Raw genomic sequence first — 111,768 nt, 5'->3', positions numbered from 1 at the left:
CCCCCCCCCACTGATGGAAGGTTCACTTTATCCATCGTCACCATCATCGTCGTTATTATCATCATTATCATCGTTGCTACCGTCATCGTCATTATCATCGCCGCCATGATCATCCCAAGCAACAGACATAACATCGCCTGTTATGGCATGGACCTGAACGGTTGCTTCACGGCCATCAGCGGTATTTACTTCACATAAGTAATAGGTCTGCCCTTTCGAGGAATGGAGGCTGATATCATCCACTTCACCCTTTACTTGTTTTACTGCAATTTCACCGGCTTCCGCTTCACTAATTTGTTTTGGAGGATTTACAGGATTTACAGGCTCATTGGTTTTTGAAAGGATTTTGCCCTCTGCAGCATCTATAGTGAGATTCGTTGTTTGTTTGTTGTTTTTCACGACTGCTTTATATACTGTTTTCCCATGGGACTGTGCTTTGGACAGAGATGAAAGAGTACCTGCAGCATTTGCAAGGGCAATTTCTTTTATTTCATCCTCGGATAAAACGGGAGGTTTCTCTGTTTTTTTCGTCCCAACCTTTTCAAGCCTGATAATGTCACCCGTTTCGGCATCGACCTCAATCTCATAAATGTGGTCTTGCTTTTCCATTTTTGCATGAAAAACCTTCTTTTTTTCTTTTAAAGTCGTTATTTTTCCTCCGAGTTGATTTTTAATCAAAGTTTGCACTTCCTGTTTGTTGAGTTCGGTGGCGGAGGTGTTTCCAGGTTTAGAAAGCTGCCATATAGCAAAGCCGGCAGCAACAATAATTAAAATACCAGCAATGCCGGCCAGCCATTTCTTCTTCATAAGTACGTTCACCGCCTTTATTAGCTTTTCTATACGCTAATTTTTACATAGGAACATTAAAATTTAGTGAGAATCAGCATTTTAAATGCAGGGAAGCCGTTGTCCCCTGGCCGTAAATACTTTGGAGCTGTATCTCAATATCCAATGCATCGGCAATGTCCTTTGCAAGGGAGAGGCCTAAACCAGATCCACCAATCTTTCGGCTCCTCGCCTTATCAACACGATAAAAACGGTCGAACACTTTTGATAAATCTTCCTCTGGAATTCCCATCCCCTTGTCTATAACATGGATGAAGGCTTGCTTCCCTGTTGCGCCAAACGAAAGGGTTATTGGCTTTTCACTGTATTTTCGGGCGTTATCGAGGAGAATGAAAAGCAGCTGCTTCAGTTTTTGTTCATCTGTGGCAACCATTATTGGACTCCCATTATGTTCAAGCACCAGCTCACGTCCATAAGCGTTCTCAAATGCTTTGGCTGTCGACATTACTAGCGAAGACATATTTGTATTTTCAATTTTCATGTCCCACTCACCGCTATGCCGCGCAAGCAAAAGTAGCTGATCAGTCATTTCCCGCATCCGAACTGCCTCAGAATGGATAGCTTCTATTGATTCCTCAAACAGCTTGGGTTCATTCAAGCCTCGTCTTTTTAGGAGGCTGGAGTAGCTTTCTATAATGGTTAGCGGGGTTTTTAGTTCATGCGACGCATTGGAAGCAAACTGCTGCTGCTTTTCAAAGTTTTCTTCAAGCAGGTCCATCATATGGTTAAAGGTTTCACTCATTTCATATAGCTCGTCCTTTGATTTTCCTTCAAGTGTAAGCCGCTTAAATTCACCACTTTGCCTGATATCGGACATTGTCCTGGTCAATGACGTGACTGGCCTAGTGATAAGCCTTCCAAGGAATGCGCTGGAGGCTACAACTGGGATGAGAGCAAAAAGGGTAGCGACAATCAGGACAAGGCGGAGCATCCGCAGGATTTCAGTAACGGATTCGAGGCTCGAAGTCAGCTGAAGATTTGCAACATTACCATCCGGCAAAATAATTGGTGTAGATTGAAAAGCGTAAAGCTTACCACCATACTCAATCCGTCTGCTTTCCTCGCTGCTAAAATATGTTGGTTTCCGATCTGCTAGTTTTTGCTCAGAAGGGGAGGTTGCAGATTTGCCCTTGTTTTTTTGCTCCACAATCTGAATCATACCGTTAACAGGCATATAGGCTCTAAGAAGATCTGCTTCGGGTACTTCTCCCATTAACCTGTTGATATTAGCAGCAGTCTTACTAAGTTCAGCCTCTGCAGTATTCATAGCGTTTGTATAGGACAAGCTGCTGAACGTTATGTATATCAATATATTAATAACTATAATCAGAATGGCGAACTGTGCAGATGTTAATAAGTTAATTTTCGCACTTAGTTTCATTTTGGCTCCTTTAGAACATATCCGACGCCCCGGACTGTATGAATAAGCGATGGTAAGTCAGGCAAATCAACCTTTTTGCGAAGATAACGTATATATACGTCAACAACATTAGTATCTCCAGCAAAATCATATCCCCAGACTGTCTCAAGGATTTGATCCCTCGTCAAAACCTGCTTCCGGTTCAAAAGCAAGTAAACTAGCAAATCGTATTCGCGGGGGGTCAATTCAATTGAAATACCTTTGCGGGAAACCTCGCGCGTTTTTTGGTTAAGCTTTAAATCAAGAAAGGCAAGAATATCCTCATCCACCTCTTCTAATGGTGCAGCAAGTTTAAGCCTCAATGCAGCGCGGATTCGGGCGAGCAGCTCCTCAATTTGAAACGGCTTGGTTATATAATCATTAGCACCAAGATCGAGGCCAGTCACTTTATCCTCGATTGAGCCCTTTGCGGTTAGCATTATAATCCTTGTCTCCTTGTCACTGGCACGAATCCTTCTTAACAGATCAATCCCACTGATTCCAGGCAGCATAACATCAAGGAGAATCAGATCCCATTCACCAGTCCGGTATGCTTCAAGTCCTTCAATCCCATCAGTTGCCTTCGTGACGGTATAACCCTCGAATTCAAGCTCGAGCTCCAGTACCCTGGCAATCTTTTCTTCGTCTTCAATAATTAATATACTCGTCATTTGGTACCTCCAATAAAGCGTGTTCGTATTTCAGTATAAACCTTTATACGATTATATCCTTGATAGGATTTATGAGAAAGTTTTTCCGCTTGGTGACAACACTGGAGGAGGCTGCCTGGAACCAAGCTTTTTATAAAAAAATGGATGGTACTGTCAGGGAGAGTAACAAAAGAGAAGAGGGTGTGAGACAATGAATAAGAATCTGTGATACAAAAAAACAGCCAGCTTTGTAGCCGGCTGCAAAACTGTAAAACTAGCTTATTTCCTAATTTCTTTTATCAATAGTCGTGGTCCGCCAAGCATTAAGAAATAACGTTTTTCAATGACCCATTTCATGAAGTGGGCGAATCTGCCATGAATGGCTTTTCCGTAGATGATGCCAGTTGCATTCTTATGGCCCATGCTCATAACGGTTCCCCGGTGTATATATCTGAAAGGCTTTGCAGGCATGCCATATATTTTGGAGGCAATGTTATACCCGCAATATTGTCCCTGCTGCAGGGCAATCTGTGCGGTTGGTGCATACGGCATACCTTCAGGGGAAAAGCTGACAGATGCATCGCCAAGAACAAAGACATCTCGGCGTCCAGGCACCTCGCAGAATTCATTTACCTTTACTCGACCGTCAGGAATAGTCTCAAAGCCAAGGCCTTCCACGATAGGATTTCCTTTTACACCGCCTGCCCAGATAAATGTATTTGTTTGAATGATTTCCCCATTTGTAAAAATAACTTTATCCTTTTTACAGGAAGAGACAGCGATTCCAGTCCTAAATTCAGAGCTCATTTTAGTAGAGGTCTTTTTGACATCGTTAACCATGGAAGATTCATAGCCTTTGAGAAGATCATCGTTTGCCTCGACACAAATGACCTTTACTATGTCAGGGTCGACACCATATTCCTTACATAGTTCAGGCATTTTTTCTTCCATTTCAAAAATGAATTCCATACCCGAGAAACCTGCTCCGCCAATTACATAGGTTAGCCGCTTTTCGTCCTGATCCACCGTATACTGTTCAAATTGTTCTTCTATATGGTCTCGAAGTTTATTTGTGCCTTCCCAATCGAAAAGGAAGAAAGCATTTTCTTTTATGCCAGGCAATCCGAATGTTTTTGGTACACCGCCAAGGGTAATGACAAGGTAGTCATAAGAAAGCTGGCCTGTTCCTAATGTGACACTCTTGTTCGTCAAGTCGATACTAACTACTTCATCCTTGATGAAATTAACCCTTTCAGTGTCAATCAACTCTTTAATAGGGAAGACAATTGACTCTGCAGGAATTGTGCCGGCACCGGATTCGTGAACTTTCGTTGTTAAGTAGTGGTAGTCGTTCTTGTTGACAAGGGTTATGTCGGCACGTTTTGCATGGACCTTTTTCTGAAGAGTGACGGCTGTTAAGAGCCCGGCATACCCTCCACCTAAAATAACAATTTTCTCCTTATTTACCATTACCATCCGAATCACTCCTTTTGTATATAGTATACTTTATTATGCTCAAAGTTTCACAATCTTTTAAGTGAAATAGTGAACAAATTTTTAATATTATTTTCACTAGGAAAATGGATACAATTTTTTAGCTATTTTTGCCAATGTTAACATTAAGCTTACAATCTCTTAACATTCGCACTATACAATGTAAAAAGAAGAACATTACTTTTCGGGAAGTGGATTTTTTGAAGAATGTTGTCGGACAACATATTGGACCTAAGTCATATTTTTACCCAGGACATTTATCACATGTTTTCCAACCAATCTATTCCTTGCAAGGAGGGGGATTGTTCGGATTCGAGAGTTTGATTCGAAGTACCAAAATACATAGCCCTGAAAACCTTTTTTCTTTGGCAAAAAAACAAAGAAAATTGTTTGAACTCGATATGAATTCTGCTTTAAATAGTATTACTACCTTTGATTTGTGCAACAAAGGGGTTGGCCTGCAACTATCTGTTAATATATTTCCGTCCACACTTATGGATCGCTCCTTTTACTATAGCCTTATGAATGTTGTAGAAGACGTGAACTTGGAACCAGTGGACATCCTATTTGAACTAAACGAGGCAGAAAGTGTTCAGAATGTTTCCAAATTAAAGGAAGGAATTGGTATACTAAAGAGAGCCGGTTTTAAATTTGCTCTGGATGATCTAGGAAAAGGGCAATCCTCTTTAAGAATTGCCCTTGAATTAGAGCCGGATTTTATCAAATTGGATAGATACTTTTGTGCAGGGCTTGAACAGTCGGTCAAGAAGCAAAACTTTCTGCATTGGATTTCCTCTTATTTCAAAAGTGAGGGGGTACCCTTAACACTCGAGGGGATAGAAAAAGAGGAGCAGGTTGAAATAGCCAGGCAGGCAGGTGTGGAATATGGGCAGGGATTTTATTTAGGAAGACCTGCTCAACTATAATACTTTGACTAGAAAAGAAGGTTGTCGAATGCAAACTATGATTGGGGAAATTGCAGAAAAGGTCCTCGTGGTTCCTCCAAGTGTTAAGTGTGAGGATGTGTATGGATCTTTTAAGGAAGATCCTTCCCTTGAAGGAATTGTTGTGGTAAAAAACAATCAGCCGCTGGGTCTTGTCATGAAAACACAGTTTTACCAAAAGCTTTCAGCAAAGTATGGCTTTGACCTATTCATAAAACGAACAGTAGACCTCGTCATGAACAAAAATCCTCTGATTGTTGAATATTCTTTACCAATATCAAAAGTAAGCTCACTAGCTATGAAGCGCAGCCAGGAAAATCTTTATGATTATGTCATTGTTACTCTAGAAGGCAGTATGTTTGGGATTGTCAGTATAAAGAATCTGTTAATCAAAATGGCGGAGATCCAAGTGGAAATTGCCCGCTACTCAAATCCTTTGACCGGACTTCCCGGCAATCATGGGATAAAAGAAGCACTATCCAAGGCTTTGAATTATGATAAATATACAATTTTTTATTTGGATATAAACTCCTTCAAGGTATTTAACGATACATATGGTTTTAAATGGGGCGATGAGGTTATACGAAAAACCGCAGTAATTATTAGTGATGCGATTTGTAAAGAAGAAACTTCAACTTGTTTTGTCGGCCACATTGGTGGTGACGATTTTATTGGAATTGTTCCGTATCATGATTATATCTCGATCTGTACTGAAATCATTAACCGCTTCGATTCTATGGCAAGGGTATATTATTCCGAAGAAGAACTTGAACGTGGGTATGTTATGGCTGTAAACCGAAGAGGAAAACTAGAAGATACCCCTTTAATGGGTATTTCGATTGCGGTCATGCAAAACAAATCACGTCACTATTCTTCTGTTGATGAACTGAGCAAGCAATCCGCAGATTTAAAACAAAGATGTAAAGCTATGAAAAAGAGCGTATACCTAACCCTTGAAGATTGTGAAAAAGCTCATTTAAATAAAGTCACCCCAGTATAAACACCTGCAAGGAAAATCGTTACAATCAAAATGACATGAATGATAATCCAGCCCCAATTCCCATAACGGAAAGTAGAGTCTGGGATGGGTTTGCGAGAATCCAAAGGAACTATTTTTCTGCCCAGGATGTCGAATAAAAGTAGATATATCCACCAAATTGTGTATGAATCCCACAAATCCCAAGCTGAATTAAACTTAAAAATGGCGGTATACTTCAATAATACTTCGCCAAGTAGGCCTAAATGGACGACACCCCAATAAAATGGAATCTTCCATGCCCATTTTTCTGGAGCAAAGCGGACCCCGATCAGAACAATGAAAGGGAAAACTGTCGCCACAATCCCTACTGGCATAATAAGCCCGCCATGGAAGGGAATGTACGGAAACGTATATAAACCCACACTTGTAAAAGTATAGCAAATTAAGTTTCCTGTAAATGAACTGATAATATACAAGAGAAGATACCTTTTCCAATTATTGCGCATGACCCATAAGGTTCCTGCCAGGCCTGCAGTTACAAGGAAAATAATTATGCTGCGGTCTAACATGCTTTGTCCACCCGTCTGAATGATGGGGTTATTATCTCCCAAAAAAGGAATAGTTATGAAAAAACGGCCCTGCATGAGCATGGCCGTTCTGTCGGTTCAGTTTATTCTTTTGGTTTCAGGACATCGTGGTCAACGTAGCGCTCGCCGTTCAACACACTAATAACGTTGATTGCTACCTTTGCACCGTCTCCTGCAGTAATAATAGTATGGACGCTAACACCAGCTACAGTTCCAGCTGCCCAGGCACCTTCAACATTTGTCTTACCTGTCGTCTCTACATCAAGTACTGTCTTGATTCTTGGCTCTGTACCAGGTTTGGTCGCAACACCAAGCTTTTCAGCAAGGTCCACCGATACACCAGTGGCAAAAATAACATGAGTACCTTCATAGCTGCCATTGTTTTCTGTCGCAACTTTGAATCCGCCTTCAATTTTTTCAACGCTGGTAGCAGCATCTTCAACATATTCGGCGCCGAATTTTTTCGACTGTGCTTTTCCAGTTTCAATTAAGTCAGGACCGGAAATTTCACTGACGCCGTAATGATTTTCTAGCCATGCGCGCTTCGTCATGCCTTTGTCGCTATCGATGACAACGGTTTTCTTACCTGCTTTAGCGGCAAAAAGTGCTGCGCTGGATCCAGCAGGACCTGCTCCAATAATAACAATATCAAACATGTTGCAGCCTCCTATTTATGTACTTAATCAAACATCATAATTGTAGTGTAATTTCTTCCAGAAGGTCAATTAATGTGCTTGATGAGGGAGGGTTCACTAGTACTATTTTGGGTGTAAAGTTTTGTTGAATATCATTTTTTTATTTTCTAGTAAAAAAGTGTTAGGTTGGTAAATTATTAACTAGTCAATGACTTAGATGCGACTAGTGATTGATGAACTTATTAGCGGACAAATCACTAGTAGCTGTCAGGCAGGGACTAGTCTATGCCGTGCAGGGGTTAGTTACTAACTGGCAGTAACCATACTATAGAGTACTATAAAATTGTATTAACATGGCTCTAAACAACCATAAAATTAAAATCAATGTAGTGAAAATTAACTAGTCGCCCGGAGATGTTTCACGGAAAATACAATTTGTTTTCTTATCATTCAAAATTTGTAATACCCACCAAAAAAAGGTAAACTCAAATTGCAAACTATTACCACATATCTCCATCAGAATTAACTAAAAGGGGTTGTCTCAATTGTATAATAGAAATCGAAAGTGGATTCCAGGTGCTATGTACCACATCACCTGCCGCGGAACCAGAAGAGCCGCTTTATTTTACTCCAATGAGGACAGGCAGGCATTCCTATTATTCTTGGAAATCGCAATGAAACGCTATCCTTTCAAACTCCACGCATTCTGCTTAATGACAAACCACGTCCATCTGCAAATCGAAACAATTTCCCATCCTATATCAAAAATCATGCAATTCATCAATTGGAATTATAGAAATTTCTTCAATAAAAAGAATGGTCATTCCGGCCATGTTTTTGATAAACGATACAGTGCTGTTCTTGTAGATAGCTGGAGGTATGTAGTCGACCTAAGCAAGTACATCCACCTGAATCCTCTTAAAGCAGGTCTGGTCAAAAAGTTGGAGGACTACATTTGGAGCAGTTACCCCATCTACGCCCGTATTGGAAATTCCGATTTGGTTACCACAAACAAAATCCTTTCCTTTTTTCCTGAACCTCAAACCGAAAATTACCTTAGCTATCACTATTCCCCTTCGCCTTTGCATCATTTTTGACCAAACCACCACTGCCATTTAAACTGAGAAAGTATGGTAATAAAAACAGAAAATGGGGGAGCGGGAATGCTGGAGATAAAGAGGCTTACTGAATGTACATATGATCAAGCTTTGACAGCATGGAACACAGGTTTTGAGGGGTATTTTGTTAATTTGAACATGACACATGAAATGTTTCTAAGAAGGTTTCCGATGGAGAATCTAAAACCCTCACTGAGTGTGGCCGCTTTCTTCGATGGAGAGCCTGCCGGGCTTATCGTTAACGGTATCCGATTGATCAATGGTACGAAAATAGCCTGGAACGGCGGGACTGCGGTTGCCACAAAGTTCCGGAAACAAGGCGTTGGCCGGGCGCTAATCAACGCAACGCTCGATATTTACAAACAAGAGGGCGTTGAACTCGCGATGCTTGAAGCCATTACGGGTAATGACAAAGCGATTGCGCTTTATGAAAGTGTCGGTTACGAAATAGTTGATAACCTTGAGTATCTGGAACTGGCCGGTAAACTAACCGAAAATCCAATTGCACATAATTCAACGTATAGACTACGTAAAGCATATCCAATTCAGGCAGGCCTGCTGCCATTTTATAAAGGTGAGAATCCTTGGCAAACCCACTGGCAAAGCGCCCGGGATGCAGAAGCTGTTATACTGGCTGACGGAAACGGCCGGGACGCAGGATATGCATACTTTAGGAAAGCATTCAATGAAAAAGGGAAGCACATCGCAACGACTATTTACCAGTGCGAATCCGATGAAACAAGAGCAGATAGCCGTGAAATCATACAGGCACTAGTAAACTACTGTTTCGGCCCGTTTGATGATGATATCAGAAGGGTAGTCCTAAACCTTCCACTGGAAAAAAGCAAACTCCCCCATGAAGTTCTAAAGAAAATCGGCTTTAAACCATTTGTCAATCAAGTGATGATGAACAAGAAAATGGTCTAGTGGAGGGAATACGTATGGAAATAAAGAAGCTTAATAGAGAAGAGCTTTTGGAGTTTGCCGATATCACAGTGCAGGCGTATCCAGCCAATCGGGAAAATACCGATGAATATAAGCAAAAGCTTGCCGATACTTATTTTAAGAACCAAGAAGAATCAGGGAACACAGAATATTATGGGCTATTTAGAGATAGTAAGCTGCTAGGCGGAATGAGGCTTAATACTTTTGAGATGAATTTTTTTGGAATAATAGTCCGCACTGGCGGGATAGGCTCTGTTGCGGTCGATCTTTTACATAAAAAAGAGAAGGTGGCCAAGGCGCTGGTTGAATTCTACCTCCGCCACTTCCGTGAACAAGGCGTTTCTTACGCTATGCTATACCCATTCCGACCTGATTTTTATAAAAAAATGGGGTTTGGTTATGGTCCAAAAATGAACCAATATAGAATAACCCCGAACAGCTTTCCACTGGTAAGCAAGGAAGGACTATCCCTGCTTACAGCGGGGGACCAAGAGAAAATTAAGGAATGCCATAATCGATATGCTGCCAGGACACATGGAATGATAATGAAAACTGATTGGGATTCAGCTGCCATCTTTAAAAATCCGGATAATCGGGTTGTAGGAGCGATTGAAGGAGACCAATTAAAAGGTTATCTTATTTTTGGGTTCGAACCAGCAGCAAGCAGCAATTTCCTGCGCAACAATCTGGTAATCAGGGAAATGGTGTATGAAACGCCGGACGCTCTAGCCTGCTTGGCCACATTTCTCCACACCCAATCTGACCAGATAGAACGGGTAATAATTAATACCCAGGATGACGCACTTGAATTTATGCTTGGGGATGTCCGTAATGGCAGCGGCAACCTGATTCCGAGCGTTTACCACGAATCCAATACAGCCGGGGTAGGAATCATGTACAAAGTGCTAGATTTTGATTCTTTAATAAGTGACCTTGAAGGACGTAATTTTAACGGAGTGAGCACCTGCTTTTCATTGACAGTAACCGACAGCTTTGAATTAAATGAACCTCGTAAACTCGGACTGCGCTTTACAAACGGGATAATTTCAACGGCCGAATTACAGGAAGCTGAATTTGATATCGAGTTGGACATTGCTGACCTGTCTTCCTTGTTTATTGGTGCGGTGGATGCAAGGCGGCTTTATGGTTATGGCAGGCTGCGAATTTCAGATTCTTCCTTCTTTGAAATGGTAGTAAGAGCGTTCCAATCGCCAGAAAAACCAATTTGCATGAGGGCGTTTTAATTTCTATAATCTATCAAAAAAGGGACGTACCCGTTGCGGTGCGTCCCTTTCGATTAGACAGACATGTCTTTCTTTTCGCGGTTTGTATTTTTTCCTGCTCTTTTAGCCTTGTAGAGGGCGGCATCCGCTGCACTTAACAGGTGATGCGGTGAAAATTGATTGTCAGGGACGATGGTCGCATACCCAGCGCAGACAGTGACAACTTCATCAACCGCCGAGGCGGAATGGGGGATCTGTAAGTCTCTTACTGTTTTCCTGATCGTGTCGGCAATCATCATTGCGCCGGCTGTATCGGTTTCCGGCAGAAGAACGATAAATTCTTCACCGCCATAACGGGCCGCCAAATCCCGCGGGCGTTTTACTGTTTCACGAATCGTAGAAGCGACCCTCTTTAAGGCATCATCCCCGGCAAGATGTCCAAATGTATCGTTATATTGTTTAAAGCAATCTATATCGAGCATAATCGCGGAAAGAGGGGTGCCATGCAGCTTATTGCGTTCCCACTCTTTTTCTAACGATTCCTCCATATAGCGGCGATTTGGAATGCCGGTTAATCCATCCATGGATGATAACATTTTTAAAAAATCATTCGCTGATTCAAGGCTCGCTTCCTTTTCCATACGTTGGGTAGCATCACGGGAAACTGCCAAAATCGATTCGACTTCACCTTTATCATTCCGGAGTGATTTTGCAACCGTTTCAAGCCAAATGAAACCGCCATTTTTTATTTTGTAACGATAGAGGAGTGAGAAATAGTCCTCTTTTTTCTCGTCCAAAAGCAGCCTCCGTTGCTCGAACTTTTCGACATCATCCTCATGAAGAAAGCTAAAGACGTTTTTACCTATCAATTCATTTGGTTCAAAGCCAAGCGTTTCCCTGCAGGATGCTGATATGAAATCATAAACGCCGGTTGGGGATAGGAATGCAATCATGTCCTTTGAGTTTTCCGTAATGAACCGGTACCGTTCATTTGCCTTCCGCAGACTTTTCTCAAGCTTTCTTCTCGCAGTCACGTCGCGGAAGATCGCGAGGATTGAGGGCTCACCTTCATATTCAATCGCCTTATGAGTCATCTCGATGGTGATTTTCCTTCCATTTGGAGCGGAAATAGTTAAATTCCGGATTTCGGTTTCACCCCAAGTTTCCTGAAGTTCAGTGAGCACTTCATTGGTTTTTTTATGATAGCTCTGGCTGATAAAATCGTAAATACGACGCTGAAGGATTTCTTTAATTGACATGCCAAGGAGGGAAGCAGCCTTATTATTTGCGAAGATAATTTGCCCTTTACGATGGACAACTATTGGTTCAGGGGAATACGCAACAAGATCACGGTACCGCTTCTTGCTCTCCTCCAGATCTTTTTTCAGCAGTTTTTCTTTCGTGATATCTTCGACGTTGGCTATTGCGTATGACACATCACCTGATGGGTCCAGGACAAACGAGACGCATAGCTTACCAATAAATATTGATCCATCCTTTCTCCGAAATCGCTTCTCCTTTGTATAAGGCAGTTTTCCTTTCAATTGTTGGCGAAAAAAATCTTTATCCTTTTCAAAATCGTCTCTATTTGTAAATTCAAGAAACGAGATACCTAAAAGTTCTTCTTTTGCAAACCCAAGCATTTCCTGGAATTTAGGATTTGCATCAATTAGATTGCCATCCTTGTCGGCAAGCCAAATACCAAGCGCGGAATGGCTGAAAATGGATTCAAGGCGGAGATTGTTTTCGATAAGTTCTTCCTGTGTTTTCTTTACCTTTGACCGGTTTTTTTCTGCAAGATGTATCTGGATGAGAGAAAAAAGGCAAAGCAAAATGGCCAGGAATGGGATTGGGTCCGATAGTCCTGTATTACTTATCGAGTATATGTAAAGTCCGGTTAATAATGTTCCAACAATTATCAGTGTACGATATATCACACAAATCACCCAAGATAATTATACAGCATGATTGCTGTTTAAGTATGGAAAATTTTGAAGGATAAAGTAAAAAACCCGGTTAAAAAACCGGGGTTTTATTTTGAACTTGAATTGCAAACAAGGGTGCTCCCGCACTAGCCTATGCAGCTACATCCCTTTTTGAAAATACGTAAAAAGCAAGGAAGTGAAACAAAACAAAGTAGATAATTAGCATACTAATTGAAAACCCCAATGTCATACCTTCGATTGGAGGAGTTCCATCAAGATATACGGTTAAATCAGTATTGGCGAACAGAAAGAACTTTGTCCATTCAAATTTGCTTGCCAACAGCATAGTAATTGTACTGCCAGTCATGAGGAGGAACAGGGAAATCCCAATTGCCAGTGAGCTATTCCGAAATACCGCGGATATCATAAACGCCATAGTCGCCACCATCAAAACATCAATCGAATTAAGTAAATATTCGGCTAGAAGCTGTATAGCAACACTCCTTTCGACAATCTGACCATTAGAATAGGCTAGATGCGGAGCCGGACTATCCGGGAACCCGAAGAGGGCAAGCCCAATAAAGAATGATAGGAGAAAAAGGATGGCTAGAAGCCCAATCCCAAATAAAAGGACCGCCAGATATTTGGAAAGAAGAATCTTCCAGCGCCCCATTGGCCTGATGAGAAGGAGCTTTACTGTACCCCAGGAAAATTCCGAAGAAACAATCCCCGCCGCAATCACAATTGCGAATAAGCCAACGAGGCTAATGAAGTTCTTTGAGTCCCTTACAAATGACCAGGCAGTTGTTCCTGTTTCAGGTGCCAGGTTATTTTTGATTTGATACTCCTTTACGGCAACTTCGCGTTCATAAAACATTTTTAAATTGGCGTTCGTGTCTTTGAAATCCTCCAGGGTAGCCCGGTCATTGATCAGCTGTTTTTCGAGATCCAACTTCCACTGGGTATTTTCCTTCGGCGGATTTTCCATTTCTTCGTACTTTGACAGGCCTGCCATCCCCATGACGAGAACAACTACCAGACCAATCATCACATACGTTCCAGCACGGCTGAAAATTTTAACTAATTCATTTATGACAAGGTTTTTCATTCTGCCGTTCCCCTTTCAGAGGTTATTTCAAGGAAACGGTCTTCTAAAGTTTTCGCTTCGGCTCTGACCCCGAATACAGACACATCCGAATCGATAAGTTTTTTTAGCAAAATAGGAACCTTATCCCTTGTTACCAAAGCTGTAAAACCATCTTGGGAAAGGCAGGCGTTCCATTCTTCTATTAACCAGCTGGATTCCTGATCTAACGGGCCAGTTTCAAAAAAATAAGCCTGCTGAGTTTCTCCAATCATTGAACGAACATCTTGGACATCAATCAGCTCTCCTTCCTGAATAATCGCAATCCTGTCACACATTAGTTCCATTTCTGATAAAAGATGGCTCGAGACGATGACGGACATTCCTTTTTCCCTGGCCAGCATCCGCAGGTGATCACGGATTTCACGAATCCCTGCCGGGTCAAGTCCGTTGGTCGGTTCATCTAATATTAGTAATTTCGGATCATGGAGAAGGCATTGCGCTAGGCCAAGCCGCTGTCTCATTCCGAGAGAATACGTCTTCACCTTATCGTGTATTCTGTCTGTCAGGCCTACAAGTTCTACAATCTCTGCAATCTTTTTCTTCGGAATACCACCTTGCATACGGCTGTATTGAAGGAGATTTTGATAGCCCGATAGAAACTTATACATTTCTGGATTTTCAACAATGGCGCCCACATTGCGGATTGCACCTTCAAAGTCTTGCTTTACACTTTTTCCGCAAATGATGATATCGCCGTCTGTAATGTCCATCAGGCCGACAATCATCCGGATTGTTGTTGTTTTTCCGGCTCCGTTTGGCCCCAGGAAGCCAAACACCTCACCGTTCCGGACGGAAAAACTGAGCCGATTGATAATTGTTTTATTCTTAATTTGTTTTGTTACATTTCTTAATTCCAATACAGTTTCCATAACAAGCCTCCAGATTTGTCTAGCAACCAGTGTTCTAGTTTAATAGTACCGTACTATCTGTTGGTTTTAAATGGTATGAAAGAGTAAAATATACAGGACAGTATAAATGGGGGAGCAAAAAATGGGATATAAGTTTTTAAAAGAATATTTGGATTCTCTCGAACTAAGGGAGAGTTTCAACCAGCTTGCTGGTGAAGTATTTGGGATTTCCTTTTATAGTTGGATGGATAAGGGGTATTTAACATCAAAATATATACCTTACTCCTTTATAGTTGACGATAAAGTTGTAGCCAATGTTTCGGTTAACAAAATTGGACTTATCATCAAAGGTGAGGAGAAGAAAGGAATACAGATTGGTACAGTGATGACTCATCCTAATTATCGAGGACAAGGATTATCACGAAAACTGATGGAAAGTGTCCTCGAGGATAATAAGGGAAAATATGACCTGCTATACCTGTTTGCTAACCAGACCGTTTTGGATTTTTATCCGAAATTCGGACTTTTCCCAGTCGCTGAAAAGGTGTTTTCATTGGAGGTTACAAGCAACTCTAGCTCCTTTTGTAAGGGAAGAAAACTGAATATGGAAAACAACACAGACAGGAATTTTCTTTATAGATTCGCTTCAACGAGATTGCCTGTCTCCAATACTTTTTCTGCTTTAAATTCTGTGGAACTACTAATGTTTCATAGCTTAAACGTGTTCCCCGGAGGGATTTATTATCTTGAGGAGGAAGAATGCATTGCTATATTCGAAGAAGAAGGCGATGTTTTGCACGTTTACGATCTTGTTTTTCAAAAAGAGGTTAATTTGAAACGAATTCTTTCAAGAATTTCAAGTGGGGCTGTAAAAAGGGCTATTCTTCATTTCACACCTGAGGAACAGGAACTTCCTTTCAAAATTGAAAAATATTATGGGAGTGAAGTTCTATTTGCACTTTTGGATAACGGAACAACCTTGCCCGAAGTATTCAAACACCCACTGACTGCGCAGGCGTAGAGTCTAAAGTAATAATAAAGAAGAGGAGCTGAATGTTTTGCGGAATATGCCATTAGAAAAAAGAGGGATTACAAATAGCCGGCTGGTACTGGGATGCATGGGTTTTGGAGGGGACTGGGATAACAGCCCAATCACAAGTGAACAAGTGTTTCTTGCTGAAAAAGCTGTAAATGCCGCTTTGGAAGCTGGGATTACAATGTTTGACCATGCGGATATATACACTAGGGGAAAGGCTGAAACGATTTTTGGGAAGGTTCTGCAAAGCAAGCCTGAGTTAAGGGAGAAAATAGTTATTCAGAGCAAATGTGGAATTCGTTTTCAGGATGAAATGGGACCAGGGCGCTATGACTTTTCAAAACAGCATATTCTATCGTCTGTTGATGGAATTCTTTCCAGGCTGGGAATCGAGTATTTAGATATATTGCTATTGCATCGCCCGGATCCGCTGATGGAGCCAGATGAAGTAGGGGAGGCTATCCGTTTGCTTGAGGAAACAGGCAAGGTGCGCAGTTTTGGCGTTTCGAATATGAACGTGGGGCAAATGAAACTTATCCATACATATAGTGGTATCCCATTGGTAGTAAACCAACTTGAAATGAGCCTTGGCAAGCTCGACTGGCTTGACCAGGGGATTCATGTCAACCAGGCTGCAGGGATGGAGAGCCATTTTGCGGATGGGCTGATCGAACATTGCATGCGGAAGGAGATTCAGCTTCAGGCCTGGTCACCGCTGGCACGAGGCATATTAACCGGGAGTGGTGCATTTACAACTGAACACGAGAAAGTTACCGCGGAATTGGTCGATAAAATGGCCTCCGATAAAGAAACAACTAAAGAAGCGATTGTCCTTGGCTGGCTCATGCGCCATCCCGCCAGGATCCAGCCGATCATTGGGACAACTAATTCTGAAAGAATCCTAAACTGCAAGGATGCGGTCAATCAAGCTGAAAATATGACAAGGGAAGAATGGTACTCTCTTTATGTTAGCGCAAGAGGGAAAAGACTTCCTTAAATATGGCATTGAAACGACCCAAGGGCCCCGAACTTATTATTCCGGGGCCTTTACTTTAATTAAATTCGGGTCTGAAACCAATCAGTTGCGCTTTTTTGTCAACCCCTGTTTTTTGCTTCTCAGGGAAGGTAATGATCGAGCTAATGTATTCCCAACGGATAAGCAAATGGGTGACACAGGTTTCTTCAATTTGATTTTCTTCTGGGATGGCTGTACCGTCTTCATCCCTGACCAGTGTCTGTTTATAGCATGGGTTTTCCACCCAGATGCCTGAGTTTTCACTTTTTACTAGTTTGGCCAGATACCATTCATCCGGTTTATAAATTCCTGTTACATCCCCGGTCATCTCCACAGGAAAGTTTCGAAGCTTTATTTGGACCTTCTGGTTCTCAAAGTTGTCAAGATGCATTCAAATACTCCTTTCATCATCAAATATAAAATACCTCTCTTTTGTTCTTCCTTTTAGAGTGAAATATAAACATTTATTCCTCATTAGAATAATCCTTACAGAGACATATGTTGTATCCAATCCGTTTTTTAGGACTAAAGGCATTTGGGTTTAAAGCATTCTTTTTTACCGTACATTAACCCATGAGCACAAAAAAGCTTGGTTCTCCGAAGAAGAACCAAGCCTTATTTTCTCATACTATTCTTTTCGATATCCATGGTGCCCGCCATGGTGCCCGCCATGGTGCCCGCCATGATGCCCGCCGTGGTGCCCGCCATGATGCCCGTGGTGGTGTCCATGATGGTGTCCATGGTGATGCCCATGATGGTGTCCCGGATAGCCGTACCCAGGGTAACCGCCATAGCCAGGGTATCCACCATAACCAGGATAGCCGCCGTATCCAGGGTAACCGCCATAACCACCATAACCTGGATAGTTACCAAAGCCACCAAGGAGACCGCCGAAAATTTGTCTTTGGTCCATTTCTTTCCCCCCTTTTCCATTCACAATAGTTTATGTGGCCATGTCCTCCATTGTGAACCCAACTGTTAATCTTGGGTGAAAACAAGGGCTTTGGATAAAAAAAGAAATTACAGACACTCTAGTAGAAGAAGTCCTATTTCTGAGGAGGAGAAACAGTGATTACATTTTCATATATTTTGACAATGGTTTTAATTACTGGACTGATGGCAATTTTCGATATGGTTTTGTTTAAATTCAGTTTCTGGGAAGCGCTGTCCAATATAGTGGATTCAGAAGTATTCTACGGCAGGTTGTTTGTTATTAGTGGTGTGCTGATCGGGTTTGCTTTTAGTATTACTTCGGATATCCGTCTATTTTTTGGCAAGAAGAAAGGGTATATCAATAAGGAGAGCTGAAAGTGGCAAAAGAAAATATCTCATTGGTCCAGCTTCTGATGCTGGTTGTCAACTTCGAGCTCGGCAGTTCAATTGTTGTTGGATTGGGACAGGGAGCCGGCAATGATGCATGGATTGCTATTCTGGCAGCATCACTTTTTGGTGTAGCGCTTCTTTGGTTGTATTATGCCCTGTCTACAAGAATGGAAAATCATCATCTTTACACGGTAATCGAGTTCTGTTTCGGCCGGAAACTTGGCATAATCCTTGCGTTCTTTTACATCTCTTACTTTACATATTTAGCAGCCAGGGTCATCAGAGACTTTTGCGAATTATTATCATCTGCGATTCTGCCCAATACCCCTATGGAAGTTATGAGCCTGACGTTGTGTCTTGTCCTAGGTTATATTCTGTATTTAGGTATAGAGGTATTGGCTAGAACAAATGAAATATTCTCTCCTTATTTACTATTGTTCTTGCTAATGTTAACGATTTTCTTGATAGCGAGCGGGGGAGTAGAACCAAAGCAGCTGTTGCCCATATTTGGTAATGGGGCCTCACCAATTATAAAACAGGTGTTTCCCGAATTAATTACTTTTCCGTATGGGGAAATGGTTGCGTTTACGTTAATATTTCCTCTCGTAACAAGGAAGAGCCATATAAAGCATGTTGCGTTTTTAGGGCTGGCAACCGCAACCTTTCTATTGATTCTTGCCGAGATTCTAACGGTTACGTCACTAGGTGTCGATGCCATGCAGCGATCTAATTTTCCTTTGCTTACCGTAGCCCGGAATGTTTCCATTGGAGGCTTTGTTGAGAGGATTGAAGTCTTAGTCGTATTCATCATGCTGCTTGGGATTCTGGTAAAAAGCTCGGTTTTTTTGTTTGGCGCACTCAAAGGGATGGAATATGTTTTTCGCCTGCCTTTTCGATATTTCGCATTACCGGGAGCGATGTTAGTGTGTTTGTTCTCAGTTCTCGTCTCCGTTAATTTCGCTGACCATATTGAAGAAGGAATAAAGCTTGTACCGAAGTACTTGCACCTGCCTTTTCAAATTGGTCTTCCAGTAAGCTTATTTTTAACTATGATGATAAAACTATTTATTATGCAAAAAAAAGGGAATGGTCAAATCGATGAACATTCTTAAGCTTCTTGCCGCTAAAGCTCCGAAAAAAAAGCAGCAAACACCTAAAAGTTCAGCTAAACAAAAAGAGCCAATTTCTTCATTTTCAATCGTGGAGCTTGGCAAAGCAATCAATGAATCGTTCGGTAATTCAGTGGATATGAGGGCGATATCGGGAGAGATTTTCGGCAGCAAAGGGTATATCTTTTATTTGGAAAGTATGATTGACCAAAAGACACTTAAGCGAACAACGGCAAATCTTTTTGCTGCAAGAAATGACGGATCTGTCCCTGGGGCGCGTGATTTTATCAGTTTTTGCAAAGAGATATTCGGTGGTATCCGCCATACGATTATCGAAACGAAAGAAGAGATCATTTCTGCAATGCTGACTGGGTCGGTAGTAATCGTTCTCGATGGATTGGCTCAGGGAATTTCGGTTATGATGCCAAGCCAGGAAAAAAGGGCAGTCGAGGAGCCAACCGCACAAACGATTATTCGCGGCCCCCGAGAAGGTTTTGTAGAAACCTTGTCCGTCAATGTGAACCTAATAAGAAAAAGGATACGAAACGAACGTCTGTACTTTGAGAACTTTATTGTGGGAGAAGATACGAAGACGAATGTCTATATCGCTTATATGAAGGGAATTGCCAATGATTCGATAGTAGATGAAGTTAGACAAAGGATAAAAAGAATCAAAACGTCTGCAATATTTGAGTCCGGGAATGTCGAGGAGATGATTGTTGATAAAACGGCAACAATTTTTCCACTGGCAATGAATACAGAGCGGGCTGATACAGCAGCCGCCAATATTATGGAGGGCAAGATTGTCATTCTTGTAGACGGCAGCCCTTTTTGTCTAATTGTTCCCGCAGTTTTTGTTAATTTTTTCGAGATTTCCGAGGATTACTACCAATCGTTTATCCTTGGTTCATTTCTTCGAATTATCAGGTATTTGTCATTTATGCTGGCATTGCTCACTCCTTCTGTTTACGTGGGTGTTTTATCATTTCATCATGAACTCCTTCCGACAACATTGCTGCTGTCAATTGTTTCACAAAGGGAGGGTGTCCCATTTCCGGCAGTTGTTGAAGTGCTGCTGATGGAAATAACGTTTGAGATTCTTAGGGAAGCAGGAATTAGAACTCCTAAAATGATCGGCCAGATGGTCTCGATTGTCGGGGCTCTGGTTATCGGCCAGGCTGCTGCTGAAGCAGGAATTATTTCAAATGCAATGATTATTGTTGTTGCGATTACTGCAATTGCTAACTTTGCTTCCCCTGTATACAATTTTGCTGCAGCGGCCCGGCTGATGAGGTTTATCCTAATTATTGCAGCTTCCATCCTGGGGCTATATGGGGTACTGCTCCTATTGGTCGTCATGGTTGCACATCTTTGTTCTCTGCGTTCATTTGGCATTCCATATCTATCGCCCGTTGCGCCATTTATTGTCGAGGATCAGAAGGATGTTTTTGTTCGCTTCCCGTGGTGGGGTATGAAGAAACGGCCAAAGTTTCTTCTTACTGAGGAATCCTCAAAAACAACAGCGGAAGGCTCTCCTTCCCCTCCATCAATGAACGGGGGGAACGACCGTGAGTAAGAAATGTATGTTGCTAATACTTATCTCTGTATTTCTTCTAACTGGATGCTGGGATAAAAAGGAACTATCCACCATCTCGGTTATTACGGGAATGGCCATTGATAAGGGAGAAAAACATAAATATTTATTCAGCATTGAAGGTGTAAACGCGCGGGAGTTAAACCCGAAAACAACAACCGGTGTTTCCGCCTCTGTTGTTTACTCCATGGAAGGAGATTCTATTGCGGAGCTTGCCAGAAAAGTGAATTCAGGCATTGGCAGGCATGTAATTTATTCGCACATGAAAGTCCTGGTCATAAGTGAGGAATTGGCTAGAGAAGGAGTGCTTGAGTTTATCGATTATCTTGAACGCAATCGGGAAATTAGGGATGATTTTAATTTTATTGTTGCTAAAGACGCAAAGGCTGCCGATATTCTAAAGATTACCTATCAGGTTCAGAAATCATCGTCATTGAAATTATTTTCACAGTTGAGGACGATGAAGAAGGAATGGGGCGGGGACCCTAATGTTCATTTAAACGATGTTGTTTCAGCATTGACATCCCCGGGAAGGCAGCCTGTGATGCAAGCGGTCAGATTAACGGGTGACCCCGAAAGGGGCAGCAATGTTGGGAATATGAACAAGGTTACCCCTGACACAATGGTCGTTTCAGACTCGATGGCGGTATTTAAAGGTGCCAGGCTGAAAGGCTTTATGAACATGGAACATACAAGAAATTATCTTTGGCTGCAGGATGACATTCTACAGACATCAGTAGCCATTCCGTGTGGAAAAGAGGGACTGGTTACCTTAAGGATCTATAACACCAAAACAAAAACAAAAGCTGATATGGTTAATGGAAAGGCAAAAGTAAATGTGAGGATTCATGCGGTTGGGTATATAGAAGGCACTCAATGCTCTGAGGATCTTTCAAGTGTCCAAAGCTACGAAAAACTTCAAGATTATGCTTCCGACCATATAAAAATGACAATTGAAGGTACCGTAAAAAAAGCACAAGAAAAATATAAGGCTGATATTTTTGGATTTGGTGAAGTCTTATACCGGCAGCATCCTAAAACATTCAATAAAGTCGAAAAGAATTGGGATGAAGTGTTCACAAAAGGTGAAATTGATGTAGAAGTAAACTTTATTATTCGAAGGTCCGGTATCCGAACCAAAAGCTTCCTCCAAAATTTAAAGTGAAAAAATAAGATTGCCTGGCTCAGCCAGGCAATCTATTTGAATTCCTTTTATTGTTCTTTTGTTGAAGTATGCTTTGGTTTTTCAGGATCTCGCTGAGCCGAGATATCCTTGCCCTGCTCAACTTTTTTATTTTGCTCAACAGAATTGTTTTGGTCTTTTTTATTGTTTTCCATGATGATCCTCCTTTGAAAAATAAACTTTTGTCTATATAGGTTAAACTTAAGAGTTTCTGTGATTTCCGCTTCAGGCACTTCGCTTTCCACGGGCGGCCTGGGAGCCTCCTCGTCGCTTTGCTCCTGCGGGGTCTCCCACTGACCTTTTCTCCCGTAGGAGTCTTCGTGCCTTCCGCTCCAATCAATAAAGTGTCTGCACTTCAGCAATTTTTTAGTCGAACAAATAGAAAACATTTTTTTAGCTGGTTTTTTTAAGAGAACGAGTCTAACTGCCCGCGGTTTTAATACAAGACAATTTCCATCATCACAGTGTTTTAAAAACCTGTTTTGTATTTGTTTTCACTGGACGATTCATCCTTTGTATGGTCGCCATCTTTTTCTTCGCGCTGTTCCATGGCCAAGTCTTCCATCGGTAGTGGATCGACATTTTGCTCACTTTTAAACTTATCAAATAGGCTCTCTTTATTAGTAGGATATTGCTCAGGATTATCACGGTTCCCCTTCTTAAGGTGAAGTCCATGATCTTTGCGATTGCTGTCCATAAATGATCACCTCTCCTATAGCTATACCCCTTTTGTGGACAGACTAAAACGTTGAAATATTGTAACTAAAGCGGCGAAAAGAAATATGCATGTCTAAAAAGAAATATTTAACTGTACTGCCATATTATCGTTTTTTCAACATATCCTTTTACGAACAATAGTTTTACTTTTTGGAAAAATGGGTATAACAAACATGTTATTTTTGTTCTTAAAATTCTGGGATATAAGGTGATCTGTGTGAGCTATGGGCCATTGTTGATTATTGGGGGCGCCGAGGAAAAATACCAGGGTGTTACCATTCTAAGGAAATTCACCGAACTTTCACTTCAGAGAGAAGGGAAGGTTGGGATTTTAACAACCGCTACAAGGATTCCTAAAGAGGTTGGAAGAGAATATCAAAAGGTTTTTCGAAATCTCGGAATTGACGACCCAATTACAATTGACGTCGATTCGCGGGAAAAAGCGGAAGAAAAGCAAATATTGAAGGATGTAGAGGGATTATCCGCCCTTTTCATTACAGGTGGAGATCAAAGCCGCCTTACACAAATGATAACTGGTACAAAGCTCCATTCACTTTTTTTTGATAAATGGAAAAATGGCATGGTTCTTGGAGGAACAAGTGCAGGTGCATCAATTATGGGCAAACATATGATTGTCAGCGCACTTACGAAGGATTCCGATGAAATCCTCCAGGTAGAAATGGATAAGGGATTCGGTTTTATGAGCCAAATGTTGATTGATCAGCATTTTTCACAGCGGTCCCGGTTTGACAGGCTGCTTGGAGCCATTGCGGGTAATCCAGACTTAATGGGTATAGGAATAGATGAAAATACCGCGATTTTGGTTAACGGGCATACATTCGAAGTTATCGGTGAGCACCAGGTCCTTATCCTGGATGGAAAAGAAAACTCTTTCGTAGAAGTGACAACGAATGATGACGGAAGCGAAGAATTGACCCTTTCAAACTTCAAACTTCATACCCTCACACACGGCTACCGATTCGATCTGAAAAATAGAAAATTATTGATTAAAGGGGAGTAAATCATGGAGATCAAACGCGTGCGGTATTTGAAAGGACCAAATTATTTCAATTATAAGCCGACGATGTGGATCGAACTGGACTTGGAAGAACTAGAGTTCAGCCCATCAAACTCGCTTCCAGGATTCAATGATGCTCTTTTAAAATCAGTACCATCACTTCAAGACCATACATGTTCCCTGGGCTATGAAGGCGGATTTGTTGAAAGGCTAAATGAGGGTACCTGGATGGGCCATATTCTAGAGCATTTGGCAATTGAGCTTCAATATTTGGCCGGAATCAAAGTGAGACGGGGAAAGACGCTGACCAGCAGCAAAAAAGGCGTTTACTATGTTACATATGATTATAGGGAGCCTAAATCAGGCTTCTATGCCTTTGAAGCTGCAAAGGAACTAGTTGAACGGATATTGAATGGTGAAGCTGTTGTTGATGTGAAGCCTTATATAGATGAGATTGAACAATTATATTACGAAAATAAGCTGGGTCCTAGTACAGAAGCGATTTACAATGCTGCGTTTGAAAAAGGCATTCCTGTTGAAAGGGTTGGCACAGACAGTCTGGTAAGGATTGGTACCGGGAGTAAGCAAAAATTTGTTCAGGCTACGATAACGAGCCAAACCTCTCATATTGCTGTTGAGAATTCATGCGATAAGCAAATAACAAAGGAACTTTTGGCAGGGGCTGGGCTGCCGGTTCCTAAAGGTGAAACAGCAAGCTCGATGGAGGATATTTTTAAGACGGGCGAACGGGTTGGTTTTCCACTTGTCATTAAACCTTTAAATGGGCGCCAGGGCCGTGGTGTCTATACAAATATCAAGAGCAGGGAGGAGTTATTCTCCATTTTAAACTGCCTTGAAACTCCAGAGTCTGATTATATAGTTGAACGTTATTTTGAGGGCAGCGATTTTAGGCTGCTGGTTGTTGATGACAAGCTTGTTGCAGCAAGCATGCGCATTGCCCCATTCGTGATTGGCAATGGAAAGGATTCAGTCCGCGCATTAATCGAGGAGGAAAACAAGAACCCTCTAAGGGGAACTGGACATGAAAAGCCGATGTCCAAAATCCCACTCAATTCGATTGTTTCCTGTTATCTGGAAAAATCAAATTTAACACTTGATTCAGTGCCTGAACCAGGCAAAGTGATTCAAGTCGTCGGGAATGCGAATCTCTCGACCGGCGGCCTGGCGATTGATGTAACAGATGAAGTTCATCCTTCTATTCGACGGATGGCAGTGGCAGCAGCTAAAGCTATTGGGCTCGATGTTGCAGGTATCGATTTGATTTGTCCGGATATTACGAAAGAACTGGACAGAAATACAACAACAATTGTCGAGGTGAACGCAGCTCCAGGAATTCGGATGCATCATTATCCGTCAAAAGGTACACCTCGCAATGTTGGCAAAGCCATTGTTGACTATTTGTTTAAAACGCGTGAGGAAGCATCTATTCCTATTATTTCGGTTACTGGAACAAATGGAAAGACAACGACTACCAGGCTTGTTAAGCACTTCCTTGAACGGGATGGCTATACAGTCGGGATGACGAATTCTGATGGAGTTTATATAGGAGGGCAAACAATTGATGAAGGCGACTGCAGCGGTCCAATCAGTGCCCGGAAAATCCTTCATAGCCATGAGGTTGATGCTGCTGTCCTCGAAACTGCAAGGGGAGGGATATTACGGGAAGGACTCGCGTTCCGGCAATGTGATGTTGGGATTGTCACAAATGTAACTGAGGATCATCTTGGACTGGATGGCATTGAGGATTTTGGCCAGTTGGTGAAGCTAAAAAGGCTAATCCCCGAGGTTGTAATGGAAGGCGGATATTGCATCCTCAATGCTGACGATCCTGAGGTTGTCCAAATGGCAGCCTATACAAGAGGAAATATTATTTATACAAGCGTCTTTCACACAAACCACCATATTCATCAGGCAATTGAAAACGGCTGGACTGTCTGGTATTTGAACGAAGACAACTGGATTATTTGTGTTGAAAATGGCCAGGAAATCAAATTATTGCCGGCAAGTGATATCCCTGTTACGATTCATGGAAAAGCAAAATACAATATTTCGAACCTGCTGCAAGCGCTCGCGGCCGCATATTCACAAGGAGTTTCCTTTGAAGTGCTCAAGGAAAAGGCGTTGACCTTTATTCCTGATACTCAGCATTCTAAAGGTAGATTTAATACATTCCAGCTCGCGGGCAGAAATATCATTGTAGATTATGCTCATAACATTGCCGGACTTCACGCATTTTTCGATACCGCCCGCCATTTCAGGACCGGTACCACAACAACTGTCATTTCCTCACCAGGAGACCGGCAGGATCACGAAATTCGTGAGATGGCAAAGATTGCTGTCAGGAATGCTGATCGGATTATCATTAGGGAAGATGCCGATCTGAGAGGCAGGGCGCCCCTTGAAACTGCAAATATGATGCATGCCTCTGCACTAAAGGAAAAAGGAATTTCGAAAAAACAGCTACTTATCATTCCTGACGAATTGCAATCCTACTATGAAGCCTGGAACCGCTCGAAGGAAGGCGATACATTGATATTCCTTTTTGAAAAATACTCTGTAGTCTCTGAATTCATTTCGCAGATAAGCAATACAACCAATACACTCGTAAAAAAGATAATATAAGAATAAGGGTGTCCCAGAGGAAACTTTGGGACCCTTTTTTTGTTTGATAGGATACTACCTGGGCGGGGGAACCCTCCGTCACTAACTCCACATGGAAAGCCTCGGAAGTGGGAATTAGCATGAAGGTGGTTTTATCTAAACAATTATTTGTGGGAGATTTTAAATTCATTAGCCCTTCGCCAGTCTCTTTCATTTTTAATCGTGGATATAGGTTGTAAAGCGGCGAAGGATTCTTTTTTTATAAAAGCTTCGCATTGCCACTGTTTAAAAGGTATAATTAGATAATGTTTGTTTCATTCTTTTAATTTTGCTTGGGAGAGAGTATTATGTGGAAAAAGTGGATTATGCCCGCGTTTTTGCTAGTGTTGTTTATCATTTTCTTGCCATATAGCCTGCCGTTCATCTTTGCACTGGTTACCGCAGTCATGCTTGAGGGGCTAGTCAACTATTTCCAACGCAAGCTTAAATTGAGTCGGGTTAAAGCGGTAATAGCCTCATTCCTTTCGTTTTTGTTGATAATTGTTGTGATAGGTTACAATCTTTTCCTGATTTTGTTCCAGCAGGTCATTAAACTGTCTGAAAGTACACCAACCTTTGTCAAAGACTTATATGCTACGGGAATTAAACCCTTAATTAAACGTTGGGAATCGTACGCAGAGACATTACCTCCAGACGTAATATCATCAGTTGAAAAGACAATAGAAGAATCAGTCACTGCGTTAGACCAGTTTGTACAGAGCATTGTTCAATTCCTATTCGGATTCCTGACCGCGATTCCGGGCTTCCTGATAGAATTCCTCATTTACCTGGTTGCATTGTTCTTGATTAGCCTGGAACTTCCTTCCATTAAGGCTTCAATAAAAAGCCATCTAAGGGAAGAAACAAAAAATAAGGTATCGATTGTCCTCTATCAGCTTACGAAAGCTGGGGTAGGATTTATTAAGGCACAGATTTTCCTAAGTCTCATTACATATGTCCTGGCGTTTATTGGTCTGGCAATTCTAAACGTGAAGTATACTGCATTGCTTTCCTTACTCATTGTTATTGTCGATATCCTGCCAATACTCGGAACTGGATCTTTTCTTGTACCATGGGCTGTCATCTCATTTATTCAGGATAATCATTTCCTTGGTATCGGCCTTTTTATTCTGTTCCTTATCATTACCGTTGTCCGCAGGATTGTCGAGCCGAAGGTATATGCGACCAATCTTGGAATTTCACCGCTGGCATCACTAGTCAGCCTCTACATTGGATTCCAGCTTCTCGGCTTCATCGGCTTGTTTGCAGGACCGGCCATTGTGATTGTTTTTAATACGCTAATTAAAGTGAACGTAATAAAAATGAATTTTAAATTATGATTCCGGAAGGCCTGCGAAAAGCAGGCCTTTTCTATTTGTTCAGCACTACAAGGAATCCCTTGCTGGTCTTCAGGGTATTAGTAAAACCCATGGCGCGAATGTGCTTTTATTTGGGCATGAGCCCATTTATTAAAATGCTAGTGCACTTTTTAAGGTCATTGAATAGGATATATGGACTTAACAAAAGGAGGTAATGTTTAATGTCAGGCACTGGCGGTTACGGTGGAGGATTTGCCCTGCTTGTTGTACTATTCATTCTGTTGGTTATCATTGGGGCTTCCTGGGGCTACGGCGGTTACTAATTAAAAGGGGAGGTTCTTACATGCCATACGGTTATGGTCATGGATATGGTGGCGGATGTGGTTATGGCGGTTTCGCTTTGATTGTTGTCCTGTTCATCTTACTCATCATTGTAGGAGCAGCGTGTTTTAAATACTAAGTAATGGCAACAAAGCCGGTCTCCAACTTAGGAGACCGGCTATTTCTTTTTCATAAAAATCCATTAGCCCTATTAAAAACAGTACATATCTTTGTAAGTTTTAATCATCTCTTTCCCTGAAAAACGACTAGGTTCTCTATAGAGAAGGTATGCGGTTTTTCTTAGCTTCTCGACTAGAACCTGGTTCATTGGAAACAACCTTCTCATAAAATTTGTAGTTTTTTTAAAATAATTGTCGGAAAATAGGTTTTCACTAAGAGAAGCTGGGTAAATAGATGTAGTGCATTATTATATAAATATCAGGAGGGTAATCATGAAAAAGGGAGTTTACTTGTTTTTAAGTGTTCTTTTGCTAGTAGGGGTACTGGCAGGATGCAGCGGGGATAATGCCTCTACCTCCGCAAATACGAAAGATGGCAAAGTTGTTATTGATTTCTGGACCTTCTGGGGATCAGAAACGCGCAGACCGATTATAGAAAAAATAGTTAAAGATTTTAATGAATCTCAGGACAAAATTGAAGTGAAGCATACGTTCTTGCCATGGGGTGACATTTGGACAAAAAACCTCGCTTCTGTTGCAGCAGGAAACCCTGCTGATGTTGTTGTCAATGATATCAATTCCGTAGCACAGCGTGCAGAAAATAAACAAGCAGAAGACTTGAGTAAATACCTCGATGACTCCTTCAAGGATCAATTTTATCCGCATCTTTGGGAAACAGTCGAATATAAAGGCAAGCCATATGCTGTGCCATTCAATACAGATACAAGGCTCTTATTCTACAATAAAAAATTATTCAAGGAAGCTGGGCTAGACCCTAATAAGCCGCCAACAACATGGGCAGAGCTTGAAGAATATGCGAAAAAGCTGGATGTAAAGAAAGGGAACAAATTTGATCGATTTGGCTTTTATCCACTTTGGGGCAACATTGGAGCTAATTCATGGATGGTTAGTGCTGATGGTGGAAGAGGTTTTATAGATAATGGAGAATTGGCCATCAATACGCCAAAGAAGGTTGAAGCACTTGAATGGCTGACTAAATGGCAGGACCACTATGGCGAAAAGAATGTCCAAGCCTTCAAGGCTGAATTTGGAAGCGAGCAAGCAAATCCGTTCATTTCCGGTAAAGTCGCGATGATGGTTGAGGTCGGAACATTCTATACACAGCTCCGTGATTATGGAAAAGATATGGAGTTCGGTGTTGCGCCAATTCCTGCTTATGATGAATCTAGCAAGAATTGGGCGGATGGCGGCGGTTTTGTTGTTGAAATACCAAAAGGATCCGATAATCCCGAGGAAGCAGCTGAATTCATTAAGTATTTGACAAGCAAGCAGGCACAGCAATATTGGGGCGAGAAGAACTTCGATAACGTTGCTAATATTGAAGCCGCTAAAGCGGTAGCAGAATCACTTGATGGACAAGGCAAAGAAGTCTACGAGATGACAGTGAAAAACCTAGAAACAACTCAGATGTTCCCTGTCCCACTGGAATATCCTGACTATCAGAATAGAATTAATCCGCATGTCGATAATGTTTTCGCAGGCAAACTAAGCCCAGCCGAGGCCTTGAAAAAAGCAGAAGAAGACGTAAAGAAAATTAAAAAATAGCCAGAACAAAAGGCGCACACGCTAGGCGTTGAAGCTGGATTTAACTAAAAGGAGGGAAGGAAGGCTATGCCATCCATCTCTCTTTTATATAGTACGTAAAAAGGGGGATCGAAATGAAATCAGCTCAATCTGCAGAAGTGGCACTCCCGGAAGAGTCAGTGGTAAGCAGCGTATCTGCGAAAAAGAGTAAAACTCCAAGCGCAGCTGCGGATATGAAAACTCCAAACAAAAAGATAACTAGGGAGTTTAAAGAAAATATTTGGGGCTATTTGTTCATCAGTCCCTGGATTATAGGATTTATATGCCTGACAGCGGGACCGTTGCTGTTTTCACTTGCTGCCAGCTTCACGGATTATAATATTACATCTAAGATGAATTTTATTGGAATGGATAATTTCGTACGGATGTTCACTATCGACAATTTGTTTTGGACATCGCTATGGAATACTCTCTATTATGTTGTTTTTTCAGTGCCGCTTACGACTGTTGGAGCAATTTTGATTGCATTGTTGTTAAACCAAAAGATACTCGGAATGAAAATATTCAGGACGATTTATTATCTTCCGGCAATACTTTCGGGTGTGGCGGTTTATTTCTTATGGATGCAGCTGCTTAGCCCTTCAACAGGCCTTGTCAATACATTCCTTGGCTGGTTTGGTATCGATGGTCCCGCCTGGCTATTTGATCCGGAGTGGACAAAGCCCGGATTAATCTTGATGAAACTGTGGAGTGTAGGCGGCGGTATGCTCTTATATCTCGCAAGTCTCCAGGGAGTTTCAAAAGAAATGTACGAAGCAGCAGATATAGAAGGGGCAACGGGCTTACAGAAGTTCTACAATATTACCCTTCCTATGATTTCCCCTATCATCTTTTTCGATGTGATTACTAGTACAATAGGAGCATTCCAAATATTCCAGGAAGCCTATGTCATGAGTGAAGAAGGCAGCGGAAGACCTGCAAACTCACTGTTATTCTACAATCTTCATATGTGGAACAATGCATTTGAATTGTTTGATATGGGGTATGCATCGGCCATGGCATGGCTTTTGTTTATCATCGTGATGGTTTTGACTGTCTTAAACATGAAAATCGGAAAACGGTGGGTTTATTATGAAGGGGGAGATAATAAATGAGTGAGTATACTGCCCCGAAGTTTTATGAAACACGAAAATTCAAACGGAACCTTAAATCCTGGACTATTACGCTTATTCTGATTGCTGGAAGCATTGTCCTTCTTTTACCGTTATGGTGGATGGTATCGACATCATTAAAATCTCCAGCTGAAATAGCCCAATACCCGCCAACGTTCATTCCAAACGAATTTCATTTTGAAAATTATGTTGATGCCTGGAAAACAGCACCGTTTACACGCTGGGCTATGAATACGATGTTTATAGCTGTGGTCGGGACGATTGGAGCAGTACTTGTTAATTCCCTTGTTGCGTATGCGTTTGCTAAAATTCGTTTTAAAGGGCGCAATGCATTGTTTGTCATCGTCCTATCGACAATGCTGATTCCGGGGTTTGTGACAATGGTTCCTCAGTATATCCTCTTCTCCAAGCTCGGATGGTTGAATACGTACTTGCCTTTAATCGTACCAGCATTCCTTGGCAGTGCATTTTTCATTTTTTTGCTCCGGCAGTTTATGATGACCATTCCAAATTCGCTTATTGAAGCTGCAATACTGGATGGGGCGAACCACCTGCAGATTTGGTGGCACATCATGGTGCCTCTGACTAAGCCAGCGTTAATGACCGTCGCCATCTTTAACTTTACTGGAGCATGGAATGATTTATTGGGACCGCTGCTTTATATTAATGATGAAAGGCTATATACATTGCAAATTGGCTTGCAAACCTTTAAAGGCACTGTCCAGACACAGTGGCATTATTTGATGGCAATGTCCGTCATGGTATTGTTACCGATTGTATTGATATTCTTCCTGTTTCAGCGCTATTTTATTGAGGGATCGAATATCTCATCAGGAACAAAGGGTTGATTTTAGGGTTGGAACCCGGCAGCTGCCGGGTTTCATTTATTGAAAGCAAAAGTATGGTAAGAACTCCCACACTTTCCATGGAAGGTTTTTGTGAGTGATTTTCTACTCCTATTCATGTTAGCCTAGTTAAGAACTGAAAAAAAGGGAATTGGAGGAGATGAGAATGCAGAAACCTGCGTCATTGCTTCTTATGCCGGCCATGTTGCTCATGCTTGCCATCCCTGGATCGCTTTCAGCAAAATCCATAACTCAAGAAAAAAATGGCAGCACATTTGAACCGGCAAAAGAGAGAAAAATTAATATAGTTCAAAAGGATACACCGATAAAAAATCAACCAAAAGAAGATGGTCCTCAATTAACAAAGGAAGAGAAAGAACTGTTAGCGAGGCTTGTCCATGCAGAGGCAAAGGGAGAACCTTTTAAAGGGAAGGTCGCTGTTGCTGAGGTAGTTTTAAACAGAGTTGAGGATGGGCAGTTTCCGGACACCGTAAAAGAAGTAATTTATCAAAAACGGCAATTTGATCCAGTTGCGAATGGGGAAATTAACAAACCTGCTGGGAATGAAGCAAAAGAAGCTGTTGAAGAGGCTCTTGCTCCCGATGAAAAAGTAACGGAAGCGTTGTTTTTCTATAATCCTGAAATTGCTACAGACACCTGGATTCGCACACGTCCTGTCATTGAAAAGATTGGTGAGCACAACTTTTCAATCTAGACAAACGTTTTTGAATGATTTATATTCCCTTATCCTGAAAAATGGATAAGGTTTTTTTTATGTTCTCACATAAAAAATGAAAAGACCGGGCTTACTTTATGCCCGGTCACAATATAAAGATAGCTCAAAGCTGCACCTATCATGAAACATACACCACAGAGACATCCTTATACAAGAGGTCTTTCATAATCGGAAGTCTCAATTCCAGATGCCTCAATTGTATTTTTCCAAACGCTAAATTCTTCGATTTCCTTGGTCAGCTTTTTCCAAGTGAAGGCAATGATAGCTGCGTCATCAAGAATCCCTAAACCGACGATAAAATCGGGTACAAGATCAATCGGAGAAACGAAATAAATAATCGCACCGATGACCGCAAGAATGGTTCCTCGTGATACGTTCTTGTATTCTCCTTTTGACCAGGACCGAACCATTTCGAACAGAAGTTGAAGCTTATTCCATGCTTCACCGAGAGAGCCTTTATTGCTTTCAGCTTTTCCAAATGCCTTTTTTAAAAGGGACTCTGTTTCCTTTGGGTTGTCAATGTACTTTTGGGCTCGTCCTTCATACTTTTTCTGTTCACTTTCAAACTTGTTATCCATTCGGTTTCCCCTCTTTCCTAAAAAACTACTGCTTTAGGTAATTTTCCACTCCTTCTGTTAATTTAAACTTGTATATTGCAGGAATGCAATTACAAATAGCCGGCTCCACTAGGAACCGGCTAAAACATGGTCTTTATAAATTAAGCTAAAACAGCATCTTTGCTTTCTGCTACAATAATTGCATCTACTTCAGAACCTTCGAGTGTTTCTTTTTTCAACAAAGCCTCTACCAATTGCTCATATGCTTCTGAATGTGCGCTGATAATGGACTGTGACATTTCAAGACCTCTTTGGAAGAGCTCCTGCATTTTCGTTTCTTTCTCTGCCTTAACAAAAGTTAGAGTGAAGCCATCCTGCAGCATTCCAGTTTCAACCATTTGTTCAATGATATTCTTTGCCTGCTGGACATCACCGGATACTCCGATACTGTGTTCCCCAAGATACATTCTCTCTGCAACTCCACCAGCAAGAATCATCGCAATCCGGTCAAGCAGGTCGCTGGTTGTGGATAGATGCAATTCTTTAGGGATTGGAGCGACATAACCCAATGCCTCACCTCGAGGGATTATGGTCGCCTTCCGGACTGAGCCTGGTTTTGTAACTGCGGCTACAATGGCATGGCCTGCCTCATGGATTGCAACTCTGCGCTTAGTGTCTGCATCTTGCAATTCCCTGGATGTACTGCCAAGGATTGTGCGATCAAGTGCATAATCGAGATCTTTTTTAGAAATCATATCCTTACCGTTTCTGATCGCGCGTCTGCTGGCTGTTTCAAAAAGCATGCTCAAATCTGCGCCAGAGAATCCGGATGTGCTTTCTGCGAGGTCATCAAGTGAGGATTTAACGTCGTCCGCCATCACTTTACCTTTTGTATGAATATCAATGATTTCCCTGCGGCCCTTTGTATCTGGAAGAGGAACCTGGAAGGAAAAATCAATCCTGCCCGGTCGGAGGAACGCATCATCAAGCATATCCTTCCTATTTGTAGCTGCGACAAACAGGATTCCTTCATTTGAATGTCCACCGTCAAGCTGGACAAGCAATTCTGTAAGTGTTTTTTCGGATTCTTCACCGCCAAGTGCTTTCCGCTTTCCTGCAAGTGCGTCGACTTCATCAATGAAGATGACTGCAGGTGTTTGTTTGCGGGCATTTTGGAACAAGCTTCTTACCCGTGAAGCCCCAACGCCGACGAACAATTCATTAAAGGCCGAACCGCTTGTTGAAAAGTAGGAAGCGCCAAGTTCTTTTGCCATTGCCTGTGCCAACAGTGTTTTACCTGTTCCAGGAGGTCCGTAAAGAAGAATTCCTTTTGGAGGCTTAACCCCAAGTTTGGATGATCGTTCAGGTTCCTTAATAATTGAAAGAGTCTGGAGAATTTCTTCTTTCATTTCATTTCCAAGTCCGCCGACATCTTGAAGAGTGATTTCAGGCAGTGGACGAGCTTTGGAAAGGCTATTTTTCATCGTATTTGTAACACCAAGGCCATTTCCGCTTTTCTTTTGGACTGCAAAAGCGGCAGCTGCCAGGGAAACGATAACGCCTCCCAGGATCCATTTGCCATATTTGCTATTGGAGCTATAGGAATAATCCACATTGTACTTAGAAACAAGATCGTTTGCCATCTCGCTGTTTGGAGGCACTTTAGTCACGAATTTCCCCTCGCTTGTTGTTAGTGTTAGGCTACCATTTGACTGTTCCTCTAGACTGACCTTCTTGCCATTTTCTGCAGCAATTTTACTCTCCATTGAAGAAAAGGGAATCGAAGTTGCTTTGGTTGTTGATTGTATATACCATATAAAACCCGCGGCTACTAACAAAACAGCTGTAATCAGCGGTATGAATTTATTGATTGCCTTTTTACTCATATCCACTATGCTCATCTCCTTTACTCTGTAACTCTATTATATGAAAATACCATTTGTAATAAATAGGAATTCTGAATTATCACCATTGGTAATTGCAGGAAAAATAGCTTTGGAGGAGTGAACAACTAGTGAATTATTGAATCGATTTACCTGGGTAAAACAAACAAAATCAAGCCTTTTCAGGACTTTTGACATGCTATTTTCTAAAAAAATTCCGATGTAAAAATTTATTTTTCATTCAAGGATTTGGACACATTCTAGACAAAAGTTATTTGCAGTAAGCTTTATACAGTGCAAGACAATAGGGGTAAAGGGAAAGTGAAAGAAGGACCGCTTGCGCAATTTACTTGTACGGGATATGATTAAAGTTATGGATTAACCATTTAATGTTAGAAGTGAGGAAGTAAAAAATGAGTACGAATTTTAAAGAAGAAGTCCTGTCAAGACGGACTTTTGCAATTATTTCACACCCGGATGCCGGGAAGACAACCCTTACCGAAAAACTTCTCTTATTTGGCGGAGCAATTCGGGATGCGGGAACTGTAAAAGCTAAAAAGACTGGCAAATTTGCTACGAGTGACTGGATGGAAATTGAGAAGCAGCGCGGAATCTCGGTAACCTCAAGTGTCATGCAGTTCGATTACGACGGGTTCAGGGTTAATATCCTGGATACTCCTGGACACCAGGATTTTAGTGAGGATACTTACCGAACGCTTATGGCGGTCGATAGTGCTGTTATGATAATTGATTCGGCAAAGGGAATCGAGGAACAAACCTTGAAACTTTTTAAGGTTTGCCGGATGCGCGGAATACCAATTTTCACCTTTATCAATAAATTGGACCGCCAGGGTAAATCACCGTTAGAGCTCTTGGCTGAACTTGAAGAAGTGCTCGGTATTGAATCTTATCCAATGAATTGGCCAATTGGTATGGGCAAAGAGTTTCTTGGGATTTACGACAGATACAATAACCGGATTGAGCAGTTCAGGGTTGGCGAAGAACAGCGCTTTATTCCTCTTAATGAGGAAGGCGAAATTGATGGTGATCACCAAATTAAGACAACGGGTCTTTATGATCAGACGCTCGAGGAAGTATTGCTTCTAAACGAGGCTGGAAATGAATTTTCACCCGAGCGGATTGAATCAGGTAATTTAATTCCTGTTTTCTTCGGCAGTGCCTTGACCAACTTTGGGGTTCAGACATTCCTAGAGTCTTATTTGCAGTTTGCGCCGCCTCCAGTACCACGTAACTCATCGGCGGGTGAAGTTGACCCGCTTTCTGAAAATTTTTCAGGATTTATTTTTAAAATTCAGGCTAACATGAATCCGGCACACCGTGACCGAATTGCATTTGTTCGTGTCTGCTCTGGCAAATTCGAACGAGGAATGAGTGTGAATGTCCCTCGTCTTGGCAAGCAAATTAAACTATCACAATCTACGTCATTTATGGCGGAGGAACGGAGTACGGTCGAAGAGGCTGTAAGTGGTGACATTATTGGCCTTTATGATACAGGAACTTATCAAATTGGAGACACAATTACGACTGGCAAGGATCAATTCCAGTTTGAGCGCCTGCCGCAGTTCACACCTGAATTGTTCGTCCGTGTTTCTGCAAAGAACGTGATGAAACAAAAATCCTTCTATAAAGGAATTGAACAGCTCGTTCAGGAAGGTGCGATTCAGCTCTTCAAAACCGTTGCAACTGAGGATTATCTGTTGGGTGCCGTAGGCCAGCTTCAGTTCGAGGTTTTCGAACACAGGATGAAGAACGAGTACAATTCGGATGTAATAATGGAACGCCAGGGATCAAAGGTAGCCAGGTGGGTTGAAGGAGAAACAGTCGACGAAAAACTTTCAAATTCACGCAGCTTGTTAGTGAAGGATAGGTTTGGAAAGTATGCATTTCTATTCGAGAATGAGTTTGCTCTTAGATGGTTCCAGGATAAAAATCCGGGCGTAAAGCTTTATAATCCGATGGATATGCAACAATAATGTTAATTATGTAAGCCGGTGGGAATTCCCATCGGTTTATTTTTATTTTAGGCTGTGTTAAACAGAACTGTTGATTTCCGCTCCAGGCGCTTCGCTTTCCACGGGCGGCCTGGGAGCCTCCTCGGCGCGAGCGCCTGCGGGGTCTCCCACTGACCTTTTCTCCCGTAGGAGTCTTCGCGCCTTCCGCTACAATCAACTCTGATAAAGAACAACATTATCCTTTAACACAGTCTCATTTTAAAAACTGGGTTTTGCTACTTTGGAAAGTCCTTTTATCAAGGTTGGTCTAGTTCAACAACGGCCACATAATCTTGCCATTCCAATACTCGAAGCATTATAGAGGGGGCGTGAGGAGCATAATGCCTTGTGGCTAAATCGGAGTTTCTGTTATTAAGTTATAATTTCAGAAAATTCACTCCCCTAGTTTGACACCCTTGAGAGACCTCTTTTACAGTAGAAATATAATCTATATAGGAAGCGAGATGGAATGATGGGGGAGAACTACTTATTTACAGGGTTTCCAGGATTCATTTGTAATCAGCTAATAAGAGAGATTTTACAAAAAAGGCCTGAAGCGGGTATGGTTTATGTGCTTGTACAGCCCGCAATGAAACGCAAGGCAAAGGAGGAAGTCAGCAAAATTGCACGGGATACAGTCCGAAGTAAGGAGAAATTCAGGATAATAGAAGGAGATATCACGAAACCAGGACTTGGAATCAAGCAGGGGGAGACTGAAGAACTTAAACAAACTATTACTCATGTTTTTCATCTGGCAGCCATTTATGATTTGGCTGTTCCAGAAGATATCGCCCGGAAGGTAAATGTTGAGGGGACAGCCAATGTGAATGTTTGGGTAAAAACGCTTCACAATATAAAACGATATATATATTTCAGTACGGCTTATGTGGCTGGCAGAAGAGAAGGAAAATTACTCGAAAAGGAGCTAATTCGGCCTGCTGAATTCAAAAATTTTTATGAAGAAACAAAATATGAAGCGGAAGTTCTTGTGGAAGAGTTAAAAAAAGATATCCCTACTACGATTATCCGGCCTGGTATTGTAAAAGGGCACTCAAAAACCGGAGAAACCATTAAATTTGACGGCCCCTATTTTATTATGAATTTCCTTGAGCGTCTACGTTTTCTGCCAATTATCCCTCGTCTGGGCAACAGCGATGCCATAATCAACCTTGTACCCATTGATTATATTATTTCAGCGACGGCTTACCTTTCTTTCCTTGACAAAGGTGCTGGAAAAACCTATCACCTCACTGACCCATCGCCGTATACAGTTTCGGAAATTTACGAAATGATTATGAAGCAACTTATTGATAAGACTCCAACGGGAACACTTCCACTTAGCATGGCGAGGGTTAGCCTTTCAGTTTCAGCTGTTCGGCGAATGTTGGGTGTAGAGAAAGAGGCTTTGGATTATTTCACCTGGAAGGGACGTTTTGACTGCTCGCAAGCGAGTGAAGACTTAGAAGGGTCCGGTATTTCATGTCCAGATTTCAGGGAAGGACTAGAGGCAATGGCAGGGTTTTATATGAAAAACAAAAATAATCCCGAATATCAAGTGAAAATCAACTAATGAATCCCGAGTTAACTGGCAATAAATTGGATATGCTAAAGGAGATATTAAGTGAACCTTCCAACTAGGGAGATTTTACCTTTCCCCCCACTAATGGTTAGTTTGATTTTTCTAAGGTCTTAAGCCATAAGGAAAAATCTTAGTTCACCAATTGGACCTTTACGGGCAGTTTATCCCAATCCATATTCTTCACAGCCTTTGAATCTTAAGGTAGGGTTTTTGTTCTGTCCGTTATGAATGGGGTAAACCGGATTATGCCAAAAAGCGGGTAGGTATATGAAAAAGTTAAATAAATTAGAGGCAATAGTATGGAATATAGCCCTGCCTGGTTTTAGCCAGATTCTGTCAGGAAGCCTGATTAAAGGAATACTTTTTGTCTTGCTCGAGATTATGATAAATGTTAATAGCCATTTTAATGAAGCAATTATGCATAGTTTCATGGGAGATATCCCGGCAGCATTCAATACGATCGATTACGGCTGGCTGATGTTTTATCCGTGTCTGTACATGTTTGCCTTATGGGATGCATATAGGACAGCAATGCCCGAAGATGAACAAGGGTCATTTCTGCCCTTTGTTTTTGGCGCGTATTTTGTAACAGTGGGACTGATGATTTCATCCAAGGTGACGATTGCAGGCATTACACCTGGGCCTGTTTTTACACCGATGCTCTTTTTACTGCCGGGTTTATTGCTTGGTTACGCCCTCAAACGAATCGTATTTTTCAGTCACAATTAAGACATAAAAAAATGGAACCGGACAAATTTAAAATCATTATAATAGTATGTAAACAACTGAATATGTCCTTATCAAAGGGGAGTAGCTGTTAGGGAAACCTAAAGCAAAGTCGTCATTTCGCGGTTGTTGCCGCCGGCTTTGTTGGCATACATATGTCTAGCAAGACCTTTGCCTTCAGGCAGGGGTCTTTTTGCGTCTAATTCCGTCTTCCTTGCTGCTTGGAGAAGGAAATCCAAAAGTAGGAGGAAAGGAACTGATGGATGCTTCATTGGTAATGGAGTACGGCTGGGTTTTGCTGGTGCTTATTGGGCTAGAGGGGATTTTGGCAGCAGATAATGCAGTGGTACTGGCGATAATGGTGAAACAGCTCCCTGAGAATCAGCAAAAGAAAGCATTGTTTTACGGTTTACTGGGGGCATTTATATTTAGGTTTGGTGCATTATTTATGATTTCGTTACTTTCAGACGTTTGGCAGATCCAGGCCGCTGGCGCACTTTACTTATTTTATATCTCCGCCAAACATTTGCATCAGCACCATGCCCCTAAAAAACTCGTGATCTCACCGAAACAGGGCAGCTCTTCCTTTTGGGGGACGGTCGTTAAAGTAGAGCTGGCAGACCTCGCATTTGCGATTGATTCGATTTTGGCAGCAGTTGCGCTGTCCATGACACTAACTCCATTAGGATGGTTCACTATTGGAGGCCTCGACGGTGGACAATTCCTGGTCATGCTCCTTGGCGGGATTATTGGCATTGTCATGATGAGATTTGCAGCTACGCAGTTTATTAAACTATTAAAAGAACGCCCAAGTCTCGAGACAGCGGCATTCATGATTGTCGGTTGGGTTGGAGTAAAACTTGCCGTTTTTACATTGGCACATCCTGAAGTTAGCATAATCGACGAGCACTTTCCAGAATCGATTTTATGGCAGCTCGTATTTTGGAGTGTACTGATCGCCCTTGCTGTCAGTGGCTTCTTCTTTTCAAAAAAAACCGAGCATGCACATTCATAGTGCAGGGGCGGAGCTGCGTGAAGTAGTAGGTGAATAAATTTGGTGTGTACCCATAATGTTGATTTTGTTTTAAACAAAGTTTTGGCTTTCTCCGCTCCACCACCTTTCTGGCCGCACAGCGATTTGTCCTTGAAGAATTTCAAGGACATTTTGCTTTGTTGTCCACCGAAATGTCCTTGAAGAATCATTTCTAGGATATTCCGGGTTTTCTTATTGGAAAATATTTTTGGTATTGATTATTTCTACCCTCACAACCAGATTTTTACGAGCGTAATGTTTAGTGAAAAGCGGCGCCGCAATACTTTCGCAGAGGTGACAACTATTGAAGGAAAAAGAAATGAAAAAAATTGTAAAGGTTGCTATGTCCATGGTTTTGGCTGGGACATTTGCATTTTCACCAATTCTCGCCAAGGCAAATACTGGTACTGAAAACCAAGATGAGACTCAAACTTTACCTGTTACATCAGGTGAAGATGTACAGGCATTGGACGATACTGATACGCCATCATTAATTCCTGGAGATTTCTTTTATTTTGTAAAAGTTGCCCTTGAAAAAATAAAGCTAGCGATTGCGTTCAACAATGATAAGGAAGCTGAATTGCTTGCTGCCTATGCTGCGGAACGCCTAGCTGAAGCGGAAGAGCTTTTTATTGCCGGTGAAGAAGAACGTGCAATTGAAACAATTAAAGAAGCACTCACCTATTTGGAAGAATACGAGGAACAAGCAGGCGAGGAAGCTGAACAGCCTGAATTTGAAAAACCAGAAGACGACGGCCTGGAGACAGATGAGCCTGCAGAAGGTGAACAATCACCACCTGGCGAGCAGCCTGTAGGCGAGGAACCTGCTAATGAGGTTACAGAAGGGGAAAAAGAAACAAGTGATGTTCCCCGCCAAAATATAGTCGCCTTAATGGCAGCCCTAGAAAAGGTTCAAAACCCTAAGGCGAAGGCCGCCCTTCAAAAAAATATTGATAAAACGTACGAGAAAATTGCTGAGAAGCTTGCCAAAATAGAAGAGGATTCAGCTAAAGATTCCGAACAAGCAGAGCTGGAAGAGGGGGTAACTCCGGTTAAACCCGTTATTCCTTCACAAACTTCAGAATCTGGAGATGTGGAAGACGATGTTGTAGGTGAAAAGAACCCAGTCATCACAGTTCCTGCTGATCCAGCCAAGAAAGATGCAAAACAGGCTGAAAAGGTAGAAAAGAAAAAAGCTATAAATGAAAAAAAGCAGGCTAAAGAAATAAAGAAACAAGAAAAGAAAGAAGCAAAAGCAGCTCAACAGAAAGAAAAGAAAGAAACCAAAGCAACTCAAAAGAAAGAAAAGCAAGTTCAAAAAGAAGCAAGAAAACAGGACAAAAAAGAACAAAAAGGTAAGTCAAAAGAACAGAAAAACAATGGAAAGTAGCCTTTACCATTGATTGACAAGGGAGGAGATAGCCTCGGCAAGGGCTATCTTTTCTCTAGTTGACAATAGTGAAATAAGGGTTGAACAGACCAGCAAATGACGCTGGACTGAAAAGGCATCTATACTTTTCCAAACCACTCCGCATCCCCTTATGCTATAATTGGGGACTAGAGAGGTGAGGGTTATGCTAAGCTTATTGTTCTTATCCAACAAAAAGAAAAGGACGCTTGAGGAATCTGTCCAATTAATACAGCAAGGTGATAAGAAGCTGAACAATGAATTGATTGAAGCGTATAAGCCGTTCATTGCAAAAACAGTATCAGTTGTTTGCAAACGGTATATCGTTCAATCAGACGATGAGTTTAGCATAGGTCTTATTGCGTTTAATGAAGCGATTCAAAAGTATTCGCCAGATCGTGGCAGCTCACTGTTAAGTTTTGCTGAAGTGCTAATAAAACGGAGAGTAATTGATTATATTCGAACCCAGGCGAAGCATTCCTCAGTAAGTCTTGAACTTCAAAATGATTCGGATGACTCGGAAGCACGCGGCAAAATAATAGAAAATGAAATTTCACTTGATGACTATCGAAAAAGGTCCGATGAAGAGCTAAGAAGAGAAGAGATTTTTCGCTTTCAAAGACATTTAAAAGAATATGATCTTTCCATTCAGGATCTTGTTGAGCATTCCCCAAAACATGCTGATGCCAGGAAAAATGCAATAGAAGCGGCCAGCCTGCTTGCAAGCAGGGAAGACTTGCGTGAAAGCTTATTTTCTACTAAAAGGCTGCCCATTAAACAATTGGAAGAATTGGTAGATGTGAGCCGTAAAACTCTTGAACGAAATCGCAAGTATATCATCGCAATGGCTTTAATTATGTCGGGTGATTATGTATATATGAAGGACTATATAAAAGGGGTGCTTGACTCATGAAGACAGGTATCATATTGGAAATGGATGAAACGTTTCTTACCTTGTTAACCCCTGAGGGCGAATTTTTAAAGGCACGCAAGCAAAAAAGAATATATTCAATCGGGGAAGAGATTTCTTTTAATCCCGAGCTTGTTGGCCATCCTAAAAAGAAACTTTCAATTAAATGGTTAGCATCAATGAGGCGTGGAATTACTGTTGCCGCAGCTGCAGTATTGCTACTGGCATCGGCCGTGGCTACCAATTTGGATGACAACAAGGTTTATGCTTATATGTCCATTGATGTAAAACCAAGTATAGAACTTGGGGTCAATGACAAAATGGAAGTTATTAAATTAACTGCCTACAATCGTGAGGGAAAAGAAATCACCTCAGGGCTTAAAGACTGGGAAGAGAAGGATGCAGCAAAAGTTGGGAAAGATATCCTTGCTGCAATTGATTCGGCCGGTTATTTTTCAGACTCGAATGAAGTTGTCATTTCCTCTGTAAATACAGAAGAAAAAGAAACAAAAGCCGAAAAAAAACTGAAGGCTACAATTACCGAAATTTCAAAGAAAGCCAAGCAGGATAGCCATCAAGTAAAAGTGATAAAAGCTACAGAAAAAGACTTGAAGCAAGCCTGGAAACACGGACAGACTACAGGAAAATATAAAAATAATGCCGAAAACGAAGCAGAGCCAGCATCACAAGGGAAAACTAAATTAAAGCAATCTGCCCCTGTTGTTCCTGCGGCCATCCCAGGACAGGATAAAAAAGAAACAAACCCTGGTCAGGAAAAGAAAGCAGTACTTGAAAAACTGGATGACAAAAAAGGCCTGTCTAATAACAATAATGGCAAAAAGAATCATCCAGCCAAACAAAACCCTAGAAACAGCAATAAGGATAAGGTTAAAGATAAAAATAATAAGGCTAAAAGTAAAGAGGATAAAGACAAAGGCAAAGATAATGGAAAAGATAAGGAAAAAGAAAAAGATACCTCTAAAGGTAAAAAACAGGATAATCAAAGTGGCAAAAATAAAGATAAGGAAAAAAAAGATAACAAACAGCAACAAAAGACTAAAGGTAATCAGAATAAAAACAAAAGCAAGTCCGGCGATTAGCCGGACTTTTTCCATGTATTCAATTATAGACTTTTATTCAGAACGGCCAGTCATTTGTGCCTGAGCTTGCTGAACAAGGCGTTTTGTAATTTCTCCGCCAACAGAACCGTTTGCCCTGGAAACTGTATCGGAGCCCAATTGGACACCAAATTCCTGGGCGATTTCGTATTTGACCTGATCCAGGAATTGCTCAACGCCTGGTACAAGTAATTTATTACTATTGCGTGCCATATTACCACTCCTTTTTAAAAATATCAGAGAATTTCTTTGAGAACTGTCTAGCTCCAGCGCCTAGTGTACTTCGGCCCCCTCGTTACGATAAGACAACATCATCGATTCGCTTGCGCTTATCGTGTTTCCTTTATCTCCTTGGAGGCCCTCCAGTCCATACGCCGCTGACCACTAAGGAAAGCTCCTTAGAATAATCATCGCAGGGACAGGCCGATCTTTGCCTGTCACGAAGGCGCCTGCGCTTTTCTTAGCATCAGAGACTGTCTCTCTGTATAAATAGTATCCGAAGTAAACGTTGAATTATGAATGGTAACTCTTGCTCCAGCTGGGAAGGATAATATTAGACCTTCTTCTAAATACAAAAAATAAAGGAGCCCTAAGGCTCCTCACATTATTAATTCAAAACTGTCTTATCTTTAACGGCTTCAAGCAGGAGGTCGACTATATGAACACCGCGCATTGATTGAGTCAATCCTTCACGTTCGATACCAAGCTTCATTTGAAGGAGGCAGCCGGGATTCGCTGTCACGATGGTAGCAGCCTGAGTATGCTTTGCTTTTTCCATTTTGTAATCAAGCAGCTTCATCGACATTTCGGATTCAATGATGTTATATATGCCTGCGGAACCACAGCAGCGATCTGCTTCCTGCATCTCCCGGTATTCGGTGCCTTTAATTGCCTTTAACAACGTTCTTGGAGCTGAAGCAGTTTTCATGACATTACGCAGGTGGCATGAATCCTGATAGGTAATAACCTGAAACGGAAGCTCCAGTTCAACCTGTTCATGGAATCCTACCTCAACCAATATTTGTGAAATATCCTTTAGCTTACTTGCGAAGGAATGTGCTCGGCTGGACCATTCTAGGTCATCATGGAAGAGATGCCCATAGTCAATCAGGAAGCCTCCGCATCCGCCGGCATTCGTGATAATAAAGTCTGCGCCTGCCTCCTCAAAGGCCTGGATATTTTTCTTTGCCATTTCCTTGGCATGGTCTTTTTCTCCGTAGTGGCCGTGCAGGGCACCACAGCAAGCCTGATCCTTTGGAATGACGACTTCGCATCCGGCAAGCTGAAGGAGTTTGATTGTAGCATTATTGGATTCAATAAACATGGTATCCATCAGGCAGCCGCTGAAGAACGCGACCCTTTTAGTTTTCATGCCAATTGCAGGTGCAAAGTCGGGACGATTTTTCAGCTCTTTCATTGGAGGAACATTCGGCAGGACTTTTTCCATTGTTGCCAAAGAATCTGGCAGCAGGCTCATAAATCCGATTTTCCTGGCTGCTGTCTGCAGGCCAGACCGCTGGTAAAAACCGATTAATCCGGCTACAGAACGCATTCTGTTCTGATGTGGAAAGAGCCCTTTGAACACCGCTTTTCTGGCGACCCTTACAGGCAGGGAGTACTTTTTATTTTGAGCGACAATATCGCGTGCATCCTCCAGCAATGCTCCATAATTAACTCCTGACGGACAAACTGTTTCACAAGCTCTGCAGCCTAAGCAAAGATCCAATGAACGTTCGAAATCCTCATCAGGAGGGATGATTCCGTCGACTACGGCTTTCATTAAAGCAATTCGGCCACGCGGTGAATGTGTTTCCTGGAATCCGGATTCGATATAAGTGGGGCAGCTTGGCAGACAGAAGCCGCACCTCATACAGTTCAATAATTCATCTTCATTCATTCTTTCCTTGAATTGGTCCTGGATTATTTCTTTTTCTTTAACAGTTGTCATTTTGAGACCACCACACGTTTTCTGCTTGCTTTAGCAAATATTTTTCCAGGGTTCATAATATTATTCGGATCTAGGGCAGTTTTCACTGCCTTCATTGCTGCTATACCTTCTTTTCCGAGCTTTAATTCCAAATAAGGGGCTTTTGCAACCCCAACACCGTGTTCACCTGTAATGGTGCCGCCAAGTTCAACAGCCCGTTCAAAAATTTCTTCAAAAGCTTTCTCTACCCGTTCCATCTCGTCATGGTTGCGGACATCGGTTGGGCAGGTTGGATGTAGATTTCCATCGCCGGCGTGCCCAAAGGTACAGATTTCAACTTTATATTTTTCAGCGATCTCATTAATATAGCCAACCATTTTCGCAATTTCCGAACGAGGGACAGTAGCATCCTCCAGTATAGTAGTGGGCTTTAGCCTTGCCAAGGCCGAGAGGGCAACCCTTCTTGCAGTCCGAAGCGCTTCAGCTTCCTGTTCAGTTCTAGCCACTTGCACCGAACATGCCTTTTCTTCTTTACAAATCTCGAGAATTTTGCCCATATCACGTTCAACGACTTCCGGAGGTCCGTCCTGTTCAATGAGAAGGACTGCTTTTGCGTGAGTGGGAAGTCCGATTTTTACATAATCTTCAATAACCCTTACAGTTGCCTGATCAAGGAATTCGAGTGTCGTTGGGATAATTTTATTTGCAATGATGCTTGAAACCGATCTTGCCGCATCTTCGAGATCCTCGTAAAGAGCGAGAGCGGTCTTCTTTGTCTCAGGAAGTGGAACAAGCTTTAAAATAGCTTCTGTTATGACGCCCAATGTTCCTTCAGATCCCACAAAAAGGCGTGTAAAGTCATATCCCGCTACATCCTTTGCCAATTTGCCGCCAGTACGGATAATATCGCCATTTGGGAGAACAGCTTCCAAACCGATGACATAATCGCGTGTGACTCCGTATTTTAAACCGCGCAAACCTCCTGCGTTTTCCAGGATATTGCCACCGATTGTAGAAATTTTCATCGAGCCAGGATCAGGAGGGAAGAAGAGGCCATTCGCTTCTACAAGGCTGTTAATCTGGCTCGTGATGACACCAGGCTGGACAGTAATGGTAAGATTTTGTTCATCGAATTCGAGTACCTTATTCAAATGCTTGAAAAGAAGGACAACTCCGCCTTCAACGGGGCAGGTTCCTCCACAGAGATTTGTTCCAGAGCCCCTTGGTACAACAGGAATTTTGTTTTCGTTACAGATTTTAACAATTGCTGATACTTCCTGTGTATTCCGGGGACTGATGACAGCGTCTGGCATTGATTGGAGATTAGGCATTGCGTCAAATGAATAAACAAGCCTTCCTGTCTGGCTATCGTCATAATTTGCTTCTGTCACAACCGCAATAAATCTCTTTCTCGCTTCCGCACTGATTTTACTTTTTGTATGCTGTGCCAACATTCGTTTTTCCTCCCATCTGAATAAACCGCTTTCATAAACCAATTAAGAATAGTCTTAATCTTATTATAAAAAAAGCAGGCGGTTGCCTGCTATGTGTAAATCTACAAATATTATTAATCTAAACGAGAATTATTTGTTTGTTCTTCCAAAATCAATAAAGCTAAATAAAGAGTTATCATATCATTTGTCTTTTTTAGATCGAGGCCTGTCAGGTCCTCGATTTTTTTTAGTCGGTAGTGGAGGGTGTTAATATGGATATGGAGGCTGGCTGCAGTTAGCTTCATTGAATTGTTTTGTACAAAAAGCTCTTGAATTGTCTGCAGGAGTTCTTTTTCATGGAGGAGTGAGCCGATTGCACGAGAGAGAAACTCTCTCTTTAAGGTAGGGTTAAGGGCATCCAGAAGCATTTCAAGTGTCAAATCTTCGTCAAAGATAATTGGGTTTGCGGTGCTGGCTATTTTCAATGCTCGTACGGCATGAAGGTACGCGTGCTGGATGTCTCTAGGTTTGGCTGCAGGACCTATTCCTATAAAGGCATTGCATCCTGAAACAGAGCTAATAAAATTTGCAAACTGGTGAAGTGACGAATAAATCTCACTCCGTGTTTTATGTCTGGAATGATCAAGCAGGAGGATGATGCGGTCATTTCCCCAACGGGCGGACACATCTGATGGAAAAAAATTATGCCAGCCTAAAATTGTAACCCATGCATCTCGTGGAAGGGGCTGCCCAATATTCCGCAATTCAATTATAACGGCAACTCTATCAATTGTTAGGTCAATTGAAAGAAGCCTTGCCCGGTCGGTAAAGCTTTCGCCCCAATCCTTTAATTGAATCAAATCCATAACGAATGACTCAACGGCCCGCGATTGCCATTCATACTGACTGTAAAAATAATTCTCGCTAATCAGAAGTTCAGTCATCTTTCTGACAATTTCCCCGAACGGTGTAACGGATGAGGGATCTCCTGTTATTCCGATTATACCGATAACATCTTTTTGAAAGAAAATCGGGAAATTAATACCAGCTTTTACACCTTTTAATTTCTGCTGATCGTCTTTTGTAATGATTAGTTTTTGTTTTTCTTTTGCGACAATCGATGCTCCTTCATGAAAGGAGCCGATTCTCGAGTTATCCGTGCTCGCTATTATGATTCCATCTGTATTCGCCACAATAAGATCTTCATCAATAAGTTTACTTACTTCCTTAACAATTTTTTCTGCAAGCTCTGGAAAAATCAACTTTCCACCTCCTGCTCTTTCATTAGTTGTTGCCCCGGAAAACTTCCCTGAACCGGCAACACAAAGTTATACTTCTTATTATAAAGAAGGGATTGAGGAGGTGCTATAACTATTTCCAGACTATTCATCATTAATCGTTTTCTAAAGAAGTTATAGTTCAGTCAGTTCCTTTACTTGTATCTTTATCCGGGTGCATAAAAGGCACAGCATTTGGCTTGCGTTTGCTTTCTAGTAATTCCCGGTTTTCTGGGCTATTCCAGCCGATATCATTTGTAGGATGCACCCATTCATCCCCAGCCATGATCTCCGGGTCTGTTTCTGCCGTCCAATTTTCCAGCGGTGAATTGGGAGAAGCATAATGGCTGTCCCCGATGACTACCCCATGTTTATTTTTGAATGGGGGTTTTATTTCAATACTGGTTTCTGAGAAATCAGCAGCATTGATTTGATGAGGCATTGTTCCGTCAATTTGTAGAATCCCGGTCTTTTTTTCTTCTTTCATTGTAATTCCTCCTTTCTTTTTATTGTTTAAAATCAGCAGTGATTTTATCCTGCATCCATGAAGAGCAGCCCCGAGTCTCTAATTTCTAAATAAGTTCGTGGGGAATGAATGAAAGGTGCTAAAGGGGCAAAACTAAGGCTGCTGGAGTTAAGAATAAGGAGGAGTCAGGAATGGCAAAACGGAAAGCTGAACGTAATGCAGTCGAGAAATATAGCAAGACCCCGCACAAAAACTCAATTGAATCAGATTTTTCGGCTGAATTGGCACATGAAGAAGACCCGATGAAAGGGGCCAACAGAAATTCAAAACAGGGAAGGAAAGGGCGAGGCTGATGAAAGGTTCGAGGCAGCCCAATAAGGAATTTTACGAAGAGTTTGGCATAGAGTTTGGTGATGTAAATGGGATCAAGCTTTATGAACTGTTTGCTGAACGCTGGCATAAAGAAGAAAAACAAGTGAAAAAAGAGAAGGATGAAAAGAAAAAATAAGCCGGTTTAAAACCGGCTTATGATGCGAATGAAGAAATAATAGGCCCCTTGCCAGTTGGATCATAATAGACGACGAGTACCGATTCGATTGGCCGTATTTCCCCTGTTGTTTGGAAAATTCCTATGTCAAATGGGACTTTCTCAAGCAGGGTATGCTTATAAAGCTCTTTTTCCGATAATTCCAATGCCTTAAAGGCAGGACCGGCAATCAAGGGGTTTTGCAGAAGCAATTGATACTTGCTGCCTAGCTCTTTTTTGGAATAGCGGCTGTCCCACCAAGGCTTACGCGGGCTATATTTCTGTCTGGACAAGTAATCAACCTTCATCAAACCTTCGACAATCTCAAGATTGGCTATATTTCTTTCCTTTAAAAATTCATGAAGCCTCTTAAACAAATCTTCAAGCTGATGGCCAATTCTAGCCCATCCTTTTGAATCCCAATATGCCCCAAATTCCTGAAAGAAGTCAAAAGGAGACTCAAACACATATTGAATCAAATATTCAATAGTAGCATCCATCCGATGGCTGTTCCAATATTTTTCCAATACATCTTCCACCTGTTTAATGCGGATGATATCCTCGAAAGGAAGGACATTGTTTCCGAGTATTTCATATGGAGCATGGTCCATATAAATATAATCATGTTCATTTGCCCGCAACCTAACGCCTGTACCGCGCAGCATTTTTAGAAAACCAAGTTGAAGTTCCTCCGGCCTCATTTCAAATACATCATTGAATGTCTTCCTAAATGAAAAATAATTCTCTTCAGGCAAGCCTGCGATCAAATCGAGGTGCTGGTCGATTTTGCCGCCATCTTTAACCATCGTGACGGTACGCTTTAGCTTTTCAAAATTTTGCTTTCTCATGACAAGTTCATTAGTGTAGTCATTTGTTGACTGAACGCCAATTTCAAAACGGAATAACCCTTTTGGAGCTTCCTGATTTAGAAATTCTATTACCTCGGGACGCATGATATCTGCGGTGATTTCAAATTGAAAAACAGTTCCGGGCACATGTTCATCAATAAGAAAACGGAACATTTCCATGGCGTAACTTCTGCTTATATTGAAGGTTCGGTCAACGAACTTTATGGTTTTAGCTCCATTGGCCATTAGGTAACGAATATCTTCTTTTATTTTCTCCCTGTCAAAATACCGCACACCAACTTCTATAGAAGAAAGGCAGAACTGGCAACTGAATGGACAGCCCCTGCTTGTCTCAATGTAGGTTACCCTTTTGCCAAGATATGGAGCGTCCTCAGGAAACCGATACGGGGAAGGGATTTCTTTCAAATCAAGCTTTCCTGCCTGCAGATTCAGCTTCACTTTCCCATTTTTTCGGAAAGTAAGACCTGGAACTTTACTTAGATCCGGAGAAGAACTGGAGAATTGGACAAGAAATTCCTTAAATGCGATTTCGCCTTCGCCAACAACAATATAATCTACTTCAGGATGACGCTCAAGCCATTCTACAGTATCATAAGTAACTTCTGGTCCACCAAATACGATGGCGATATCCGGATTGATTTTTTTGATCATTGATACAACTTTAATGGTTTCTTCAATATTCCAAATGTAACAGCTGAATCCAAGAACATCAGGCTTTTTTGCAATCAAGTCTGAAACGATATTCATCGCAGGATCCTTGATTGTATATTCTGCAAGCTCAACAGTAAATTCCGGTTCCGCATATGCCTTTAAGTAGCGGATGGCCAGATTTGTATGAATATATTTTGCGTTAAGTGTTGAACATATAATTTTCATGAACTTACTCCCTACATATAAGTGTTAAGTAATATTTTAGTATACAAGTTATGGGTTGTAAAAGGAAGGGGCCGAGGATGGGGGAGTAGCAGTACATAAAAAGAGGTACTTTGTCAGGATTACCCATCCAAGAATCATTAACGGATTATCCAGTACCATTCTGTCTATAGGTTACCTATCCAAGGACATTTTTGATTTCTTTATGTCATATTGTCCATGAAGACTAGGTGATTCATTTTTTCATAACATAAAAAAGATGCCCCAAAGTATATACTTCGGGACAGCCTATTTCTAATCGATTTAAGGAATCATCCAACTAAAGAAATTATGCTGCAACCATGTCATAATACCAATCAATGTGACAAGGAACAAACTATGTTTAATTGTGAAGCGGAACAAGTCGGATTCTTTTCCCGCGAGTCCAACCGCAGCGCATGCCACTGCAATGGATTGCGGGGAAATCATTTTTCCTGTTACACCGCCCGAAGAGTTTGCTGCAACTGCAAGGACTTCGCTCATGCCGATATTGTTCGCTGTGATTTTCTGCAGGTTTCCAAACAAAAGGTTTGCGCTTGTATCGGAACCCGTAATGAATACCCCGAGCCAGCCAAGGAATGGCGAGAAGAATGGGAACAGGATCGAACCTGTTTTTGCGAGCGTCATACCGAGTGTTGTACTCATTCCTGAAGCATTTGTAACGTAGGCAAATGCAACAACCGATGCGATAGTCAAAATCGGGAATTTCAATTCATTAAGCGTTTCGCCAAAGGCCTGAAAGAAGCCGCGCCAGCTGATTTTTACTATGAATTTGGAAATGATTGCTGCAATTAGAATAGCCGTTCCAGCTGCGCCAAGGATATCGAGTTTATAGAGAGCTGGAAGCTGTTTCCCGGCTAAATCAATAATATTGTTGTTCAGGAATGGAACTTCCGGATGGAACGATAAGGCTTGTCCAATTCCATTTAGTGCTTTCAGAATTACGTTTTCTCCTGCGTAAATTCCAGTCAGGGCCTGTTTGATGGTTGGAATGCCCCAAAGCGAGATAATGGCTGTCAATATAAGGAACGGTGACCAGGCTTTAAAGATTTGTCCAGGAGTATATTTCAGATCCTGACCCGCACTTGTTTTCTTAGCAGCTGAAGTTGCTGCCAGTTCCTGTTCAGCAGAGAAACGGAAAATTGTTTTAGGCTTCCAGAAACGAAGGAAAATAGCAAGAGCAAAGAGTGAAACAAGGGAAGACAGGATATCCGGAAGCTCAGGTCCAAGGAAATTGGAGGACAAGTATTGAGTTACCGCAAAGGAAATACCAGAAACAGCAATTGCTGGCAGGACTTCAATTGTACGCTTCCAGCCAGCCATGATCATAACTAGATAAAACGGAATGAACACAGACAGGAACGGCAGCTGGCGGCCGACCATTTTGGAAATTTCCATGGCAGGAATCCCAGTCGGGCCTTCTACTGCGATAATCGGAATGCCAATTGCTCCAAATGCAACAGGTGCAGTGTTGGCAATTAAGCAAAGACCTGCGGCATAGAGTGGATTAAAACCTAACCCTACTAACAGTGCCGCGGAAATGGCAACTGGTGCGCCAAACCCGGCGGCCCCTTCAAGGAAAGCCCCAAATGAGAAAGCTACCAAAAGTGCTTGCAGGCGCCTGTCCTCTGTGATTGTAAGGACAGAGCTTCTGATAATATCAAATTGGCCAGTTTTTACGGTTAGTTTGTAAAGGAAGACGGATGTAATGATAATCCATCCAATTGGCAGGATACCATAAACTGCGCCTTGTGTTGCGGACATGACGGCAAGCCCTGCCGGCATTTTATAAGCGAAGACAGCGAGAACAATGGCAATTAATAGTGTGGTTAAGCCTGCAACATGGCCTTTCATTCGTTTAATGGCCAGTGCCCAGAAGAAATAAAGAATAGGAACGATTGCTACTATTGCGGACAAAGCAAGGTTATCCCCTACCGCAGTAAAATTTTGTGTAAAACTCATTAGCGTAACCCCCCAGTTTAGCTTGGAATTTAATTGTTCTGTCCCCCCGGACATTTCCTCCTTCTCCCGATGTTTAAAACGCTTTCATAAAAAAGATTAGGTCATCTGATGACTAGACTTCTTCCCTAGCAAAAATTATATTTGTCATTCTTGTAAAAAACAATATATTTTGCATAAATTTTCTAAAAAGTAACTTTATTACTATATTGAGAGGGGAAACGGTTGTGGAAAAATTTGTTTTATCTGGAAGGCAAGGTTTTATAATCATTCAGCTAGAAACGTTGTATAATAGAAAAGCAATTGGCAGAAAGACCATTTAGGGGCTGAATTTATTGAATTACAAAAAAATAAAACCAAAAAAAATATATGAAGAAATTGCAGAGATCCTTCATGAAATGATTCGAAAAGGGGAAGTAAGGCCAGGGGAAAGACTGGATTCTGTTCAGCAATTGGCTGAAAACTTCCAGGTCGGCAGGTCTGCAGTTCGTGAGGCATTATCGGCACTTAAGGCAATGGGATTAATTGAAATGAGGCAAGGTGAAGGAACCTTTGTTAAAGAGATAACATCCAGTGACATATCTTTTCCTCTCTCAACATCCATATTGATGAATAAGAAAGATATCGAAAACTTGCTCGAGCTTAGGAAGATTCTTGAGACTGGAACTGCCTCAGCCGCAGCTTTAAAGCGAAGCCCTGATCAGCTTTTGAATATGGAGCGGGCATTGGAAGAAATGAAAAGGGCACATGGCAACGAGGAACTAGGGGAACAGGCTGATCTTCAATTTCATTTTGCTGTTGCCGAGGCTGCACAAAACCCTATGTTGCTGAACTTGATGCAGCAGGTATCAAGCCTTATGGGCGAAACAATGAAGGAGACACGGAAACTATGGTTATTTTCCAAACAAACTACGACCGAAAAACTATATGATGAACATTTGGCAATTTACAAGGCAATCGCAGCACAAAATCCAGAACTATCGCGCCTTTTAATGCTGGAGCATCTAAATAATGTGGAAGAGATCCTGACCAAATATTATTTAGCTGCGCCAATTTCAATTTAGATCTTTGAGCCTTTTTTTCAAAAAAGGCTTTTTTACAAAAATAATATGAAAACACTTTCATTATTTTGTAGCTTTATAGTAGTATTTAAATAACCTACCATTTTTTTCTTTAAGTCATCAGATGACCTGTTGACTTAAATGGTAATGAACTAGATGAGGGAGAGTAGAGAAGATGAAGGTAACCCTTTTTGCAACGTGCCTTGTTGACCTTTTCCAAAGTGATGTTGGAAAGGCGACAGTCGAGCTATTGGAACGGCTGGGATGCGAGGTTGAATTTCCTGAATCTCAGGTATGTTGTGGACAGCCAGCTTATAACAGCGGTTATGTGAAGGAATCAAAAGAAGCAATGAAACGGATGATCGATACGTTTCAGCATGCAGAAGTCGTCGTGTCTCCTTCAGGTTCTTGTGCCACAATGTTTCGTGAATATCCACACTTGTTCGCTTCGGACCAGATATATGGCCCGAAGGCAAAGGCACTAGCCGAAAAAACATTTGAGCTTACCCAATTTATCGTTGATGTGTTGAAAATTGAAGATGTAGGAGCACGGTTTGAACACAAAGTTACATATCACACATCCTGCCATATGACCAGGCTCCTCGGAGTTGTTGAAGCTCCTATGAAACTATTGAAAAATGTAAAAGGACTTGAATTTACTGAGCTTCCTGGTAAAGAGCAATGCTGTGGATTTGGCGGAACATTCGCCGTCAAGATGGCCCAGATTTCCGAACAGATGGTTGATGAAAAGGTCCAGCATGTCGAGGAAACAGGGGCGGAATACTTAATCGGCGCGGATGCTGCCTGCTTAATGAATATTGGCGGCAGAATTGACAGGCTCGGTAAACCAATAAAAATCATGCATATTGCTGAAGTGTTGAATAGCAGATAAAAACCTTTGGCTTTTGTTTCGAAACAGGATGGAGGGAGATACCAGTATGTCCATTAAAATCGGGCAGGACCAATTCAAGGAACGAGTCAGGGAAGGCATAAACGATTCTTTCATGCGAGGCGCTGTTGCTGGAGCACAGGAAAGGATGGGTACAAGAAGACGGGACGTAACGGTGGAACTAGGTGATTGGGAGGATTGGCGGAACCATGGTGAAGAAATCCGTCATCATGTTCTTGATAACCTTGACTATTATCTGGATCAGCTAAGCGAAAATGTCGCCAAGCGCGGTGGACATGTCTATTTTGCCCAAACAGCTGAAGAGGCAAGTGCCTATATCACGGAAGTTGCAAAGAAGAAGAATGCCAAAAAGGTTGTAAAAGCCAAATCAATGGTTTCAGAAGAAATTTCGATGAATCAAGCCCTTGAAGCAGCGGGCTGTGAAGTAATTGAAACTGACCTTGGGGAGTATATACTCCAGGTCGATGATCATGATCCGCCATCCCATATCGTCGTCCCGGCCCTTCACAAAAATAAGGAGCAAATAAGGGATGTTTTCGCCGAAAAGCTTGGTTATGATAAAACGTCAAAGCCTGAAGAACTGGCAGCCCACGCCCGGGAAATGCTGCGTAAGGAATACTTGGCAGCCGATATCGGCATAACAGGCTGCAATTTTGCTGTAGCGGAAACAGGTTCATTTGCGCTTGTGACAAATGAAGGTAACGCTGATCTAGTAACAGCACTGCCAAAAACACAGATTACCGTAATGGGCATGGAAAGGCTCGTACCAACATTCGAGGAAATGGAAGTTCTAGTCAGCATGCTGACCCGGAGCGCGGTTGGACAGAAGCTTACCAGCTATATTACGGTACTGACTGGGCCAAGGCAGGAACCAGAAGCTGATGGACCCGAGGAGTTCCATTTGGTTATCATCGACAATGGCAGATCGGATATTCTGGCAGGCGAGTTCCGCTCAGTTCTCCAATGCATCCGTTGTGCGGCATGTATAAATGTGTGTCCAGTATACCGGCATGTTGGCGGCCATTCCTATGGTTCAATCTACTCCGGACCTATTGGGGCAGTCCTTTCTCCACTTTTGGGAGGTTATGATGAGTATAAGGAGTTACCGTATGCTTCGACGCTTTGCGGGGCCTGTACGGACGTGTGCCCGGTTAAAATCCCATTACATCAGCTTCTCCATAAACATAGGCAAGTGATTGTTGAAAAAGAAGGCAAAGCTCCCGTTTCCGAGAAATTGCTCATGAAAGCCTTTGGCTTCGGTGCTTCATCTCCCGGGCTATATAAACTGGGTACGAAAATGGCACCTTCTGCTATGAATCCGTTCATGGCTGGCGATAAAATTACAAAAGGCCCTGGCCCGCTGAAGGCCTGGACCGATACTCGCGACTTCCCCGGACCGAATAAAGAAAGGTTCCGTGACTGGTTCAAGAACCGCGAAAAGGGAGGCAACTAAGTATGCATGGCACAATACACAATCGAAACAGATTTCTCGATAAAATAGCTTCCAGCCTTGGACGGCCAAGGAAAACAACGGGTGTGGAACGTCCCGTTTACACTTTCCAGCCACAGCATGAAATTTATAAAGGGGCATCCCAGGATGAACTCCTTCAAGTGTTAAAAACACAATGCCTAAAAATCCACACTTCTCTGCATGAGACGACCCTCGATGAACTCTCTTCCAAAGTGAGAGAAATTGTCGACGGATATGGCGGAGGCCCTGTAATTACTTGGAATGATGAACGGTATGCCAAATGGGGCTTAGGTGAGTTGCTTGAAAGTGAGTGGCCATCGGAAAATATAGAAGTTCGTCTTTGGGATCATTCAAAAGGGGATGAGAACATTCCTCTTGCTGAAAGTGCAAAAGTGGCGATAACAATAAGTGAGATTACGTTGGCTGAGTCAGGGACAGTCACTCATTTTACCAGTCCTGGAAGAGGTCGTTCAGTTTCTTTCCTTCCAGAAAATATTATTGCACTGGTTCCGAAAAGTACAATTGTGCCCCGATTTACGCAGGCGGCAGAGTGGATACGCAGTCAGCATCTTGAAGGGAAGGATGTTCCTTCCTGTATTAATTTCATCACCGGGCCGAGCAATTCGGCTGATATTGAACTCAACCTTGTCGTTGGGGTCCACGGACCGGTACGGGCTGCTTATATTGTGATTAATGATCTGTAAAATAGAAATCCCCGCCAAATCCGGCGGGGATTTTTATTGAATACGATGAGTGACAATTCACCTTTACTCAGAGCTCATAATGTCACTCAAAAGGCAGATGAATGACATTTCGCATGTCCTTAGAGGTCAAAGTGTCATTCAACTCTAACAGTCTTCCTTGTACTTTAGTTCCTTTCTTGTGTCACACGGTAGCCTCCAGATAACCTGCTGAATAGTTTTTTCGTCCGGGTGTTACTCAATTCTATTAATGGTTGTGTAAATGCTGTTATCAGCTTGCTTGAGAGGGCCAGCACAATAATAAGGGATACTCCAGCCAAAAGGACAATCCTTTCGGTTTTATCAAAATACGATATGAGCTCAGTCTCCCGCAGCAGCTTGACCAGGAAACCGTGCAAAAGGTACACGTACAGTGTGCGTTTTCCGAGAGTTGTAAAAAAGTACTGCCCTCTTGGCACAAAGGCAAAAAAGCTCATTACCATTACAAAACTCAAGATGTATATGCCAAGCCTTTTGAACATGGCCAATAAAGAGGCTGCTCCCATTGCTTCATACGGCTTTGAACCTAGCAGCCATTGATATTGCATGTCGGGATAAAAGTAAAATCCCGCAAATAATACAATGAATGCCACTAGTGCGATAATACGTTTTGGAATCGTGAATAGTGAATAGAAATGTTCTTTTTTCAAATAATATCCCGCCAAAAACAGTGGGAAGAATACAAATGTCCTGGATAAACTAAGGTAGTTTGATACCCAGTCAACATATCCAATGAGCAGTCCAGCTGTAAGTGCCAAAGGAATTGCGACTGAAGCCTTCAGTTTTGAAAAAGGAATCATCAACACGTTCCAGAAGAACATACTAACGAGAAACCAAAGCGACCAATGAGGATTAAAAGGGTCTATGACAAGCGTTTGTTTTTGGTATAGATAAAAATAATAAATAGAGTAGATTACTTGAAAGATAATGTAAGGCAAAATTAGCTTCTTGGCGATTTTCTTTATATAGCCCTTTTCGTTGAAACCTTTTGCGAAGAACCCCGACACCAGGATAAATGCGGGCATATGAAATGTGTAAATCGCTTTATATAATGCGAAAAATACTTCATTGTCTTCAATAAAGGCCCTGAGCAGATGACCGAACACAACAAGAAAAATCAAAATGAATTTTGCATTATCAAAGTAGTAGTCTCGTTTTTTCATGATGACCTCCAAATTTGAGACCCCCGGAACAATCATCTCTACTATTACCCAACTAAGATTAAAAGAAAACAGGTAAACCATTCCAAACTAGTAAAATCCTAATCTGTTATACTACAGATTTAGCGCTGTAATACAGAGGGCAACCCCTTAAAAACCTTGTTATACCAAGATTTTATTAAAATTTTTTAAGCTGTTTCAAAAATTATATGTTGTGTTTAACATTTGTCACAGCGCAATAGGCAGCTCTTGCCTAAAATGGAAGGTGGGGAGTGCCAGCACTGCTGGCGATATCATACTGAGAAATATAGGGGGAGAACATGTCAATCTTACCTAAACAAAATGAATTAGGATTTTTTGAAATCCGCCTTGAATCAATTGGCGGCCTGGGGGCCAATCTTGCAGGAAAAATGCTTGCTGAGGCTGGTGTGCTGGGACTTGGCTTGAACGGATCGAATTTCTCATCATACGGATCCGAGAAGAAAGGGTCCCCAGTAAAGAGTTTTATCCGATTTTGTGACCGGGATGTAGAAATCCGTGACCATAGCCCAATTGAACAACCGCATGTTATTGGGGTTTTTCATGAAGCTCTGTATAAAATGGTCGATGTTGTAAGCGGACTCGATGCTGATGGAATTGTCCTCGTCAACTCCGTACGCGATTTTGATGGAATCAGAAAAGACCTTCAGTTTAAATACGGCACACTGGCCATTGTCGACGCCTTAACTATTGCGGTAGAGGAGAAAACGAAGGTAAATACAGCGATGCTCGGGGCGATGTTCCGGATTTGTGATTTTCTGGATCCACAAGCGATGAAAAGTGTAATTAGAAAAACATTTGAAAAAAAATATCCTCACTTAGTCGAGCCGAATATCAGGACATTCGAGCGGGGTTATAATGAGGTTCAATTTAAAGTATACGAAGTGCCTGAAGGAGCAGAAGGCAAAACATTTTCACGGCCGTTGCCACGGCTAGGGTTTATGACTCAGGAGCTTGGAGGTGTCATTTCGGCACCGGCCAACAGCATTCTTAAGGATTTGAGTGGTTCGCGCCAGGGATTTCTGCCGGAATTAAAGCTTGAAAGCTGTATCCACTGTGCACAGTGCGACACGGTCTGCCCTGATTTCTGCTTTGTCTGGGAGAGTGGGCAGGATAAGCGGGGACGTGAGCAAATGTTCCTTAAAGGAATTGATTATCAATATTGCAAGGGCTGCCTGAAGTGTGTTGAAGCATGCCCAACCGATGCATTGGGTGACCTTCGCGAGATGATTGGATATGCGGATTCAAATAGAGTCAAACAGAATTTTCCATATGTAGAGGGGAGGCTTCTATAATGGCCATTTTGGAAGAGGAATTGAAAACAACAGCTAACAAAGAGCAATTATTGACTTTCGAATCAGGAAATGAAATGGCTGCGATGGCGGCTGCCCAAATCAATTATCATATTATGGGATATTTTCCTATTACCCCTTCGACCGAGGTTGCACAATACCTTGATATGATGAAGGCAAGGGGCGAGCACGATATTAAGCTTATTCCAGCAGATGGGGAGCACGGGTCGGCAGGAATTTGCTATGGAGCTGCCGCAACTGGAGCCCGTGTATTTAATGCGACAAGCGCAAATGGATTGCTCTATATGATTGAACAGCTGCCAGTCCAAGCCGGAACTCGCTTCCCTATGGTCATGAACCTCGTTACCAGGGCTGTCAGCGGGCCGCTCGATATTAGGGGAGACCATTCAGATCTTTATTTTGCTTTAAATACTGGCTGGGTAATTCTGACTGCTAGAACACCGCAGGCGGTTTACGATATGAATATCATGGCACTGAAAATAGCGGAGCATTCGAAGGTTCGGCTCCCGGTTATTGTTGCTTATGATGGATTCTTCACCTCTCATCAAAAGCGCAGAGTCCAATATTTCAAGGATCGTGCCACTGTCCAGGAATTCGTTGGTGAATACCCAACAGATTACAATTTTGCAAGAGATCCCAAGAAACCGGTAACCATCGGGGCCCATATGAATGGGGAAGACTTGATGAACAACCACTTCCAGCAATCAGAAGCGAATTATGCTGCTGGAGAAGTGTTCAAGGAAGTAGCATCTCAGTACGCGGAGCTATCAGGAAGGAATTATGAGATTCTTGACCTTTACAAAATGGAAGATGCAGAAGTGGCTCTGTTCCTACTCAATTCCGCAGCTGAGTCAGCCAAGGATGTTGTAGACAGACTAAGGGCCAAGGGCATCAAAGCCGGTGTCATTTCGCCAAACATTATCAGGCCTTTCCCGGCAAAAGAAATGCGTGAGGCTCTAAAAAACGTGAAATCGCTGCTGATTGGAGAACGCGCGGATTCCTATGGCGGCCATGGTCCGAATTTGACACATGAAGTGAAGGCTGCACTACAAGAAGATAGAGAAAATAAAACAATTGTCCTGAGCAGGGTATTCGGACTTGGCGGTAAGGACTTCTATGCGGATGATGCCGAGGCATTTTTTGCAATGGCAATTGATGCAATGGAAAAAGGGATTGCCGAAAAACCATTTGATTATTATGGCATTGTTCCAGGGAATCCGGAAAAGGCGTTAAAGCCAGTAATCGAACCGCAGCATGGCGAAACCTTTAAAACAGGCTTGATTGATGTGAAAATGGATGAAGCAACGGGTAAGCTTAAAGTTAAAATTCCACCTCTGCGGGCATTGGCCGGTAAGCCAAAACGGCTGGGGTCTGGTCATGGAGCCTGCCCGGGCTGCGGGATATTCCCGGGACTTGAGCTTTTCTTTAAGGGCATTGAAGGCGACATTGTCGTTCTTTATCAAACTGGATGTGCGTATGTAACGACAACTGCTTATCCTTATACATCACACAAACAAACGATGATTCATAACTTGTTCCAGAATGGGGCAGCAACCCTGTCTGGTACCGTCGAAGCATTTTTTGAAATGCAGAAGCGGGGAGAAATCAACATCGAGGACGATGTCACTTTCGTTATGATCACTGGTGATGGCGGAATGGATATTGGTATGGGATCGGCTATTGGAACAGCCTTGCGCGGCCATAAGCTTATCATAGTTGAATATGATAATGAAGGCTATATGAATACCGGTTCACAGATGTCCTATTCCACGCCGCTTGGCCATATGACGAGCACAACGAGCATTGGGAAGACCCAGAAAGGGAAAACGTTCCACCACAAAGACACAGCCCAGCTGATGGCGGCTGCGAATATTCCGTACGTATTCACTGGTACTGAGGCATTCCCGCAGGACCTTGTAAAAAAAGGTGCAAAAGCGCAGTGGTACGCCCGGAATGTCGGCACCGTGTATGGTAAGATTTTAATTACATGCCCGCTTAACTGGAAATCCGAGGACCGTTATGGCAGCACGATTATGGAGAAGGCGGTTAACTCTTGCTTTTTCCCGCTATATGAAATTGAGCAGGGAATTACAACGATCACCTACGACCCTGAGGCTAAAAACAAGCGTGTCCCTGCATCAGGATGGCTAAAATACATGGGTAAATCAAAGCATTTATTAAAAGAAGAGAACAAAACGATGCTAGAGTCTTTTGAAGATGAAATTGAACATCGCTGGCAGCGCCTCAAGGCAAAACACGAGCATCCAATGCTTTAAATAAACAAGTTCCATTCGAAAAAGCTGGCCAAGTGGCCAGCTTTTTCTTTTTGCTTCAAAAACCTAGAAATGAATTTTTATTAATATTGACACTTAAATCCTAATTTGATATAAATCTAATTAGACAAATATCAAATTAGGTGGCTGAACACTATGCAATTGGACCGGATTGTTTCGTTTTATAAAACGATGGGTGACCCTACCCGTATCAGAATTACAGTACTTCTTTCTGGTGGGCCGCTGCATGGCCAGGCGATTGCTGGAAAGCTGGGACTAACTCCCCCTACTATTACACACCATTTGAAAAAGCTCCGTGAAGTCGGGATTGTCTATGAACGGCGGGATAAAAATACTATTTATATTTATTTAAATGAATCCATGATCAAGCAGCAGGCGCAGGTTTTGTCACAGCTTTTGGAGAAGAGAGGGGAGGAACAGGTCAAAATGGTCGATACGAGCCTTGAAAAACAGAAAGTAATCAACAACTTCTTCACCAAGGAAGGAAAGTTGAAAAGCATTCCAGCTCAGCGGAAAAAGAAATTGTATGTGTTTGAGCATATCGTCCAGGGTCTGGAAAAAGGGCGCAAATACGAGGAAAAAGAACTGAATGAATATATAAAGAAATTTCACGAAGACTTTGCCACCATCAGGCGGGAATTTATCATAAACCATTATATGTTCAGGGAAAACAGTATTTACGAGTTAAATCCAGAGGAAATGTGGGCTAAATAGAGGGTTTCCATAAACTAATAAACTATATTCATTTGGTTGATATTTTCAATGTTACTTGTCTCCTTGAGTCCTTAATATAAAAAAACAGTTATGAACCTTTGTCGTTTTAAAGCGAAAAAGAGATTGTTTTGTCTTGTTTTGCGATTCTATTTACTTTGTACCAAATCGCTGGCATAATTTTTTAAGTGTTGCATAATTAATATGCAGCTCTAATAGAAATAAGCAGTAATTGGAGGAAGGTTGACGTGTTAGATCAGAGCTGGCAGCCTGAAACGATGATGGGAGAAATACAGGCTAAACGACAATTGATGATTGAATCGGCGAATTTAAGCGGTTTTACTAGTGAAAATACAATTCGATATAGCCAGGAACTTGATGAACTGATTGTAGCTTATCAAAAGGTTAGAAACAGAATGCAAAACCCTGGGCAAGTATTTGGAGACATAACAGGAAGCTGGAATCAGGAAATAGGCTTCATTCTTTCCGCCAGACTTACTAAACAAAATGAGTTGTAAAATTAAATATAGTGGTTAGGGGCGCTGCAAGAGATGCAGGGTCCTTTTGATTTGTTCTTAGCCCCCTGAAAAAATTAAAAAATAGAAACCTATTTTGAACCTTACCCACATAAAAATTATTAATAACTGGGTTTTACTGTGACATATATCATTGTTAATATTTGAATATTTTTTATAGTAATAGTATCGGCAAAATTCTTTTTGTCTATGTTATTCCCGCCACTTGTTTTGCTTTAGATTTTTTACTACTACATCATGTTCAAACCTACACAACCTTCTTTACTGAACCATCACAGAATTCCAGCTTTCAGTTCATTGGTTAGTACTATGCTTGTTTTACGTCACATATATCGTAATACATGCATTTTAATTTTAAAGAAAAAGAAAACGTTTTCATTCTTTGTGAAGGGAAGGGAGTACATGCATATTGTTGTTTGTGTAAAACAAGTGCCAGATACTAAAATCATTAAAATCAACCCTAAGACGAACACGCTTGATCGCCGTAGCGCACCAGCTATTCTAAATCCATACGATGCCCATGCGGTCCAGGAAGCGGTCAAAATCAGGGAATTGACCGGGGGGACAATTTCGGTGCTTTCGATGGGGCCGCCGCAGGCAACTGCAGTCATTAAAAAAAGTATAGAAATTGGTGCTGACAGAGGCTATTTGATAACAGATCGGGCATTTGCAGGGGCGGATACGCTGGCTACAAGCTATGCCTTATCTAAAGCACTTGAGAAGATTAGTAAAGAACTTCCTATCGATCTTGTTATTTGTGGAAAGCATGCAATTGATGGTGACACCGGCCAGGTAGGTCCAGGGATTGCCAGGAGACTTGATATTCCACCGGTTACAAATGTTATTGAAGTCCCAGAGGTCAATATTCCTGAGAAAACAATCCTAATTAAGAGGAAGCAAACAAAAGGGCATGAATTAATCCAAGCCCAGCTTCCATGCCTGTTGACAGTAGAAAAGGAAATTAATGAAATCGAATATTCTCCGCTTCCTAATATGATAAGAGCTGTAAGGTATGAACCTGTAATCTGGGCAGTCAGTGATTTCGATGATGTAGATCGGACCCAGTTAGGCTTAAAAGGTTCACCAACGATTGTTGGAAAGATGTTTTCTCCTCCAAAGCCAGAGGGCGGCAAGAGGATTGAAGGAACACCTGATCAGCAGGTAAGTGAACTTATTAGCCTCCTAATGGAGAAAAAAGAACTTTTACAGCCTAATTCAGCAAACTAAACAACTGTTCTATGAGGATAGGAGGATCGAAATGAATTTGGATGATTACAGAGGAGTATGGGTTTTTATAGAAGCTGCAGATGGGAAAATTGAAGGGGTTTCACTTGAACTGCTTGGAGCAGGCAGACAGCTTGCTGATAAGCTTGAGGTCCCACTTGCCGGGGTGCTGCTTGGGGAAAAGGTTAAGCAGCTTTCATCAACCGTTATTGCTTACGGCGCTGATGAAGTATATGTTATCGACCACCCTGTTTTAAAGCATTACCGGACTGAATCGTTTATGAAGGGCGTAATTATGCTTGCTGAAAAATATAAGCCTGAGATATTCCTGTATGGGGCTACTCCAAATGGGAAGGATCTGGCAAGCGCGGTGGCAACCGACCTTAATACCGGCCTGACAGCCGATACAACAATGCTCGATGCCGATGTATCAAGCAGGCTTCTTGAAGCAAGCAGGCCGGCATTTGGCGGAAATATAATGGCAACCATTCTTTGTAAAAAGCATAGGCCGCAAATGGCAACCGTAAGGCCAAAGGTAATGAAAGCACTTGAGCCCGATACATCAAGGCCAGGCAGAATCATAGAGGAAAGTATTGATCTTTCCGAAGAAGACATGCGTACAAAAGTACTTAAAATTGTGAATGACATAACAAATACTGTAAACCTCGCAGATGCCCATGTTATTGTTTGTGGCGGAAAGGGACTCGGGGATTTCCAAAACTTCCAGATGCTTTACGATCTTGCAGAAACCATTGGCGCTACCGTCGGGGGAACCAGAGATGTTGTTGAAGCCGGCTGGCTGCCGCATTCGCTTCAGATAGGACAAACCGGGGAAACCGTTACACCTAAGATTTATTTTGCCATCGGGGTGTCAGGGGCAATCCAGCACGTTGTTGGCATGAAAAATTCAGAGTTTATCATCGCAATCAACAAGGACCCGAATGCGCCGATTTTTGATGTAGCCACCTATGGGATTGTAGGGGATGCGCTTGAAATAGTACCTAAATTAACTGAACAATTTAAACAGATCCGGAATCAAAAGGGCGGTGAAATCAGTTATGCCTGAAAAGTTTGACGTAATAGTAGTCGGTGCAGGTCCAGCGGGTACCGCATGTGCCTTAGTCTGCGCCAAAAATGGCCTTAATGTGTTACTGATTGAACGAGGCGAATATCCTGGAGCAAAGAATGTTATGGGCGGCGTATTGTATAGAAAACAGACGGAGGAACTTATTCCTGAATTCTGGAAGGAAGCCCCGCTTGAGCGCCCTGTCGTTGAACAAAGATTTTGGATGATGGATAAGGAATCGGTCGTATCTTTTGGCTATAAGGGCTTGGAATGGGCCCAGGAGCCTTACAACAATTTCACGGTCCTTCGTGCCCAATTTGACCAATGGTTTGCTCAAAAGGCGGTCGAGCAGGGAGCATTGCTCATCAATGAAACAGTAGTAACTGAGTGTATTGTGGAAAATGGGAAAGTTGTCGGAGTGCGTACGGACAGACCGGATGGGGATGTTTACGCGGACGTAGTTGTACTGGCCGATGGAGTTAACTCACTGCTTGGCAAACAGCTTGGTTTCCACAAAGAGTTCCGCCCGGACGAAGTGGCCTTGACCGTCATGGAAGTTATCAATCTTCCAAAAGAAAAAATTAACGACCGCTTCAATCTTGAAGGGAACCATGGATGTACAATTGAAATCTTTGGCGACTCAACCAAAGGTAATCTTGGAACTGCATTCTTGTATACAAATAAGGATAGCCTCAACATAGGAGTGGGGACTACCTTATCAAGCATGATAAAAGCAAAATTAAAACCATATGATCTGTTGGATTATTTAAAGACTCACCCGATGGTCAAGCCTATGCTTGAAGGTGGAGAGTCAGCAGAATACCTCGCGCACTTGATTCCGGAAGGCGGCTTCCGTTCTGTGCCTAAGGTTGTGGGCAATGGAGTGGTTGTTGTCGGAGATGCAGCTCAGCTGGTCAATGCAATTCACCGTGAAGGTTCGAATATGGCGATGTATTCCGGAAAGCTGGCTGCTGAGGCAATTATCCAGGCGAAAGCCCGTGGCAATTATAGCCAGGCAAGCCTGAACAGCTATCGTGATGCTTTATACGGAAGTTTTATTATGAAGGATCTGGAAAAGTACAAGGATGCTGCGCATACATTTGAGAAATACCCGCAATATTTCAAGGAATATGTACCGATGATGAATCAGGCCATGAGCAAATTCTTTACGGTTGATGGCACTCCTAAACGTGACAAGCAAAAAGAGATCATGAAGAGCATTACCAGTGAACGAGGTACCTTTAAGGTGCTTCAGGATGTCTATCGCGCATGGAAGGCGGTGAAATAATGTCAACTAAAACCATCGAAGAAAAACAATATCTCCTTCGTTTCAAATGTGATACAAAGTCCCATTTGACAGTTTTGGACTCAGACATTTGCGCGACTAAATGCCCCGACAAACTATGCACAGTATTCTGCCCTGCCGAAGTATATAAGTGGGAAGGAACACGTATGCAGGTTGGCTACGAAGGCTGCCATGAATGCGGCAGCTGCCGGATTGGCTGCCCGTACCAAAATATTAAATGGGAATATCCAAAGGGAGGACACGGAATCGTCTTTAGACTGGCGTAATTCTGTTGAATTCTACGAAAAATAAGACAAAAAGCTGTCCCTGGGGGTCAGCTTTTGTTTGTTTTTCTGGTTTTCGGATTAGCCGAGGTTCTTTAATCCTATGGGCAAAATGATTTGCATGGTCGTTAATAGAAGGACTTGAAGACTCTATGAGCAAAAAATGGTCTATGTGGTCTTCAATAAAAGCACTTGAAGATTCATTAGCAAAAAGCTTCCTCGACCCAAACAGTCCTTGTTTTATATAAAAAGAGTAAAAGAAAGTAATGTTTATATTCCACTATTCACATGCTATGTATAGGAATTCACAATTGAGGTTAAAAAGAGGTGAAGCTTTAAGGGGAACGTGCCAGAGGTCTAACTAATTTTTGTATTTAAATCAAGGGAACAAAGTTCGTCATTCGTTCCGCATTGTTGGTAATGCTGGGCGAGTTCAATTGCGGATTCAATTGCATTAAACAAAGGTGATGAATAATAGGGAGTCTCCCAATTAAATGATCCTTCTGAATCTGCAGTATAAACAACAACTTTCCAGTGGCAATAATCTTCCGGAAGTTCAATTTTTTCTTCCTGCAAGGCGATCAGCCAATGAGTAGGTCCGGAGTTTGTAAGGCAGGAGTCTCTTAATATAGCTGAATCATTTTGGCCTATTTGCAACATTGCTGTTGGGTAAAACTCTCTGTAATATGGAAAATTCATTCTTTGTCCCTCCCTTTAAGGTCTTACCTAAATTATATGTCGTGTCCTTATAGAAATGTTTAAGTAAATGTTAAATTTTTTTGAATATTTAATTCACTCTTGTAAAATGTGGCGATTTTCTGTCGAGTGACATTCATCACAACTATTCATTGCCAATCCCCCTATACTAAAAATAAATCAAAACACTATTTGGAAAGGGGAAAATAAAATGAGTGGGTGTATGAGTTCTTTTGGAGGAATGGGAACAGTCGAATTGTGTGAAGGGTTGCAGCAATTGAAAAGCGAGCATCCTCCTTTACTTGAACAGCTTGAGGGATTGCTAAAGTTGGTTACGCATATTGAAAATGGAGTTGAGGTGACAGAAAACTTTAGTGAACTGACAGTTAAGACACGAAGATTCATTGCGGATCTTGGACCCCATTCAGACAGAGAAGAGGGTGTCCTGTTTGAAATGATGGGTACGTATATCGGCCGAACTTCAGGGCCAATTGCAGTCATGGAATACGAACATGACCGTGCCAAAACCTTGATCGGAAATTATCTCTCCACTACCGAGGCTGAAAATGCAAACTTTACAATGGATGAAATCAATATACTTGCTAAGCAAATCAAGGAAGCATACTATACATTAACAGACCATTTTGCCAAGGAAGAAAATGTACTATTCCCAATGGCACAGCGGATGCTGTCAGAAGAAGAAAAGGCGGAACTTCATCGCCGGATTCAGGAAATTTAAACAGGATTAAATATTAAAATACGAACTAAAGGCTGGACCTATCGCGTTAGCAGATAGGTACCATCCTTTTTTTTAGTTGCAGAGCTGCAACCTAATTATTGATTGATTTCTGAGCCCAATATGATGCTCATAACTGGCTATTGGACACATTTCGCATCAATTTTGGAATCAAAACGATGCCAATACTGGTTATTGGAGACATTTCACATGAAATTTGAGGTCAAAACGATGCCAATACCGGCTATTGGACACATTTCGCATGTATTTAGAGCCCAAAACGATGCCAATACACCGGAGGATTTAGTTGATTGTATTTTTGGTGCTAGGCAGATAGTTTTCCAGATTGAAAATTCCCCATTCAATTTAATTACTAAATACAATTTAACCTAATATTTGAAATATCGGAGTTTGCCCAAAGTATGGTAACCGCTGTGCTTAATCCATGAGGTATACACTTACTACAATCAGGAAAGTGAGAAGGCTTGTTTATGAACCTCCTCACTGTCAATATTGACGGTTACCCATTGTTGGCCCCCTATGAAGGAATTGATATTCCAATTGGATTGTTCTCTGTCAGGAGTTCTTTTATTAAAAGGGAACAAATTGCTTAATTGTAAGAAAAGGCATGGCTGAAGGGCCATGCCTTTTTGCAATATTTAAATCAATCTGCTTTGTTCCATTGTCTGACGTTTTCATCTGGCGGAAGCAAAAGCGCAATAAGCCCCAGCAAAGGAAGGAATCCTAACGCTGTAATCATTTCCGGCAGGCCCGCCCAATCTGCTGCATATCCAAGTCCGACTGATCCAATCGCTCCCATTCCAAATGCAAGGCCGACTGTCAGCCCAGACATGAGGCCGATTTTCCCAGGAACAAGCTCCTGCGCATATACCACCGTTACAGAAAAGCTCGTCATAAGAATAAATCCGTTTAAAAGAAGGCAAAGCAATGCAGCAATAGGAGGGAGGAAAGGGATTGCGATAGAAAATGGGACCGCGGCAAGCATAGATTCGGCTATGACTTTCTTTCTTCCGAAACGGTCGGCTAGCGGACCGCCGAAAAATGTACCAATTGCACCGGCTACAAGAAATGCAAATAGCAAGTACTGGGCTTGCTGAATCGAGAATCCATATTTCTCAATTGCAAAAAACGCATAGAAATTCGTGACTCCAGATATATACCAGGAACGCGCAAAAATTAAAAGTAAAATGAACAATAAAGCAAGCTTTACAGCTTTAGACAGGGGCTTTGAAGGCACTACAGCCGGTTTCTTGCCACCCAAAGCCCTTTTTGCGGTTTCTAGTCTCCCTGAGTACCAGCGTGCAATATAAACGAGTAGAGTGACAGCGATAGCTGCTACAATAGCAAACCAGGCTGCTCCCTTTTGCCCGAAAGGTACAAGCACGAGAGCTGTAATCAATGGAGCCAATGCCTGTCCGGAATTACCGCCTACCTGGTAGATTGATTGTGCAAGCCCCCTTTTAGGCCCGGCTGCCATATAGGCGACCCTTGACCCTTCTGGATGGAAAACAGCGGAACCCAGCCCAATGAAAATAACGGATAGAATGATTAATATAAAATTGGGTGCAAAAGCAAGCCCGAGGACACCAGCCATTGAAGAAGCCAACCCTATTGGAAGGGCATAAGGAAGCGGCCGTTTATCAGTAGCCTGGCCGACAACAGGCTGCATAACAGAAGAAATCATGTTCAGGGAAAATGCAATTAACCCCAATTGGGTAAAATTCAAGCCAAGGGATTTCTCTAGAATTGGAAACATTGCCGGTACAACCGACTGAATCGCATCGTTCAATAAATGGCATATACTAATAACAAACAGAATTTTGTATGTAGTTGCCTCAGGGGTAGTTTGGGTCTTAACAGCTGATGCAGCCTGTGAAGTCATGTCAATACGAACTCCTCTATTAAAATTTTCTATAATTATAGAATAAAACTAAAATCCAAAAGAGGAAACAAATTTTTGTAGTCCCTTGATTTGACAGTGGCTGTCCAATTTATTATAATTATCTTGAATTCGAGATACGTTAATTATACTACAAAGGGTGAATAATATGGAAAAAGACTCTGTTGCACAGTCACTGAAGCTATATATTGTTCTATCAAGGGCTTTTAAAGCGATTAATGAGCAAGTCAACAAGCTTATCCAGGAAAATGGATTAAATCCAACTGAATTTGCTGTCCTAGAACTTCTTTATCATAAAGGTGACCAGCCAATGCAGCAAATTGGAAGTAAAATCTTGATTGCAAGCGGAAGTATAACATATGTTGTTGATAAATTGGAGCAAAAAGGCCTTCTTCAGCGTGTTGCATGTCCTACTGATCGAAGGGTTACATTTGCTGCAATCACAGATAAAGGAAAAGATTTTATTGAAGAGGTATTTCCAAGCCATGAACAAAATATACACGAAATTATGTCCCGTATTTCCGAGGACGAACGCAGCCAGGCAATTGACCTGTTGAAAAAGCTGGGTATTCCATCAGGAAAATACTAAATAACTCAAGCAATAGACGGCAACTAAGCCGTCTATTTTTGTTCCGTTTAGTCAACAAAATGGCTTCGATTCTCGACACCACTTTTTAATACAAAATAGGAATGGCTTCACTTTTGATAATGTATACTATCCAGGAAATTCATTGTATTGCCACAATTGATTTGGAAGTCTATAATTGTTCTGCAAGACTTTTCTGAATATGAAGGAAAAGGGAAGGCTTGTGTCGAAACCAAAGGGTATTATATGGAAAGAAGGGGAGCCATTTGAAATTTGAAGAATATACATACGCTCGTCCTGACATTGACGAAGCGAAACTATCATTCGAAGCGGCCTTAGACGAGTTCAAAGACGCAGCAAGTGCGGATGAGCAGGGACGGATCATGGACAAAATTAATGGATTAAGGAATAAGCTGACAACTATGTTCACGCTTGTTTCAGTACGCCATTCCATTGATACCGAGGATGAATTTTATAAAGAAGAGCAGGATTTTATGGACGAAATTGGCCCTGAGCTTGAAGGGCTTGTCACTAAATACTATGAGGCCTTAACAAGCTCAAACTTCAGGATAGAGCTTGAGGCAAAATGGGGGACACAGTTATTCGCACTAGCGGAAGCTCAGTTAAAAACATTTCAGCCTGACATCATCCCGCTTTTACAAAAGGAAAATAAGCTGGTTTCAGAATATACAAAGCTTGTGGCATCGGCAAAAATTAAATTTGACGGTGAAGAGCTTACACTTGCACAGTTGGATCCTTACACGGAATCCGTAAATCGCGAAACAAGAAAACGCGCCAGTGAAGCCAAATTCGGTTTCTTCAGCAGCAATGAAGAAAGCTTTGACCGTATTTATGATGACCTGGTAAAGGTTAGGACAGAAATTGCCCATAAGCTTGGCTATAAAAACTTTGTTGAACTGGCATACTTCAGGATGTACCGGACAGATTACAATGCAGAGATGGTTGCTGGATTCAGAAAACAAGTCGAGGAGTATATTGTCCCGATTGCTACTAAACTAAAAAAACGCCAGCAGGAACGGATTGGTGTTGATAAGCTCTATTATTATGATGAAGGGTTCAGCTATACTTCCGGGAATCCTGTACCCAAAGGAACCCCTGACTGGATCATTGAAAACGGGCAGAAAATGTATGATGAGCTATCCTCGGAAACGGGTGAATTTTTCCGTTTTATGAGAGGAAATAACTTGATGGACCTTGTTGCCAAGAAGGGCAAGGCTGCCGGCGGCTACTGTACATATGTGGAAGATTACAAGGCGCCATTCATCTTCTCTAACTTCAATGGAACATCGGGGGACATCGATGTGTTGACCCATGAAGCGGGCCATGCATTTCAGGTTTATTCAAGCAGGCACTTCCAAATCCCTGAATATTATTGGCCTACTTATGAAGCCTGTGAAATTCACTCGATGAGCATGGAATTTTTCACTTGGCCATGGATGGAGCTGTTCTTCAAGGAGGATACTGAAAAATACAAGTTCCAGCACCTTGGAGGAGCCCTATTATTCCTGCCATACGGAGTATCCGTGGATGAATTCCAGCATTGGGTATATGAGAATCCAAAGGCTACCCCTGCTGAAAGGAAAGCAAAGTGGCGTGAAATTGAAAAGAAATACCAGCCACACAAGAACTATGAAGAGAATGATTATTTGAACCGAGGCGGATTCTGGCAGAGGCAAGGTCATATCTTCAATTCTCCGTTCTATTATATTGATTACACACTCGCCCAAATTTGCGCATTCCAATTCTGGAAGAGGTCCCAGGAGGATATGGAGTCAGCCTGGAAAGACTATCTCCATCTCTGTTCGCTTGGAGGCAGCCAGTCCTTCCTTGGGCTTGTAAAGGAAGCAGGGCTCATCTCTCCATTCGAGGATGGTTGCGTGGAATCGGTTGTCGACGTAATCGGAAATTGGCTTGATTCAGTCGATGACAAGAAGCTTTAAATAATGTAAAACAGGACCCGGGATTTTTTTCCGGGTCCTTTTCCATCAGGTAATAAATTTATCAGCAGGAACGTGGGAGGAAAAGAGTCAGGAGATGAAAGCGCCTGTCTCTGCGATGATTACTCTCGGGTGCTTCCCTTTGTGGAGCCAAAATCCATTGCACTGTTCATTCAACAAAAAAGAGGCGCCCAAAAGTAACTTTGGGACAGCCTCTAATTGTACTAATTATTCACTTCTACAGCTTTTTCTTTCAGGACGATCTCATCCCCATCAAGAATTGCTTCAATCTTTTTCAAATCCGGCTGATCAAGAATCAAATCAGCAATTTTGTCTTCAAGCTGCTCCTGGATGACCCTCCTCAATGGGCGGGCACCAAATGCCGGATGATAACCAAGTTCGGCTAGTTTGGTTTTAGTTTCCTGAGTGACAGCCAAAGACAGGCTTTGTTCGGCCAGAGTTGCATTTAAATCTGCAATCATCAAGTCAACGATTTGCAGCAAGTCTTCTTTTGCTAGCTGTGTGAATTCTATGATGCTATCAAAGCGGTTCAGGAATTCGGGCTTGAAGTAGCCATCCAAGGATTCGAGCAGCCCGGTTTGTTTGCTTTGCCCGCTGTTACCAAAGCCGACGTGGATTGGCTTGAAACCTGCTCCGGCATTTGTAGTCATAATGATGACTGTGTCCTTGAAGGAGACAGTTCGGCCCTGGCTGTCGGTTAAACGTCCATCCTCCATAATTTGCAGGAACATATGCTGTACATCAGGATGGGCTTTTTCAATTTCATCTAGCAGGATAATGCTGTATGGATTCCTGCGAACCTTCTCGGTAAGTTGGCCAGCTTCCTCAAAGCCGACGTAGCCAGGAGGTGAACCTATAAGCTTTGATACACTGTGTTTTTCCATATATTCGCTCATATCAAGCCTGATCATGGCATCTTTTGTTCCAAATAACTCCTCGGCTAGAGTCTTTGTTAATTCGGTCTTCCCGACACCTGTTGGGCCAGCGAACAGGAATGAGCCAATCGGCCTTTGTTTTGCTTTCAGGCCTGCGCGACTGCGGCGGATGGCCTTAGCAACCTTCTTCACAGCCTCTTTTTGCCCAATGACCTTCCTGCCAATTGATTCTTCAAGATTTTTCAGCATTTGTTGTTCCCCTTCATGCAATTTGCCTACAGGGATACCCGTTTTCTTTTCGATTATAGTTTGAATATTGCTAGCCTCTACTACAGGGCGATTTTTAGGCTGGACTTCATTTAAGAGTTTTTCCAGCTCAGCCTCCTCATCACGCAGCTTAGCGGCTTTTTCATAGTTCTCCTCTTTTAATGCAATTTCTTTTTGAGCAGCGATGTGCTTTAACTTAGCATCAATATCCTCTTTGGAGGAAATGCTGCCAGAAGCCAAGTTTAGCTTGGAACCAGCTTCATCGAGGAGGTCGATCGCCTTATCAGGCAGGAACCGATCCTGGATATACCGGTGTGATAGCTGGACACAAGCTTTGATAGCTTCTTCGGAGAAACTTACTTCATGAAAGGCTTCATATTTAGATTGAATCCCTTTTAGTATTTCAATCGCTGCCTCAACAGATGGCTCATGAACGTGAATTGGCTGGAACCTTCGTTCAAGAGCTGCATCCTTTTCAATTTGGCGATATTCCTTTAGCGTTGTTGCGCCAATTAATTGTAATTCTCCACGGGCAAGTGCAGGTTTGAGGATGTTTCCTGCATCCATTGATCCTTCTGCGGAGCCTGCACCTACAAGCAAGTGTATTTCGTCTATAAACAGAATGATATTTTTGCGTTTTTGAAGCTCTGAGATCATTTGCTTCATACGTTCTTCGAATTGGCCGCGAATACCCGTATTTGCAACAAGCGAAGCCACATCCAGCAAGTAAATTTCCTTGTTTGCCAGTTTCGCAGGGACTTTGCCTTCGGTTATTTTCAAAGCCAGGCCTTCGGCTATAGCGGTTTTACCAACACCCGGTTCACCGATTAGCACTGGATTATTTTTATTTCGTCGGTTCAATATTTCAATAACGCGTTCAACTTCTTCATCACGGCCAATAACAGGGTCAATTAAACCCGCTTTAGCAGCTTGTGACAGATTTCTTCCGTAGCTGTCAAAGAAACCATTGCCACCCTTAGCTTTTTTGGATTCTTGGGCTTGGATAAAGCCTTGGTCAGGGATGTCCTGGCCGCCAAATGGCGGAGTATTAAAGTTAAAGAAAGAAGAAGGTATTCCGGCAGATGGCCCAAAGCTGCTTGCCATTGCCTGACGCTCCTTGGTGTAACAATCCTGGCATAGCATAAAGTCTCTTTTCATACCATTAACATTTATTTTTAACTGAATTGTTGCCTGGTTTTGTTTACATTGTTGGCAAAGCATAGTTCTGCCTCCCTTAAAAGTTTGATTTTGACTAACTTTGATCTTTCGGTTTCTAAGTATACTTTGACCTTCTTTGACTTTCAACTGATTTGCTTAAAAATTTTTATTGAAAAGACACTCCAATTTATGGAATCAGGTTTTTCTTTTAAAGTTTGCAAGGTAGGAATGGTTTGTCCTATTTCCCATATAGTTTAATGGGGAGGGATGTCTCTTTGAAACGGAATTGGACAGGAGCCTTCCAAATCGCCGCTGTTTATGTGGGAACTGTAGTGGGAGCGGGGTTTGCAACTGGAAGGGAAATTGTGGAGTTTTTTTCACGATATGGATTTATTGGGTTCATTGGGATTTTAGTTAGCGGCTACTTGCTTGTTGCGCTTGGATCTAAATTAATGAGGCTCGCTGTCTGGGCAAAAACAGAAACATATGAAGAATTTAATGAATTTTTATTTGGGCGTTCTGCAGCAAAGATAATCAATATCCTTATGCTGCTCATGTTGCTAGGAGTGACCTCAGTGATGATGTCCGGAGCGGGGGCGGTGTTTAAAGAGCAAATCGGTGTGTCAAGCCATTACGGCGTTATTACGACCATTGTTTTGTCGGTAATTGTTATGGCTGTTGGCACAAAAGGCCTTTTTGCTGTAAACACCTTCATTGTACCGGCAATGATTGCTTTCAGTTTGTTTCTTATGATTCTGTCGCTGGATCATCCCGGGTTGAAGGATGCTTTTTTTAAAATGGATGATGATGGAATAAGCTGGAGGGGGTTAATTTCCCCATTTTTATACATTGCCTTTAATCTTGGTCTTTCCCAGGCAGTACTTGTACCGATAGCCGCCGAAGTACGTGATGACTGGACGATTAAATGGGGGGGGATTCTCGGGGGAATAGCACTGACACTCATCTTGTTTTCGAGTCATTTGACTATGGTCATGCTCCCAAACCTTGAAACTTATGAAATCCCAATGGCAGCTGTAATGCTCAGGCTCGCAGCCGGTTTCCATTGGATTTTTGTGGGGATTGTGTATGCAGAGATTTTTACATCTGTCATAGGAAATATTTATGGACTTGAGAGACAGCTAAGAAAATACTTGCCATTGAATACGATGACAATAACTGCCGGAATATTTATCGTATCCTACGCGGCAAGTTTGATTCATTATGGAACACTCTTGTCTTTCCTTTATCCATTATTCGGATACGTTAGCCTAGCTTTTTTAGTGCTGTTATGGGCCAAACCCATGCCTGGAAAAAAGAAATAAATGAAAGTATCCGCCATGATTTAGCAGGGCGGATACTTTAATTTAGTGGCATAAATACAAACAGAAGCAGATCGAAAATCAGATGGGAGACAATGATAAGAGGCATGCTTCTTTTCCATGCATAGAGGAGGCCCCAGGCTATTCCAGATACCAAGGCTGCTAATACAAGCAGGAATTCATGGGAGTAAATGTTTACTGAGGCATACATTACAGAAGAGATAAGGACACTGGCAAGCGGTGACATACTTCTTATTAGCCTCTTTTGAACGAACCCTCTCCAAAATAACTCCTCTCCCGGTGCAGCTATTAGGATGAGTGCGATATATTGCCAAAATTCACTCGGGGCAAACCAGTCATAAAGCTTCGCAATATTGTCCTCAAACGGCAAGCCCAACATTTTGAACAACATGTTTCCTGTATAAAACAAGCCGAATATGAGGAGACCTGAGGCAATCCCCAAAGCCATGTATTGGCCAAAGGATAGTTGGTCATCAACATCTTCCTGCCAAATGGTCCAAATAGTTAAAAATAGCAGAGAAGCAGAAAAGATATACCAAAAAATATCCTTATCCTGAAATGTGAAAAAAAGCAATAAGTGAGCGAGTATAAAACCTGCAAGCAGGCGGTAATCCAGTTTATCCAATAACATATTAAAATGTCATGCTCCTTTCAAACAATGAGCCTATTGTAGCAAAATATAAGGGCTCATGAAAGCACATACCTATTATTATTCTTCCCTTTCTTCTAGGCAGGCATGCAGGTTGGCAATAAATAAGGAAGAAAGTATAGTTGAAGAAAGAAGGGGGAGTCCAATGAAAAGAAGCGCGCTGATACTTGGGGCAACAGGACTGGTCGGTAAGCAGCTCGTCCACGTTTTATCGTCTATGGATGAGTATTCCGAGCTGAGGCTTATGGTTAGAAGAACAGGGGGTTTTACGAACCCAAAAATAAAGGAATACATTATTGATATGAATGAAATGAATCAGCATCCTGAACTCTTTCAAGTGGATGATATATTCTGCTGTTTAGGAACAACAATTAAAAAAGCCGGCTCCCAGGAAGCATTCCGCAAGGTCGATTACACATATCCTATTGAAGCAGCAAGGCTTGGTATTGAATACGGAGCGAAACACTACCTCGTGATCTCCTCTATGGGAGCAAGCAAAGATTCTCCATTTTTCTACAGCAGAGTGAAAGGGGAATTAGAGGAGACGCTAGCTGGCTTGCCTTTTAAATCTGTCTCAATCTTTAGGCCATCCCTCTTAGTTGGAGAAAGGGAGGAATTCAGGTTTGGTGAAAAATTGGCCGAATGGGTGTACCGTCCGTTCGCTGGAATATTGCCTGGAAAACTTAAAAAATATGCACCAGTCGAGGGACGTGTTGTAGCCGCTTCAATGGCCATCACTGCGATTAAACTAAAGAGTGGAGTCAGAATTATAGAGTCCGATGAAATAGCAGGACTGGGAATGGTGAAAAATTAAAAAGCAAAAGCAGCTGGTATGAAGTCCGGCTGCTTTTGCACGTATATTTAATTTGCGCTTTCTCTAATAACTTTATAGTTTTTATGATTAATGACAGTACGCTGGTCCAACTCCAAATCCCGGTAATTGTCCATATAAGTGAGGTCGACGATTACTGAGTTCTCATTTACTTTTTCAACTACTCCTTGAAGTCCTCCGCGGAATTCAATTACATTTCCCACTTCTGCTCTTTTCAACTGTCTCTCTCCTTTATGCTCCCATTTCTACTGGCAACCTTCAGCTGGGTTTCCCCTTGCCATTTAGTAAAAATTTTCTATCTAAAAGATTTTAATAACAGTTTGCACTAAAAAGATAAAAACGTAAAGGCTTTCTTTTTTAAATAATAAGAATTTTTGGCTGGTTGTGTTTAGGTTATGAAATTTCCCTTTCCTCCTACATGACCTTGATGGGTTTCTGCACATTCTGACAGGCTCAGGAAAATCCGCGTATTTGAAGGGAGAACACGCATTTTCCGTTTCATTTATGCCATTTTTAATCCGGTTATTGATTAAATTAGCAGTTATATATATATATTCACTATTTTTCAGAAATTGTTCAAAAAATGGGGAAACTGGACAGAACCTCGAAGGAAGATTATTATTCGGTTAAATAAGGAAAGGGCGGTGATAGTATGACAGAAAATGAAGTAAATGAAATTCTTGACCAGCTTCGAGATGGAGTTCTGGCGGAGTATTATGTAACGAACGAGGACTTTTTGCCATTTAGAACTGTTTTGGTAAACAGAGAGGACTTTAAGCATTTCCGAGGAATTGCCCAACGCGGGGGAGGAGTCATTTATGAATATCAAAGTGAACCGCGCAGTTAATTTGAAAAATAACTCTCCTTTCTAACAATATTGTGACGTGCGAGGCTCATTCAAAAACCGAGTATTAGGTGGTGCAGAAATCAACAAATAAGCACCATGATATAAGAAATGAAAATACGAAAGGGGAAATCTGATATGCGGTTTGAAGGGAAGACCGTAATTGTTACTGGTTCTGCAAACGGCATTGGGAAGGGAATTGCACAGATGTTTGCTGAAGAAGGTGCAAACCTCGCTCTGTCAGATATAGACGTGGAGGCTGGCAAGGCATTTGCCCAAGAATTATCCCGATATCGAGGCGAGGCTGTCTTCTTTGAAACTGATGTAAAAAATGGGGATAGCATTTCTTTGCTAGTGGAGAACACAGTGAAAAAATTTGAAAAAATTGATGTTCTGATTAATAACGCAGGAATATCCAGGTTCAACAATTTTTTTGAGCTTACAGTGGAAGAGTGGGATGAGGTCATCAACACGAATCTCCGCAGCACTTTTTTGTTGTCGCAGTCAACTGCCAGAATGATGAAAGAAAAAGGAGGCGGTAAAATCATTAATATTGCCTCGACCAGAGCATTTATGTCTGAACCGAATACTGAAGCATATTCTGCATCCAAGGGAGGGATTGTAGCCCTGACTCATGCACTTGCCAGGACGCTTGGCCCCTATGGAATTACAGTAAACTCCATAAGCCCCGGCTGGATTGAAACAGTGGACTATGGGGCGCTTTCCGAACGCGACCATAAACAGCATCTAAGCGAACGTGTAGGAAAACCTGATGATATTGCCAGGGCCTGCCTATTTCTTTCTGACCCATTAAATGATTTCATTACCGGCGAAAATTTGACGATTGATGGCGGTATGACAAAAAAGATGATCTATGAGGAATAGACCAGACCAGAAAGTGGTGGATTATACATAGAGGAGTGGGGAATCGAAGGTAAACAAATTTTCCATTTAATATACATAGTAATACAACCTTTTGAAATACTACAGATGCCAGTAGGTTTTAAATAATTTATGCAAATACCTGATTTGTTGACTAATAATCGTAAATTGTATAAGTTAATGAGGGTGAGAAATTGCACTTTTTTGCAACCAATTTGTATAAGGAAAAAGTACATACTTTCCTAATAGTAGGAGTCACCGAAAACATGATATGGTGAATGTCAAGTTTTTCTAAATATCAATTGGGGAATAGTATTATAGCAGCAATATTCTCAAAAAAACAAACCTAAGGAGTTTGATTTACATGGCAGAAAAACAATTCAAAGTAACAGCGGAGACTGGCATCCATGCTAGACCAGCAACACTATTGGTGCAAACTGCAAGCAGATTCGATTCTGATATAAACCTCGAATACAAAGGCAAAAAAGTGAACTTAAAATCTATTATGGGTGTTATGTCATTAGGAATCGGCCAGGGTGCATCCATATCCATTTCAGCTGAAGGTGGAGATTCAGAAGAGGCTCTTCGCACACTTGAAGAAACCTTGAAAAAAGAAGGTTTGGCAGAATAATGGCTTTCCTTCAAGGTATTGCTGCTTCAAATGGAATAGCGATTGCCAAAGCTTACAGGCTGACAGAACCTGATTTTTCATTTTCAAAGGAAACCATTTTGAATCCAGGAACTGAAGTGGAACGTTTTCGTAAAGCCCTCGAGCAGTCAAAGTCCGAGCTTGAACTAATCAGGGACAGAGCCAATGAAACGTTAGGGCCTGATAAAGCCGCAATTTTTGAAGCACACCTGCTTGTCCTGTCTGATCCTGAACTTGTTTCGCCAATTGAGGACAGAATTAGGACTGAAAACGTAAATGCCGAGTTTGCTTTAAATGAGACCGCTAGCATGTTCATTACGATGTTTGAACAAATGGATAATGAATATATGAAAGAAAGGGCTGCCGATATCCGGGATGTTACAAAACGGATACTTGCGAGGCTTCTTGGTGTTCAGCTTCCCAATCCTTCAATGATTGCCGAGGAGGTCATTGTAGTTGGCGAAGATTTAACCCCTTCCGATACAGCACAATTAAATCGTGAATTTGTCAAAGGGTTCACGACCGATATTGGCGGAAGGACATCGCATTCTGCGATTATGGCGCGCTCTCTTGAGATTCCTGCAGTTGTTGGCACAAGAAATGCAACCGATACCATTAACAACGGTGATTTGGTCATTGTCGATGGGCTAAAGGGAGAGGTACATATCAATCCAACCCCGGAACTCGTTCAGGCATATGAGCAGATAAAGGCTGACTATGAAGCACAAAAAGCGGAATGGGCGAAGCTTGTCAACGAGAAGACCGTTACAGCTGATGGCCATGAAGTTGAGTTGGGTGCTAACATAGGAACACCGAAGGATCTTAAAGGCGTTCGGGAAAACGGGGCAGAAGCAGTCGGCTTGTACCGGACTGAATTCCTTTATATGGGCCGCGACCAACTTCCAACCGAAGATGAACAGTTCGAAGCCTATAAAGCTGTCCTCGAAGGCATGGAGGGCCGACCAGTCGTCGTAAGGACACTTGATATTGGCGGAGACAAGGAACTTCCATATTTACAGCTTCCAAAGGAAATGAATCCGTTTCTCGGCTTTAGGGCGATCCGGCTTTGCTTGGAAGAGCAAGGGATTTTCAGGACCCAGCTGAGGGCCCTGCTGCGTGCAAGCTCCTATGGGAACCTGAAAATCATGTTCCCGATGATTGCAACCCTGGATGAATTCCGCCAGGCAAAAGCTATGCTTGAGGAAGAGAAGGCCAAGCTTGCCGAGGAAGGCGCAACCATTTCTGATCGGATAGAGCTGGGAATCATGGTCGAGATTCCTTCCACTGCTGTAATTGCGGATCAATTTGCTAAAGAAGTAGATTTCTTCAGTATTGGTACGAATGATCTGATTCAATACACCATGGCGGCAGACAGGATGAACGAACGGGTATCTTACCTATACCAGCCATACAACCCTGCTATCCTTCGCCTTGTTAAAATGGTGATTGACGCAGCACATGCGGAAGGAAAATGGGCTGGAATGTGCGGAGAAATGGCCGGTGACGAAACAGCCATACCTCTGCTTGTAGGGCTCGGACTCGATGAATTCTCCATGAGTGCTACATCTATCTTAAAAGCTCGGAATCAAATCAAGAAGCTTAAAAAAGCGGAGATGGAAGAGCTGGCTCAAAAAGCATTGTCAATGAGCACAATGGAAGAAGTCATTGCAGCTGTAAAATCTGCCGCGAATTTGTAACACAATTGAAATATAAAAAATGGTTTGGGGGACAAGCTTGCGGGTAAATTACTATCAAGCAACTAGTATGATTTAGTGTAAGCTAATCATTCTCATTTTCCCCCTTTTTGCCGGCTGCATAATGCAGCCGGATTTTTTTTGTACCTGGATTAAATGTGAGAAGGTCAACATAGTCGGTGGGAATATAAGGAAGTGGAGGAAACCTCTTTTTATTAGGAAAGGGTTTACTGTCCTTAGGGAACGGGAATTTTTTCTATGTACACATTAGATAGGAGGCTATTTAAAATGGATAGAAAAAAGATGGTTATGACAACTGTTGGCCTTGGACTTGCTTACTTAATGAGGAACAAGGACTCTCGAGACAAACTGATGGGACAGATGAAATCGCTGGGAACTTCTAAAAAGAAAAACCAGGTAGACACACTCTAAATGAAATGGTACGGACCCCTTCTTTAAACAGAAGGGGTTTTCTCTGTTTGATAGAATGTAATGGAGTATAATAAATAAAAAGATTAAAGGAGGCAGAGCAATGGATTTTAATTTAAAAGGCAAGACTGCGCTTATTGCTGCTTCAAGCCAAGGGCTTGGTTTTGCAATCGCAAGAGAGCTTTTTAAGGAAGGGGCAAATGTCATAATCTCGGGAAGGGAAGAAGACAAGCTTCAGATGCGCTTGGAAGAGCTTAGTGAATTAGGGGATGGAAAGGCAATTTACATACGTGCGGACCTAACGAAGTCGGAGGATATAAGAAACCTGGTTTCCGGTGCTGTAAATGAATTTGGCACTATTGATATCCTTGTCAATAATTCTGGAGGGCCTCCGGCAGGGAGTTTTGAATCATTAGCTGAAGAACAATGGCAGGCGGCATTCGAGTTAAATTTATTATCCTATGTCAGACTTATCGAAAGGGTTTTACCTTATATGAAGGAAAACGGAGGGAAAATCCTGAATATCGCTTCTTCTTCTATCAAGGAACCAATCGCAGGCTTAATATTGTCGAACACATTTAGGGCTGGTATTGTCGGAATGTCAAAGACACTAGCTTCTGAACTTGCACCTTACGGGATTCTAATTAATACAATCGCTCCAGGAAGGATATCGACGGACCGTACGAAACATCTCGATCAGTTCAGAGCAGAAAATCTTGGGGTTGACCTTGAAGCTGTCGAAAGCAATGTGAAAAAGAATATACCGCTTGGGCGGTATGGAACACCTGAGGAATTTGCGAAAGTGGGTGCCTTTTTAGTTTCAGCTGCTAATACCTATATGACAGGACAAGCATTTATTGTTGATGGGGGAATGGTTAAATCTATCTAATTTATTTTCAAATACTGTTTGTTTTTTTATAAATGGGGAAAGACTATCATTGTGCATAATTTGGAGATTGGCACACCCGGAGATGATTGGCTCCGGGTCTTCTTTTTTTCAGAGACATATATCATCGGTATTTTTTTAAATGAAAATCAAACTTTGGATTTCGGCAACCAAACTACAAGATTGGGACTCGCATTTTGTGCGAGTCTTTTTTTGCGCTGTATTGTGAGTTATACGGTATTATAAAGGAAATAGCATGGAAGGGATTGATTATATGTTAACACCAGAAACAACTTCTATAGCGTTTATTGGCACCGGAGTCATGGGTCGTAGCATGGCCAGCCATTTGTTAAAGGGCGGTTATAAAGTTACTGTATATAACAGGACGAAGGAAAAAGCCGAAAGCCTGCTTGAAAAAGGGGCAACCTGGGCGGATAGCCCTGGGGAGGCAGCCCGGGGGGCAAATGTGGTTTTTACAATTGTCGGATATCCTCATGATGTTGAAGAAGTGTACCTAAGTTCTGGAGGAATCATGGATAATGCAGAAGAAGGCACTTATTTTGTTGATATGACAACATCTACACCATCGCTTGCTGCCAAGCTTTATGAGGAAGCGAAAAAGCGCGGGATGCATTCCCTTGATGCCCCGGTTTCTGGTGGGGACATTGGGGCTCGTGATGCGCGGCTGGCTGTCATGGTTGGCGGTGATGAAGAAGCCTTCCTTGCAGTAAAACCCTTGCTTGAATTGCTTGGAACAAACATTGTCTATCAGGGCAACGCTGGTGCAGGGCAGCACACGAAAATGTGTAATCAGATTGCCATCGCTTCGACGATGATGGGTGTTGCAGAAGCAATGGTTTATGCCAAAAAAGCCGGCCTCGATCCGGAAAATGTATTAAAGAGCATTTCTACAGGTGCAGCAGGAAGCTGGAATCTCTCAAATCTTGCACCTAAAATGCTAAAAGGAGATTTTGAACCAGGCTTCTACATAAAGCATTTTATCAAAGACATGAGAATTGCCCTCGAGGAAGCTGAAAAAATGGGGATGGATGCCCCGGCACTTTCCCTCGCTAAATCTTTATATGAACAGCTTGCGGAACAGGGAGAAGAAAACAGCGGAACGCAGGCGCTTTATAAATACTGGGCATAACATCTCTTCTAAATTCCCCTTTGTAAAAATACATTTACTGTGAAGGGGGCGTTTAGAATGAGCCTGTTTGATGATGTGAAAAATAAGTTCAATGAATTGGAAGATGGACGCTACTTGGTCAGAATTGATGGCTTTACAAGGGAAAAAACAGTTACCAATGCTAGGCCAATTAAATGGGAGTTAACCTTGATTAATGAGGTGATGGGTACATTGCCTCCTAAATTCAGCCATATTGAAACAGATGGCGGCTTCCGGATTTTAATGGAAGAAATAAAGAGACTGGGCTATCCGAAGCCCAAGTCTCCCGAAGAATTGGAAGCAACCCTTATTGACCTGAAAGGGACGTATGCAGAAATCGGCCTCTTTACGACCGACAAAATCGAGGGCTACCGGGAAGTGCGTTTCATCAGAAAAATGGTATGAACAAAAGCGAAAGCGCCTTCGTGACAGGCAAAGTGCCGCCTGTCCCTGCGATGATTATTCTGAGGAGCTTTCCTTAGTGAACATCGCCGTACAAAATGGAGGGGCTTCGACTGAGATAAAGGAATCACGAAGAGCGTAAGCGTGTTCGTGCATGACTTATTGCAGGGAGGAGACCTGAAGTTTGCTAGGCGATAGGCGCTCCTCATTACGCTATCGCGTAAATCGTCGATGCTTATGCTGCCGAAGACTTCCTTGTGTAGCTAGACGTAGACCAACTTGAAAAATGTTTTCCAAAGTTGCGAAAACTATAATTTATTTTACAAGAACAAATCCCCGCGGCGGATGCTGCGGGGATTTTGTTTCAATTATTCAGGTAGCCTTCAAGTCGATCCAGACCCTCTTTCAAGGTATCCATTGAATACGCATAGGAGAGGCGAAAGTATCCTTCGCCAAATTCAGAAAAAGCGCTGCCTGGGACAACAGCTAGCTTAGCCTTGTCAACAAGGTCAAGAGCAAATCCGAATGAATCTTGGTTCATCGACGGCGGGATTTTAACAAAAAAGTAAAATGCTCCGTCGGGCATAGGCACATCGAGTCCCATGGCAACTAGCCTTTCATAAACATAATTGCGCCGCACTTCATATTCCTTTTTCATAGGTAGCGCGTCGTCCTTTCCAAACGTTAATGCCTCTGTTGCCGCAACCTGTGCGATTGAATTTGCGCAGGTTACATTGTATTGGTGGACCTTCAAAATGTGTTTTGCCAACTTCTCCGGGGCAAAAAGAAGACCGATGCGCCATCCTGTCATGGAATGTGATTTGGATAATCCATTAATTACAATTGTTTGTTCCTTAAGGATGGAGCCGATTGAAAAATGAGCTTGCCCGTAAATCAGTTCGCTATAAATTTCATCTGCCAAAACCAGGATATCTCTTCCCTTTACCAGCTCAGCAATATCTTTAATCTCTTGTTCCGAGAGGCTGACCCCTGTCGGATTGGAGGGGTAAGGGAGGACAATGCATCTGGTTTTTTCTGTTAGATGCTTACGGATTATCTCAACTGTGAAACGAAACCCGTTTTCCCGAATATCGGCATGCACTGGTATAGCCCCGCATAGCCGAATGATAGGCTCATAGCCTGGGTAAATGGGACCCGGAAGAATAACCTCACACCCTTCCTCTAAAATCGAACGAAAGGCGATATCAATCGCTTCACTGGCTCCACTTGTTACTATAACCTCTGTTTGGGGGTCATAAATGAGACCGTATTTTTCACGGACAAAATCCGAAGCGGCCTGCCTTGTCTCGATCATGCCTGCATTATGGGTATATACGGTCCGGTTATCGTGGATAGCCTTGACTGCGGCTTCTTTTATATGTTGGGGTGTTGGAAAGTCAGGCTGCCCAATAGTAAGAGACACTACATTCTCTACATCTGACACCATATTAAAGAATTTTCGGATGCCGGAAATTTCTATTGCTTTTACTCTTTGATTAATTAAATGCTCCATTAAACAGATACACGCCTTTCCATTTTTATCATTCTTCAATCCTACAGGAAAACTGCAGGAAAGCGCAATATCATGCTTAATACAATCAAAACACGAGTTTTGGTTATTTAAGGGAAGGGATTTTTTTTGTATGTATAAAACACAATGAAAAAGCGCCGCATGGAAGCAGCGCTAATCATTAATAACTTTCACCCAGCCTTTTAAAGACAGGTTTTTGATAAGTTTTTTTCCGGTCGGGAGGATCGGGTGTTTCCTTTATGCCAGTGTATGCCTGAAGAATTGCTTTTGCATGTGTAAGTGGAATTGAAGCTTTAGGATTGCGGATCAGGTCATTAAGCTGGCCGAGATGAGGAAGTTCGGCAAAATCTTTTTTCTCGGGCGGGATATGAAAAGTATAATCTCCGCATTCAACGAGGACATCGGACTGCTGCTGGCTATTTTTTGGCCGATTTGAAAAGTGCAGACCAATTTTTTTTGCCTTTCCTTCCCGAAGCATCTTCTTAAGTGATTCATGTTTTAAAAGGTAAAGGTATTTTGGATTTGGCGCGGTCTTCGCATGCCGATTGACAATATAAATTGCCTGGGAGAGATTTTGAACTGACTGGATTGCTGGAGGTCTTTTCCTATTGCTGTCCAAGCAAAGTCTCCTTTCAATTATAGAATCATATTCTATTATACCCATTTTTGAATGATTAGAAAGCATCTAATTTAGACCCCTTTTCCCATCAAGTCATACATGCTTTTCTTCCTGCTTAATCCCAAATGCAGGGGCTGTTTTTCAGGCTTTTTTTAATTTCGGATAGATACTACCTTAACAATTAGATAGTTCTTATTATAAGGAGCAGATGGATGAAAAATTAAAAGTTATTTATGGTCACCAAATAAAACTTTTTTGAAAAGGCATTCCCAGTTACAAAATTCTTATAGTATGATAGACATATCGGGGAATTTGTAGATTTATGGTATGTAAACTTTTAGGGAATTAGCTCCCTGATCAGACTAATTAACATTGAATTTTTACAAGTTAGAGGATGATTTTATGGAGTTAATCAACAGTCCATCCGAACAAAAGAGAAATAAAGCCTCCAGGCGGGGGATGAAGATAGAAAAAATCCTTTACGATGTGATTTTTAAGCATATCAAGGATATGGTCTTCATTATGAAGGTCGATAAAGGTCCGAGTTTTCGGTATATTTTTGCCAATGAAATAGCGTCGAAAAGAATCACACTGACAGATGACCCGTTTGGGAAAACCTTTCAGGAAGTCCTTCCAGGAGAAGTGGCTGAGCATCTTCAGCAAGAATATGAAAAAGTACTCCAAACTGATTCTTCAACCTTGGTGTTTGACGCTTCCTTTCTTGAGAAAGGTAAGGAATACTATGGCGAGACAGTCCTCACTCCAGTCCGGGACTCTGAAGGGGAAATACAGTATATTGTCGGGATTACCAGGGATGTTACCACATCTCTGAATGAAAAAGATGCGATTATTCATGCTGGCCAACGGTATCGATCAATTGTCGAGCATAATATTGATGCCATTTTTTCAATTAATCTAGAAGGACAGATCCTCGAAGCGAATCCGGCAGCGGCAGCGTTGACCGGCTATGGAGAGTATATGCTGAAAGGCATGTCCATTTATGATTTGGTATATGACATTGATTTCGAAAGCTTCAAGAGCCTCGTAGAGGATACAGGGAACGGAAAAGCTCTTGAATCACTTGATTGCAGGTTTACTGGGAATGATGGACATTTGCTGACCTTGCATATCAGGACGGTACCAATCATTGTTTATGGGGACGTTCTTGGTATTTATGTGATTATCAGGGATATATCTGAGCAATCAAAGAATGTAGAAATGATTAGGTATATGGCTTTCCATGACCAACTAACAGGTTTGCTGAATAGGAGGGCGCTCCTTGACCGGCTTAACGAGGAGCTTTATTCACCTTCCCGGAATAAAAAGGAATTTGCCTTAATTTCAATTGATTTGGATCGCTTTAAACATTTAAACGATTCGCTTGGCCATCTTGTCGGTGATGAAATATTAAAGAAGGTTTCTGCCCGTCTCTCTGAATGCTCAAATGAAAGCTGTCTAGTCTATAGGCAGGGAGGGGACGAATTCAATATACTCCTGCTTGGGACAAACAGGAAGGCAGCCATCTTTTTTGCCCAAAGGATTTTGTCATTATTCAAAAGGTCATTTTATTTTAATTCACAGGAATATTTTATTTCGCCAAGTATTGGTATCAGTATGTACCCGAATGATGGCAAAGATGCAGAAACGCTATTAAAGAATGCCGATGAAGCCCTCTTTCGGGTTAAGGAACGGGGCAGAGCCCATTTCCAATTTTACCGATCCGACATGAACTCTTCTATCTCAAATGTTCTAGCATTGGAAACTCATTTACGGAAAGCAATTGATAAACAAGAGTTAAGCCTGTTTTATCAGCCGCAAATTGACCTTTCCACAGGTGAAGTAAGGAGCTTTGAGGCTCTTCTGCGATGGGATTCTAAAGAACTTGGCTCAATTTCGCCTGCCACTTTTATCCCTCTTGCTGAGGATACGGGGCTAATTGTCCCAATCGGCAACTGGGTGATAGAGAACGCATGCAAGCAAATTAGGTCGTGGAACCGCAAAGGATTCTTTGGTTTCAGAGTTGCTATCAATATTTCTCCGAAGCAGATGCAGCAGCCATCATTTGCAGCATTTTTAAAAGCTGCGGTCGAGAAATATTTGCCTTCTCCATCCTATTTGGAAATTGAAATAACAGAAGGCACACTGCAAAACAAAACCGAGGCAATCCCAGCGCTTCAAAGTATAAAAGATTTAGGTATTACTATTTCTGTAGATGACTTCGGTACAGGTTATTCATCCTTAAGCTACCTAAAGGAATTTCCGATTGATGTCCTAAAGATTGATAAATCCTTTGTAAAAGATATTACTGAAAACCAAAAAGACGCCGCAATTGCATCAGCCATCGTCCACCTTGGAAAAAGCCTTGGAGTTGAAGTGATTGCCGAAGGAGTCGAAAATGCCACACAAGCAGAATGGCTTTGTGGGGAAGGCTGCCATAAGGCGCAGGGCTTTTATTTCGCTAAGCCCATTACTGTAAAAGAAATCGAGAAAAGATACATGAAAACAAGCTTTGGAATACTCGAGGAATATAGCTAAAAGCCCTTATCCTATTGATAAAGGCTTTTTATGCTTTATTTTTAAGAGTAAAAACAGTCAATTCTGGCTTAGACATAAATCTGAATGGAAGCCGGGTTGTTCCGAGTCCGCGATTTACGTAAAGTGTCAGTGATTCTTCCGATCCAATAAAATAAAAACCTTCGTGATACTTTTCAGCGTACGGTGGTACGACTAGAGCCCCAATAAGGGGGACTTTTATTTGGCCCCCATGACTGTGGCCGCTTAATTGGAGGTGGATATCAAATTCAGCTGCTTCATCTGCTACATCGGGTGCGTGGGAAAGAAGAATTTTGTAGATGTTTTTAGGTACATTTTCCAAAGGCTTCGCAATATTGGGCTTTCCAAGCATTTTATCATCGATCCCAAGCAAGTAGAACGATTCACCAGTTCTCTCAATTGAAACTCCCTCATTTAATAGAGTTGTAAATCCTGATGCGTCCATTACTTCTTGATACAATTCGGTGCCGTAGCCTCCGTGATCATGATTTCCAAAAATCGCATATTTGCCTGCAGGCGCCTTAAGCCCTTGAAGGATGGAGATAATTTCATTTGGTGATTCATATGAATTCGGATCATCCATCAGGTCTCCACTAAAGACAATCAAATCTGGTTTTAGATTCGTAATTTTTCTTGCCAGTTTTTCCAACTGCTTTAAGCTGTAATGGAATCCTAAATGGGTATCGCTGAACTGGACAATTCTAAATCCATCCATGCCCTTAGGAATGAGTGCGTGTGAGATTTCGTGTGACTGAATATCCAGCAATCCAGGCTCAACTTCACGTGCATAAAAGTAACCCCCAGACCCTAGCCCAACTACAGCAAGCATTCCGCCGATCATTGTTTTTAGAAACGATCTTCGAGTTTGTTTTTTTTTCATATCATTTACCAGCCTGTTAATCTAATTTTCGCAGGGAATGCTTGGGAAACTTCCGTTATTCTATACTATCAAACTAGCTTGATGATTAGAAGCAAGACCACTTTCAAAAATCAGAAAGAATCTTCAGAAAAGTTAGGCGAATTGTGGTAAACTCTTTAGTTAAGAACGAATGAGGGGGAGTAGCATGAATGGAAAAACAGTTATTATAACAGGTGGTTCAAGCGGCATGGGAAAGTATATGGCCAAGAAGTTTGTAGAGGCCGATGCGAATGTTGTTATAACAGGCCGTTCCAGCGAAAGACTGGAAAAAGCCAAAGCTGAAATTGGCGGTAGGATATTAACGATAGAAATGGATGTAAGGAGCATTGAGGATGTCAGCCGGATGGTAAAAAAAACCGCAGATGAATTTGGCAGCATTGATTTTCTTGTTAATAATGCGGCTGGCAACTTTATTTGTCCAGCAGAAAAATTAAGTCCAAATGGCTGGAAGTCTGTTATTGATATCGTCCTGAACGGGACTTTTTATTGCAGCAGGGAAGTGGGCTCCTACTGGATTGAAAAAAAGATTCAGGGTCGGATCATTAATATGGTAGCTACTTATGCCTGGGGTGCAGGAGCTGGTGTTATTCATTCAGCAGCCGCAAAGGCAGGGGTTTTATCAATGACCAGGACACTTGCCGTTGAGTGGGGAAGGAAGTATGGCATCAGAGTAAATGCGATTGCTCCAGGTCCGATTGAAAGGACAGGTGGAGCAGATAAATTATGGGAATCGGAGGAAGCGGCCAAAAGGACGATTGAAAGCGTGCCGCTTGGCCGTCTAGGGAAGCCTGAAGAAATTGCCAGCCTGGCTCATTTTTTATTCTCTGAACAGGCATCATATATGAATGGGGAATGTATTACTCTCGATGGCGGCCAATGGCTGAACCAGCACCCTTTTTAGTTATTAAGTGGAATTAACCAGTAGAATCAGAAATGTTTGTAGAGCTGAGGGCAAACCGCTGTAATGTGTGGTTTGCCTTCAGTTCGTATTGCTTACCGGTAGCTAACAGCCCGGCATTTCAGTGCCTTCCAGGAAGCAATGAATTGCTCTTTATTTACTCGATGCTGCTTTTTACCGGATAGCGGATCATTGATATAGACATTGTTTGTATCAAAACCAACAAGGACTACAGCGTGCAAATCAAGAGGTGTCCTGATTCTTTCGCCAGCATGCATCCATGATTCCCAACGGTCAGGGAGGCGGTAGTCTCCAGTTGTCCAGACGACCACAGGATAACCTTTTTCAACATGAGCAAGAATGTCCTCAAATGGTTTTTTGGTCAGGTTTACAGCACGGCCAGGCAGATAGATATTGACTAAGTCGGCAATAGGCTGGTCATATACTGCATATCCCGCACCATTTTTGCCGGTCATATCTCCTACAAAGCCATCTGCTGGATTTCCCCAATTGGTAATATCTCTGCCTGAACGGACAATAGGGTCATGGTCTTTCCTTATTGCCCTGTACAATTCCATTTTTCCTGTTTTTACACCTGCATACTTCAGGACCATTGCAAGACTGGTCACCTCGCACCCATATCGTAACTCAGGATTTTGGTTGATCTGAACAACGTCAAGCTTAGTGGCACCGGGAACTTCCTGTCCTTTTTGTCCAATAAGATCAATTCGTTCCCCATGTTTGGCCTCGCTCTTCCCCATTTCAAATTGTTTCTCTTCCGGAGCCTGGCTTGTAAATACTTCTTTACGCGTTTCTTCGACTGCAGAAATACTTTTACCGTATTCACACCCATGAAGAAGCAAAAGAGTTGTAAGAAAATAAATTTTTCGCAAATTTATCCTCCTTTTTCAAGCCTGCTATTAGTATCTCCGTGCGAACCAGCCATATAAGCGGGACACCTTTCCAAGTGAAAGAAAGTCCGTTTTTTCTATTGACGGGGTTAATAGATCTCCAATAAGGGTATAGGATAAAGAATGTCTAATCATGCAACTATTTTACGAATTATTTTGGGACAAGCTCCTAGAAATAGCTGATAAAATATAAGAGCCCAAGTAGTGGGCTCATGCAGGGGGAGTTTAGATGAAAAAGACGTTGTTGGTGATTTGTGCCGTTTTGTTAATTGCCATGCCTATGTATCCACATGCAACTGAGGGGAAAAATAAGCCAAGCCGAGAGGAAATATTTACGGTTTTGGAAAATGCTTTTTTAGCTCAGGTGTCGCTAAGTGAAAAACTGCGGACAAAGGAAGAAATTAATGAAATACTTTCTGAATATTTTACTGAGGAATACGCAAAGGAATTTTGGGATATTAACGTTGCAGAAGAAAACGGAAAATTTGTTACATATGGAACTGATTTTGCCCCTTATTATATTCCATATTACCAATTCTCCGATAAAACAGAGGTTGTGTTTGAGGGAGACAAAGCGTATGTATTTGAATTCTTCCCCGAGACACATGAAGGTCCTGTCGGGTATGAGAGCCATTTTGAAGGCTTGCTTCTTGTAAAGAATGGAGACAGTTGGAAAGTTGCTGAATACCTATACGACACTATACCGGAATCAGTGATTGAGCAAGCTGATTCTCACGTTAAATTAATTAATGCAAATAATCAGGTGGTTGAGGAGGCTGAAACCACGAAAGAAGTGGAAGCTGCCTCACTGCAATTCCAGCTGGGCATGAATCCAATAGGAAATCTAATTCAATATGGGGCAATCATAAGCTCAGGTGAGACTGAAAGCATCTCGGCGCTATTTGAACAAAATGACGATCAGCTTGTAATGGGATATTAGCTAAAACAGTTTTAAGCCGCTACTTAAAATTTAAGGGCGGCTTTTTAAATTTCACAATATTTTTTTATAAAACATCAGTTTTTACTTGTCTATACCCACTCACTTACTTTATGCTGTTAATATTGGCAAGCAAGAAAACCTATTTGCAGATTATGGATATTCCCTGTATGGATAGAAATAGTTATGTAGAGAAATCTAATTACAAGGGCTTGTTTGTTTTTTGAAAGGAGAGAGAGCATGTCACAGCTTCAAGGGATCATTACCCGTTTAAAAAACCTTCAGGAACAATCGAATAGCGGTGAACCTGCCCAGCGATATTTTGAAGTGAATGGTGAGAGGAAGTGCCAGGTCACTTTCCACCCAAAGACTGAAACTTTTGAACTGGAAGTATACAACGAAAAGGAAAAGCCAAAACGTTATCAATTCGATAATATCGACATGATTACGATTGAAATTTTTGACTTGATCCAATAACACCAAGGGAACCTAATGGTTCCTTTTTCTGTTTGGTAAACCGCTAATGCGACGCCAGCATCGTATTAAAAATAAATCACGATATGATGCAGGAGAGCATCAGTTATAATAGGTGGTTAAGTTTGGTATCAGCGCTTCGAAATAACCCATACATAATCTTTTATGTTAGAATATAATAGTGTATAAACCTAATTTGAGGAGTATTCGTAAATGATAAGTCTTCATAGTGGAGAATTCCTGGAAATGAACATAAGGGATTTGATGATCCCATCAGAAAGGACTGCTCACGTACAGGTAGGGAATAACCTTGAACATGCTTTACTCGTCCTTACCAAAAGCAGGTATACCGCAGTTCCGGTCTTAGATCCTCATTATCGGCTTCGCGGGCTGATAAGTACGACTCTTATTATGGATTCAATTCTCGGCCTCGAGCGGATTGAATTTGAATTGCTTGAAAGAAAAAGAGTCGAAGAAGTCATGAACGTTACGGTACCTCGCGTAAAAATGGATGTTCCAATTAACAAGTGCATTGAATTGTTGATTAACCATCCTTTTCTTTGCATTGAGTCTGGTGAGGGGTACTTTGAAGGGATTCTTCCGCGAAGTACAGTATTGAACCAGTTGAACAGACATTTAAAAAAACTAAATAAAAAACATGGCTAATATAGGCTCCCGGGAACGGGAGCCATCTTACATTGTATGATGGTTTAGTGAGACGATAAAGGGGTGCGCTTTGTGTGGGAAGCCATTAATAAAGGAATACATAACGGTAAAAAAACGAATAGGCCTTTTGTGCTTGCTTCTGTCATGCTGGCCATGTTTATGAGTGCTGTTGAAGCCACAATCGTTTCTACTGCTATGCCGGCAATTGTCGGTGATTTAGGGGGTTTTTCACTTTATAGCTGGGTGTTTTCTGCTTATTTATTGATGAACGCCATTACAGTACTCATTTATGGTAAATTGGCAGATCTTTTTGGGAGAAAACCTGTTATTCTCTTTGGCCTAACCTTTTTCATGATTGGTTCTATTCTTTGTGGTTTTGCTGAATCAATGCAAATGTTGATTGTATTCAGACTGATCCAGGGATTTGGAGCAGGTGCCGTAACACCGATAGCATCAACAATAGTCGGTGATATTTATACAACGGAGGAACGGGCGAAAATCCAGGGATATCTGTCCAGTGTCTGGGGGGTATCTGCCGTAATGGGTCCGGCAATTGGGGGCCTGCTTGTCGAATATGTCAGCTGGCATTATGTATTCTGGGTTAATATTCCGCTTGGGCTCCTTTCTATGGTTGGCCTTTGGTTCTTTCTTCATGAGAATGTCGAGAAAAAGAAACGGGAAATTGATTATATGGGTGCCATTCTTTTGACAATTGGTATATCTGCACTCATGTTTATTCTAGTGGAAGGCGGGACCAGGTGGGAATGGGCCTCCACACCAGCTTTGTCCTTAATTGCAGTGACCATTTTAGCATTAGGCTTATTTGTATTTCAGGAGAAACGGGCGGCAGAGCCAATAATGCCATTTTCAATTTGGAAGGAAAAATCTATTCTCATAGCTAACAGTGTCTCTTTAACTACAGGAATCATGCTGATAGGGATTTCAAGTTTTTTGCCAGCGTTCGTACAAGGTGTCATGGAACAATCCCCCATTGTTGCCGGATTTACCTTGACAGCCATGTCTATTGGCTGGCCGATTGCTTCCTCAATTTCAGGCAGGCTGATCCTAACGAAGGGCTATCGGACAACCTCCTTGCTGGGTGGTGTCTTCCTTATTATTGGTGGTACGGTTTTCGCATTTATGACACCAGAAGCGGGCCCTGCCATGGCAGCAGCTGGGTCGTTCATTATAGGTTTAGGAATGGGGCTTACATCAACAGCGTTTATTGTTCTGATTCAAAGTACGGTAAGCTGGCAACAGAGGGGAATTGCAACAGCATCGAATATGTTCATGAGGAATTTGGGTAATACAATCGGTGCAGCGCTTTTAGGCGGCATCCTCAACAGCCGCTTCTCTGCCTACCTTGCTGACAAAGGAGAAGAAGGAGAAGGTCTGACTCTTGATAGCGCAAATATTCTCCTCGATAAAGCAGAAAGGGAAAACTTGCCTACAGGTGTCCTTGAAATACTTCAGGAAGGCTTGACGATTTCCCTTCATACTGTATATCTGGGTGTCTTGCTATTTGCTGTTATCAGTATGGTTTTGATAGCTTTTTTACCAATAATGGTAAAACAGAAAGGTTAAATTCGGGTTACTGGGTTTTTTATTGGCTGAGTTAAAAATGCCTGCTGATTTCCGCTCCACAAAGGGGAAGCTCCTTAGAATTGTCATCGCAGGGACAGGCGTTTTTTGCCTGTCACGAGGCGCTACGCTTTGCACGGGCGGCCTGGGAGCCTGTCTTGCTGCGGCTCCTAGCTAGTTTTCTTCTTGACTAAGCATCCTGATTATCTTGTAACAATCATGGCTTTGGAAAAGCGATGATTGTTACAGCTCGAGGTCGCTTCTGTCCTTCAGCTGAAGTCAAAGAATGACCTCTGCTTCTGGCCCTCTAGCGCTTGTCGAGCTGGGCAGTCGCCTCCGCATTTCTTTCTCCTCGGCGCGAGCGCCTGCGGGGTCTCCCACTGACCTTTTCTCCCGTTAGGACGTTGAATAATCTTCCCAGAAAAAGCACCGCAGGAGAAAATGCGGTTGTAGCGTTTTTCGAACGAGTCTTCTCGCCTTCCGCTCCATTCAACAATGGTTTGAAATCTGCAATATCCACGAATACAGCTTTTTCATAAATGTTTTAGTATGAAATTTACGATATAATAATAAAAAACCTATGGAGGAAAACGGATGTCGTCGCTTTCTGAGTTCCAACTGCTTTCGGTCCTGGCGCAGGAAATGAATATGAGAAAGGCCTCTGAACGTCTTTTTGTCTCACAGCCAGCCCTGTCCCAGCGCCTTCAGACCATTGAAAAGGAGTGGGGGACAAAACTGTTTATCCGTTCTCAAAAAGGGCTATCGCTTACTCCTCAGGGAGAAGAGGTCATTCGTTTCGTTAACGATGTTCTCAGTGAGGAGGAAAAGGTCAGGGAAGCCATTCACTCCATGGAATCCGGAGTTGCCGGTACTCTTAAAATAGCAGTGGCTACAATTGTTGGACAGCATTGGCTGCCGAGGGTATTGAAAAAGTTCGTCGAGCGTTATCCACAGGCTAAAATATCACTGGTAACGGGATGGAGCAGTGAAATCCTCAAGTCGTTATATGACCATCAGGCCCATATAGGCATTATTAGAGGGACTCCAGACTGGAAAGGGAAGAAGGTTCACCTTTTTGAAGATAGGCTGTTCTTGGTGGACAGAGAGATCTCATCAATCGATCAAGTTCTCAAGACAGACAGGCCATTCATCCAGTTTAAAAGTGATTCTAACTATTATCAGGAAATCCAGGAATGGTGGCACCGCCAATTTAAACTGCCGCCTAAAAGGACAGTCATTGTTGACCAGATTGAAACATGCAAGCAAATGGCCTTTAATGGGATTGGATATGCAATCCTTCCTGAAATCACTCTTGATGGAGCAGGGGACGATATTTTCAAACTTGAATTACTCAATGAAGATAACCAGCCTATCAAAAGGGATACCTGGTTGCTAGGGTACGAATCCTCATTTGAACTAAAGCAGGTACGAGCCTTTACCGAACTTGTCCTCGAGCATATTAACGAAGGAAAATGATAATGCTTTTTCTTGTTTTCAATCTAGCTGTTTGGTAAAGTATGATTCAGTACATACATAATGGAGGGGTATATAATGAAAATGATGGACGCCAACGAAATTATTTCGTTCATTCAGAATGCAAAAAAATCCACGCCAGTTAAGGTTTACATAAAAGGCGATCTCGAAGGACTTGACTTTGGTGCAGATTCTAAAACGTTTATCACTGGCAATACAGGTGTAGTTTTTGGTGAGTGGTCTGATATCAATCCAATCATTGAGCAAAACCAGGCAAAAATTGACGATTATATCATTGAAAGTGACCGCAGGAATTCTGCTATCCCGCTTTTGGATACCAAAAATATTAAAGCCAGGATTGAGCCCGGCGCAATTATTCGTGATCAAGTTGAAATTGGTGACAATGCCGTTATTATGATGGGAGCCCTCATTAATATTGGTGCCGTGATTGGCGAGGGTACAATGATTGATATGGGCGTTATCATGGGCGGCAGGGCTACTGTCGGAAAAAACTGTCATATTGGGGCAGGAACGGTACTGGCAGGGGTAATTGAGCCGCCTTCAGCAAAACCTGTTATTATCGAAGATGAGGTTGTTATTGGTGCTAATGCAGTTGTCATTGAAGGTGTCACAGTCGGGAAAGGTGCAGTTGTTGCAGCTGGATCGATTGTGCTCGAAGATGTACCGGCAAACACGCTTGTCGCTGGTGCGCCTGCTAGAGTAATTAAGGAAATTGATGAAAAAACAAAATCAAAAACTGAGATCATGAACGAATTGCGCCAGCTGTAATCACGCGATAACGATTCGTTGAATGGTACGAAAAGGAAAGTGTGGAGCAATCCGCACTTTCTTTTGTATCTCAGGTCTTTATAATGAATAGAGAACATTAAAATCCTAGTGTAAAGCACACAGGGAAAAAAGAGAGCTTTGCTCTCCGTTAACAATTAGGAGGCATATAAAGGAATGGATCACTTTATTAAAATCCGCCGTGAACTCCATCAAATACCGGAGCTCGGTTTTCAAGAATTTAAAACCCAGGCTTACTTATTAAATTTCTTAAATTCACTTCCACAGGAAAGGCTTGTGATCAGTGAGTGGCGTACCGGTTTATTTGTACGGATAAAAGGACTTAACCCAACTAAAATAATCGGCTACAGAACAGATATCGATGGCCTTCCGATAAAAGAGGACACAGGATATCCTTTTACTTCCGTGCATGAAGGGAATATGCATGCCTGCGGACACGATTTTCATATGAGCATTGCCCTTGGATTGGTTGAGTTTTTTGTCCATAACCCTATTAATGATGATCTTTTGTTTATTTTCCAGCCTGCGGAGGAAGGTCCTGGCGGTGCTGAACCAATGCTTAAATCCGAAACGATGCAGAAGTGGCTGCCAGATATGATTCTTGCTTTACATATTGCCCCTGAATATCCGGCAGGAACAATAGCATTCAAAGAAGGCTTGCTTTTTGCGAATACTTCGGAACTCTTCGTTGATTTAAAGGGTAAAGGTGGACATGCTGCATACCCACATACAGCGAATGATATGGTTGTGGCTGCCTGTCACCTTGTTACTCAGCTTCAGACAGTTATATCGAGGAATGTTGACCCTCTTGACAGTGCTGTCATTACAATTGGAAAGATTACTGGAGGGACCGTCCAAAACGTGATTGCCGACAAGGCGCGTTTGGAAGGAACCATCAGAACACTATCGCCTGAATCGATGAAGACAGTCAAATCAAGAATCGAATCATTGGTCAGAGGGATTGAAGAGGGGTTTGCGTGTGAAGCGGTAATTGATTACGGCTCAATGTATCATCAGGTTTACAATGATCCTGCACTGGCATTGGATTTCTATGAATTTGCTTCAAACTCGGAAGATATTGAAGTGGTTCGTTGCAAGGAGGCGATGACTGGAGAGGATTTTGGTTTTATGCTCAGGGATATTCCAGGCTTTATGTTCTGGCTTGGCGTGGATTCCCCGTATGGATTACACCATGCGAAGCTTTCCCCGAATGAATCAGCAATTCCAAAGGCAATCGATCTGATTAAATCGTATATCATCTATAAATCGGGAAACTAAAAGAGTTTTTATAATATTTCCAGTGTAGGTAGGGAATGAGTGTGGATAGTTAAAGAGGATGCAAGGCTTACGGATTACATGTTAATTTTGACTTGAGAAAGCCTTGTCCTAAGATAAAGTTAGTGTAAATGATAACACCTTTTTGAACGCCATTCCGTTGTTATATTGAACAAAATGGGTGACGCATTCTCCTTCCAAATCTCTGATTTAGTGGGGGTTAGTCACCCTCTCTTTATTTCTCTCGTTTGCCTTGTTCTTCAATATATTTTTGTATGATCTCAATCGTTGCCCCACCAGTGGATATTACCATGTAACTCCGACTCCAAAAATACGGTTTCCAATAGTAGTGTCGCAAATGTTCTCCAAATTGCTTACGGATTAATCGGGAGGTTACAGTCTTAAAACTATTAATAATTTTAGAAAGTTGGACTTGCGGTGGAGCGTCAAATAAAATGTGGATGTGGTCGGGCTCTCCGTTCATTTCAATTAATTCGCAATCCCATTTTTCAAAAAGTTCAAGGGTGATTTCTTTTAACCTTTCCATCATTGGTTTGGTGATACAAGGATGACGATATTTTGTGATGACAACTAAATGATAAGTAAGTTTATATAATGCATGTCTATTCTTCTTGTATTCCGTCATTTTTCTTCTCCATCCTCTTTTACAACTAACCCTATATAATGGTATAATAGTACCATAAATTACATATTCGAGAAAGGAGGGTTCTGTGTGAAGCAGGCGAAAACCTTGCGATATAAAATTACCAATCATGCTCGTATCTTTGATACAACTTTAGAAATTTATAATCAAGCTCTTCATTTCCTGATTGATGTCATAGATAGGGAAATTCCAAACTTTAATGGTATCTCTACAAAAAGTATGGTTACGCTTGTCGAAAAGTTCATTCACCGCACCTCGCAGAATCCTCAACCAAAATACCCCGAATTCAACCAAACGTTTTATAAGTTTCCGTCTTACTTCCGTCGTTCAGCCATCGCTTCCGCCTATGGTAAAGTAAAAAGCTATCGTTCATTACTTCAAAATTGGCACCAGGAAAAAGAACTGGCTCATCAAGAAGGAAAGACCCTTAAAAAGAATCCACCTTCTTTAACTCTTGACCACCATGAGTTTCCCGTCTTTTATAAAGGAAATATGTTCGAACGGACTGGTGATTGCTCAGCCCGTATTAAGGTATTTCATCAAAGTGATTGGGTTTGGATGGACATTCAGTTTAAAGGACAAGACCTTTACAAGCGGGATGTGTGGGATTGGAAGGAATGCAACCCAAAACTCGTTAGGGTGGGGAAGAAATACTTCCTGAACATCTCGTATGAGAAGGATATTAAGCTAAATAAAACGAAAACCAAGGACCGAATTGTATGTTCCGTGGACTTGGGGTTGACCAACTCGGCTGTTTGTTCCTTTATCGATGCAAACGGAACTGTCATGGCTCGGAAGTTTATTAACCAAGCCAAAGAAAAAGACCGCCTGTATCGACTGAAGAACAAACTGAAAAAGGCACAGCGGAAGTCAGGAAAGATAGGAGCACCAAACTTTTGGAGAAGAATCCGTGGTTTACAAACCCATATCATTCATGACACATGCCACATTATTGTCGGGTTTGCCAAACAACACGGGGCCGACGTCATCGTATTTGAGTACTTGAAAAAAATGAAAGTTCCGAAAGGATTCTACGGAGCGAGGCGGCTGCGCTTCAAACTCCACTACTGGCGGAAAACGGCAATTCAAAACAAAGTAACCGAGATGGCTCATTATAACGGGATGCGCATATCCCGTATCAACGCCCGTAATACCAGTGTGTTGGCCTTCGATGGAAGCGGATTTGTCTCCCGGAACCAAAAGAAAGACCTTGCCACGTTCACCACTGGCAAAGTCTATCATGCAGACCTTTCTGCTTCCTACAATATCGGTGCAAGGTACTTTATCCGTGAACTCACAAAACCCTTTTCAGAAATGGAAAGGTTGTCCCTTCAGGCAAAAGTCCCTGAATTGGCAAAAAGGACATTGCAGACTTTGGCTTCATTAAGTAGTCTTCACTCGGCGTTCCAGACAAAAGCGTTGTCTCACAGCTAGTATAGACTGTATTTAAGTCAAATGAAGCACCTTCCAAGTGCGGGGCATTTGGTGGGTGAGGTTTACGAAGAGGGAGTCGCTCTAAGAGGCTTGTTCATAATTAACCCTGAAGGAGAACTGATGTATCAACTTGTAAATCATAACAATATCGGCCGTGATGTTGATGAAACACTAAGGGTACTCCAGGCGCTTCAAACAGGAGGCCTATGCCCCGCTAACTGGAAACCAGGGAAAAAAACGCTTTAAACCACTGAATGTCAGTGCTTTGCAACAAATCAAAGACCTAACCTGCAGAATGGTAGGTCTTTTTTGGGGAAAAGAGAACAATCATGGAGGTGGTTTTGTTGAAATTACGCCAACAAATGCCGGCGCTATCCGGGGCAACGGAATGGCTGAATGGTAAAGTAACCAGGGAAGAGCTAGTGGGGGAAAAACCAACCGTGTTTCACTTCTGGTCGGTTAGCTGCCATCTCTGTAAGGAGGCAATGCCACAGGTCAATCAATTCCGTGACACTTATAAGGATAAGCTAAATGTTATTGCTGTCCATATGCCCAGGTCCGAAGCTGATCTCAATATAGACGAAATCAAAAAAGTAGCAGGGGAACATGGGATTAACCAGCCGATTTTTGTTGATAGCGAGCATATACTGGCTGAGGAATTTGAAAATCAGTATGTACCAGCTTATTACGTCTTTGACCGTGAAGGCAAACTCCGCCATTTTCAGGCTGGAGGAAGCGGTATGAAAATGCTGGAAAAGCGCGTCAACAAGATACTGGATGAGATGGAAAATACAGATTGAATGTATATTGACTGGCCAGGGTGCCAGTCTTTTTCTTTTGAGATTAATGAAGGAGGGTAAGCCATAATTTTTCGTGCTTTTCCCGTCTTCATAAACCCAAATGAAGGGGGGTAAGCCATCATTTTTCATGCTGTTCTTGTCTTCATAGGCTAAATTAAGGAGGGTGAGCCACCATTTTTTATGCTTTTCCCGTCTTCATAAGCCCAAATGAAGGAGGGCAGGCCATTATTTTTTGTACTGTTCTTGTCTTCATAAGCTAAATGAAGGATGGCAAGCAACCATTTTTTATGTTTCTCTCATATTCAACCTAAAGGGAGCTTTAAATGGGACTGTCACAACGTCCCGGCCAACACGTCTAATCAATAAATGGACATGGAGAGTGACATTTATGGCTGTGATAAAAAGGTTTTTCTTTCTTTTAGTTTCCTTATTACTAGCTATTTTAGTGTCCTGCAGTTCGAGTGATACCTCGGAGAGCGGCATGGATAGGGCGGATAGTGGAAAAAGCGAAAAAGGTGTCAGCGGGAATGAGATAGGAGAGGTAGAACGGAATAATGCCTCTAAAGATTCAACAGATAGTGCTTCACCCGAGGGAAATGAACTGGCAGATAGAGATGTTGCGAGCGAGAAAGGTAGAATGGTTATTCATGAAGCAGAGCTTCATTTACGAGTAAAGGACTTTGCTGAAGCACAGCAATCCCTTGAAACAAAAGCTAAACAATACGGAGGCTTTATTGTTGATTCTACAGTATCCAGGGATGGCGGGGAAGGAATGAGCGGGGCAGTAACAATTCGAGTCCCAGCATCACAATTTGAAAAATTCCTTCATGAAGCCGAAAAGGAAGCAGCTGAAGTAATTGAACGGGTTGTCCGGGGTGATGATGTAACCGAAGACTATGTGGATCTAGAATCAAGGCTCAAATCAAAGCGTGCAGTAGAGGCGAGGCTCCTTGATTTCATGAAGGGGGCCGAAAGAACCGAGGACCTTTTAAAAATATCTTCTGATCTGGCAGTTGTACAGGAGGAAATTGAGCAGTTAGTTGGAAAAATGAAATACTTAAAAGACAGGGCTTCTCTTTCTACTATTACCATTTCTTTTTTTGAAACAAAAGTTGTCGTTAGTGGAACTACACCAAAGGAACTTAATACATGGGAGAGGACAAAGAAGCAATTCTTAAGCAGTGTCAATATGCTGCTCTCGTGGATTTCCGGATTCATTGTTTTTTTCTTTGGGAACTTGCCGATTATTCTCGGTCTCGCAGCAGCTGGGTTTATACTTTTTATTAGTGTTAAGAAGCTGTTCCGTGATAAAGGGTAACCTGGGTTTACCAGCTATAATTCCTCCGTTTGAAGAAACTGAAAGGGTAAACAACATTGATTTTTTTTGGTACTATGTAAGAAAGATAGTGAAGGCATTGGAGGAATTTCGGTGAAAAAAGATTTTGCAGTCATTGGGCTGGGAAGGTTCGGAGGGAGTATATGCAAAAGACTCTCTGAATTGGGAATGGAGGTCCTGGCAATTGACAACAACGAGGATAGAGTAAACGAATATGCTTCAATTGCTTCGCACGCGGTTGTAGGTGATTCAACGGATGAAGCGGTTTTGAAAGGCCTTGGAATCAGAAATTTTGACCATGTAATCGTTGCGATCGGTGATAATATCCAGGCGAGTATTCTGACGACACTAATTCTTAAGGAACTAGGGGTGCGTCATATTACTGCGAAAGCTCTAAGCGATTATCATGAGAAGGTTTTAGTGAAAATTGGAGCGGATGTGGTCGCGCACCCTGAACGTGATATGGGAATCCGGATTGCAAATACAATCTCGACGAATAATGTTCTTGATTATATTGAATTATCCGACCACCACAGTATTGTGGAAATTGTGGCTAATGAAAAGCTGGGTGGCAATACAATCCTCGGTCTTAATATCCGAGCCAGATACGGTTTGAATATTGTTGCAATCAAACGGGGCACTGATATCATAGTTTCTCCGCAGGCGAGCGAAAGAATTTGGTTAGGGGATATACTGATCGTGATTGGATCGGATGATGATATTGAAAGGTTCAGACATAAAGAGATGGAATAACAATAAAAAAGGAGAAGCCTATTTTATTTAGGTTTCTCCTTTTATTAGCTATTCAATAAATTAAACGTCACCGGTAAGAGTTACCACTCCGGTTCTTAAATTTCCATGATTATTGGCAAAATCATTGGACGGCGCTTAGTCTTTTCGTAAAGGAAAGGTCCAAGCGTGTCAGTGATTTCATTTTTAATCTCAGACCACTGTGTGGTTTTGCGTTCCATGATTTTATTCAGGTGCTTCGAAATCAAGCTTTGGGCATCATTGATTAAGTCGCCGGATTCTCTCATATATACAAAACCCCTAGAGATAAGATCCGGTCCAGCAACAATCTTGAATTCCTTCATATTGATGCTGACTACAACGACTACGAGGCCTTCTTCAGAAAGAATCCTTCTATCCCGAAGAACAATATTTCCAATATCCCCGATGCCGCTTCCATCGATATAGACAGAACCGGAAGGAATTTTACCTGCTATTTGAGCAGTATCTTCGGAAAGGGCTAGCACTTCACCGTTATCCATAATGAAGCAATTTTCTTCAGGTACACCACAATCAACCGCAAGCTTTGAATGCATCCGCTGCATTCTGTATTCACCGTGGATCGGCATAAAGAATTTTGGCTTGATGAGGCGGAGCATTAGTTTCTGCTCTTCCTGTCCACCGTGACCTGATGTGTGAATATTACTGAGTTTTCCGTGAATGACATCTGCACCCGCCCGGAAAAGCATATTGATTGTGCGGCTTACACTGATTGTATTACCAGGGATTGGTGAAGACGAGAACACAACCGTATCCCCAGGGATAATTTGAATTTGCCTGTGTGTACCATTTGCAATTCTTGAAAGAGCTGCCATCGGTTCGCCCTGGCTTCCGGTACACAAAATGGTTACTCGATTGGCAGGGAGCTTGTTGATGGTCTGAGCATCAATAAAAGTCTCCTTAGGTGCGCGAATATAGCCAAGCTCTTGTCCGATATTAATGGCGGCTTCCATGCTTCTGCCGAATACTGCAACTTTTCGGCCGTTGGCGACTGCCGCTTCCACAACCTGCTGCAGCCTGTGGATATTTGAAGCAAATGTAGCGAAAATGATCCTTCCGTCTACCTTCATAAAGATATCATCAATGCTTTCGCCAACTTTGCGCTCGGACATGGTAAAGTCAGGTATTTCACTGTTGGTACTATCAGAAAGGAGGCAGAGCACGCCTTCTTTGCCTATTTCAGCCATTTTTGTCAAGTTCGCTGGCTCACCAACAGGAGTGAAATCAAATTTGAAATCTCCGGTATGGACAACTTGTCCATTCGGAGTTTTAACAACTATCCCATAAGAATCCGGAATGCTGTGTGTTGTTCTGAAGAACGTAACAGAAGTTTTCCTGAATTTAATAATGTCGTCTTCCTTGATTTCAATAAGTTTGGCGGTCCTTAATAATCCATGCTCTTCCAGCTTATTTCTAATAAGGCCGAGTGCAAGTTTACCACCGTATATCGGAATGTTGACCTCTTTTAAAAGGTAAGGAATACCGCCAATGTGATCCTCATGGCCATGGGTAATGAATAGTCCTTTTATTTTATCTTCATTTTTTACAAGATAGGAATAATCAGGTATAACATAGTCAATTCCTAGTAATTCGTCTTCCGGAAACTTAACTCCGGCATCAATAACGATAATCTCATCCTGAAACTGTACAGCATACGTATTTTTCCCAATCTCGCCAAGCCCGCCAAGTGCGAAAACAGCGGTTTGGTCATTCTTAACAAATTTCATAAATTATCAAATCTCCAATACATTAAAGTCTTCTTTTTGTTTTTCGTACTCCAGGTGGGCACCGCTTACAGATTGTACAAATTCAATGTTATAGCCCCGGTCGGAAATCTTTTTCCTGACGTCTCTTTCAGAATCTCCCTCGATATAGAGGGATTTAGTTTTTTCCCTTACCGGAACCTCGTTCAGACTCTCCTGGTAGTAAATCTTGAATAGCATTATAAATCGCTCCTGTCTCCAAAATAACTTGTCTATTTTCTCTTATAGAAATGCATAGTTTTTTCTTGGTTATGCATTCTACTTAGCCTAAATTCAACATTGCATTGCCAGAAACCAGAGGTCAAGCTATTGGCGAGTATTTTATTTGGTTTTTCCTTATTCTTCATTTATTTCCGGTGATAGCCGGATTATAAAGGAACAATTGCTAAATTTTCACTACTGCTTTTCAATTTACAATAAGGAAGGAGCCCTTCGCAAGTTTGAAGGGCTCAAAACATTAGGCAATGGATTTTTTTCTGAGTAATTCTTTCCACTGTTTTAAAAGCTTCTTTCTTAGCTTCTTTAACATAGTGGATCATCTCCTTACCTTATATTTTAAACTATCCTTGTCCAAAGTAAAGCAGGGCAAGCAGATTGTCGCCAAATTTTTGTTTTTTTGGGCATTCAGTCCGTTTTGTTACTATTAGTATATGTTGATTTGGATGATATTTTCATGGTTAATCATGGAATTGGCAGTTGTTAACAAATTGTCAAATATAAATATTTTAAAAATAAAGTTAATCATTAGTTAGCCTAACTAAAAATAAAACTGCCGGCAGATGATCCCGGCAGTTTCCCATGAGTTACCTTTCAATTGGAATGGCATTATCAATCGGCTTGTGTGGGTCATTTTTGTTAATGTGGTCATAGAACAAAACGCCATTCAGGTGGTCGATTTCATGCTGGAAAACTACAGCAATCATTCCTTTTAAGCGTAACTTTATTTCTTTTCCATCTGAGTCGAATGCCTTGACGGTAATTCTTGCGTGCCGTGGGACAAAGCCAGGGTGTGGTTCATCCACGGATAAACATCCCTCCCCAGAAGTCAAATATGACTTCTCAACGGAATGGCTGACAATCTTCGGATTGAAAAGGGCGTAACTATGAAGATTGCCTTTTTCGTCATGGGCATGAACCGCTATCATCCTTTTTAATACATTAATTTGTGGTGCAGCTAACCCAATACCTGGTCTCAGGCTATATTTTTCAGCGATTTCCGGATTTTGGCTATTAATAACGTATTCAAGCATGCTTGCAAGAATTCGTTTTTCATCCTCACTTGGCGGCATTGCTACTTCCTCTGCAGGTAACCTTAGAGAAGGATGTCCATCACGGATGATATCTTCCATTGTTATCATATTTTTCACTCCTGTAAACCAGATGCTTTATAAGTACGCTTTCCGGAGAACCGGGAAAGCTGTTCTTACCTAAGTCTATCAAAGATTCTTTAAAAAGTTAATTTAAATGGGAATAAGAAAAGAGAAGGCAAGCACCCTCTCTTCTTTTCACTTATAACCAGGCGCAACCCACGATAATCAGCAGGATGAACAGGACTACAATTAATGCAAAGCCTCTGCCAAAGCCAACTCCGCCAACTCCGCCCGGATATCCGTATCCGCAATGCCCATAATAACCGTACATTCAAGACCCTCCTCATAAATTTGCCTCCCATGGACAAAAGCCCCGGGGGATTATTACAGCCTATGCAGAAACAGAATAAAAGTTTGGGCCGATGCCCAGACATACATTCTTCTTGGCCCGAATATCTTAAATATGGACAAGCTGAATCGACGGAAGTTGTCAAAAACGGCAAGTACCGATATAGTATAAGTGTTATGATAGGAGGGTATTAACGTGAAATTTTCCTCACTGAAATTCTTGCGGATTGTTTTCTGCCTGGTTCTTCCTTTAGTTTTGCTGGCTGGATGCCTTGGCCAAAAATCTCCTGCTGAACAAATCTATGATGTTATGGAAAAGGCCGTTGCTGCCGAGAAAAAATTTGAGGAGCAACAGGCACCTTTAGTTGAGCTGGAAAAGAAGGAAAAAGAGCTTTTTGATCAAATCGTGGAAATTGGACAGAAGGAATTCGACCAAGTGGAGAAGCTGTCCAATGATGCGTTGAAGCTTGTGGATAAAAGGAAAGAACATATAGCTCTTGAAAAGGAAAGCCTTGACGAATCCCGCAAACAGTTTGGTGCAGCAGCAGATCATCTGAAGGAAATAAAAGATCCGAAATTAAAAGAAAAAGCAGAATTGGTCGTTGCGACAATGAAAGAAAGATATTCGGCGCATGAAAAGCTGTACAAAGAATATATGATTGCAATTGAAAATGACCAAAAGCTGTATACTTTACTCAAAACCAAGGATGTCAACCTTAAGGTTCTCGAAGGCCAGATTACCTCGGTGAACGGGTCATATACAAAAGTTTTGGAAGCCAATAAGCAATTCAATGAATTGACGGAAAAATACAACCAGGAAAAGCTATCTTTCTTTAAATTAGCGGGTCTTGAAGGTAAAAACGAATCTTAAGACAGCCAGGGTTACTGGCTGTCTTCTTTTTTAGTATAATTTTTTATGGATACAAAGTGAAACAGGTGTATGGTAATCAATGATACAGTTTGCGATAAAGCGAAATTATATTCCAATATTGATATAGTGACAAATTTGTGAAGCAATATGATTGACGGGTTTATTGAATATGTTGTACACTCGATTTGCAGGTAAGAGTTGTATCAATGTGATGGGGGTTCTAGACTGGTACAGAATCCGAAGCTTGCCAATATCCAAATTTGTGTTTTTCGGGTACAAGAATGTGGAACACTACATAAAGATGTATGCGAATGCCCTTAAAGTTGTACCAGTATAGGGCTTCTGTCAGATTTTTTCTAAATATGACGGGAAGACGTCTTTAAATTGATTTTATGGGTATCATAAGCAAGTATTTTAATTCCCATTAAATAACGATTGCTCGAAATGAAAAAACTAATTTGGACATTATATTTTTAAACAAAGAAAGGAAAGGTGACCAAGATGGCTTCTAAAACTAAGAATGCCCAATTCGATGCCAAAAAAACGCTCGAATCAGTAGAGCAGCAATTCGAAACACTTCAAATCCTTAATGAAGAAGGAGAAGTTGTTAATGAAGCGGCAATGCCTGACCTGAGCGATGAACAGCTCCAGGAATTAATGCGCCGTATGGTTTATACACGTATTCTTGATCAGCGTTCGATCTCCCTAAACCGCCAGGGCCGCCTGGGATTCTATGCACCAACAGCGGGACAGGAAGCTTCCCAGCTTGCTTCACAATTTGCCCTTGAAAAAGAAGACTTTATCCTTCCTGGGTATCGAGATGTTCCTCAGATTGTTTGGCATGGTTTACCACTTTACCAAGCATTCCTATGGTCCCGTGGCCATTTTGAAGGCATGAACGTTCCTGAAGGCGTAAACGTGCTTCATCCACAAATTATCATTGGTGCCCAGTATGTACAAACAGCAGGTGTTGCACTTGGCATGCAGAAGCGTGGACAAAAATCAGTTGCGATTACGTATACAGGTGATGGCGGTACTTCGCAGGGTGATTTCTATGAAGGTATCAACTTTGCGGGTGCATTTAAATCTCCAGCAATCTTTGTTATCCAAAACAACCAATTCGCGATTTCAACACCGCGTGAAAAGCAAACAGCTGCTAAAACACTTGCTCAAAAGGCAGTTGCAGCTGGAATTCCTGGCGTAATTGTGGACGGTATGGATCCACTTGCTGTTTACAAAGCTACACGTGATGCGCGTGACCGTGCGGTTAACGGTGAAGGCCCAACCCTGATTGAAACAATTACGTACCGTTATGGCCCACATACCATGGCAGGTGACGATCCAACAAGGTACCGTACAAAAGACCTTGATAATGAGTGGGAAAAGAAAGATCCTCTTGTCCGTTTCCGTACATTCCTTGAAAAGAAAGGAATCTGGAACGAAGAGAAGGAAACTGAAGTAATTGAAAAGGCTAAAGAAGATATTAAAGAGGCAATCAAAAAAGCCGATGCGGCACCAAAGCAAAAAGTTACAGACCTAATGTCAATTATGTTTGATGAGATGCCTCATTACCTAAAAGAACAATATGAAGTTTACAAAGCAAAGGAGTCGAAATAAGCCATGGCGCAAATGACAATGATTCAAGCAATTACTGATGCATTGCGCACAGAATTGCGTAACGATCCGAATGTACTAGTATTCGGTGAGGATGTGGGCGTAAATGGCGGTGTATTCCGTGCAACGGAAGGCCTTCAAAAAGAATTTGGCGAAGACCGCGTATTTGACACTCCGCTTGCGGAATCAGGAATTGGCGGCCTGGCTGTCGGCCTTGCTTTACAAGGATACCGTCCCGTTCCAGAAATCCAGTTCTTCGGCTTTGTTTTCGAAGTCATGGATTCAATTGCCGGCCAATTGGCGCGTATGCGGTACCGTTCAGGAGGCCGTTACACTTCACCTGTAACAATCCGTTCTCCTTTTGGTGGTGGCGTACATACTCCAGATATGCACGCAGATAGCCTTGAAGGGCTGATGGCTCAAACACCAGGTGTTAAAGTTGTTATCCCTTCAACTCCGTATGATGCAAAAGGTCTGTTGATTTCATCTATCCGTGATAATGACACGGTCATTTTCTTGGAGCATATGAAGTTATACCGTTCTTTCCGCCAGGAGGTTCCTGAAGAGGAGTACACAATTCCTCTAGGGAAAGCTGATATAAAGCGCGAAGGTAAAGACATAACAATTGTAACGTATGGTGCAATGGTTCATGAATCATTGAAAGCTGCAGAGGAGCTTGAAAAAGAAGGCCAATCTGCAGAAGTTATCGATCTTCGTACTGTTTGGCCAATTGACATTGAAACAATCATTGCATCAGTTGAGAAGACAGGCCGTGTGATTGTTGTCCAGGAAGCTCAGAAGCAGGCGGGTATAGCAGCTCAGGTAGTCGCGGAAATCAACGACCGTGCGATTCTTAGCCTTGAAGCACCTGTATTGCGTGTTGCAGCACCTGATACAGTATTCCCATTCCCGCAAGCTGAAGCAGCATGGCTTCCAAATTATAAAGATATTATCGAAACAGCCAAAAAGGTTCTTTCATTCTAATTGAGGAAAATACCGC

General features: G+C 42.0%; 108 protein-coding genes and 2 pseudogenes. 72 read left to right on the top strand and 38 right to left on the bottom strand.

The genetic code is table 11. From position 1 onward, the window contains the following. Nucleotides 1-27: 27 nt before the first annotated feature. The 4 genes from TY16_RS25400 to TY16_RS20075 form a co-directional block, all read right to left on the bottom strand. Nucleotides 28-807 carry a PepSY domain-containing protein gene (locus TY16_RS25400; RefSeq protein WP_052342809.1) on the bottom strand — a complete coding sequence of 260 codons (780 nt, stop codon included), beginning with the start codon at nucleotides 805-807 and terminating at the stop codon, nucleotides 28-30. A gap of 73 nt (nucleotides 808-880) precedes the next feature. Beyond that, entirely contained in the window at nucleotides 881-2,227 is a 1,347-nt protein-coding gene (locus TY16_RS20085) for a sensor histidine kinase (RefSeq protein ID WP_043933567.1), read from the bottom strand. Further along, on the bottom strand, nucleotides 2,224-2,916 hold the full coding sequence (locus TY16_RS20080) for a response regulator transcription factor (RefSeq protein WP_043933566.1): 693 nt from the start codon (nucleotides 2,914-2,916) through the stop codon (nucleotides 2,224-2,226). The genes TY16_RS20085 and TY16_RS20080 overlap by 4 nt, the downstream gene beginning before the upstream one ends. A gap of 258 nt (nucleotides 2,917-3,174) precedes the next feature. Then, nucleotides 3,175-4,371 (bottom strand): NAD(P)/FAD-dependent oxidoreductase, encoded by a 1,197-nt coding sequence (locus tag TY16_RS20075; RefSeq protein WP_052342808.1) that lies wholly within the window; start codon nucleotides 4,369-4,371, stop codon nucleotides 3,175-3,177. Between the two features lie 134 nt (nucleotides 4,372-4,505). Here TY16_RS20075 and TY16_RS20070 point away from each other — a divergent pair, with 134 nt between their 5' ends. After that, the gene (locus TY16_RS20070) at nucleotides 4,506-5,315 is read left to right on the top strand and encodes an EAL domain-containing protein (protein WP_081773051.1); all 810 of its coding nucleotides are present in this window, start codon (nucleotides 4,506-4,508) and stop codon (nucleotides 5,313-5,315) included. A 28-nt stretch (nucleotides 5,316-5,343) separates the two neighbouring features. Then, nucleotides 5,344-6,333 (top strand): GGDEF domain-containing protein, encoded by a 990-nt coding sequence (locus TY16_RS20065; RefSeq protein ID WP_043933565.1) that lies wholly within the window; start codon nucleotides 5,344-5,346, stop codon nucleotides 6,331-6,333. Here the strand turns inward: TY16_RS20065 and TY16_RS20060 are convergent. Together TY16_RS20060 and TY16_RS20055 are read right to left on the bottom strand one after the other, a co-directional pair. After that, nucleotides 6,306-6,881, bottom strand: a complete 576-nt coding sequence (locus tag TY16_RS20060) for a CBO0543 family protein (protein ID WP_043933564.1) — start codon at nucleotides 6,879-6,881, stop codon at nucleotides 6,306-6,308. The genes TY16_RS20065 and TY16_RS20060 overlap by 28 nt on opposite strands. A gap of 101 nt (nucleotides 6,882-6,982) precedes the next feature. Then, entirely contained in the window at nucleotides 6,983-7,555 is a 573-nt protein-coding gene (locus TY16_RS20055; protein WP_043933563.1) for an NAD(P)/FAD-dependent oxidoreductase, read from the bottom strand. 524 nt (nucleotides 7,556-8,079) lie between these two features. Between TY16_RS20055 and TY16_RS20050 the strand changes: the two genes are divergently transcribed. The 3 genes from TY16_RS20050 (at nucleotide 8,080) to TY16_RS20040 (ending at nucleotide 10,841) form a co-directional block, all read left to right on the top strand. Next, entirely contained in the window at nucleotides 8,080-8,631 is a 552-nt protein-coding gene (locus tag TY16_RS20050) for a transposase (RefSeq protein WP_052342806.1), read from the top strand. A 66-nt stretch (nucleotides 8,632-8,697) separates the two neighbouring features. Continuing rightward, nucleotides 8,698-9,579: a GNAT family N-acetyltransferase gene (locus tag TY16_RS20045; RefSeq protein ID WP_043933562.1), complete on the top strand. Its 882-nt coding sequence runs from the start codon at nucleotides 8,698-8,700 to the stop codon at nucleotides 9,577-9,579. A 14-nt stretch (nucleotides 9,580-9,593) separates the two neighbouring features. Continuing rightward, entirely contained in the window at nucleotides 9,594-10,841 is a 1,248-nt protein-coding gene (locus tag TY16_RS20040) for a GNAT family N-acetyltransferase (RefSeq protein ID WP_043933561.1), read from the top strand. Nucleotides 10,842-10,894: 53 nt separating this feature from the next. Here TY16_RS20040 and TY16_RS25395 read toward each other — a convergent pair whose 3' ends face one another. The 3 genes and pseudogenes from TY16_RS25395 to TY16_RS20025 all read right to left on the bottom strand — a co-directional run. Beyond that, a complete protein-coding gene (locus tag TY16_RS25395; RefSeq protein WP_052342805.1) occupies nucleotides 10,895-12,757 on the bottom strand; it encodes a GGDEF domain-containing protein in 1,863 nt (620 codons plus the stop codon). A 139-nt stretch (nucleotides 12,758-12,896) separates the two neighbouring features. After that, the gene (locus TY16_RS20030) at nucleotides 12,897-13,853 is read right to left on the bottom strand and encodes an ABC transporter permease (protein ID WP_043933560.1); all 957 of its coding nucleotides are present in this window, start codon (nucleotides 13,851-13,853) and stop codon (nucleotides 12,897-12,899) included. A 256-nt stretch (nucleotides 13,854-14,109) separates the two neighbouring features. Beyond that, nucleotides 14,110-14,761 (bottom strand): annotated as a pseudogene (locus tag TY16_RS20025) (ABC transporter ATP-binding protein); the annotation flags it as partial. A 121-nt stretch (nucleotides 14,762-14,882) separates the two neighbouring features. Here TY16_RS20025 and TY16_RS20020 point away from each other — a divergent pair. Together TY16_RS20020 and TY16_RS20015 are read left to right on the top strand one after the other, a co-directional pair. Beyond that, nucleotides 14,883-15,761, top strand: a complete 879-nt coding sequence (locus tag TY16_RS20020; RefSeq protein WP_043933558.1) for a GNAT family N-acetyltransferase — start codon at nucleotides 14,883-14,885, stop codon at nucleotides 15,759-15,761. A gap of 37 nt (nucleotides 15,762-15,798) precedes the next feature. Next, on the top strand, nucleotides 15,799-16,773 hold the full coding sequence (locus tag TY16_RS20015; protein WP_043933557.1) for an aldo/keto reductase: 975 nt from the start codon (nucleotides 15,799-15,801) through the stop codon (nucleotides 16,771-16,773). Nucleotides 16,774-16,828: 55 nt separating this feature from the next. On the opposite strand, the gene TY16_RS20010 is transcribed toward TY16_RS20015, so the two are convergent. Next, entirely contained in the window at nucleotides 16,829-17,182 is a 354-nt protein-coding gene (locus TY16_RS20010; RefSeq protein WP_043933556.1) for a hypothetical protein, read from the bottom strand. Nucleotides 17,183-17,419: 237 nt separating this feature from the next. Continuing rightward, nucleotides 17,420-17,704, bottom strand: a complete 285-nt coding sequence (locus TY16_RS20005; RefSeq protein ID WP_081773048.1) for a hypothetical protein — start codon at nucleotides 17,702-17,704, stop codon at nucleotides 17,420-17,422. Between the two features lie 155 nt (nucleotides 17,705-17,859). Here TY16_RS20005 and TY16_RS20000 point away from each other — a divergent pair, with 155 nt between their 5' ends. Genes TY16_RS20000 through TY16_RS19985 form a run of 4 tightly spaced genes read left to right on the top strand, consistent with a single transcriptional unit; the run spans nucleotide 17,860 to nucleotide 21,982 of the window. Continuing rightward, the gene (locus TY16_RS20000; RefSeq protein WP_043933554.1) at nucleotides 17,860-18,099 is read left to right on the top strand and encodes a hypothetical protein; all 240 of its coding nucleotides are present in this window, start codon (nucleotides 17,860-17,862) and stop codon (nucleotides 18,097-18,099) included. 2 nt (nucleotides 18,100-18,101) lie between these two features. Further along, entirely contained in the window at nucleotides 18,102-19,226 is a 1,125-nt protein-coding gene (locus TY16_RS19995; protein WP_043933553.1) for a GerAB/ArcD/ProY family transporter, read from the top strand. Further along, nucleotides 19,213-20,799 (top strand): spore germination protein, encoded by a 1,587-nt coding sequence (locus tag TY16_RS19990; RefSeq protein WP_043933552.1) that lies wholly within the window; start codon nucleotides 19,213-19,215, stop codon nucleotides 20,797-20,799. Before TY16_RS19995 ends, TY16_RS19990 begins: the two co-directional genes overlap by 14 nt. Further along, nucleotides 20,792-21,982, top strand: coding sequence for a Ger(x)C family spore germination protein (locus TY16_RS19985; RefSeq protein WP_231505654.1), 1,191 nt, complete (start codon nucleotides 20,792-20,794; stop codon nucleotides 21,980-21,982). Before TY16_RS19990 ends, TY16_RS19985 begins: the two co-directional genes overlap by 8 nt. Nucleotides 21,983-22,029: 47 nt before the next feature. Here TY16_RS19985 and TY16_RS26365 read toward each other — a convergent pair whose 3' ends face one another. Together TY16_RS26365 and TY16_RS19975 are read right to left on the bottom strand one after the other, a co-directional pair. Continuing rightward, entirely contained in the window at nucleotides 22,030-22,155 is a 126-nt protein-coding gene (locus TY16_RS26365; RefSeq protein ID WP_155922289.1) for a 3-methyladenine DNA glycosylase, read from the bottom strand. A 314-nt stretch (nucleotides 22,156-22,469) separates the two neighbouring features. Further along, entirely contained in the window at nucleotides 22,470-22,697 is a 228-nt protein-coding gene (locus TY16_RS19975) for a hypothetical protein (RefSeq protein ID WP_043933550.1), read from the bottom strand. A gap of 237 nt (nucleotides 22,698-22,934) precedes the next feature. On the opposite strand from TY16_RS19975, the gene TY16_RS19970 reads away from it, so the two are divergent. The 9 genes from TY16_RS19970 to TY16_RS19940 all read left to right on the top strand — a co-directional run bounded on the left by TY16_RS19970 (nucleotide 22,935) and on the right by TY16_RS19940 (nucleotide 32,492). Then, on the top strand, nucleotides 22,935-23,738 hold the full coding sequence (locus TY16_RS19970; protein WP_043933549.1) for a cyanophycinase: 804 nt from the start codon (nucleotides 22,935-22,937) through the stop codon (nucleotides 23,736-23,738). A 3-nt stretch (nucleotides 23,739-23,741) separates the two neighbouring features. Then, nucleotides 23,742-26,378 (top strand): cyanophycin synthetase, encoded by a 2,637-nt coding sequence (cphA, locus tag TY16_RS19965; RefSeq protein WP_043933548.1) that lies wholly within the window; start codon nucleotides 23,742-23,744, stop codon nucleotides 26,376-26,378. Nucleotides 26,379-26,704: 326 nt separating this feature from the next. Continuing rightward, nucleotides 26,705-27,736 (top strand): sporulation integral membrane protein YtvI, encoded by a 1,032-nt coding sequence (ytvI, locus tag TY16_RS19960; RefSeq protein WP_043933547.1) that lies wholly within the window; start codon nucleotides 26,705-26,707, stop codon nucleotides 27,734-27,736. A gap of 200 nt (nucleotides 27,737-27,936) precedes the next feature. Then, complete coding sequence (locus tag TY16_RS25880) at nucleotides 27,937-28,038, top strand: YjcZ family sporulation protein (RefSeq protein ID WP_081773047.1); 102 nt, start codon at nucleotides 27,937-27,939, stop codon at nucleotides 28,036-28,038. 20 nt (nucleotides 28,039-28,058) lie between these two features. After that, entirely contained in the window at nucleotides 28,059-28,175 is a 117-nt protein-coding gene (locus TY16_RS25875) for a YjcZ family sporulation protein (protein ID WP_081773046.1), read from the top strand. A gap of 313 nt (nucleotides 28,176-28,488) precedes the next feature. Continuing rightward, nucleotides 28,489-29,781: an ABC transporter substrate-binding protein gene (locus TY16_RS19955; RefSeq protein WP_043933546.1), complete on the top strand. Its 1,293-nt coding sequence runs from the start codon at nucleotides 28,489-28,491 to the stop codon at nucleotides 29,779-29,781. A 113-nt stretch (nucleotides 29,782-29,894) separates the two neighbouring features. Beyond that, on the top strand, nucleotides 29,895-30,914 hold the full coding sequence (locus tag TY16_RS19950) for a carbohydrate ABC transporter permease (protein WP_331281066.1): 1,020 nt from the start codon (nucleotides 29,895-29,897) through the stop codon (nucleotides 30,912-30,914). After that, entirely contained in the window at nucleotides 30,911-31,780 is an 870-nt protein-coding gene (locus TY16_RS19945; RefSeq protein ID WP_043933545.1) for a carbohydrate ABC transporter permease, read from the top strand. Before TY16_RS19950 ends, TY16_RS19945 begins: the two co-directional genes overlap by 4 nt. A 163-nt stretch (nucleotides 31,781-31,943) precedes the next feature. Then, entirely contained in the window at nucleotides 31,944-32,492 is a 549-nt protein-coding gene (locus TY16_RS19940; protein ID WP_052342804.1) for a cell wall hydrolase, read from the top strand. Nucleotides 32,493-32,659: 167 nt separating this feature from the next. On the opposite strand, the gene TY16_RS19935 is transcribed toward TY16_RS19940, so the two are convergent. Both TY16_RS19935 and TY16_RS19930 read right to left on the bottom strand, forming a co-directional pair. Beyond that, nucleotides 32,660-33,091, bottom strand: a complete 432-nt coding sequence (locus tag TY16_RS19935) for a YkvA family protein (RefSeq protein WP_043933544.1) — start codon at nucleotides 33,089-33,091, stop codon at nucleotides 32,660-32,662. Nucleotides 33,092-33,231: 140 nt separating this feature from the next. Beyond that, entirely contained in the window at nucleotides 33,232-34,956 is a 1,725-nt protein-coding gene (locus tag TY16_RS19930; protein ID WP_043934861.1) for an AAA family ATPase, read from the bottom strand. Between the two features lie 410 nt (nucleotides 34,957-35,366). On the opposite strand from TY16_RS19930, the gene TY16_RS19925 reads away from it, so the two are divergent. The 5 genes from TY16_RS19925 (at nucleotide 35,367) to TY16_RS25390 (ending at nucleotide 41,693) form a co-directional block, all read left to right on the top strand. Beyond that, complete coding sequence (locus TY16_RS19925; RefSeq protein WP_043933543.1) at nucleotides 35,367-36,947, top strand: peptide chain release factor 3; 1,581 nt, start codon at nucleotides 35,367-35,369, stop codon at nucleotides 36,945-36,947. A gap of 487 nt (nucleotides 36,948-37,434) precedes the next feature. Beyond that, entirely contained in the window at nucleotides 37,435-38,535 is a 1,101-nt protein-coding gene (locus TY16_RS19920) for an SDR family oxidoreductase (protein ID WP_331281065.1), read from the top strand. 276 nt (nucleotides 38,536-38,811) lie between these two features. Further along, the gene (locus tag TY16_RS19915; RefSeq protein WP_043933542.1) at nucleotides 38,812-39,273 is read left to right on the top strand and encodes a hypothetical protein; all 462 of its coding nucleotides are present in this window, start codon (nucleotides 38,812-38,814) and stop codon (nucleotides 39,271-39,273) included. A gap of 256 nt (nucleotides 39,274-39,529) precedes the next feature. Further along, nucleotides 39,530-40,285, top strand: coding sequence for a TerC family protein (locus tag TY16_RS19910; protein ID WP_043934859.1), 756 nt, complete (start codon nucleotides 39,530-39,532; stop codon nucleotides 40,283-40,285). A gap of 337 nt (nucleotides 40,286-40,622) precedes the next feature. Further along, a complete protein-coding gene (locus TY16_RS25390) occupies nucleotides 40,623-41,693 on the top strand; it encodes a DUF5667 domain-containing protein (RefSeq protein ID WP_155922287.1) in 1,071 nt (356 codons plus the stop codon). A gap of 3 nt (nucleotides 41,694-41,696) precedes the next feature. On the opposite strand, the gene TY16_RS27155 is transcribed toward TY16_RS25390, so the two are convergent. Further along, nucleotides 41,697-41,831, bottom strand: a complete 135-nt coding sequence (locus tag TY16_RS27155) for a hypothetical protein (protein ID WP_269320313.1) — start codon at nucleotides 41,829-41,831, stop codon at nucleotides 41,697-41,699. 37 nt (nucleotides 41,832-41,868) lie between these two features. Between TY16_RS27155 and sigI the strand changes: the two genes are divergently transcribed. Beyond that, nucleotides 41,869-42,624 (top strand): RNA polymerase sigma factor SigI, encoded by a 756-nt coding sequence (sigI, locus tag TY16_RS19900; RefSeq protein ID WP_231505653.1) that lies wholly within the window; start codon nucleotides 41,869-41,871, stop codon nucleotides 42,622-42,624. A 20-nt stretch (nucleotides 42,625-42,644) separates the two neighbouring features. After that, nucleotides 42,645-43,721, top strand: coding sequence for an anti-sigma factor domain-containing protein (locus TY16_RS19895; protein WP_231505716.1), 1,077 nt, complete (start codon nucleotides 42,645-42,647; stop codon nucleotides 43,719-43,721). Nucleotides 43,722-43,754: 33 nt separating this feature from the next. On the opposite strand, the gene TY16_RS19890 is transcribed toward TY16_RS19895, so the two are convergent. From TY16_RS19890 to TY16_RS19870, 5 genes are all read right to left on the bottom strand, one after another. Continuing rightward, nucleotides 43,755-43,952 carry an alpha/beta-type small acid-soluble spore protein gene (locus TY16_RS19890; RefSeq protein WP_043933539.1) on the bottom strand — a complete coding sequence of 66 codons (198 nt, stop codon included), beginning with the start codon at nucleotides 43,950-43,952 and terminating at the stop codon, nucleotides 43,755-43,757. A 394-nt stretch (nucleotides 43,953-44,346) separates the two neighbouring features. Next, nucleotides 44,347-45,687 (bottom strand): (Fe-S)-binding protein, encoded by a 1,341-nt coding sequence (locus TY16_RS19885; RefSeq protein ID WP_043933538.1) that lies wholly within the window; start codon nucleotides 45,685-45,687, stop codon nucleotides 44,347-44,349. Next, nucleotides 45,684-47,120, bottom strand: a complete 1,437-nt coding sequence (gene glcD, locus TY16_RS19880) for a glycolate oxidase subunit GlcD (RefSeq protein ID WP_043933537.1) — start codon at nucleotides 47,118-47,120, stop codon at nucleotides 45,684-45,686. Before glcD ends, TY16_RS19885 begins: the two co-directional genes overlap by 4 nt. 113 nt (nucleotides 47,121-47,233) lie before the next feature. After that, nucleotides 47,234-48,361, bottom strand: coding sequence for a CdaR family transcriptional regulator (locus TY16_RS19875; protein WP_043933536.1), 1,128 nt, complete (start codon nucleotides 48,359-48,361; stop codon nucleotides 47,234-47,236). Nucleotides 48,362-48,518: 157 nt separating this feature from the next. After that, entirely contained in the window at nucleotides 48,519-48,863 is a 345-nt protein-coding gene (locus tag TY16_RS19870) for a DUF3905 domain-containing protein (RefSeq protein WP_043933535.1), read from the bottom strand. 170 nt (nucleotides 48,864-49,033) lie between these two features. Between TY16_RS19870 and TY16_RS26675 the strand changes: the two genes are divergently transcribed. Continuing rightward, nucleotides 49,034-49,195, top strand: a complete 162-nt coding sequence (locus TY16_RS26675) for a hypothetical protein (protein WP_197028428.1) — start codon at nucleotides 49,034-49,036, stop codon at nucleotides 49,193-49,195. After that, nucleotides 49,195-49,350, top strand: a complete 156-nt coding sequence (locus TY16_RS26670; protein WP_197028427.1) for a hypothetical protein — start codon at nucleotides 49,195-49,197, stop codon at nucleotides 49,348-49,350. The genes TY16_RS26675 and TY16_RS26670 overlap by 1 nt, the downstream gene beginning before the upstream one ends. A gap of 17 nt (nucleotides 49,351-49,367) precedes the next feature. Here the strand turns inward: TY16_RS26670 and TY16_RS19865 are convergent, their stop codons facing one another. Then, a complete protein-coding gene (locus TY16_RS19865; RefSeq protein ID WP_043933534.1) occupies nucleotides 49,368-51,113 on the bottom strand; it encodes a B12-binding domain-containing radical SAM protein in 1,746 nt (581 codons plus the stop codon). A 300-nt stretch (nucleotides 51,114-51,413) separates the two neighbouring features. After that, nucleotides 51,414-53,111, bottom strand: a complete 1,698-nt coding sequence (locus TY16_RS19860) for an L-lactate permease (RefSeq protein WP_043934857.1) — start codon at nucleotides 53,109-53,111, stop codon at nucleotides 51,414-51,416. A 332-nt stretch (nucleotides 53,112-53,443) separates the two neighbouring features. Between TY16_RS19860 and TY16_RS19855 the strand changes: the two genes are divergently transcribed. The 4 genes from TY16_RS19855 to TY16_RS19840 all read left to right on the top strand — a co-directional run bounded on the left by TY16_RS19855 (nucleotide 53,444) and on the right by TY16_RS19840 (nucleotide 57,254). After that, entirely contained in the window at nucleotides 53,444-54,172 is a 729-nt protein-coding gene (locus tag TY16_RS19855; RefSeq protein WP_043933533.1) for a FadR/GntR family transcriptional regulator, read from the top strand. A 172-nt stretch (nucleotides 54,173-54,344) separates the two neighbouring features. Then, nucleotides 54,345-55,061: a (Fe-S)-binding protein gene (locus TY16_RS19850; RefSeq protein WP_043933532.1), complete on the top strand. Its 717-nt coding sequence runs from the start codon at nucleotides 54,345-54,347 to the stop codon at nucleotides 55,059-55,061. A gap of 46 nt (nucleotides 55,062-55,107) precedes the next feature. Then, complete coding sequence (locus tag TY16_RS19845; protein ID WP_043933531.1) at nucleotides 55,108-56,532, top strand: LutB/LldF family L-lactate oxidation iron-sulfur protein; 1,425 nt, start codon at nucleotides 55,108-55,110, stop codon at nucleotides 56,530-56,532. Between the two features lie 2 nt (nucleotides 56,533-56,534). Beyond that, nucleotides 56,535-57,254 (top strand): LutC/YkgG family protein, encoded by a 720-nt coding sequence (locus tag TY16_RS19840; RefSeq protein ID WP_043933530.1) that lies wholly within the window; start codon nucleotides 56,535-56,537, stop codon nucleotides 57,252-57,254. A 164-nt stretch (nucleotides 57,255-57,418) separates the two neighbouring features. Here TY16_RS19840 and TY16_RS19835 read toward each other — a convergent pair whose 3' ends face one another. After that, nucleotides 57,419-58,453: an acyltransferase family protein gene (locus TY16_RS19835; protein WP_043933529.1), complete on the bottom strand. Its 1,035-nt coding sequence runs from the start codon at nucleotides 58,451-58,453 to the stop codon at nucleotides 57,419-57,421. A gap of 317 nt (nucleotides 58,454-58,770) precedes the next feature. Here TY16_RS19835 and TY16_RS19830 point away from each other — a divergent pair, with 317 nt between their 5' ends. From TY16_RS19830 to TY16_RS19795, 8 genes are all read left to right on the top strand, one after another. Next, on the top strand, nucleotides 58,771-59,784 hold the full coding sequence (locus tag TY16_RS19830; protein ID WP_043933528.1) for a 2-oxoacid:acceptor oxidoreductase family protein: 1,014 nt from the start codon (nucleotides 58,771-58,773) through the stop codon (nucleotides 59,782-59,784). Beyond that, nucleotides 59,784-62,078: a thiamine pyrophosphate-dependent enzyme gene (locus TY16_RS19825; RefSeq protein WP_043933527.1), complete on the top strand. Its 2,295-nt coding sequence runs from the start codon at nucleotides 59,784-59,786 to the stop codon at nucleotides 62,076-62,078. The genes TY16_RS19830 and TY16_RS19825 overlap by 1 nt, the downstream gene beginning before the upstream one ends. Nucleotides 62,079-62,231: 153 nt before the next feature. After that, nucleotides 62,232-62,810 carry a DUF2087 domain-containing protein gene (locus tag TY16_RS19820; protein ID WP_043933526.1) on the top strand — a complete coding sequence of 193 codons (579 nt, stop codon included), beginning with the start codon at nucleotides 62,232-62,234 and terminating at the stop codon, nucleotides 62,808-62,810. A 245-nt stretch (nucleotides 62,811-63,055) separates the two neighbouring features. Continuing rightward, complete coding sequence (locus TY16_RS25385) at nucleotides 63,056-63,325, top strand: aspartyl-phosphate phosphatase Spo0E family protein (RefSeq protein WP_052342802.1); 270 nt, start codon at nucleotides 63,056-63,058, stop codon at nucleotides 63,323-63,325. Between the two features lie 420 nt (nucleotides 63,326-63,745). Further along, the gene (locus tag TY16_RS19810) at nucleotides 63,746-64,570 is read left to right on the top strand and encodes an electron transfer flavoprotein subunit beta/FixA family protein (RefSeq protein WP_043933525.1); all 825 of its coding nucleotides are present in this window, start codon (nucleotides 63,746-63,748) and stop codon (nucleotides 64,568-64,570) included. A 31-nt stretch (nucleotides 64,571-64,601) separates the two neighbouring features. Beyond that, nucleotides 64,602-65,633, top strand: a complete 1,032-nt coding sequence (locus TY16_RS19805; RefSeq protein ID WP_043933524.1) for an electron transfer flavoprotein subunit alpha/FixB family protein — start codon at nucleotides 64,602-64,604, stop codon at nucleotides 65,631-65,633. Then, nucleotides 65,626-66,921, top strand: coding sequence for an FAD-dependent oxidoreductase (locus TY16_RS19800; RefSeq protein ID WP_043933523.1), 1,296 nt, complete (start codon nucleotides 65,626-65,628; stop codon nucleotides 66,919-66,921). Before TY16_RS19805 ends, TY16_RS19800 begins: the two co-directional genes overlap by 8 nt. Continuing rightward, the gene (locus tag TY16_RS19795; RefSeq protein WP_043934855.1) at nucleotides 66,921-67,205 is read left to right on the top strand and encodes a ferredoxin family protein; all 285 of its coding nucleotides are present in this window, start codon (nucleotides 66,921-66,923) and stop codon (nucleotides 67,203-67,205) included. The genes TY16_RS19800 and TY16_RS19795 overlap by 1 nt, the downstream gene beginning before the upstream one ends. A gap of 354 nt (nucleotides 67,206-67,559) precedes the next feature. Here the strand turns inward: TY16_RS19795 and TY16_RS19790 are convergent, their stop codons facing one another. After that, the gene (locus TY16_RS19790) at nucleotides 67,560-67,901 is read right to left on the bottom strand and encodes a hypothetical protein (RefSeq protein WP_043933522.1); all 342 of its coding nucleotides are present in this window, start codon (nucleotides 67,899-67,901) and stop codon (nucleotides 67,560-67,562) included. Nucleotides 67,902-68,109: 208 nt separating this feature from the next. Here TY16_RS19790 and TY16_RS19785 point away from each other — a divergent pair, with 208 nt between their 5' ends. Both TY16_RS19785 and TY16_RS19780 read left to right on the top strand, forming a co-directional pair. After that, nucleotides 68,110-68,637 (top strand): hemerythrin domain-containing protein, encoded by a 528-nt coding sequence (locus TY16_RS19785; RefSeq protein ID WP_231505652.1) that lies wholly within the window; start codon nucleotides 68,110-68,112, stop codon nucleotides 68,635-68,637. A gap of 207 nt (nucleotides 68,638-68,844) precedes the next feature. Beyond that, nucleotides 68,845-69,027 (top strand): hypothetical protein, encoded by a 183-nt coding sequence (locus TY16_RS19780; RefSeq protein ID WP_043933521.1) that lies wholly within the window; start codon nucleotides 68,845-68,847, stop codon nucleotides 69,025-69,027. 271 nt (nucleotides 69,028-69,298) lie between these two features. Here TY16_RS19780 and TY16_RS19775 read toward each other — a convergent pair whose 3' ends face one another. Beyond that, complete coding sequence (locus tag TY16_RS19775) at nucleotides 69,299-70,537, bottom strand: MFS transporter (RefSeq protein ID WP_043933520.1); 1,239 nt, start codon at nucleotides 70,535-70,537, stop codon at nucleotides 69,299-69,301. Nucleotides 70,538-70,703: 166 nt separating this feature from the next. On the opposite strand from TY16_RS19775, the gene TY16_RS19770 reads away from it, so the two are divergent. Together TY16_RS19770 and TY16_RS19765 are read left to right on the top strand one after the other, a co-directional pair. Next, nucleotides 70,704-71,144, top strand: a complete 441-nt coding sequence (locus TY16_RS19770) for a MarR family winged helix-turn-helix transcriptional regulator (protein WP_043933519.1) — start codon at nucleotides 70,704-70,706, stop codon at nucleotides 71,142-71,144. 263 nt (nucleotides 71,145-71,407) lie between these two features. Continuing rightward, complete coding sequence (locus TY16_RS19765) at nucleotides 71,408-73,102, top strand: M3 family oligoendopeptidase (RefSeq protein ID WP_043933518.1); 1,695 nt, start codon at nucleotides 71,408-71,410, stop codon at nucleotides 73,100-73,102. A 221-nt stretch (nucleotides 73,103-73,323) separates the two neighbouring features. Here TY16_RS19765 and TY16_RS19760 read toward each other — a convergent pair whose 3' ends face one another. After that, entirely contained in the window at nucleotides 73,324-75,483 is a 2,160-nt protein-coding gene (locus tag TY16_RS19760) for an ATP-dependent Clp protease ATP-binding subunit (RefSeq protein ID WP_043933517.1), read from the bottom strand. Nucleotides 75,484-75,695: 212 nt separating this feature from the next. Between TY16_RS19760 and TY16_RS19755 the strand changes: the two genes are divergently transcribed. Further along, the gene (locus TY16_RS19755; RefSeq protein ID WP_043933516.1) at nucleotides 75,696-76,742 is read left to right on the top strand and encodes a YkvI family membrane protein; all 1,047 of its coding nucleotides are present in this window, start codon (nucleotides 75,696-75,698) and stop codon (nucleotides 76,740-76,742) included. Between the two features lie 37 nt (nucleotides 76,743-76,779). Here TY16_RS19755 and TY16_RS19750 read toward each other — a convergent pair whose 3' ends face one another. Further along, nucleotides 76,780-77,391 carry a CPBP family intramembrane glutamic endopeptidase gene (locus tag TY16_RS19750; protein ID WP_043933515.1) on the bottom strand — a complete coding sequence of 204 codons (612 nt, stop codon included), beginning with the start codon at nucleotides 77,389-77,391 and terminating at the stop codon, nucleotides 76,780-76,782. 163 nt (nucleotides 77,392-77,554) lie between these two features. On the opposite strand from TY16_RS19750, the gene TY16_RS19745 reads away from it, so the two are divergent. Further along, complete coding sequence (locus TY16_RS19745; RefSeq protein ID WP_043933514.1) at nucleotides 77,555-78,223, top strand: oxidoreductase; 669 nt, start codon at nucleotides 77,555-77,557, stop codon at nucleotides 78,221-78,223. Between the two features lie 47 nt (nucleotides 78,224-78,270). On the opposite strand, the gene TY16_RS19740 is transcribed toward TY16_RS19745, so the two are convergent. Beyond that, a complete protein-coding gene (locus TY16_RS19740) occupies nucleotides 78,271-78,459 on the bottom strand; it encodes a YkvS family protein (RefSeq protein ID WP_043933513.1) in 189 nt (62 codons plus the stop codon). Between the two features lie 434 nt (nucleotides 78,460-78,893). Between TY16_RS19740 and TY16_RS19735 the strand changes: the two genes are divergently transcribed. The 8 genes from TY16_RS19735 (at nucleotide 78,894) to TY16_RS19705 (ending at nucleotide 85,198) form a co-directional block, all read left to right on the top strand. Then, the gene (locus TY16_RS19735) at nucleotides 78,894-79,088 is read left to right on the top strand and encodes a hypothetical protein (RefSeq protein WP_043933512.1); all 195 of its coding nucleotides are present in this window, start codon (nucleotides 78,894-78,896) and stop codon (nucleotides 79,086-79,088) included. A gap of 135 nt (nucleotides 79,089-79,223) precedes the next feature. Next, complete coding sequence (locus tag TY16_RS19730) at nucleotides 79,224-79,970, top strand: SDR family NAD(P)-dependent oxidoreductase (RefSeq protein ID WP_043933511.1); 747 nt, start codon at nucleotides 79,224-79,226, stop codon at nucleotides 79,968-79,970. Between the two features lie 361 nt (nucleotides 79,971-80,331). Next, a complete protein-coding gene (locus tag TY16_RS19725; RefSeq protein ID WP_043933510.1) occupies nucleotides 80,332-80,598 on the top strand; it encodes a phosphocarrier protein HPr in 267 nt (88 codons plus the stop codon). After that, the gene (gene ptsP / locus TY16_RS19720) at nucleotides 80,598-82,313 is read left to right on the top strand and encodes a phosphoenolpyruvate--protein phosphotransferase (RefSeq protein WP_043933509.1); all 1,716 of its coding nucleotides are present in this window, start codon (nucleotides 80,598-80,600) and stop codon (nucleotides 82,311-82,313) included. Before TY16_RS19725 ends, ptsP begins: the two co-directional genes overlap by 1 nt. Nucleotides 82,314-82,598: 285 nt before the next feature. Beyond that, entirely contained in the window at nucleotides 82,599-82,742 is a 144-nt protein-coding gene (locus TY16_RS26665; protein ID WP_197028425.1) for a hypothetical protein, read from the top strand. A 100-nt stretch (nucleotides 82,743-82,842) separates the two neighbouring features. Beyond that, nucleotides 82,843-83,628, top strand: a complete 786-nt coding sequence (locus tag TY16_RS19715) for an SDR family oxidoreductase (RefSeq protein ID WP_043933508.1) — start codon at nucleotides 82,843-82,845, stop codon at nucleotides 83,626-83,628. A 271-nt stretch (nucleotides 83,629-83,899) separates the two neighbouring features. After that, a complete protein-coding gene (locus TY16_RS19710; RefSeq protein WP_043934853.1) occupies nucleotides 83,900-84,775 on the top strand; it encodes an NAD(P)-dependent oxidoreductase in 876 nt (291 codons plus the stop codon). Between the two features lie 57 nt (nucleotides 84,776-84,832). Next, nucleotides 84,833-85,198, top strand: coding sequence for a hypothetical protein (locus tag TY16_RS19705; protein ID WP_043933507.1), 366 nt, complete (start codon nucleotides 84,833-84,835; stop codon nucleotides 85,196-85,198). Nucleotides 85,199-85,559: 361 nt separating this feature from the next. Here the strand turns inward: TY16_RS19705 and TY16_RS19700 are convergent, their stop codons facing one another. Both TY16_RS19700 and TY16_RS19695 read right to left on the bottom strand, forming a co-directional pair. Then, complete coding sequence (locus TY16_RS19700; protein WP_043933506.1) at nucleotides 85,560-86,708, bottom strand: aminotransferase A; 1,149 nt, start codon at nucleotides 86,706-86,708, stop codon at nucleotides 85,560-85,562. Nucleotides 86,709-86,886: 178 nt separating this feature from the next. Continuing rightward, nucleotides 86,887-87,345 (bottom strand): YkyB family protein, encoded by a 459-nt coding sequence (locus tag TY16_RS19695; RefSeq protein ID WP_043934852.1) that lies wholly within the window; start codon nucleotides 87,343-87,345, stop codon nucleotides 86,887-86,889. Nucleotides 87,346-87,747: 402 nt separating this feature from the next. Between TY16_RS19695 and TY16_RS19690 the strand changes: the two genes are divergently transcribed. Further along, nucleotides 87,748-89,880 carry a sensor domain-containing protein gene (locus TY16_RS19690; RefSeq protein ID WP_231505651.1) on the top strand — a complete coding sequence of 711 codons (2,133 nt, stop codon included), beginning with the start codon at nucleotides 87,748-87,750 and terminating at the stop codon, nucleotides 89,878-89,880. 28 nt (nucleotides 89,881-89,908) lie between these two features. Here TY16_RS19690 and TY16_RS19685 read toward each other — a convergent pair whose 3' ends face one another. Then, complete coding sequence (locus TY16_RS19685; RefSeq protein ID WP_043933505.1) at nucleotides 89,909-90,778, bottom strand: metallophosphoesterase; 870 nt, start codon at nucleotides 90,776-90,778, stop codon at nucleotides 89,909-89,911. 184 nt (nucleotides 90,779-90,962) lie between these two features. Between TY16_RS19685 and fadH the strand changes: the two genes are divergently transcribed. After that, nucleotides 90,963-91,718: a 2,4-dienoyl-CoA reductase gene (gene fadH / locus TY16_RS19680; RefSeq protein WP_043933504.1), complete on the top strand. Its 756-nt coding sequence runs from the start codon at nucleotides 90,963-90,965 to the stop codon at nucleotides 91,716-91,718. Between the two features lie 92 nt (nucleotides 91,719-91,810). Here fadH and TY16_RS19675 read toward each other — a convergent pair whose 3' ends face one another. Beyond that, nucleotides 91,811-92,608, bottom strand: a complete 798-nt coding sequence (locus TY16_RS19675; protein WP_231505650.1) for a C39 family peptidase — start codon at nucleotides 92,606-92,608, stop codon at nucleotides 91,811-91,813. Between the two features lie 247 nt (nucleotides 92,609-92,855). Here TY16_RS19675 and TY16_RS19670 point away from each other — a divergent pair, with 247 nt between their 5' ends. The 7 genes from TY16_RS19670 to TY16_RS19640 all read left to right on the top strand — a co-directional run bounded on the left by TY16_RS19670 (nucleotide 92,856) and on the right by TY16_RS19640 (nucleotide 99,842). After that, nucleotides 92,856-93,566, top strand: coding sequence for a DUF3993 domain-containing protein (locus TY16_RS19670; RefSeq protein ID WP_052342801.1), 711 nt, complete (start codon nucleotides 92,856-92,858; stop codon nucleotides 93,564-93,566). 237 nt (nucleotides 93,567-93,803) lie between these two features. Further along, nucleotides 93,804-94,040 carry a YkuJ family protein gene (locus TY16_RS19665; protein WP_043933503.1) on the top strand — a complete coding sequence of 79 codons (237 nt, stop codon included), beginning with the start codon at nucleotides 93,804-93,806 and terminating at the stop codon, nucleotides 94,038-94,040. A 210-nt stretch (nucleotides 94,041-94,250) separates the two neighbouring features. Beyond that, nucleotides 94,251-94,703, top strand: a complete 453-nt coding sequence (gene cbpB / locus TY16_RS19660; protein ID WP_043933502.1) for a cyclic-di-AMP-binding protein CbpB — start codon at nucleotides 94,251-94,253, stop codon at nucleotides 94,701-94,703. 72 nt (nucleotides 94,704-94,775) lie between these two features. Further along, nucleotides 94,776-96,287 carry an MDR family MFS transporter gene (locus TY16_RS19655; RefSeq protein ID WP_043933501.1) on the top strand — a complete coding sequence of 504 codons (1,512 nt, stop codon included), beginning with the start codon at nucleotides 94,776-94,778 and terminating at the stop codon, nucleotides 96,285-96,287. Between the two features lie 591 nt (nucleotides 96,288-96,878). Beyond that, nucleotides 96,879-97,760 (top strand): LysR family transcriptional regulator, encoded by an 882-nt coding sequence (locus TY16_RS19650; RefSeq protein ID WP_043933500.1) that lies wholly within the window; start codon nucleotides 96,879-96,881, stop codon nucleotides 97,758-97,760. Between the two features lie 75 nt (nucleotides 97,761-97,835). Then, complete coding sequence (gene dapD / locus TY16_RS19645) at nucleotides 97,836-98,546, top strand: 2,3,4,5-tetrahydropyridine-2,6-dicarboxylate N-acetyltransferase (protein ID WP_043933499.1); 711 nt, start codon at nucleotides 97,836-97,838, stop codon at nucleotides 98,544-98,546. Nucleotides 98,547-98,720: 174 nt separating this feature from the next. Beyond that, nucleotides 98,721-99,842: an N-acetyldiaminopimelate deacetylase gene (locus TY16_RS19640; protein ID WP_043933498.1), complete on the top strand. Its 1,122-nt coding sequence runs from the start codon at nucleotides 98,721-98,723 to the stop codon at nucleotides 99,840-99,842. A gap of 232 nt (nucleotides 99,843-100,074) precedes the next feature. Here the strand turns inward: TY16_RS19640 and tnpA are convergent, their stop codons facing one another. Next, nucleotides 100,075-100,485, bottom strand: a complete 411-nt coding sequence (tnpA, locus tag TY16_RS19635) for an IS200/IS605 family transposase (RefSeq protein WP_043933497.1) — start codon at nucleotides 100,483-100,485, stop codon at nucleotides 100,075-100,077. Nucleotides 100,486-100,572: 87 nt separating this feature from the next. Between tnpA and TY16_RS19630 the strand changes: the two genes are divergently transcribed. From TY16_RS19630 to TY16_RS19610, 5 genes and pseudogenes are all read left to right on the top strand, one after another. Continuing rightward, nucleotides 100,573-101,937: an IS200/IS605 family element transposase accessory protein TnpB gene (locus TY16_RS19630; RefSeq protein ID WP_043933496.1), complete on the top strand. Its 1,365-nt coding sequence runs from the start codon at nucleotides 100,573-100,575 to the stop codon at nucleotides 101,935-101,937. 12 nt (nucleotides 101,938-101,949) lie between these two features. Continuing rightward, nucleotides 101,950-102,183 (top strand): annotated as a pseudogene (locus tag TY16_RS19625) (peroxiredoxin); the annotation flags it as partial. A 98-nt stretch (nucleotides 102,184-102,281) separates the two neighbouring features. Further along, entirely contained in the window at nucleotides 102,282-102,737 is a 456-nt protein-coding gene (locus TY16_RS19620; RefSeq protein WP_043933495.1) for a TlpA family protein disulfide reductase, read from the top strand. A gap of 388 nt (nucleotides 102,738-103,125) precedes the next feature. Next, nucleotides 103,126-104,055: a DUF4349 domain-containing protein gene (locus TY16_RS19615; protein ID WP_043933494.1), complete on the top strand. Its 930-nt coding sequence runs from the start codon at nucleotides 103,126-103,128 to the stop codon at nucleotides 104,053-104,055. A 111-nt stretch (nucleotides 104,056-104,166) separates the two neighbouring features. Next, nucleotides 104,167-104,826: a potassium channel family protein gene (locus tag TY16_RS19610; protein WP_043933493.1), complete on the top strand. Its 660-nt coding sequence runs from the start codon at nucleotides 104,167-104,169 to the stop codon at nucleotides 104,824-104,826. 95 nt (nucleotides 104,827-104,921) lie between these two features. Here TY16_RS19610 and rnjA read toward each other — a convergent pair whose 3' ends face one another. The 4 genes from rnjA to TY16_RS25870 form a co-directional block, all read right to left on the bottom strand. After that, complete coding sequence (gene rnjA, locus TY16_RS19605) at nucleotides 104,922-106,589, bottom strand: ribonuclease J1 (RefSeq protein WP_043933492.1); 1,668 nt, start codon at nucleotides 106,587-106,589, stop codon at nucleotides 104,922-104,924. A 6-nt stretch (nucleotides 106,590-106,595) separates the two neighbouring features. Further along, nucleotides 106,596-106,805, bottom strand: coding sequence for a DNA-dependent RNA polymerase subunit epsilon (locus TY16_RS19600; protein ID WP_043933491.1), 210 nt, complete (start codon nucleotides 106,803-106,805; stop codon nucleotides 106,596-106,598). Between the two features lie 623 nt (nucleotides 106,806-107,428). Beyond that, nucleotides 107,429-107,983, bottom strand: a complete 555-nt coding sequence (gene def, locus TY16_RS19595) for a peptide deformylase (RefSeq protein WP_043933490.1) — start codon at nucleotides 107,981-107,983, stop codon at nucleotides 107,429-107,431. Between the two features lie 151 nt (nucleotides 107,984-108,134). Next, on the bottom strand, nucleotides 108,135-108,266 hold the full coding sequence (locus TY16_RS25870; protein ID WP_081773043.1) for a YjcZ family sporulation protein: 132 nt from the start codon (nucleotides 108,264-108,266) through the stop codon (nucleotides 108,135-108,137). 213 nt (nucleotides 108,267-108,479) lie between these two features. Between TY16_RS25870 and TY16_RS19590 the strand changes: the two genes are divergently transcribed. The 3 genes from TY16_RS19590 (at nucleotide 108,480) to TY16_RS19580 (ending at nucleotide 111,752) form a co-directional block, all read left to right on the top strand. Then, complete coding sequence (locus TY16_RS19590; RefSeq protein ID WP_043933489.1) at nucleotides 108,480-109,154, top strand: YkyA family protein; 675 nt, start codon at nucleotides 108,480-108,482, stop codon at nucleotides 109,152-109,154. A gap of 501 nt (nucleotides 109,155-109,655) precedes the next feature. After that, nucleotides 109,656-110,771, top strand: coding sequence for a pyruvate dehydrogenase (acetyl-transferring) E1 component subunit alpha (gene pdhA, locus TY16_RS19585; protein ID WP_043933488.1), 1,116 nt, complete (start codon nucleotides 109,656-109,658; stop codon nucleotides 110,769-110,771). 3 nt (nucleotides 110,772-110,774) lie between these two features. After that, on the top strand, nucleotides 110,775-111,752 hold the full coding sequence (locus TY16_RS19580; RefSeq protein WP_043933487.1) for an alpha-ketoacid dehydrogenase subunit beta: 978 nt from the start codon (nucleotides 110,775-110,777) through the stop codon (nucleotides 111,750-111,752). The last annotated feature ends 16 nt before the right edge of the window (nucleotides 111,753-111,768 follow it).

Origin of the sequence: Bacillus sp. EB01, from assembly GCF_000613125.1 — a bacterium.
Taxonomy (GTDB): domain Bacteria; phylum Bacillota; class Bacilli; order Bacillales; family Cytobacillaceae; genus Bacillus_D.
Note: the sequence above shows the minus strand (reverse complement) of the source record. Positions and strands in the feature narration are given on the sequence as shown.

Excerpts from the sequence above, each read along its gene's own strand:
- TY16_RS19745 (WP_043933514.1), top strand. The coding sequence starts at position 77,555 with ATGAAAAGAAGCGCGCTGATACTTGGGGCAACAGGACTGGTCGGTAAG.
- TY16_RS19945 (WP_043933545.1), top strand. The coding sequence starts at position 30,911 with ATGAGTGAGTATACTGCCCCGAAGTTTTATGAAACACGAAAATTCAAA.
- TY16_RS20075 (WP_052342808.1), bottom strand. The coding sequence starts at position 4,371 with ATGGTAATGGTAAATAAGGAGAAAATTGTTATTTTAGGTGGAGGGTAT.
- TY16_RS19710 (WP_043934853.1), top strand. The coding sequence starts at position 83,900 with ATGTTAACACCAGAAACAACTTCTATAGCGTTTATTGGCACCGGAGTC.
- def (WP_043933490.1), bottom strand. The coding sequence starts at position 107,983 with ATGATAACAATGGAAGATATCATCCGTGATGGACATCCTTCTCTAAGG.
- pdhA (WP_043933488.1), top strand. The coding sequence starts at position 109,656 with ATGGCTTCTAAAACTAAGAATGCCCAATTCGATGCCAAAAAAACGCTC.
- TY16_RS26665 (WP_197028425.1), top strand. The coding sequence starts at position 82,599 with ATGGATAGAAAAAAGATGGTTATGACAACTGTTGGCCTTGGACTTGCT.
- ytvI (WP_043933547.1), top strand. The coding sequence starts at position 26,705 with ATGTGGAAAAAGTGGATTATGCCCGCGTTTTTGCTAGTGTTGTTTATC.
- TY16_RS20055 (WP_043933563.1), bottom strand. The coding sequence starts at position 7,555 with ATGTTTGATATTGTTATTATTGGAGCAGGTCCTGCTGGATCCAGCGCA.
- TY16_RS19840 (WP_043933530.1), top strand. The coding sequence starts at position 56,535 with ATGCATGGCACAATACACAATCGAAACAGATTTCTCGATAAAATAGCT.
- TY16_RS19810 (WP_043933525.1), top strand. The coding sequence starts at position 63,746 with ATGCATATTGTTGTTTGTGTAAAACAAGTGCCAGATACTAAAATCATT.
- TY16_RS19915 (WP_043933542.1), top strand. The coding sequence starts at position 38,812 with ATGAAAAAGTTAAATAAATTAGAGGCAATAGTATGGAATATAGCCCTG.
- TY16_RS19890 (WP_043933539.1), bottom strand. The coding sequence starts at position 43,952 with ATGGCACGCAATAGTAATAAATTACTTGTACCAGGCGTTGAGCAATTC.
- rnjA (WP_043933492.1), bottom strand. The coding sequence starts at position 106,589 with ATGAAATTTGTTAAGAATGACCAAACCGCTGTTTTCGCACTTGGCGGG.
- TY16_RS19955 (WP_043933546.1), top strand. The coding sequence starts at position 28,489 with ATGAAAAAGGGAGTTTACTTGTTTTTAAGTGTTCTTTTGCTAGTAGGG.
- TY16_RS19770 (WP_043933519.1), top strand. The coding sequence starts at position 70,704 with ATGGAAAAAGACTCTGTTGCACAGTCACTGAAGCTATATATTGTTCTA.
- TY16_RS19975 (WP_043933550.1), bottom strand. The coding sequence starts at position 22,697 with ATGGACAGCAATCGCAAAGATCATGGACTTCACCTTAAGAAGGGGAAC.
- TY16_RS19845 (WP_043933531.1), top strand. The coding sequence starts at position 55,108 with ATGTCCATTAAAATCGGGCAGGACCAATTCAAGGAACGAGTCAGGGAA.
- TY16_RS20070 (WP_081773051.1), top strand. The coding sequence starts at position 4,506 with ATGTTAACATTAAGCTTACAATCTCTTAACATTCGCACTATACAATGT.
- TY16_RS19685 (WP_043933505.1), bottom strand. The coding sequence starts at position 90,778 with ATGAAAAAAAAACAAACTCGAAGATCGTTTCTAAAAACAATGATCGGC.
- TY16_RS19790 (WP_043933522.1), bottom strand. The coding sequence starts at position 67,901 with ATGAATTTTCCATATTACAGAGAGTTTTACCCAACAGCAATGTTGCAA.
- TY16_RS19940 (WP_052342804.1), top strand. The coding sequence starts at position 31,944 with ATGCAGAAACCTGCGTCATTGCTTCTTATGCCGGCCATGTTGCTCATG.
- TY16_RS19780 (WP_043933521.1), top strand. The coding sequence starts at position 68,845 with ATGAAATTTGAGGTCAAAACGATGCCAATACCGGCTATTGGACACATT.
- TY16_RS19860 (WP_043934857.1), bottom strand. The coding sequence starts at position 53,111 with ATGAGTTTTACACAAAATTTTACTGCGGTAGGGGATAACCTTGCTTTG.
- TY16_RS19925 (WP_043933543.1), top strand. The coding sequence starts at position 35,367 with ATGAGTACGAATTTTAAAGAAGAAGTCCTGTCAAGACGGACTTTTGCA.
- TY16_RS19910 (WP_043934859.1), top strand. The coding sequence starts at position 39,530 with ATGGATGCTTCATTGGTAATGGAGTACGGCTGGGTTTTGCTGGTGCTT.
- TY16_RS19950 (WP_331281066.1), top strand. The coding sequence starts at position 29,895 with ATGAAATCAGCTCAATCTGCAGAAGTGGCACTCCCGGAAGAGTCAGTG.
- tnpA (WP_043933497.1), bottom strand. The coding sequence starts at position 100,485 with ATGACGGAATACAAGAAGAATAGACATGCATTATATAAACTTACTTAT.
- TY16_RS19825 (WP_043933527.1), top strand. The coding sequence starts at position 59,784 with ATGGCCATTTTGGAAGAGGAATTGAAAACAACAGCTAACAAAGAGCAA.
- TY16_RS19705 (WP_043933507.1), top strand. The coding sequence starts at position 84,833 with ATGAGCCTGTTTGATGATGTGAAAAATAAGTTCAATGAATTGGAAGAT.
- TY16_RS19990 (WP_043933552.1), top strand. The coding sequence starts at position 19,213 with ATGAACATTCTTAAGCTTCTTGCCGCTAAAGCTCCGAAAAAAAAGCAG.
- TY16_RS26670 (WP_197028427.1), top strand. The coding sequence starts at position 49,195 with ATGAAAGGTTCGAGGCAGCCCAATAAGGAATTTTACGAAGAGTTTGGC.
- TY16_RS19700 (WP_043933506.1), bottom strand. The coding sequence starts at position 86,708 with ATGGAGCATTTAATTAATCAAAGAGTAAAAGCAATAGAAATTTCCGGC.
- glcD (WP_043933537.1), bottom strand. The coding sequence starts at position 47,120 with ATGTTGGCACAGCATACAAAAAGTAAAATCAGTGCGGAAGCGAGAAAG.
- ptsP (WP_043933509.1), top strand. The coding sequence starts at position 80,598 with ATGGCTTTCCTTCAAGGTATTGCTGCTTCAAATGGAATAGCGATTGCC.
- fadH (WP_043933504.1), top strand. The coding sequence starts at position 90,963 with ATGAATGGAAAAACAGTTATTATAACAGGTGGTTCAAGCGGCATGGGA.
- TY16_RS19800 (WP_043933523.1), top strand. The coding sequence starts at position 65,626 with ATGCCTGAAAAGTTTGACGTAATAGTAGTCGGTGCAGGTCCAGCGGGT.
- TY16_RS19690 (WP_231505651.1), top strand. The coding sequence starts at position 87,748 with ATGGAGTTAATCAACAGTCCATCCGAACAAAAGAGAAATAAAGCCTCC.
- TY16_RS19775 (WP_043933520.1), bottom strand. The coding sequence starts at position 70,537 with ATGACTTCACAGGCTGCATCAGCTGTTAAGACCCAAACTACCCCTGAG.
- TY16_RS19850 (WP_043933532.1), top strand. The coding sequence starts at position 54,345 with ATGAAGGTAACCCTTTTTGCAACGTGCCTTGTTGACCTTTTCCAAAGT.
- TY16_RS19725 (WP_043933510.1), top strand. The coding sequence starts at position 80,332 with ATGGCAGAAAAACAATTCAAAGTAACAGCGGAGACTGGCATCCATGCT.
- TY16_RS19735 (WP_043933512.1), top strand. The coding sequence starts at position 78,894 with ATGACAGAAAATGAAGTAAATGAAATTCTTGACCAGCTTCGAGATGGA.
- TY16_RS20005 (WP_081773048.1), bottom strand. The coding sequence starts at position 17,704 with ATGGACCAAAGACAAATTTTCGGCGGTCTCCTTGGTGGCTTTGGTAAC.
- TY16_RS20045 (WP_043933562.1), top strand. The coding sequence starts at position 8,698 with ATGCTGGAGATAAAGAGGCTTACTGAATGTACATATGATCAAGCTTTG.
- TY16_RS25390 (WP_155922287.1), top strand. The coding sequence starts at position 40,623 with ATGAAAAAAATTGTAAAGGTTGCTATGTCCATGGTTTTGGCTGGGACA.
- TY16_RS19580 (WP_043933487.1), top strand. The coding sequence starts at position 110,775 with ATGGCGCAAATGACAATGATTCAAGCAATTACTGATGCATTGCGCACA.
- TY16_RS19870 (WP_043933535.1), bottom strand. The coding sequence starts at position 48,863 with ATGAAAGAAGAAAAAAAGACCGGGATTCTACAAATTGACGGAACAATG.
- TY16_RS25875 (WP_081773046.1), top strand. The coding sequence starts at position 28,059 with ATGCCATACGGTTATGGTCATGGATATGGTGGCGGATGTGGTTATGGC.
- TY16_RS25870 (WP_081773043.1), bottom strand. The coding sequence starts at position 108,266 with ATGTACGGTTATTATGGGCATTGCGGATACGGATATCCGGGCGGAGTT.
- TY16_RS19830 (WP_043933528.1), top strand. The coding sequence starts at position 58,771 with ATGTCAATCTTACCTAAACAAAATGAATTAGGATTTTTTGAAATCCGC.
- TY16_RS19895 (WP_231505716.1), top strand. The coding sequence starts at position 42,645 with ATGGATGAAACGTTTCTTACCTTGTTAACCCCTGAGGGCGAATTTTTA.
- TY16_RS19665 (WP_043933503.1), top strand. The coding sequence starts at position 93,804 with ATGTCACAGCTTCAAGGGATCATTACCCGTTTAAAAAACCTTCAGGAA.
- TY16_RS25400 (WP_052342809.1), bottom strand. The coding sequence starts at position 807 with ATGAAGAAGAAATGGCTGGCCGGCATTGCTGGTATTTTAATTATTGTT.
- cphA (WP_043933548.1), top strand. The coding sequence starts at position 23,742 with ATGGAGATCAAACGCGTGCGGTATTTGAAAGGACCAAATTATTTCAAT.
- TY16_RS19785 (WP_231505652.1), top strand. The coding sequence starts at position 68,110 with ATGAGTGGGTGTATGAGTTCTTTTGGAGGAATGGGAACAGTCGAATTG.
- TY16_RS26365 (WP_155922289.1), bottom strand. The coding sequence starts at position 22,155 with ATGGAAAACAATAAAAAAGACCAAAACAATTCTGTTGAGCAAAATAAA.
- TY16_RS19935 (WP_043933544.1), bottom strand. The coding sequence starts at position 33,091 with ATGGATAACAAGTTTGAAAGTGAACAGAAAAAGTATGAAGGACGAGCC.
- TY16_RS20065 (WP_043933565.1), top strand. The coding sequence starts at position 5,344 with ATGCAAACTATGATTGGGGAAATTGCAGAAAAGGTCCTCGTGGTTCCT.
- TY16_RS19615 (WP_043933494.1), top strand. The coding sequence starts at position 103,126 with ATGGCTGTGATAAAAAGGTTTTTCTTTCTTTTAGTTTCCTTATTACTA.
- TY16_RS19760 (WP_043933517.1), bottom strand. The coding sequence starts at position 75,483 with ATGCTTTGCCAACAATGTAAACAAAACCAGGCAACAATTCAGTTAAAA.
- TY16_RS19600 (WP_043933491.1), bottom strand. The coding sequence starts at position 106,805 with ATGCTATTCAAGATTTACTACCAGGAGAGTCTGAACGAGGTTCCGGTA.
- TY16_RS19820 (WP_043933526.1), top strand. The coding sequence starts at position 62,232 with ATGCAATTGGACCGGATTGTTTCGTTTTATAAAACGATGGGTGACCCT.
- TY16_RS19640 (WP_043933498.1), top strand. The coding sequence starts at position 98,721 with ATGGATCACTTTATTAAAATCCGCCGTGAACTCCATCAAATACCGGAG.
- TY16_RS25880 (WP_081773047.1), top strand. The coding sequence starts at position 27,937 with ATGTCAGGCACTGGCGGTTACGGTGGAGGATTTGCCCTGCTTGTTGTA.
- TY16_RS19805 (WP_043933524.1), top strand. The coding sequence starts at position 64,602 with ATGAATTTGGATGATTACAGAGGAGTATGGGTTTTTATAGAAGCTGCA.
- TY16_RS19930 (WP_043934861.1), bottom strand. The coding sequence starts at position 34,956 with ATGAGTAAAAAGGCAATCAATAAATTCATACCGCTGATTACAGCTGTT.
- TY16_RS20030 (WP_043933560.1), bottom strand. The coding sequence starts at position 13,853 with ATGAAAAACCTTGTCATAAATGAATTAGTTAAAATTTTCAGCCGTGCT.
- dapD (WP_043933499.1), top strand. The coding sequence starts at position 97,836 with ATGAAAATGATGGACGCCAACGAAATTATTTCGTTCATTCAGAATGCA.
- TY16_RS20040 (WP_043933561.1), top strand. The coding sequence starts at position 9,594 with ATGGAAATAAAGAAGCTTAATAGAGAAGAGCTTTTGGAGTTTGCCGAT.
- TY16_RS19750 (WP_043933515.1), bottom strand. The coding sequence starts at position 77,391 with ATGTTATTGGATAAACTGGATTACCGCCTGCTTGCAGGTTTTATACTC.
- TY16_RS19885 (WP_043933538.1), bottom strand. The coding sequence starts at position 45,687 with ATGACAACTGTTAAAGAAAAAGAAATAATCCAGGACCAATTCAAGGAA.
- TY16_RS19730 (WP_043933511.1), top strand. The coding sequence starts at position 79,224 with ATGCGGTTTGAAGGGAAGACCGTAATTGTTACTGGTTCTGCAAACGGC.
- TY16_RS20010 (WP_043933556.1), bottom strand. The coding sequence starts at position 17,182 with ATGCATCTTGACAACTTTGAGAACCAGAAGGTCCAAATAAAGCTTCGA.
- TY16_RS20080 (WP_043933566.1), bottom strand. The coding sequence starts at position 2,916 with ATGACGAGTATATTAATTATTGAAGACGAAGAAAAGATTGCCAGGGTA.
- TY16_RS20085 (WP_043933567.1), bottom strand. The coding sequence starts at position 2,227 with ATGAAACTAAGTGCGAAAATTAACTTATTAACATCTGCACAGTTCGCC.
- TY16_RS26675 (WP_197028428.1), top strand. The coding sequence starts at position 49,034 with ATGGCAAAACGGAAAGCTGAACGTAATGCAGTCGAGAAATATAGCAAG.
- TY16_RS20020 (WP_043933558.1), top strand. The coding sequence starts at position 14,883 with ATGGGATATAAGTTTTTAAAAGAATATTTGGATTCTCTCGAACTAAGG.
- TY16_RS19835 (WP_043933529.1), bottom strand. The coding sequence starts at position 58,453 with ATGAAAAAACGAGACTACTACTTTGATAATGCAAAATTCATTTTGATT.
- TY16_RS19670 (WP_052342801.1), top strand. The coding sequence starts at position 92,856 with ATGAAAAAGACGTTGTTGGTGATTTGTGCCGTTTTGTTAATTGCCATG.
- TY16_RS19920 (WP_331281065.1), top strand. The coding sequence starts at position 37,435 with ATGATGGGGGAGAACTACTTATTTACAGGGTTTCCAGGATTCATTTGT.
- cbpB (WP_043933502.1), top strand. The coding sequence starts at position 94,251 with ATGATAAGTCTTCATAGTGGAGAATTCCTGGAAATGAACATAAGGGAT.
- TY16_RS19865 (WP_043933534.1), bottom strand. The coding sequence starts at position 51,113 with ATGAAAATTATATGTTCAACACTTAACGCAAAATATATTCATACAAAT.
- TY16_RS20060 (WP_043933564.1), bottom strand. The coding sequence starts at position 6,881 with ATGTTAGACCGCAGCATAATTATTTTCCTTGTAACTGCAGGCCTGGCA.
- TY16_RS19715 (WP_043933508.1), top strand. The coding sequence starts at position 82,843 with ATGGATTTTAATTTAAAAGGCAAGACTGCGCTTATTGCTGCTTCAAGC.
- TY16_RS19650 (WP_043933500.1), top strand. The coding sequence starts at position 96,879 with ATGTCGTCGCTTTCTGAGTTCCAACTGCTTTCGGTCCTGGCGCAGGAA.
- TY16_RS19795 (WP_043934855.1), top strand. The coding sequence starts at position 66,921 with ATGTCAACTAAAACCATCGAAGAAAAACAATATCTCCTTCGTTTCAAA.